Source organism: Gordonia alkanivorans (genome assembly GCF_004011905.1).
Taxonomy (GTDB): Bacteria; Actinomycetota; Actinomycetes; order Mycobacteriales; family Mycobacteriaceae; genus Gordonia; species Gordonia alkanivorans.
On record NZ_CP027114.1, the window covers coordinates 4,021,470 to 4,136,812 of the forward strand.

Consider the following 115,343-nt stretch of genomic DNA (forward strand, 5'->3'; position numbering starts at 1 on the left):
CTTGGTCATTCGGCGGAAGAGTTTCTCACTCTTCTTTCGCTACTCATGCCTGCATTCTCACTCCCACACCCTCCACCACTAGATCACTCTGTGGCTTCCACGGATGCAGGACGCTCCCCTACCCACCCACACACCTGGTTGACACTCCGTAGAACATCAACGGGCTAACGTGTGAGTGCCGCGGCTTCGGCGGTGTACTTGAGCCCCGCTACATTGTCGGCGCAGGATCACTTGACCAGTGAGCTATTACGCACTCTTTCAAGGGTGGCTGCTTCTAAGCCAACCTCCTGGTTGTCTTCGCGACCCCACATCCTTTTCCACTTAGTACACGCTTAGGGGCCTTAGCCGGCGATCTGGGCTGTTTCCCTCTCGACTACGAACCTTATCGCCCGCAGTCTCACTGCCACACTCTCACTTACCGGCATTCGGAGTTTGGCTGACGTCAGTAACCCTGTGGGGCCCATCGGCCATCCAGTAGCTCTACCTCCGGTAAGAAACATGTGACGCTGCACCTAAATGCATTTCGGGGAGAACCAGCTATCACGGAGTTTGATTGGCCTTTCACCCCTACCCACAACTCATCCCCTCCATTTTCAACTGAAGTGGGTTCGGGCCTCCACGACGTCTTACCGTCGCTTCACCCTGGCCATGGGTAGATCACTCCGCTTCGGGTCTAGACCCGGCGACTCTTTCGCCCTATTCAGACTCGCTTTCGCTACGGCTACCCCACACGGGTTAACCTCGCCACCGAGCACTAACTCGCAGGCTCATTCTTCAAAAGGCACGCCATCACCCACCCTCCGAAGAGGCACAGGCTTTGACGGATTGTAAGCGTCCGGTTTCAGGTACTATTTCACTCCCCTCCCGGGGTACTTTTCACCTTTCCCTCACGGTACTTGTCCGCTATCGGTCACCAGGAAGTATTCAGGCTTACCGGGTGGTCCCGGCAGATTCACAGCAGATTCCACGAGCCCGCTGCTACTTGGGCACCCATCACGCAAGACCATGTGTTTTCAGCTACCGGACTCTCACCGTCTACGGCAGACCATTCCAGGCCACTTCACCTAACACACGATTTTCTGACTCACGCTTCCACAGGCAGATGGAAGAAGATGAACCCCACAACACCACACACACAACCCCTACCCGGTATCACATGCGCATGGTTTAGCCTCATCCGCTTTCGCTCGCCACTACTCACGGAATCACATTTTGTTTTCTCTTCCTATGGGTACTGAGATGTTTCACTTCCCCACGTTCCCTCCACACCCCCTATACATTCAGAGGTGGGTAACACGACATCACTCGTGCTGGGTTTCCCCATTCGGACACCCTCGGATCACAGCTCGTTTGACAACTCCCCGAGGACTATCGCGGCCTACCACGTCCTTCATCGGCTCCTGGTACCAAGGCATCCACCGAACGCCCTTACACACTTACAACAACACCTACAAACCACCCCCACCCCAACAGTTCTCACGAACCGCTTCAGCGGGGATCGAATGTAGACATCACAAAAAAACATTTCTGCTAAATCACAGACCAAGCACTCCCACCCTCACGAGTCGAAGCATTGGTTTGAAATAAAGATGCTCGCATCCACTATGCACTTCTCAAACAACACACACCATGCAGCCGTTGGCATCTCCGCACCCCACCACAGGACAGATCAACAACACCGCCAACCACACAGCTAGGTCAGAGACAACCCGATCCACACCCGAAAGTGTGCCGCGTGTTCTCTCAGAACCCCGATAGTGTGACGTGAACCCGCCGGCCTCACAGCTCTGGCGGTAGGCCCCGATACTGTGCGAGTGCACAGTCGTTGACCTGTCTGATGTTTCACCCTCGAACACACACCCACCGCACGGACATACGCCGGCAGAAATGGGTGATGTTGTGTGCTCCTTAGAAAGGAGGTGATCCAGCCGCACCTTCCGGTACGGCTACCTTGTTACGACTTCGTCCCAATCGCCGATCCCACCTTCGACAGCTCCCTCCCACAAGGGGTTAGGCCACCGGCTTCGGGTGTTACCGACTTTCATGACGTGACGGGCGGTGTGTACAAGGCCCGGGAACGTATTCACCGCAGCGTTGCTGATCTGCGATTACTAGCGACTCCGACTTCATGGGGTCGAGTTGCAGACCCCAATCCGAACTGAGACTGGCTTTAAGGGATTCGCTCCACCTCACGGTATCGCAGCCCTCTGTACCAGCCATTGTAGCATGTGTGAAGCCCTGGACATAAGGGGCATGATGACTTGACGTCATCCCCACCTTCCTCCGAGTTGACCCCGGCAGTCTCCTGCAAGTCCCCGGCATAACCCGCTGGCAATACAGGACAAGGGTTGCGCTCGTTGCGGGACTTAACCCAACATCTCACGACACGAGCTGACGACAGCCATGCACCACCTGTACACCAACCACAAGGGAACATGTATCTCTACATGCGTCTGGTGTATGTCAAACCCAGGTAAGGTTCTTCGCGTTGCATCGAATTAATCCACATGCTCCGCCGCTTGTGCGGGCCCCCGTCAATTCCTTTGAGTTTTAGCCTTGCGGCCGTACTCCCCAGGCGGGGTACTTAATGCGTTAGCTACGGCACGGAACTCGTGAAATGAGCCCCACACCTAGTACCCACCGTTTACGGCGTGGACTACCAGGGTATCTAATCCTGTTCGCTACCCACGCTTTCGCTCCTCAGCGTCAGTTACTACCCAGAGACCCGCCTTCGCCACCGGTGTTCCTCCTGATATCTGCGCATTTCACCGCTACACCAGGAATTCCAGTCTCCCCTGTAGTACTCAAGTCTGCCCGTATCGCCTGCACGCCTACAATTGAGTTGCAGAATTTCACAGACGACGCGACAAACCGCCTACGAGCTCTTTACGCCCAGTAATTCCGGACAACGCTCGCACCCTACGTATTACCGCGGCTGCTGGCACGTAGTTGGCCGGTGCTTCTTCTCCAGGTACCGTCACTCACGCTTCGTCCCTGGTGAAAGAGGTTTACAACCCGAAGGCCGTCATCCCTCACGCGGCGTCGCTGCATCAGGCTTGCGCCCATTGTGCAATATTCCCCACTGCTGCCTCCCGTAGGAGTCTGGGCCGTGTCTCAGTCCCAGTGTGGCCGATCACCCTCTCAGGTCGGCTACCCGTCGTCGCCTTGGTAGGCCATTACCCCACCAACAAGCTGATAGGCCGCGGGCCCATCCTGAACCGCAAAAGCTTTCCACCCCAGAGCATGCACTCCAAGGTCATATCCGGTATTAGACCCAGTTTCCCAGGCTTATCCCAAAGTCCAGGGCAGATCACCCACGTGTTACTCACCCGTTCGCCACTCGAGTACCCAGCAAGCTGGGCCTTTCCGTTCGACTTGCATGTGTTAAGCACGCCGCCAGCGTTCGTCCTGAGCCAGGATCAAACTCTCCATGAAAAAATAGCGAAACAAAACCAACACCCACAAGGGTGCCAGCGTTTCAACACAATCAGGAAAGCAAAACCTGACCAATCCAAAACTAGCAAAACATGTGACACCCAGACAAAGCCGAGCGCCACACAAAAAACAAACATCTACATCCATAAAGAATGCACGATGCCAAAAAATGGCATCAGACAATTCATCATCACACTATCGAGTTCTCAAAGAACACACACCCACCAACTACTCACCCCCACAAGGGCTTTCACCAGCAGACTTCGTTCTGACTTTCCACCGCCACCCCGTCTCCGGGGCAACTCTTCCAGCCTACCAGACCCAAGCTCCGCGCTGCAAACCCGAGGATTTGCGACTCACAGGGATCTGGCAACCCCGCACATCGTCTGCGAGAGATGAAGTCTCACAGTCGAAGTTCGGGGGCGGTCTGCGCGAAGCCCGGTCTCCACTCCCCTTAATGAGACCTTCGCAGGCCTTCCGGGGCGGCGCCGTGGCGCGCTGACTCGAAGAAAGTTACGCAACCGTCTCTCCAGGGTCAAATCGCCAGGTGGCGACCTGCCGGGTCGGACATCGCCGCAGGTCACGGTCCACAGAGGAGCGCCGAAACCGTCTGCCCTGCGTACATTTTCGACAAACCTGCCGGTGTGACGTGCGCCGCAGAACCATCCTTTCGGACAGGCGCCCGTCCCCGCTCGGTCAGTTATGCGCAGGTCAGGATGTTCCTACGGTCGATACATGACCACCATCGATCAGTCGACGACCGTCCGGGCTGCGCTTCTCGACTCATCTGACGTTCGCGACCGCGGGCCGCAGGTCCTTCGATCTGCGCTTGTCCCCAGGGGTTTCGCCCGCTGCGGCCTCCTGTCGTGGCGCCGGGTGGCCGGCATCCTCCAGATCGCGCATCCCTTCGACGAGGAGACGATCTCCGACTCTGTTGTCGTCGACGGGCTGGTGTCACTGGTCGACGCCGGTGTCCTGTCGGGACAAGAGCAGTTCGAATCCGCTGCGGTGGGCATCATCCGGACAACGGCGGGAACCTCCGCAGATGCGTGGTCGGCGTTCTACGACAACTCGCTCCGTGAACTCCGCTACGGCACTTCGGCGTTCGCACCGGTACACCGGCGGGCACACTCACTCCTCACCGGTTCGTCGGTGCTCGAGGTCGGTTCGTGCTTCGGATTCTTCGCGCTGGCCTGCGCGATGGACGGGTTCGACGTGTCGGCCTGCGACATCTCGCCCGGCGCGGTCTCTCTGCTCTCGTGCGCATCGCGGCGACTCGGACTGCCGGTCCACTCGGCCGTCGGCGACGCGACCGCTCTCCCCTACGACGACGACTCCGTGGACACGGTCTCGCTCATCCATCTTCTGGAGCATCTCGACGCCCCCGGCGTGGAGGCGGCGCTGTCGGAGGCCCTGCGGGTGGCGAGGCGACGCGTGATCGTGGCGGTCCCCTTCGAGGAGGAGCCCAGCCCACACTTCGGGCATCGTCTCCGGCTGACCGAGACGGACCTGCACATCTGGGCCGGCAGCGTCGCGCACTCCGGGGCCCACGTGTTCGTCGACCACGGCGGTTGGCTGATCCTCACCCCCTGAGGGCCGCCGGTCAGATGAGACCGCGCTTGCTGGCGATGTAGACCGCATCGGTGCGCTTGCTGACACCGAGCTTGCGGATGATGTTGCGGATGTGGAACTTCACGGTCGACTCGGAGATGTAGAGCGTCTCCCCGATCCGCTTGTTGGACATGCCATCCGCGAGCAACCGCAAGACCTCGCGCTCCCGGTCGCTGAGCGTCTCGGTGGTCTCCGCCTCCCCCGACACCGTTCGCAACACCACCGCGGCACTGCGCGGATCGAATGCGCTGCCACCGGTGGACACCGCCTGGATCGCGCGCACGAGTTCGGTGGTGTCGACGTCCTTGACCACGTACCCCCGGGGCACCGGCGCGGACCGCGCGAACGACCAGGTCGTCGTCGAGGAACGTCGTGAGCACGAGTGCCGCGACCTCCGGGTGACGCTGGGAGATGTCCTTGATCAGGCGCAGCCCCTCGTACTCGGTGCCCGCGGACAGCTTGAGGTCCACGACCACGACGTCCGGGCGGCATGCGTTCACCTCGGCGAGCGCGGCGTCGTGCGAGCCGGCCTCCCCGACCACCTCGACGACGTCCTCCCGCTCGAGGAGCGAGCGCATCCCTTCCCGGAGCAGGGCGTGATCGTCGACGAGCAGGGTCCGGATGGGCCTGACCTGCTTTCCCCTGCTCGTCGCATCCCCGGTCGTCTTGTCGGTGCTCACGCGAACTCCCTGGTCGTGTTTCCGGGATCGGATGCTGTTGCCGGCCCCGCAGCCGTCGGCACGATCGCGGTCAGCCGAATGCCACCCGCCCGTGACCGGCGAATCCGGATCTCCCCGTCGAGCTCGGCCGCGCGCGAGGCCATGTTCGCCAGACCTCGATGACGTCCGGCGGCGAGGTCGCCGAGCGAGGCGGTCCGCAGGACGCGCCGGAGGTGGTCGGGGTCGCCGACCCCGTCGTCGTCGACCGACAGCGATACCTGGTCCGGCGCGTAGGTGAGCGTCACCGTGACCTCGGTGGCGCGCGCGTGGATCGCCGCGTTGAACAACGCTTCCCCCGCGATCCGGAGCAACGCATGCTGGACGTCGTCGGACAGTTCGCGGGAGCGGCCCCGGATGCGGACCGCGGTGGTGAGGTCCGGCGGCATGTGCATGGAGCACAGTTCGGTGAGGACCTCGTGGACGCTCGGTGACGGCACGCTCGCGGCGTTGTTGAGCGTGTAGATGAACGTCCGCAGCTGCTCGACCGCTTCTTTCGTGAGCCGGCCGGCCATCTGCAAGCGCTCGAGTGCGGCGCCGTCGACCAGGTCGCGACACAGCTCGATCTGCACGCCTGCGGACAGCACCGACTGGGTCACCGAATCGTGCAGCTCGCGGGCGATCCGTGACCGCTCCTCGTTGAGGACCGTGGCGCGCATCGCGGCGGACAGTTCACGTTGCGTGCGTTCGAGCTCGTCGTTCCGTTCGGCCAGTTCCGCTGCGTGGCGGTGTGTCTCGGAGAACAGTTCGGCGTTGAGCAGGGCGACGATCGCCTGACTGGCCAGAATCCGGAGGACAACGACGTCGGTCGGGTCGACGACCCGGCCGGACGGCGCCCACGCGGACAGGCCGCCGACGACGTTGCCGTCGAGCTCGACCGGCACGTGCACGTGGTCCTCGGACAGGATCGGACCGTGCAGCAGCGGTTCGTGGCCGCGCAGGATGTCGTTGAGCCGGTTGAGCACCTCGTCGGGCAGACCGTCGGGCGGCGAGGCCGTCGCCGATCCTTCGAAGGCGTAGAGCCGGCCGCTGCCCGAGCTGATCAGGTGGCGTGGCGCGGATCGCTCGAGCCGACCGTCGGCGAGGCCGAAGACCACCCACTCGGCGCCCAGATGATCGCGCGCCGCCTCGACCACCGCGATCACCAGCGCCTCGGGTCCTTCGGCGGTGCGCACCAGCGCCCGCGAGATCCGTTCCAGCGCACCGACCACCCGACTCAGCCGGGCCTCGACCCCGCGGTATTGGGCGTAGTGGCTGCCCTTGACGCTGCGAAGGCCGACGAGGCTTTCGAGGTCGGATCGGGCGGGTTCCCGCTCGGGGTCGGGCCGCGCGGCGCCGGCCATCACAGGGCCGCCGCATACAGATCGCGGATCCCAGGCGCCTGTGGTCGGCGCGGGTTCGTGGTCATGCACGAGTCCGCGAGAGCGTGCGTGGTGAGACGGTCGAGATCTCCGGCCCGAACCCCCAACGGCTCCAACGACTCCGGCATCCCGACCCGGGACCCCAGTCGCGCGACGGCGTCCGCCAGGCGATCGGCGACCATGCGTGCGTTCCCGTCCGTGGGCAGTCCGATCGCCTCGGCGAGGTCGACGAAGCCGTCGGCGCACACCTCCGCGTTGTACCGGATGACGTGCGGCAACAGCACCGCGTTGATCGCTCCGTGGGGCGCATCGCAGTGCCCGCCGACCGGGTGGCTCATCGCATGGGTCGCGCCGAGGATCGCGTTGGTGAACGCCATCCCCGCCCGCAGCGACGCCAGCGACATCTCCTCGGCCGCGACCTTGTCGAGCGGATCGTCGACGAGTCGTTCGAGGTGCGTCCAGACGCCGCGGATGGATTCCAGCGCAAGCGAATCGGTCATGTGCCCGTGCGCGAGCGAGACGTACGCCTCGACACAGTGGGTCAGCACATCCATACCGACCTGTGCGGTGACCTCGGCCGGCACCGTGGTGAGCAGTTCCGGATCGCTCACCGACAGGTCGGGCACCAGCGACCGGCCGATGATGGTGACCTTGGTGCGGCGTTCCGCGTCGTTGATGATGCAGAACTGCGAGACGTCGGCGCCGCTGCCCGCGGTCGTCGGGACCGCGACGAGCGGGGGCAACGGCCGGTGGGCGCGATCGATCCCCTCGTACTCCAGGATGTGGCCGCCGTTGGAGGCGAGCACCGCGACCCCTTTGGCGGCGTCGATGACCGATCCGCCGCCGAGCGCCACGAGCCCGTCCGCGTCGTGCGAGTTGTACGCGAGGAACGCGGCGGTGACCTCACCGGCGCGCGGGTTGGGCGACACGTCGACGAAGGCGGTCGCGTGAAGTCCGGCGTCGGCCAGCCCCGACATCAGCCGTGCGTACCAGGGGGTGCCTTCCAGACCGCGGTCGCTCACCACCAGCGGACGGCGCATCCCGAGGCCCGACGTCGCGAGCGGTACCTCGCCGAATGCGCCCGGTCCGAGCACGATCTCGGGGGCGTGGAACTTGGCGACATGACCGGCGCTGCGTCGGCGCGTGCCACCCTGCATCCGTTGTCCTCCGATCACCGCGGGCCGATGATGTGGTTGTGCGCCACCGGCACATTCGACGCTACTCACGTCACCTCAGCGCTGCACCAAGTTCATCACAGCGCGCAAGCATCTCGGCGCCGTCCCGCACGCTGACCACGCCGCTGCAGTGTTCGGCGTAGTCGGCCATCGCGCAGCCCGTCTGGGACCAGTAGCGCGACGGTTCCGGGGTCACCCAGGCAAGGCGGTGCGCGCGTCGACCGATCTCGGCGACGAGGTCGGTGCGCGCGTCGAATCCGTTGCTGCGCGCGTCGCCGACGACGAGCACCGAGGTACGCGGCGTGACGAGGTCGCCGAACTCGCCCAGCAACCCGGCGAACATCTGTCCGTAGTCACTCGTCGCGGCCAGGTCGAGGCCGTCGGCGGCGAGCACCGCGGCCAGTGCGGCATCGGCGGACGCCGCCCGGAGCGCCGTGGTGACGCGTACGGGACGATCGACGAAGGCGACGACCTCGCAACGGTCGCCGAAACCGTGCAGGGTCTGGGCGAGCCGCAGGATGAAACCGGTGACCGGCCGGACCGACAGCGAGACGTCGACCAGGACCAGGAGGCGCACCGGACCGCGCCGCGGACGCCGGCGCCACAGTTCGGCCGGCACCCCGTCGGTCGCCACCGCGGCGCGCATCGTGGCGCGGATGTCGAGGGTCCCGCGGTCACCGGGACGGATCACCCGACGCGGTGCACCGCGCATGCGCTGGACGAGCCGGTGGCACGCGCGGTCGATGTCGGCCTGCTCGGTGCGCACCGGTGCGGACTGACCGAGTGCGTCGCCCACGACGATCCCGGCCGCCTCGAGGCGTGCGGTGAACGCATCGACGAACGCCGCCAGCGCCCGCTCGAGTTCGACGCGGCGCGCGTCGTCGAGATCGGCGTTCCCGTCGGTGCCGTACGCGCTGCGCGGGTCGTAGGCGTCGAGCGCGGCCAGGATCGCGGCGGCGCCGGTCAGACCCAGCGGGGTGGACTCCACCCGGGCGGCGGCACCGACGAGTTCACCCACGGTCGCCGAATCGGCGGAGTCGATCTCGACGGTGTACGTCACTCCCCCGCTCACCGAACCGCTGTCCGGGTCGACGCCCAGTTGCTCGGCGCCCGCCGAGACGGTGAAGTCGTTCTCCTCGCGATGTGCACTCTCCCCGTGCCGCTCACCGGCGCCGGGATCGGGGGCCATCAGATCACCGATCTCCTCGGTGTGCTCGTCGGCGCCGATGCGGCGGGCCGCCCCTTCGAACTCCTCGTCCCAGACGACGTCGTCGGGCAGGTCCGCGGCGGCACCACGCGGCCGGGGCAGATCCGCCTCCCGACCTGGCCCGGACCCGGCGTCGAGGAAGAAGACATCGAAGGCGTGCTCGAAACCCTCTGTCTCGTAACCGTATTTGACCGAGACGCTGCGCAGGGCCGCGCGCAGCACGTCGAGGTCGCCGGCCCCGACGATGGCCAGCGTCCGGCGGATCTCGATCACCTCCGCGGGCGACGCCGCGACCCCGGCACCGCGCAGCGCCTGCCCGAACAGGACCGCGAGCAGGTCGAGGATCTCCGCGCGGCGGATGCTTCCCTTCGGCGGCGCGAGCACGCTCATCGTCCCGCGTGGACCCCGGCGCTGCGGGCCCGGCCCGCACCGAACGCCCGCGCCGTGACCGATCCCTGCGGCGTCGTGCCGTCGACCCCGACCTCCGCGACGGTGGTGTCGGCGGCGGCCGGCGACAGCACACGACGGGCGAGGTCGAGGTCGGTGCCGAACTTGACCAGCAACGAGAGCAACGCGGCGTCGGCGGGAGCGGGGCCAGAACCGACCTCCGGGCGGGACCCGGTGCTCTTGAGATATGACGCAGCCCGGGCGGCGTCGATGACCTCGGCGATCGAGGGGCTCTTGCGCAGCGGCAGATCGCGGAGTCGGCGGGCGAGGTCCACGACCTCGCCGATGACTTCCTCCTCGATGTCGGGCGCGCGCACCGCCACGATGGCGCGCTCGGTCTCCGGGTCCGGATAGCCGACCTGGAAGTGCAGGCACCTGCGCTTGAGGGCCGGGGAGAGTTCCCGGGTGTCGTTGGAGGTCAGGATCACCCACGGCGACGACCGCGCGGTGAACGTGCCGAGTTCGGGGACCGACACCTGGCGTTCGGCGAGCACCTCGAGCATGACCGCCTCCATCGCCTCGTCCGTGCGATCGATCTCGTCGACGAGGAGCACGGTGGGGGTGGTCGAGGTGATCGCGGCCAGCAGCGGCCGGGCCACCAGGAAGTCCTCGGTGTACACGCCGACCTCCGTCCGCGCCAGGGCTGCCGATGCCGCCGAAAGGCTTGTCTCCGCGGCCAACTCGGCGCTGATGCGATCGCGCAGCATCTGCACGTGGAGCAGCTGGCGGGCGTAGTCCCACTCGTAGAGGGCGCGCGAGTCGTCGAGTCCCTCGTAACACTGCAGACGGATGAGCTCGCGCCCCGAGGCCGCGGCCAGCGCCTTGGCGAGCTCGGTCTTGCCGACACCGGCCGGCCCTTCGAGGAGCAGCGGACGGTCGAGCAGTGTCGCCAGGTGCACGACGACCGCCAGCTCGGTTCCGATGAGGTATCCCTGCTCGTCCAGGGCGGCGGTCAGTTCCTCTGCGGAGGCGAAGCGAGCGGTCTCGTCGGCATCTGCAAGACGGGCCAGACCGGTGGAGGTGTGCGTCATCGGGTCGCCAGACCTTCCTTCGTCGGATCGATGGGGTGGGACGGAACCTCTTGCCCCGGAAGGGATCTCCCTTCCCGGGGCACGGCTCCGCCACGGGCGTCGTGGTGGCTCTCGACGCCCTGGGCGTGATCAGTAGCTGCCGGTGAAGGCGTGCGTGACCATGGGGATCAGCGATTCGACGGTGCTCTCGCGGGGGTTGCCCGGGGTGCACCAGTCGCCCATCATGTGCTCGGCGATGGCGCGGATCTGCTTCTCCGAGGTGTCGATGCCCTCGCCGCGACCCTCGTACTTGCCGGTGTTCATCCGGTTCTTGTCGTAGCTGTTGGTCGACAGCTGTCCGAAGTTGTCCGGGATGCCGAGGTCCTTCGACAGGCGGATGGCCTCCTCGACCGCGGCGTCGGCGGCCTGCACGGTGGTCATCTTGGAGGTGTCGACGCCGAGAAGTGCGGCGATCTCGGCGTAGCGCTCGAAGCGGGAGGGCAGGTTGTACTCCCACACGCGGGGCAGCGCGATGGCGTTGTTGAGGCCGTGGTGGCTGTCGTAGAAGGCGCTCACCGCATGGGACAGGCTGTGCACCAGGCCGAGACCGCCGGAGTTGAACGCCTGCGCCGAGATGTACTGCGCGTGCATCATTCCCGTGCGCGCCTCGAGGTTGCGCGGATCGTAGACCGCGGTCCGCAGGTGCTTGGCGATCAGTTCGATCGAGTACTTCGCGTTGCCGAGCGACGGCGCGAAGTCCAGCCGCGAGACGTACGGCTCACTGGCGTGGGCGAGGACGTCGAACCCGCAGAACGCGGTGAAATGCTCCGGGCAGGGGTAGTACAGCAGCGGGTCGTCCATCGCGAGGTCGACGAGACAGGTGTCGTCGAAAGCGACCCACTTGTGCGGGTTGTTCATGTCCGAGGTGTCGGTGATGACGTAGGCCCAGGAGGTCTCCGAGCCGGTGCCCGCGGTGGTCGAGACCGCGATGTGCTTCGGGTTCTCCTTGTTGGTGGCCTTCGAGAAGCCCTCGAACTCGTTGATGTTGCGGCCGTCGTGGGCGATCACCATGCGGGCGCCCTTGGCGGCGTCGTGGCTCGAACCACCGCCGACCGAGATGATGCCGTCGCACTTCTCCGACTGGTACAGCGCGGCGGCGTCCATGACGTTGTAGTCCTTGGGGTTGGACTCCACCTGGTCGTAGAGGACCACGTCGACGCCCTGGTACTCGATCTTGCCGATCAGTTCCTCGATGATGCCGGAACCGCGGAGGCCGGTTGTCATCAGCAGGGCACGGGTCATACCCAGTTCCTTGGCCTCGACACCGAGCATGTCGTGCGCACCGACGCCCAGCTTCGCCTTCGGGAACGGGTGGAACTCCTTGATCGGGAAATTCCAGATCTGGTTCAGCTCAATGGCCATGGGGGTGAACTCCTTGTGACGGTTGGGTCTGTCACAACGAGAATGTCGCTCAGATCACAACGGCCACAAGGGGTCCTGACCCTTGGCGGACAGGGTCGGCCCATCGGGACGGGGGTACCACCTGTCCGATCGGACAGGTCGGCACCCACGGGTCAGTCGGAGACGCGCTCGATCTCGCCGCCGAGACTGCGGAGGATCTCGACGAAGTGCGGGTAGCCGCGGTCGATGTGTTCGACGTCGTGCACCTCGGTGACGCCGTCGGCAACGAGGCCGGCGAGCACCAGACCGGCGCCGGCGCGGATGTCCGAACACCAGACGGGCGCGCTCGAGAGCTTCTCGATTCCGCGGATGACCGCGTGGTGGCCGTCGGTGCGTGCGTCTGCCCCGAGGCGGACCATCTCCTCGACGAAGCGGAACCGGGCCTCGAAGACGTTCTCGGTGATGACGGACATGCCCTCGGAGATGGCGGCGAGGCCGATCGCCATCGGCTGCAGGTCGGTGGGGAAACCGGGGAACGGCAGCGTCGAGACGTTGACCGCGACCGGCCGGTTGTCGTGACGCACCCGGAAGCCGTCGTCGAACGTGTCGACGCGGGCGCCGGTGTCGACGAGCTTGTTCAGCACGAGCTGCAGATGCTCGGGCTGCACACCCCGGACGGTCACGTCACCGCGCGTCATCGCGGCGGCGATCCCCCACGTGGCACCGACGATGCGGTCCCCCACCACCCGGTGGGTAGCGGGATGCAGGCGGTCGACGCCGTTCACGGTCAGCGTCGAGGTGCCTGCTCCCTCGATCTGCGCACCCATCTGCTGCAACATCACGCAGAGATCGACGATCTCCGGCTCGCGTGCGGCGTTGTCGATGGTCGTCTGGCCCTCGGCCAGGACCGCCGCCATCAGAATGTTCTCGGTGGCACCCACCGACGGGAACTCGAGCGCGATCGGCGCGCCGACGAGTGCGTCGGCCTCGGCCACCACGCAGCCGTGCTCGATCGAGCTGGTCGCGCCCAGCGCGCGCAGACCCGCCTGATGCATGTCCAGGGGCCGCGACCCGATCGCGTCGCCGCCCGGGAGGGCCACGACAGCCCGATGGCACCGGGCCATCAGCGGTCCGAGGACGCACACCGAGGCGCGGAACTGGCGGACGGCCGCGAAATCGGCATGGAACTTCGGTTCGGCCGGGGCCGTGATCGAGACGGTGTCGCCGTCCATCTCCACGACGGCACCCAGACCGCGCAGGACGTCGGCCATCAACGGCACGTCGGCGATCTCGGGCGCGTTGGTCAGCACCGTCGTCCCCTCGGCCAGCAACGCCGCCGCCATCAGCTTCAGCACGCTGTTCTTGGCGCCACCCACCGACACCTCACCGGACAGACGTGCCCCGCCCGTCACCAGAAACCGATCGCTCACGCATGCCACCTTATCCGCCGCCGTCCGGCGCTCATCGCACGCAGTACATTCAACGCATGGCCGTTCATCTGACGAGGATCTACACCCGCACCGGCGACGACGGTTCGACCGGTTTGAGTGACTTCTCGCGCGTTCCCAAGACCGATCCGCGTGTTGTCGCCTATGCCGACTGTGACGAAGCCAACGGCGCGATCGGCATGGCGTTGGCTCTCGGCGGTGACGTACCCGCCGACATCGCCGCGGTGTTGTCCACCGTGCAGAACGACCTGTTCGACGCCGGCGCCGACCTGTCCTCGCCGATCGTCGAGAACCCGGAGTACCCGCCGCTGCGGATCGCCCAGGAGTACATCGACGCCCTCGAGCGCTGGTGCGACGACTTCGGCTCCGAGCTTCCGCCGTTGGACTCGTTCATCCTGCCGGGCGGAACCCCGTTGGCGGCACTACTGCATCAGGCCCGCACGGTGACCCGTCGCGCGGAACGTTCGGCGTGGGCCGCGGTGGCCGCCTATCCGGACAACACGAGCGTCCTTCCGGCGAAGTACCTCAACCGCCTGTCCGACCTGCTGTTCATCCTGTCGCGGGTGGCCAACCGGGCTCCTGACGGCACCCTCGGTGACGTGAAGTGGGTTCCGGGCGGCAACCGGGAGCGTCCGGAGTCGTCCGACAGCTGAGAGGTCCGAGACCTGGTAGGCCCCGGAGACAGGACGATCCCGCCCGTCTGACGGACTCAGGCGCTCTTGCGCCGCTGTGACCGTGCAGACTGCCGGGACTCCAGCCAGGACTGGAACGCGGTGACCGCGCCCGGGCCCATGGCGAGCTCGTAACCGTCCTTGACCTTGCCGTCCGAGCCCGCACCATCGGAACCCTTGCCGATGGTGTGGGTCTTGCCGGTGGTCTGTACCTGCAGGATCACCATGCCGTCGAGGATCTCCATCTCGGTTCCCTCGGGGCGTCGCCGGCCCGCGATCTCGATGCCCTGACGGGCGAAGGTGACGTTGGGGCCCGGACGCAGTGAGGCCAGCCGGTAGTAGCGCAGCGAGTCGTCGCTGTAGCGCACCGTGCCGTGACGCCAGCCGTGATCTACCTCTGCGGGGATGGTGCGCAGCAGGATCGGGGTGCCGACGCGTCGGAGCTGGGCCAGACGCACCGCGAGCAGAACGCAGACGATGACGGCCACCGCCAGCAGCACACTGAGCAATACGACCAGCAGCGTCATCACCTACTCCTTTGTGCGGTCACCGCAAACGTCCGGTCCGCCGTCGGAGATCCTGATCGATCATCGACGGCATGACCCGACGAGCGGGACAAGGGATGTGGATCCAGCATGCCAGATCACGCACATCGGGCGCGAAACGACCTCGGCCGGTCACCGGATGCATATCCGATGACCGGCCGAGGTGACCGTCGCGCGAGCGCGGGTGCTACTTCGAAAGCTGCTGTGCCGCAGTCAAACGCGCGTGAGCACGGTGGTACTCCGGGGAGTCCGGCTCAGCCTGCTCGAGTGCGGTCTTCTCCGCGTTGACGTCGACGTCGTCGGCCCAGTCGGCCGACTCCGCGAGCACTGTGACGGCCTCGCCGGTGACGGACAGGAATCCGCCCTCGACCGCGGCCGCGCGGCGATTGCCGTTCTCCTCGACGATCACCACGAAGCCACCCGGGACCAGCTGGCCCAGGAGCGGCTCGTGGTTGGCCAGGATGCCCAGCTCGCCGACCGTGGTCTGCGCGATCAGGAACGTGGCCTCGCCCGAGTACAGGCTCGAATCCGCGGAGACAACCTCCACGTGGAAGGACTTCTCAGCCATGGATTACCGCTACTTTCCGGCGATCTTGGCGGCGGCGGCCTCCACGTCGTCGAGTCCACCGCAGCTGTTGAACGCCTGCTCGGGCAGGTGGTCGAACTCGCCCTTGGCGACACGGTCGAATGCCTCGATGGTGTCCGCGAGCGGGACGACCGAGCCCTTCTGACCGGTGAACTTCTCGGCGACGAGGAAGTTCTGGCCGAGGAACTTCTGGATACGGCGAGCACGCTGCACCGTGACCTTGTCCTCTTCGGAGAGCTCGTCCATACCGAGGATGGCGATGATGTCCTGCAGCTCCTTGTACTTCTGCAGGATGCGCTTGACCTCGTTGGCGACGCGGAAGTGCTCGTCGCCCACGATCGAGGCCTCGAGGATTCGCGAGGTCGAGGTCAGCGGGTCCACGGCCGGGTAGATACCCAGCTGCGAGATCGGCCGCGAGAGCTCGGTGGTCGCATCGAGGTGCGCGAAGGTGGTCGCCGGCGCCGGGTCGGTGTAGTCGTCGGCGGGGACGTAGATCGCCTGCAGCGAGGTGATCGAGCGGCCCTTGGTCGAGGTGATGCGCTCCTGGAGCTCGCCCATCTCGTCGGCCAGGGTCGGCTGGTAACCCACCGCGGACGGCATACGGCCGAGGAGGGTCGAGACCTCCGAGCCCGCCTGCGTGAAGCGGAAGATGTTGTCGATGAACAGCAGCACGTCCTGGTGCTTCACATCGCGGAAGTACTCCGCCATGGTCAGCGCCGACAGCGCCACGCGCATACGCGTGCCCGGCGGCTCGTCCATCTGACCGAACACCAAGGCGGTGTCCTGGAGAACGCCCATCTCCTCCATCTCGAGGTGGAGGTCGGTGCCCTCACGGGTGCGCTCGCCGACGCCGGCGAACACCGAGGTGCCGGAGAACTCACGCGCGATACGCGTGATCATCTCCTGGATGAGGACGGTCTTGCCGACGCCCGCACCACCGAACAGACCGATCTTGCCGCCCTTGACGTACGGGGTCAGCAGGTCGATGACCTTGATACCGGTCTCGAGGATCTCGGTCTTGCCCTCGAGCTCGTCGAAGGCCGGAGGCTTGCGGTGGATGCTCCACTGCTCGCCGTCACGACCCAGGCCGGGGCTGTCGAGGCAGTCGCCGAGGGCGTTGAAAACGTGGCCCTTCACGACGTCGCCGACCGGCACGACGATCGACTTGCCGGTGTCGGAGACGGGCGCACCGCGGACCAGGCCGTCGGTGGGCTGCATCGAGATGGTGCGCACCAGGTTGTCGCCGAGGTGCTGCGCGACCTCGAGGGTCAGGGTCTTGGCAACCGAGGAGAGGGTGACCTCGGCGTGCAGGGCGTTGAACAGCTCAGGGATCGAGCCGCGGGGGAACTCGACGTCGACCACGGGGCCGATGATGCGGACGACCCGCCCGTCGGCGGAACCCGCCGACTGCGCGGAGGGGTTTTCTACTGCTGCGGTCATGGTGCTTGGGTCACTTCCTCTTGATCGAAGTATTGGTTCTCGTCGTCAGGACTCGGGGGCGCGGTGGCTAGGTGGCCAGTGCGCTCGAACCACCGACGATCTCGCTGATTTCCTGGGTGATCTGGGCCTGGCGGAGCTGGTTGGCCTCACGCGACAGCGTCTTGGCCAGTTCCTCGGCGTTGTCGGTCGCCGCCTTCATGGCGGTACGGCGAGCAGCCGACTCCGACGCGGCCGAATCCAGCAGTGCCGCGTACACCCGCGTTGCCACGTACTTCGGCAGCAGCGCGTCGAGCAGCGCATCCGCACCCGGCTCGAACGTGTAGTTCCGGAACGGGGTGTCGTCGGACGGATCGTCGTCCTCGGACACGACCAGCGGCGCCACCCGGCGAACCTCCGGCACCTGCGACAGCATCGACTGGAACCGGGTGTAGACCAGGTGCAGTTCGTCGACGCCCTCGAGGACGCCGTCGCCACCCGGACGCTCGACCTCGGTGCCCGAGCCGGCCACGAACAGATCCACCAGGAACTGCGTCGCGGTGCTGGCGTCGGAGTACTTCGGGGCCTCCGAGAAGCCGGTCCACGAATCCGAGACGGTCAGGCCGCGGAAGTTGAAGAACCCCACACCCTTTCGACCCATCACGAAGAGCACGGCTTCCTTGCCCTCCTCGCGCAGCAGCGCGATGAGCTCACGGGTCGCCTTGAGCACGTTGGCGTTGTAACCACCGCACATACCGCGATCGCTGGTGACCACCAGGATCGCCGCACGCTTGGGATTCTCACGCTCGTTCAGCAGCGGGTTGTCCAGGTAGCCCGAGTTGCTCGCGAGCTCGGAGAGCACCGTCGTCATCTCTTCCGAGTACGGCTTCGCCGCCGCGACGCGACCCTGGGCCTTCGTGATACGCGAGGTCGCGATCAGCTCCTGAGCCTTGGTGATCTTCTTGGTCGACTGGACCGACCGGATGCGTGAGCGCAGCTCACGAATGCTGGCCATGAGCCCTCACCCCTTCCTTATCGCAATGTCCGTTGACGTCTGAGATCACTTGCGGATCTTGATCTCTTCGTTCTCGACGTTCTCGGCATCCATTGCCTGCGCCTCGGCCTCGTTGACCACGCGACGGCCGTCGTGGGTGAGGTAGCCGTTCTTGAACTTGTTGGTCTCGGCGACGAGGGCCTCGGCCTGGTCGTCGGCGAGCGCCTTGCCGCCGGCGATCGAGTCGTAGACACCCTTCGCGTTGTGGTGCAGGTGGCTCAGCAGCTGGGTCTCGAAGTTGCGCACGTCGTCGACCGGCACCGAGTCGTAGTGACCCTCACCGCAGAGGTAGATCGAGACGATCTGGTCCTCGACCGAGAAGGGGCTGTACTGGTCCTGCTTGAGCATCTCGACCCAGCGGGCACCGCGCTCGAGCTGCGCCTTCGACGCATCGTCGAGGTCGGAGGCGAAGGCCGAGAAGGCCTCCAGCTCGCGGAACTGGGCCAGCTCCAGACGCAGCGAACCCGAGACCTTCTTGAGGCCCTTGGTCTGTGCGGCACCACCGACGCGCGACACCGAGGTACCGACGTTGATGGCGGGGCGGACACCCTTGTTGAACAGGTCCGACTCCAGGAAGACCTGGCCGTCGGTGATCGAGATGACGTTGGTCGGGATGAACGCAGAGACGTCGTTCGCCTTGGTCTCGATGATCGGCAGACCGGTCATCGAGCCGCCGCCGAGCTCGTCGGAGAGCTTCGCACAACGCTCCAGGAGGCGCGAGTGCAAGTAGAAGACGTCACCCGGGTATGCCTCGCGGCCCGGCGGGCGGCGCAGCAGCAGCGAGATGGCGCGGTAGGCCTCGGCCTGCTTGGTCAGGTCGTCGAACACGATGAGGACGTGCTTGCCCTGGTACATCCAGTGCTGACCGATGGCCGAACCGGTGTACGGGGCGAGCCACTTGAAGCCGGCCGAGTCCGAGGCCGGGGCCGCGACGATGGTGGTGTACTCCATCGCGCCGGCCTCTTCGAGAGCGGACTTGACGCCGGCGATGGTCGAACCCTTCTGACCGATCGCGACGTAGATGCAGCGGACCTGCTTGGTGGGGTCGCCGGTCTCCCAGTTGGCCTTCTGGTTCAGGATGGCGTCGATGCAGACGGCGGTCTTGCCGGTCTTGCGGTCGCCGATGACGAGCTGACGCTGTCCGCGGCCGATGGCGGTCATGGCGTCGATGGCCTTGATGCCGGTGGCGAGGGACTCCTCGACGGGCTGGCGCTCGAGCACCGAGGCGGCCTGCAGCTCCAGGACGCGCTGCTCTTCGGCCTCGATGTCGCCCTGTCCGTCGATCGGGGCGCCGAGGGGATCGACCACGCGGCCGAGGAAGGCGTCGCCGACGGGCACGGAGAGCACGTTGCCGGTACGGCTGACCTGCTGGCCTTCTTCCAGGGACTCGTAGTCACCCAGGATGACGGCGCCGATCTCGTCCTCGTCGAGGTTCAGCGCGACGCCGAGGACGCCGCCGGGGAACTCGAGGAGCTCGTTGGCCATTGCGCTGGGCAGTCCGCTGACGTGAGCGATACCGTCCGACGTATCGGTGATCATACCGACCTCGTCACGCGACGCTTCGGCTTCGAACGACGAGACGTACTGCTCGATCGCTCCCTTAATCTCGTCTGGTGAGATCGTCAACTCCGCCATGGGTTCTCGTCTTTCCTTGATTAGCTCTGAGGCTTTAGGGCTCGGGCTTGGGTGTTCGGGTGGTCAGGGTCGAGCTGCGTCAGCGCGGCAGCGTCTCGGCTGCCTTCGCGAGGCGCGTGGCGACATCGGCGTCGATGACCTCGTCGCCGACGCTGATCCGCAGGCCGCCCAGCAGTTCGGGCTGGACCTCGGTCTGCACCGAGATGGTGCGGCCGTAGATCCCGCCGAGGACGGTCGCGAGGCGCTCGACCTGTGCGTCGGCCAGTTCGGAGGCCGACACGACGTGGGCGACCGATTCGCCGCGTCGGGCGGCGGCCAGCTCGGCGAGCTGATCGACGGCGACATCGGCGGCCTGACCGTTCAGCAGGCGGACGGTCGAGGACAGCAGCGTCCAGGTGTGGCCGCTGACCTTCTCCCCCACCAGCTTCTGCAGGAGGTCGACGCGCTTGTCGGCGTCCTTGCCGTGATCGGAGAGCAGCGACGCGAGCTGCGGGTTGGCCTCCAGGATCCGGCTGACCCGGAACAGCTCGTCCTCGACCTGCTCGATGACCCCGTCACGCTCGGCGGCGGTGAGCACGATCAGCGAGTTCTGGCGACGCAGGGCGGTGATGAAATCGCCCGACGACGACCACCGCTGAGTCGAGGCGGTTGCGAGAACCTCCACGACCACCGGGGCCACCTTGCCGTCGAACAGGGTGTGCACCAGCGAGTTCTTGCCGGCGGCGTTCTCGTCGTCCTCGACCAGTCGCTTGCGCAGCACCGGGTTCTCGCCGAGGAGGTTGATGGCCGCGGTCAGATCACCCGACGCCGCGGCGAGCGCCGCACCGTCGAGATCGCTCGCAGCCGAGTCGAACTTGTCCGACACCGCGAGAGCGGCGTCGCGGCTGGCGGCACGCATGGCGTGCAGACCGACGAGCTTGGCGCTCGACGGAACCGCCGACGACGATCCGGAGGACATCTCCTCGAGCTCGTCGATGACCCGGTCGACACTCGCGGCCTGGGCCGAGTCGTCGGCGAGGTGGTTGCGCACGAGTTCGCCGGCCTTGTCGACCGCGGCGAGACCGAGGTCGGTACGAAGCTGACGAACCAGGTTCGCCCGCACCAGCGCGACCTGGTTGCGGCCGTGCTCGGAGATGCGCTTGACCTCGTGATCGGCCTGGGCGCGGATGTCGGAGGTGATCGCCTCGGCATCGGCCGCGGCGTCCTTCTTCAGCTGCTCGGCCTCGGCCTTGGCCTCGGTCACGGCCTTCTCACGAGCCTTCTTGCCTTCGGCGACCCGCTTCTTGGCGGCTTCGGCCTCGGCGAGTTGGGTGCGCACCGTCTCCTGCCGATCACGCATCATCTTCTGCACCGGCGGGCGGACGTACTTCCACAGCAGGAAGATGATGACCGCGAAGCCGAAGAGCTGAGCGATGAAGATCGCAGGGTCGAAAGCAGCACCGATGTCGTGGAGCCAGGTACCGATGGGGCCCTGGTCGGATTCGGTCTCAGTGTTGGCAGCCATCAGTTCACCGCTCCGCTCGTCGATCGGGTGTCGGAAAGAGTGGCCGAGTCGACACCGAGCACACGCGCCGCGAGGGTCTTGGCGAGTGTGTCCACATCAGCTGCAGCCGTCGATGCCGCCTGCTCACCCTGAGCCGCCAGCTCGGAGCTGGTCGACTGCAGGGCAGCGTCGGCCTCGGCGGTCGCTCGCTGCTTCATCTCGTTCAGCTGTTCACGGCCCTCGGCGCGAGCTTCGTCGCGCTTGGCGGTGGCCTCACCGCGCGCTTCCTTGAGGAGCGAACGGAACTGCACGTCCGCATCCTCGAATTCGGCGGCGGCAGTCCGATTGTCCTCCGCGGTGCGGTGGATCATCTCGTCCCGCTCCTCGAGGACCTGCTGAATCGGCGGAACCACGAACTTGCGGATGACCAGCAGCAAAATCACGAAGATGAGCAGGACAACGAAGAACGTTCCATTCGGAAGCAGGAAGTTCTCTGCAGCAAGCGTCATTGTGGTGAGGTGTCGTTTCTACTCGGCGACAAAAGGGAGAGCGGTGATCAGCCGGCGCTGATCGGGGTGGCGAACACGAAGAGCGCCATGAAGGCCAGGTTGATGAAGTAAGCGGCCTCAACCAGACCAACGGTGATGAAGAACGGGGTGAACAGACGACCCTGAGCCTCCGGCTGGCGAGCGATACCGGCGATGAGCTGGCTACCGGCCAGGCCGTTACCGATACCGGCACCAACGGCGCCACCGGCCATGATCAGGCCGCCACCGATGAGTGCGCCGAGGCCAATGTAAGGATCCATTGTGATATTTCCCTTTCGGTTGCTGACAACTGGTGTGTCAGGTCTGTGGCTGCGACGACAGGCGCCGACGCAGGTCGGTCATGTGCGGTTGTGGTCGCGGCGTTCTCACCCCGCGAGGTGCCCTGCTCGGGCGGTCAGTGATCCTCGGTCTCCATCGACTGCGAGAAGTAGAGGATCGTCAGCAGCGCGAAGATGAACGCCTGGATCAGGCCGACGAACAGCTCGAAGGACTTCCAGATCGCGTTGGGCGCCCACATGATGTACGGCGGGAACAGTGCGATCAGTGCGACCATCATGCTGCCGGCGAACACGTTGCCGAAGAGTCGCAGCGAGAGCGAGATCGGCTTGGTGAACTCCTCGATCACGTTGATCGGTGCGAGGAAGGTGACGTGACCCTTCAGGATGCGCTTGGGGTGGCCCAGCAGACCACGCTGCTTGAAGCCGGCCGCCTGGTACCAGATGAAGACGAAGACCGCGAGCGCGTAGGCGAAGTTCACGTCCGCGGCGGGCGGCTTGAGGATCTCGTGGTGACCGACCTGCACCGGCAGGATCGACAGCCAGTTCGAGATCAGGATGAAGGTGAACAGGGAGACGGCCAGCGGCAGGACGTACGGGGCGACCTTCATGCCGATGGCGCTCTCGACCTGGCTGCGCATCTGGACGGTGACGGTCTCCCAGAAGAGCTGCACACCCGACGGCACACCCGTCGAGGTGACCTTGGACTTCAGGTAGAACGCCAGCGCGAGCATGATCGCCGCCGCGAGCGCCGTGGCGATGATGGTCTCCAGGTTGAAGGTCAACCCGAAGAGCTCGAACTTGGTGTAATGACCCACCTGGATGGATGATTCTCCATCCTCTGCGGCTAGGTAGAGGGCGGTCGTCATGGTTGGCTACGAAGTCCTTTCATCACCGGAATGACCGTGTTCAGCACCAAGACCACCTGGCCGATGGCGAGTCCGAACATCGCGCCCAACCCGTCGGGTTGGACCAGAAACGCCGCCAGCAGAGCGAGCACCGTGATGGCACCGAGTCGCATGGCGGAGTTGAGAGCAAGTGCGGTTTTGCGGGGGTTCAACTCGGCGGTGACCGTGTCGACGGCACGCTTGACGAGCAGTGCGTTGACCAGGATTCCCGCGACTCCGAGCAGGAAGAACACTGCGAAGAGGGGATGACCGACGAGGATCGAGACCACCGCGACCACGAGCGTCACGCCTCCGGCGATAAGGGCCGGACGACGCAGACCGGTGGGCGCCTGCGGATAGACGGGGGCTGAATCAGGGGCAGAAGTCTCCATGTCCCTCTCCTCAGCTCGTTGAATCCATACCGACGGCACGGGGCACCCGCGTGCGTGCAGCAGCCAGTGGCCGCCAGGCAACAGCTCGCGTTTGGTGTGACCCTACCAACACCACCCCGAAGGTCTTACCGGGGGGTATGAGTCGCGGCTCGCGGGAACCGCCGGCGATCACCGTCGGCGCCCGGGCCACAACTACTACGGCCGATAGTACACGAGCTTTACCGTGCCCTTACCAAGGGTGCGCTCGGTCGGAACCGGACATTACCGGAAGCCCACGTGGACCTCACCGGAACGCTTTCGTCGAGGTCCTGAGCTCGGCGAACCGGCGCTGCAACCGGGGCGCCATCGTGACCAGCAGGGCGACCACCAGTCCCCCGCCGAACATGGGCGCGACCACCGACAGCGGGAACAGGGTGCTCGCCGCGGCGGAGAAGGCCAGGACCCCGACCCAGAGGTAGATGATCAGAGCGACGCGGCGCTGGGAATGCCCGAGTTCGAGCAGACGGTGGTGCAGGTGCATCTTGTCCGGGGTGTAGAAGCCGACTCCGGCACGGGTCCGGCGGATCACCGCGAGCAGCATGTCGAGCATCGGGATGAAGACCACGGCCGCCACGAGGATCAGCGGTGACAGCAGGGTGAAGATGTCGGCCGGGCCGTAGGCGTTGACCGCGATACGACCCGACGCACTCGTCGAGGCGGCTGCCAGCATGAGCCCGATCAGCATCGCCCCGGAGTCGCCCATGAAGATCCGGGCCGGCGAGAAGTTGTGCGGCAGGAAGCCGAGACAGGCCCCGGCGAGTGCGACGGCGATGAGCGCCGGCGGGTAGTAGCTGACGTCGCCGCCCTGATCGCGGAGCAGGCCGAGCGAGAACATGCAGATCGCGGCCGCGGCGATGAGTCCCAGACCGGCGGCGAGACCGTCGAGGCCGTCGACGAAGTTGATCGCGTTGATGGTCGCCACCGTGACGGCCACGGTGAGGAGGCCCGCCTGAAGCGGATCCAGCACGATGGTCCCGATGTCGGCGAACGGCACCGGCACCTGGATCCAGGAGATGCCGAGGAGAACGAGCACCCCGGCGGCGGTCAGCTGCCCGACGAACTTCGTCAGCGCGTCGAGGCCCCACCGGTCGTCGACGACACCGACCAGGACGATCACCGTGCCCGCGGTGATCACCGCGGTCATGTCGGTGGTGTAGGCGAATCCCCGGTTGAGTGCGGGCAGGTTGGCGGCGAGCGCGATTCCGGCCACCACCCCGCCGAACATGCCGAGACCGCCGAGTCGCGGGGTCGGGATCACGTGGACGTCGCGCACGCGCGGTACGGCGACCGCGCCGGCCTTGATCGCGAACACGCGCACCGCCGAGGTCAGCAGATACGTCATCGCGGCAGCGGTCAGACCGACGAGCAGCAACTCGCGCAGCGGGACACCGGCCCCTCCCCCGTCGGTCGCGGCCGCGAGCACCACCGGGGCGGCGTCGATCATCGGCTCACCACTCCCACCGTGGAGGTCGCTGGGGACGTATCGGACACCCGGACAACGCTACCCGCATGCGAGGCTGCTGATCTCACGGTGGATCCGATCGTGCGTCGCGAGATCGTCGGTCGACATCGCGGCCAGCATCGCATCGGCGACCGCCGGGATCATGTCCGCGGTCAGGCCCCGGGAGGTGGCCGCCGGGGTGCCGATCCGGATGCCCGAGCCCTCGGCGACGGGACGGTCGTCGAAGGGCAGGACGGCTTTGTCGACCACGATCCCCGATCGGTTGAGACGATCCTGCGCCTCGGACCCGGAGATGCCGAGCGCGGCGACGTCGACCACCGCGAGATGGATGTCCGTGCCCCCGGAGACCACGCGCAGCCCGCGGGCGGTCAACGCGTCGGCGAGGTCGGTCGCGATGCGCGCGGTCGCCCGCACGTAGTCGGCGAACTCCTCGGTACCGGCGTCGTGGAAGGTGACGGCCTTCGCGGCGATCGCGTGCATGGACGGACCGCCCTGGATGAACGGGTGGACCGCCTTGCGCAACGCGTCTGCATGTTCGGTGCGCGCCAGGATGATGCCGCCGCGGGGCCCGCGGAAGACCTTGTTGGTGGAGAAAGTGACGACGTCGGCGTGCGGCACCGGCGACGGGAGGAGCCCGGCGGCGACGTGTCCGGCGAGATGCGCGGCGTCGACCAGGAGGATGCACTCGGCCTCGTCTGCTATCTCGCGGAGCAGCGGGTAGTCGAAGGAGCGCGAATACGACGTGGCGCCCGCGACCAGCATCCGCGGCCGGTGCACCAGGGCGAGTTCCCGTACCTGGTCGTAGTCGACGAGCTCATCGTCGCGGCGCACCTCGTAGTGCAGCGGCGAGAACCAGCGCCCGGAGAAGTTGGCGCGCGAACCGTGGGTCTGGTGCCCGCCGTGTTCGAGCCGCAGCGCGAGCACGGGGTCGCCCGGTTGGGCGAACGCGGCATGGACGGCGAGATTCGCCGCACTCCCCGACAGCGGCTGGACGTCGACGTGACCGGCGCCGAAGAGGTCCCGCGCCCGGCCGATCGCGAGCTCCTCGAGCTCGTCGACGACCTCGCACCCACCGTGATAGCGGGACCCGGGGCGCCCCTCGGCGTACTTCGAGTCGAAGGTCGAGGCCATCGCGGCCCGCACCCCGGAAGTCGGTTCGGTCTCGCTCGCGAGCAGCTGGAGCCACGTCCGCCGGCGGGTCGACTCCCGCTCGATCAGCGCGTCGATCTGCGGGTCACCCGTCGAACCGATGCCCGGCGGCATCTCACCCACGCAGTGAGTCGGGGTCGACGTCGAGGACCTCGGCGACGGCCTCGATCGTGATGGCACCCTCACGCAGGACCCGCGGCTGCGCGCCCGATACGTCGACGATCGTCGACGCCTGGGCGACCGGCGCGGGCCCGCCGTCGAGGTAGACCGAGATCTCGTCGCCGAGTTGTTCACGGGCCTCGTCGACCGTGGTGGCGGGCGGACGCCCCGAGACGTTCGCGCTCGACACCGCCATCGGCCCGACCTCGCGCAAGAGCTCGATGGCGACCGGGTGCAGCGGCATGCGCAGCATGACCGTGCCGTCGGTGTCACCGAGATCCCAGGCGAGCGAAGGTGCCTGGCGGACAACGAGACTCAGTCCGCCGGGCCAGAACGCCTCAATGAGGTCACGGGCGGCCTGCGGGACGGACAGCACGAGTCCGTCGATGGAATGCCAGGAGCCGACGAGAACCGGCACCGGCATGTCCCGGCCCCGATGCTTGGCCGCGAGCAGCGAGCCGACGGCGTCGGAATCGAAGGCGTCGCAACCGACTCCGTAGAGCGTGTCGGTGGGGATCACCACCAGGCGTCCCGCCTTCGCCGCCCCGACGGCCGCGCGAATGCCCGCCGAACGGCTCTGCGGATCGTTGCAGTCGAAAACAATGCTCACCGGTCCATCCTTTCATGCCACCGGCCGGGCACCCCGGCAGACGCGCCTCAGCCGACCCGGCGGGCCGTCACGAAGCGCGGCCGGCCGGCCAGATCCGTACGGGCGGTCACCTCGTCGAATGCGCCGTGCGCGCGAAGGCAGTCGACGACGGCGTCCGAGGTCGTGTCGTCGTGTTCGATCCCGACGAGACCACCCACGCGGAGCATGGTCGCGATGATCGGCACCATCGGGACGATCACACTCATGCCGTCGTCGCCGCCGAAGACGGCGCGCGCCGGATCGTGGTCCACTTCCGGACCGACCTCGGACCGCATCGGGACGTAGGGCGGGTTGGTCACGACGACCGAGACGCTGCCCGGCGGGATCGCCTTGCCGATCTGCTCGGCGTCGGTGACATCCGCGGCCACCACGTCCAGCCGTTCCCGCACCGCTGCAGGCGCGTCGGACACGTTGCGCCGCAACCACTTCAAGGCATCGTCGTCCACCTCGACGGCGGTCACGCGCGCGGATCGGACCAGCGTTGCCAGGCCGATGGCCAGCGCACCGCTCCCGCTGCACAGATCGACGACGCGCACCGGGTCCGTCATGGTCGCCGCGGCGGACGCCGCCCACTCGAGCAGATACTCCGTCTCCGGCCGCGGGATGAACACACCCGGCCCCACGGCCAGTTCGAGCGGGCCGAAGGGTGCGCTACCGACGATGTGCTGCAACGGGATTCGCCGTGTCCGCTGCTCGACGGCCGTCCGGAACTCGCGGAGCCGTGCCTCGTCGATCGTGTCGACGACGATCAGGCGCCCGGGATCACACGAGAGGACGTGCGCCATCAGCCATTCGGCGTCCCGACGCGCCGAGTCGATCCCGGCGGCGGCCAGTCGTGCGGCGGCACTGCGGATTTCGTCGGCCACACGGGCCGGCGCGTCCGACATCGGGCTATTCGGCTTCCATGCGGGCCTGGCGCTCGGCGGCGACGAGTGCGTCGAGGAGGTTGTCCATGTCCCCGGCGAGGACGGCATCGAGGTTGTTGGCCTTGTAGCCGATGCGGTGATCGGTGATGCGGTTCTCGGGGAAGTTGTAGGTACGGATGCGCTCGGAACGGTCGACGGTGCGGATCTGCGCAGCACGACCCTCCGCGGCCGCGGCCTCCGCCTCTTCCTCCGCCGCCGACTGGAGGCGGGCGGCGAGGACCTGCATGGCCCGGGCCTTGTTCTGGAGCTGCGACCGCTCGTTCTGGCAGGTCACGACGATGCCGGTGGGCAGGTGGGTGATGCGCACCGCGGAGTCGGTGGTGTTGACGCCCTGGCCGCCCTTGCCCGACGACCGGTAGACGTCGATGCGGAGGTCGGATTCGTCGATCGCGACCTCGGCGACCTCTTCGGGCTCCGGGTAGATGAGCACACCGGCCGCCGAGGTGTGGATGCGCCCCTGGGACTCGGTCACCGGCACGCGCTGCACGCGGTGGACGCCGCCCTCGAACTTGAGTCGCGACCACACGCCGTCGCGGACGGTCTCCTTGGACTTGATCGAGAAGGTCGCCTCTTTGTAGCCGCCGAGGTCGGATTCGGTGACACCGAGGGTCTGCACCTTCCAGCCGTGCCGCTCGCAGTACTTGAGGTACATGCGTGCGAGGTCGGCGGCGAACAGCGCGGACTCCTCGCCGCCGGCGCCGGACTTGATCTCGAGGACCACGTCGTCGCTGTCGTGGGGGTCACGCGGGGCGAGCAGGTCGGTGAGCGTTGCGTCGAGTTCCTCGACGGTCGTCTCGAGGGCGGGGATCTCGGCGGCGAAGGACGGGTCGTCGGCCGCGAGCTCACGTGCCGCCTCGAGGTCCTCGCGGGCCGCCTTGAGCTTGTTGTAGGTCGACATCACCGGGGCGAGTTCGGCGAACCGCTTGCCCACCCGCCGGGCGGCGGTGGGGTCGTCGTGGAGCGAGGGGTCGGCGAGCTGCCGCTCGAGACCGGAGTGCTCGGCCAGGATGTCATCGATGGCCGACGGACTCTGCGTACTCACTGCGAACCTCACTCGTAAAGACGGAACTCACCGCCGAAGACGCCTTCGGCAAGCATGCTGGGAAAGAAGAACCTGGTCAAACACAAACGACGCCCGTCCCGACTCGGCGTCGGGCGGGCGTCGCAGCGTGGTCTACTTGGCGCGCTTGCCGTAGCGCTTCTCGAACCGGGCGACACGGCCGCCGGTGTCGAGGATCTTCTGCTTGCCCGTGTAGAACGGGTGGCACTGCGAGCAGACTTCGACGTTGATACGACCGTTGGCCGCGGTGCTGCGGGTCTCGAACGTGTTGCCGCAGCCGCAGACGACGGTGGTCGCCGCGTACTCGGGGTGGATTCCCTGCTTCATATCTGGGTGTCCCTTTCTGGGGTCGCCGGGTCACCGTCGCCTCTCGACGGTGTGAACCGGAACCGGACTCGACCGCTCAGTATGCCATGTGTGCCGTTCGCGACGGAAATCGCGGACGCAGCGGTCGCACGTCGGTCAACAGCGGGGCCACCCGTTTGATTCCCGGCCAATGTCACACCCCGGAAGGGTCGTAAGGGTGCCCTAAACATAGTACGGTGGCCGACGGCCAACCGTCCGCGACCACGAAGGACTCTCGATGTACGACGCCGCTTCGGCCGGTACCAGCACCCCACTGCGCACCACCCCGGATGAGTCGTCCATGCCGCAGACCGCACCCGCGCGGCGCAAGCCGGCGCGGTCACCGTGGAACCGCCGTAACCCCTACCCCGCGACGATCCTCGCCAACACCGTCCTGTCGGGCCCGGGATCGGCCAAGGAGGTCCGGCACGTCGAGATCTCGCTCGGCGACAGCGGCATCACCTACGAGCCGGGCGACGGCATCGCCATCACGCCGGTCAACGATCCCGCCCTGGTGGATCTCCTGCTCGACCGCCTGGGCGCGGCCGGCGACGAGATCATCGCCGATCGGAAAGCCACCTACAGCCTCCGCGAGGCCCTGACCACGCGCTACGAGATCGGCTGCCCGTCGAAGTACCTGGCGAAGGCGGTGGCCGAGCGTACCGGTCAGGCCGAGCTCACCCGCCTGGTCGAGGCCGGTGACGCACAGGCACTCGACGCATGGCTCCGCGGCCGTGACGTGCTGGACCTGCTGAACATCGATCCGACCCTGGACTTCGCACCCGAGGAACTCCTCGAGGAACTGAGTCCGCTCGCCCACCGCGAGTACTCGATCTCCTCGAGCCCCACGGTTCACTCCGGAACCGTGCACATCACGATGGCAACCGTTCGCTACGTCGCCGACGACCGCGAACGCGGCGGTGTCTGCTCGACGCACCTCGCCGACCGTTGCGCACCCGGCGACACCGTGAACGTCTTCATCACCCCCAACAAGACGTTCCGCCTTCCCGACGCGGATGCCCCGGCCGTCATGATCGGTCCGGGAACCGGCATCGCCCCGTTCCGCGCTTTCCTCCACCATCGTGCGGCCACCGGTTCGAACGGCCCGAACTGGCTGTTCTTCGGCGACCAGCATCGCGACACCGACTACCTCTACGCCGACGAGATCGATCGGTTCGTCACCGACGGTCTGCTGGACCGACTGGATCTCGCGTTCTCGCGGGACCAGGAGCACAAGGTCTACGTGCAGGACCGGATGCGCGAGAACGGCGCGGACCTGTTCGCCTGGCTCGAGAAGGGCGCCCACGTCTACGTGTGCGGCGATGCCGCCACGATGGCCGGCGACGTCGACGCCGCCCTGCACGAGATCGTCGCCCAGCACGGCGGACTCGACTCCGACGCCGCCCGCGACTACGTCGACGCACTCCGGGCCGCGGGCCGTTACGCTCGCGACGTCTACTGAGCCGACTCCCCTGAGACCAGCGCGCAGTGCCCGACTCCACCGACGACCCGATCCGGCCGAGCGACCTCGAAACACTCCTCGCCACACCGGGTTTCGGCGACTCCGCGATCAGTCCGGACATCGACACGATCGCCGCACGACTCCCCTCGCTCGCCGAGGTCGTCGGTGTCACGGTCGCCGGGCCGGTGATCATGAACGCGGTCGGCGTGCACGGGAGCCCCACTCCGCTGGGCGGCCCCCTCGCCATCGGCGCCGAGCAGATCTCGTTGCGGCTCAACCCCTCCCGGTTGTCGTCGGCGCTTCAGACCGATCCCGCCGCCCTTGTCCCGCCCACGCTGCGCCTGTTCGACTCGAGCGGCAACACCGCGCATGCGACCTACCTGACCGAGAACTCCGACCGCCTCGCCTTCGAGTCGCTGAGCCTGTCCACCTCGGTGGCGGCCGTCCACGGCTCGGACCCCGCTCCCGTGCCGCCCCTTCCGGGACCGGAGTACATCCAGGCCGCTCTCCACGACCGCCACGACGGCGACCAGGTCGGGCTATTCGACTCGATCCTGCTCGACGGCGGCACCTCGCGGCTCCGGCTGCTGGCCCAGGGACATGGGTCGCGCGGCATCCGCGTCGATCCGAGTCGGGTCATCACCTCTCTCGAGCACGCCGCGCTGCTCGGGATGACGGTCACCGTGGCCGCCGCGGCGCCGGGATGTATGCAGATGCGCCAGGACCGGCTCGACGGCGCCCGCGAGCACCGCGGGCAGATGGTGCTCGCGTCCGGCACCTCCCGGGTGATGGTCAACTTCAACCACGTCGAACAGTGCTGGGTCACCAGGGCACCGGGCGTGTGGGGCCCCACCGCGGCCATCGAGTTCTACGACCGGCGCTCACGCTGCTGCCTCGTCCTCACCCACACCGGCCCCGTTCCGCGCGCCACCGCCGAGGCGTGGGATCACCTGACCTGCGATCTGGCTTCCTGACCCCCCGTGCTGTCCGAGGTGCGAGGAGCACAGCGACGAGCCACGAAGACCCGGACCCTTCGACACGCTCGCAAGCTCGCGGTCAGGGAGCGGACGCGAAACGTCGACGGCCCCGTCCCGCATGATGCGAGACGGGGCCGTCGATCAATTCGTCGACTGTCAGTCGTCGTTGCCACCGGCTCCCGGAGCGGTCTTCTGGACCGACATCAGGAACTCGATGTTCGTCTTGGTCTTCTTCAGCTGGCTGATCAGCAGGTCGATCGCCTGCTGCGAGTCGAGACCGGACAGGAGACGACGCAGCTTGTGGACGATCGCGAACTCATCGGGCGAGAGCAGGAGCTCGTCCTTACGCGTGCCCGACGGGTTGACGTCGACCGCGGGGAACACGCGGCGCTCGGAGATCTTGCGATCGAGCTTGAGCTCGGCGTTGCCGGTGCCCTTGAACTCCTCGAAGATGACCGTGTCACCGGTCGAACCGGTCTCGACCATCGCGGTGGCGATGATGGTCAGCGATCCGCCGTTCTCGATGTTGCGGGCCGCACCGAGGAACCGCTTCGGCGGGTACAGGGCGGTCGAATCGACACCGCCGGAGAGGATTCGGCCCGACGCCGGCGACGCGTTGTTGTACGCGCGACCCAGACGGGTGATCGAATCCAGAAGTACCACAACGTCTTTGCCACTCTCGACGAGACGCTTGGCGCGCTCGATGGCGAGCTCGGCGACCGAGGTGTGGTCTGACGGCGGACGGTCGAAGGTGGAGGCGATGACCTCGCCCTTGACCGAGCGCTGCATGTCGGTGACCTCTTCGGGACGCTCGTCGACGAGCACCACCATGAGGTGACATTCCGGGTTGTTGACCGTGATCGCGTTGGCGATGTCCTGCAGGATCGTCGTCTTGCCGGCCTTCGGCGGCGAGACGATCAGTGCGCGCTGCCCCTTGCCGATGGGCATGATCAGGTCGATCACGCGGGTGGACAGGCGGTCCGGCGTGGTCTCCAGGCGCAGTCGCTGATTCGGATACAGCGGGGTGAGTTTGTTGAACTCGGGGCGCTTCTTCGCCGCCTCCACCTCACCGCCGTTGACGGTGTCGAGACGCACGAGCGGGTTGAACTTCTGACGCTGGTTCTGCTGGTCACCCTCGCGCGGCACCTTGACCGCGCCGGTGATCGCGTCGCCGCGTCGAAGTCCGTTCTTGCGCACCATGTTCATCGACACATAGACGTCGTTGGAACCGGCGAGGTAGCCCGAGGTGCGGACGAAGGCGTAGTTGTCGAGCACGTCGAGGATGCCGGCGACGGGCTGCAACACGTCGTCTTCGGAGACCTGCGGCTCGTTCTGGCTACCGCCGTCGCGGTCGCGCCCACGACGACGCTCGCGGAAACGGCGTCCCCGGCGACGACCGCCGCCTTCGCCGTCGTCGTCACGGTCGTCACGGTTGTCCCGATTCTGGCCGCCACCGCGGTTCTGGCCCCCGTCGCGATTCTGGTTGTCGCGATTCTGGCCGCCATCGCGGTTCTGGTTGTCCCGGTTCTGGCCACCCTCGCGGTTCTGGCCACGCTCGCGGTTCTGGCCACCCTCACGGTTCTGGTTGTCCCGGTTCTGGTTCCGGTTGCGGCGATTGCGCTGCTCACCGGCGTCGGAGTCGCCGGCCTTCGCCGAATCCCCCTTGGCGTCGCCCTTCGGCTCGTCGCCCTTCTGCTCGTCTGCGCGCTGCTCGCCGGCCTCCGCGTCGGCGCTCTTCCTGCCCGTGCGGGGTGCCCGACCGGAATCGCCGTCTTCGGCGGACTCGACGATCGACAGCTGCCCGTCCTCGGACGACGCCTTGGCGCTCCGGCGCCGGGTCTCGGAGCTCTTGGCCTCGGTCTTGGCCTCGGAGCCTGCGCTCTCGGCGGCCTTGGCCTCGGTGTTCTTGGCCTCGGTGCTCTTGGCCTCAGCGCTCTTGGCCTCGGCCTTGGCGTCTGCACTCTTGGCGGCTCCGCCGCCCTGGCGCTCCTTGATGGCGGCGATCAGATCGCCCTTGCGCATCCCGGAGGTGCCCTTGATACCGAGTTCACCGGCAACGGTCCGCAGCTCGCTGAGCACCATGCCGGACAGGCCGGTACGTGCTGCCCGAGCCCGCGTCTTGGCCGGTTGCCCCGAGTCAGGGCCGGCCGTACCCGCTGATTCCTGCTCGGCAGGTGCGGTGATCAGGTCCGTATCTGTCACGGAAGTCCTTTCGTTCCTCCCGCAGACGGAAGCTGCGTGAGGTCTGCGTTTCCCTGCTGTGTACGCGAGGGAGTCCGTCCGCGTTGGACGGTAGGGGGTGAACGGTCAGAGAGATGTTCGGTCCCGCTGCGAGCGTGCTCGGGAGCCACCCGTGCTTCGGCACCGTCGACAGAGACCCACGACCCCGGCCGGATACGATCGGTGGTCCCGATCGGTGATGGATGAGAAGCACGGCGGGACAAGCCCGCGCGGCTAGACCAGAATATGTTAACCCCGTTCGCATGATAGGGGCAACACGCCGAAAGTGCCAAATGAAGACATCGATCGGAGGTTGTGATCCTCGGCTGGACACCGCTGAACACCTCGTTCCCAACGTGCGTTGCACGTCGGGTATTCCCCGGGCGCCCCGTGGCGAAACGCTTCGCCCCCGCCGTGGAGCGGCGACTCAGCCTGCGCTGATGTCCACGCCGCCGGCGATGGCCACCGAGTGGGTGGTGAAACCGAGTCCCTGAGCGAGCACCCGGATGTCGGCCGGGATCGGCGCGGTACCGAGCACGAGCACCGTCGGCCCGGCGCCGGAGACCGTCGCGGCATGTCCGCGCGCACGCAGTTCGGCGACGAGTTCGCTGGTCGGCACCATCGCCGACGCACGATAGGGCTGGTGCAACCGGTCCGCCGAGGCGGCCATCAGGTTGCGCGGGTCGGAGGTCAGCGCCACGACGGCGAGCGCGGCCCGGCTCAGATTGAACACCGCATCGGCGCGCGGCACCGCATCCGGCAGCAGCCCACGGGTGAAAGACGTCGACGACTCGGTGTCGGGCACGAACACGGTCGCGCAGACATCGGGGTGTACCGACAGCCGGTGAGCGTGATACGAGTTCACGTCGTCGGCGGTCTCCGTCCAGGTGACGACGACCGAACCGAGGACGCTCGCGGCGGCGTTGTCGGGGTGTCCCTCGAACTCGCTGGACAGCTGGACCAGTTCGTCGGTCGACAGACCCGCGCCGAAGCCCGCGGCGGAGATCAGACCGGAGGCGGCGGCGAGGCCGGACACCGCGGCCGCGGCCGAGGACCCGAGGCCCCGCGAATGCGGGATCTGGTTGACGCAGCGCAACTTCAGGCCCGGAGCGGACACGCCGGCGTGGGTGAGTCCGCGATTGAGGGCGCGCACGACGAGGTGGGACTCGTCGCGCGGGACGTCGGCCGAACCCTCCCCCTCGACGTCCAGCACGATCCCGTCGTCGACGGTCTCGACGATCACCTCGTCGTAGATGCCCAAAGCGATGCCCAGACAGTCGAATCCCGGTCCGAGGTTGGCACTCGACGCCGGCACCCGCACGCGCGCCGAGACACCCACGGGTAGCTGTCGCGTCGCCACCCCGGGCTCGGTCATCTCGCCGTTGTGCGTCATCTCCTCGACCCCGGCGGACTCAGCCGACACCGAGCGCATTCGCCACCGCCACCGGATCGACCGGGATCGCCTCGACCTCGGGGATGCCCGCCAGCGCGGTGTCGGGGTCTTTCAGACCGTTGCCGGTCACGGTGCATACGACCGTCGAGCCGGCCTCGATCCAGCCGTCGGCACGTGCTGCGAGGAGTCCGGCCACGCTCGCGGCGGACGCCGGCTCCACGAAGACGCCTTCCTTGCCCGCGATCAGGCGGTAGGCCTCGAGCAGCTTCTCATCGGTGGCCGCGCGGAACTGTCCGTTCGACTCCTCCTTGGCGGCGACGGCCTGGTTCCAGCTCGCGGGCGAGCCGATGCGGATCGCGGTCGCGATGGTCTCCGGCTCCTTGACGGGGGCGCCGTTCACCAGCGGGGCCGCACCGGCGGCCTGCACACCGAGCATCCGCGGCACCGAGGACGACACACCGTCGGCGTGGTACTCGGTGTAGCCCTTCCAGTAGGCCGTGATGTTGCCGGCGTTGCCGACGGGCAGCGCGTGCACGTCGGGGGCGCGACCGAGGACGTCGACGATCTCGAAAGCGGCCGTCTTCTGCCCCTCGATGCGGGCCGGGTTGACCGAGTTCACGAGCTCGATCTCACTGAACTCCGCAGTCGCCTTGCGGGCGAGCTCGAGGCAGTCGTCGAAGTTGCCCTGCACCTGGATGATCTTGGCGCCGTGCATGACCGCCTGGGCGAGCTTGCCCATCGCGATCTTGCCCTGCGGGATGAGCACCGCGCACGTGATCCCGGCGCGGGTGGCGTAGGCGGCCGCCGAGGCGGAGGTGTTGCCCGTCGAGGCGCACAGCACGGCGGTCTTGCCGTTGTTGACCGCGTTGCTCACGGCCATGGTCATGCCGCGGTCCTTGAAGGAGCCGGTCGGGTTGAGGCCCTCGACCTTGAGATACACCTCACAACCGGTCAGCGACGACAGATGCGGCGCGCTGATCAGTGGGGTGCCGCCCTCGAGCAGGGTGACGACCTTCCAGTCGTCGGCGACGGGCAGCCGCGAACGGTATGCCTCGATCAGGCCGGGCCACGCGCGGTGCACGGGCGCGGGAGTCGTCTCAGTCATCGGTACCTTCCAATCGCAACACACTCGACACCTTGATGACGGCGTCCATGTCTTCTAGCGCCGCAACGCAATCCGACTGCGCGCGGTCCGGGGCCCGATGGGTCACCACGATCAGGCGGGCGTCGTCGCCTGCGCCTTCCTGGCGCACCGCGGCGATGCTCACCGAACGCTTGGTGAACTCGCCGGCGACCTGTGCGAGCACGCCCGGGCGGTCGGCGACGCGCATCGAGATGTAGTAACGGGTGAACACGTCGTCGATCGGGGCGATCGGCAGCGACGCATAGGTCGACTCCAGCGGACCGCGTCCGCCGTGCACACGGTTGCGCGCGGCCATCACCATGTCGCCGAGCACGGCCGACGCGGTGGGCGAGCCACCGGCGCCCTGGCCGTAGAACATGAGCCGACCGGCGTTCTCCGCCTCGACGACCACCGCGTTGAACGCCCCGTTGACGGTGGCGAGCGGGTGGGTCAGCGGGATCAGTGCCGGGTACACGCGAGCCGAGACCCGCTGGGAGCCGTCGACATCGCGGACGCGCTCGCAGATCGAGAGCAGCTTGATCGTGCAGTCGAACTTCTTCGCGGCGAGCAGGTCGGCCGCGGTGACCGAGGAGATCCCCTCGCGGTGGACGTCGGCGGCGGTGACCCGCGAATGGAAGGCTATCGACGCGAGGATCGCGGCCTTGGCCGCCGCGTCGTAACCCTCGACGTCGGCTGTCGGGTCGGCCTCGGCATATCCGAGACGGCCCGCCTCGGCGAGCGTGTCGGCGTAGTCGGCGCCGGTCTCGTCCATGGCCGACAGGATGAAGTTGGTGGTGCCGTTGACGATTCCGGCGACGCGCTCGACGGTGTCGCCGGCGAGCGACTGCATCAGCGGGCGGATGACCGGGATTGCACCGGCGACCGCGGCCTCGAAGTACAGGTCGACCTTCGCGTCGGCGGCCGCGCTCGCGAGCTCACCGGTGTACTCGGCCAGCAACGCCTTGTTGGCGGTCACGACCGACTTACCGCTCTCGAGCGCGGTACGGATCAGCGCCCGGGCCGGGTCGATGCCGCCCATGAGTTCGACGACGATGTCGACGTCGTCGCGTGCGATCAGCGACGCGGGATCGTCGGTCAGCAGTTCCTGGCCGATCTTGCGCGGCCGGTTGAGATCTCGCACCGCGACGCCCCGGATCTCCACCGGTGCGCCCACGCGCGCTCGCAGGTCGTCGGCATTGTCGGTGATGATGCGCACCACCTCGGCACCGACGTTGCCCATCCCGAGTACCGCCACCCCGATGGGTCGCACGGCATTCACCTCGCTTGTGTCGCTTGCGTTCTGGACAGATCCGGTCACGAGCCCACCTCCAGGCTGAGGAAGTCGTCGATGGTCTCGCGCCGCAGCATCAGGCGTGCTGCCCCATCGGCCACGGCCACCACCGGCGGCCGCATGGTCATGTTGTACCGGCTCGACATCGAGTAGCAGTAGGCGCCGGTGGCGGCGACCGCGATCAGGTCACCGGGACCCAGATCCTCGGGCAGCCAGCAGTCCTTGATCACGATGTCACCGCTCTCGCAGTGCTTCCCGACGACGCGGCAGACGACCGCACGTGCGTCGGACACCCGCGAGACCAGCCGGACGTCGTATTCGGCCTGGTACAGGACGGTACGGATGTTGTCGCTCATCCCGCCGTCGACGGAGATGTAGCGGCGGGTGGCACCACCGCCGAGTTCCACGTCCTTGACGGTGCCCACGCGGTAGAGCGTGACGGTGCCGGGTCCGGCGATCGCGCGGCCGGGCTCGACGGCGATGATCGGCATCGGCAGTCCGACGGCTTCGGATTCGCGGCGGACGATGTGAGCGAGGGTCTCGGCAACCTTCTGCACCGGCAGCGGGCGCTCCTCCTCGAGGTACGAGATACCCAGCCCCCCACCGAGATCCACGATGGACATCTGCGAGGTCTTCTCGACGCCGAACTCGTCGACGACATCGTGGAGCAGGCCGAGGACGCGGTGGGCGGCGAGCTCGAAACCGTCCATGTCGAAGATCTGCGAACCGATGTGGCTGTGCAGACCGACGAGGCGGAGGTTGTCGGTCGCGAAGACCCGCCGGATGGCTTGCATCGCTACCCCGCCGGCGAGGGCGAAGCCGAACTTCTGGTCCTCGTGGGCGGTCGAGATGAACTCGTGGGTGTGCGCCTCCACACCGACGGTGACGCGGACGAGGACGTCGGTGACGACGCCGCGCTCACCGGAGATCGCGTCGAGCCGGTCGATCTCGATCATCGAGTCGAGGACCACGTGCCCGATCCCGGCGTCAACCGCCGCGGCCAGCTCCTCGGGGCTCTTGTTGTTGCCGTGCAACGCGATTCGCTCCGCGGGGAAACCGGCGTGCAGCGCGATGGCGAGTTCGCCGCCGCTGCACACGTCGAGGGAGAGACCCTCTTCGTTCACCCAGCGCGCCACCTCGCTGCACAGGAAGGCCTTCGACGCGTAGTGCACCCGGCCGAAGGGGCCGAACGCCGCCATCATGTCACGGCACCGGGACCGGAAATCGGCCTCGTCGACGATGAACGCCGGGGTGCCGAACTCGGCGGCCAGCTCGCTCACCGGCACTCCGGCGATACGAAGCTCACCCGACTCGTCGCGGGCGGCGTTGCGCGGCCACACCTGGGGCGGGAGGGCGGCGAGGACGGCCGGATCGTTCGGACGCTGCGCGAGATGCGGCGCGGCCAGCAGTTCGGCGTGCCGCGGGCCGGCCGGGTGCGCGCTCACATCTGCTCCGGAGCGCTGACGCCGACCAGTCCGAGGCCGTTGGCCAGGACCTGGCGGGTGGCCTCACACAGCGCGAGCCGCGCGCGGTGGACGTCGGCCACCTCTTCGTCGCCCTGGGGCAGGACGCGGCACTTCGCGTAGAAGCGGTGGTAGGTGCCGGCGAGGACCTCGAGGTAGCGGCAGACGCGGTGCGGCTCGCGCAGCGTGGCCGCGGTGGCGACGACCTCGTCGAAATCGCCGATCGTGCGGATCAATTCGCCCTCGGCGGGGTCGTCGAGCAGGTCGAGGTGATCGAGCGAGGACACCACACCCAGGTCGGCGGCGTTGCGCGCCAGCGCCGACATCCGGGCATGTGCGTATTGCACGTAGTAGACCGGGTTGTCGTTGGACTGCTTGGTCAGCAGGTCCAGGTCGATGTCGATGTTGACGTCCACCGACGAGCGGATCAGCGAATACCGCGCACCGTCGACACCCACGGCGTCGACGAGGTCGTCGAGGGTGATGACCGTGCCCGCGCGCTTCGACATGCGCACCGGCTTGCCGTCCTTGACCAGGTTCACCATCTGACCGATGAGGACCTCGACGGTGGCCGGGTCGTCGCCGAGCGCGGCCGCGGCGGCCTTGAGGCGGCTGACGTAACCGTGGTGGTCGGCCCCGAGCATGTAGATGCACAGGTTGAAGCCGCGGTTGCGCTTGTCGCGGTAGTAGGCGATGTCGCCGGCGATGTAGGCGGCGTTGCCGTCGCTCTTGATGACGACACGGTCTTTGTCGTCACCGAAGTCGGTGGACTTCAGCCACCACGCACCGTCGTTCTCGTACAGGTTGCCGTTGCCCTTGAGCTGTTCGATGCACTCGTCGACGAGGCCCGTCGCGAACATCTTGTCCTCGTGGGTGTAGACGTCGAAGTCCGTGCCGAAGTCGTGCAGGCTCTGCTTGATGTGGTCGAACATGAGGTCCACACCGATGGAGCGGAAGGTCTCGAGCCGGTCCGCCACGGGCTGCGACAGCACATCGGGCACCTTCGCGACGACCTGCGCGGCGATGTCGGCGATGTAGTCGCCGGCGTATCCGTCCTCCGGGGTCGGGTTGCCCAGCGCCGCGGCCTCCAGCGACCGCGCGAAGCGGTCGATCTGGGCGCCGTGGTCGTTGAAGTAGTACTCACGCGTCACGTCGGCGCCGCGAGCGGCCAGGACACGGCCGAGCGCGTCACCGACGGCGGCCCAGCGGGTGCCGCCGAGGTGGATCGGTCCGGTCGGGTTGGCCGAGACGAACTCCAGGTTGATGATCGAGCCGGCCAGCTCCTTGCCGCGGCCGTAGCTCTCGCCCTGCTCGAGCACGGTCTTCACGACGGTGTTCTGGGCGGCCGCACCGAGCCAGATGTTGACGAAGCCGGGACCGGCGATCTCCGACTTCGCGATGCCCTCGGCGCCGGCGAACGCCTCGGCGAGCCATCCGGCCAGCTCACGGGGCGCCACACCGAGTCGCTTGCCGAGCTGCAGGGCGACGTTGGTGGAGTAATCGCCGTGGTCAGCGTGACGGGGGCGCTCGACGACGACGGAGTCGGGCACCAGGTTCTCGTCCAGTCCGCGGTCGCGGACCACGGTCAGGGTCACGGCGCGCAGCAGCGCGGCCAGGTCGGCGGGAGTCACGGGACACCATCCTATTGGCCGAGGGCCGCTCGTCGATAATCGCACCCTCCCAGAGCGGGTGCCGTCCACCAGTAGACTCGTGTGCGCCGAGCGCGCGTCGGGGGGTACGACCGCCCGCGCGCACGGCGACCCCCGTCGTACGAGGAAAGAAGTCAATGGCGCGCAAACCAGGGGCCAACGTCCCCAAGGCTCGTAAGAAGTCCGGGTCCGTACCCACTGCGACCGGCCGACAGGTCGACTGGATGCTGATCGGCGCAGTCGTCGTGGTCATCGGCCTCGTCGCCGGACTCGCGATCTATCTCCTCCCCAAACTCAACGAGAAGCGCGCCAACGAGAAGGACGACGTCGCGGTCCAGTCGGCCGAAGGGTTCGTCCCGTCGCCGCAGACCCCGGACCCATCGCAGGGCATCGACGGTGTGACGAAGATCTACTACGAGGCGGGCAAGCATGTGAACGCGTCGCAGCGCGTCGCCTACGACCAGTCGCCGCCGTTCGGCGGTCCGCACGACGAGATCTGGGCGACCTGTACCGGCGTCGTCTATCCGAACCCGCTGCGGTCGGAGAACGCCGTCCACGCCCTCGAGCACGGCGCCGTCTGGATCACCTACAACCCCGACACGGCTTCGCCCGAAGACGTCGACTACCTCAAGCGACTCGTGCGCGGCGAGCAGTACCTGTTCCTGTCGCCGTACCCCGGCCTGGACAAGCCGGTCTCCCTGCAGAGCTGGGGCCACCAGCTCAAGCTCGACTCGGCGAACGACCCGCGGGTCGACCAGTTCATCACCTCGCTGCGCCGCAACATGATGCCCGGCGTCTACCCGGAGAACCCGCAGACCGCGGCCTACCCGGAGACCCAGGCCACCTGTACCGCCATCCCGGGCTTCGACCCGTCGAATCCCCCGCCGGCCGACGAAGGTGAGCCCGGCCCCGACGCCGTGCCCATGGGCGGCGGCGGCAACAACCCGATGCCCGCGGGCTGATCAGGCGAGGAACGAACATGAGCGAGACACCTGAGAGCACGACGACACCCGCGGGCACCGAGCCCGCCCCGTCGCGTCGGAACCCTGCCCTTCTCGCACTCGCCGCAGTGGCGCTGCTCCTGGTCGGCGTCGGCCTCGGCCTGCTCATCCAGGCGAGCCTGGCCGACGACTCCTCCGGCGAGGACTCCCCCGCGGCGAACTCGGCCGCGGTCGGCTTCGCGCAGGACATGACGCGTCACCATGAGCAGGGCGTCGAGATGGCCGCGATCGAACTCGAGCACGGCACCGATCCCCAGGTCCGCAGCATGGCCTTCGACATCCTCACCGCGCAGAGCAACGAGATCGGCCAGATGCAGTCGTGGCTGACCCGGTGGGGCCAGCCCGTCACCAACCCCGGCGAGACGATGGGCTGGATGGGCCATGGATCGTCGACGGAGGCGACCGGTGACGATCACGGGGACCACGGCGACATGGATCACGGCGACCTGAGCCACGGAGATCACGGGGCCACTCCGGCCGCCGACGTCGAGCAGCCGGCCATGCCGGGCATGGCGACGTCGGCCGAGATGGAGCGGTTCCGCGCGATGCGCGGGCCGGAGGTCGACACGACCTTCCTGCAGCTGATGCTTCGCCACCACGAGGGCGGGCTCCACATGATGGAGTACGCCGCGAATCCCGACAACGTCTCGCAGCCCTACGTCCGCGACCTCGCATCGGCGATGGAACGCACGCAGGACAAGGAGATCGGGATCATCGAGGCGATGCTGGCCGAACGCAATGCCCAGCCGCTGCCGATGAACTGACGCGGAAGCGCAAACCCACCAGAAATGGAGAAACCCACCGGCCCGAAGGGCGGTGGGTTTCTCCAAAAGTGGTGATGCTGTGTATCTGTGCGCCTCCGTGAATCTCTTTCAAGCCAAACCGACGAGTTCGCACGCCTGGTCGCGGCCGTCACGGCCAAGTCGATTGCGGACGTCGACGTTGTCGAACCGCCCGCACGAACCGCAGATCCCATCCGCCAGCAACGTCGGCTGTCTCCGCAGCAGGTCACGCAGCTCGTCAGCGACTACCGAGCTGGTGCCACGACCCGCGATCTTGCCGTGAAGTACAACATCCACCGGATGACCGTGACCCATCATCTCCAGCGCAGCGACCAGCCAACTCGTTCGAACCGGGCCTTCGAAGGTGCTCGTCTTGAGCGCCTTATCGCCGAGTACCAAGCTGGTCGATCCACCGAAGCCCTCGGCCGCCAGTACGGGGTCGCTGGCAGCACCGTTGCTCGAACCTTGCGACGAAACGGCATCACGTTGAGGTGAGTGAGTCGTCGTCGGACTCATCCTTGCCTGTCTGACGAGCAGCCTCGATCAAGGCCTTCATCAGCAACTCCACGTCCGGCTGCGGTCTTAGTACCGGGTGAGCTGTCACGACCCGGCCACTCGGTAGTGGCGTGTCCCCCGTGAACCGGTCCGGTCTGTTTTAGAGTCCTGATTGCCCTGTTGAGGGCAGAGAAGGGACGATGAGGATCATGGCAGGACGCAAGCGCCACTCGGCAGAGGACATTGTGCGCAAGTTGCGCCGGGCTGACGAGTTGGCGGCGCAGGGCAAGACCGGCGAGGAGATCGCCGCCGACCTCGAGGTGTCGGCAGCGACGTTGTACAACTGGCGCCGCCAGTACGGCGGCATGGACGGTGACGCGGCCAAGGAGCTCAAGGAGCTGCGTGAGCAGAACGGCCGGCTCAAGCGGCTGCTCGCCGATGCCGAGTTGGAGAAGGACGCGCTACGGGAGATCGCCAAGGGAAAATTCTGAGCCCAACCGCCAAACGCGCCGCCATCGACATGCTCAAAGACGTGATGAACATGTCAGAACGCAAGGCGTGCAAGGTTGTTGGGCTTGCTCGTTCAGCGTATCGTCAACTGCCGCAAGCGCACACCCCGGCTGACCCGGATGCTGGCCTGCGCCAGCAGCTACGAACCTACGCCCGTCAGAACCCACGCCACGGGTTCCGTCGGGCGTGGGCCTGGCTGCGTTTCGACGAAGGCGACACCGTGAACAAGAAGAAGGTCCACCGGCTGTGGAAGGAAGAAGGATTGCAGGTGCGCCGGGCGCCGCGGCGTAAACGGGCCGGCCAGTCGTCGGTGCCGATTGTCACCGCGGACGCACCGAAAGTGGTGTGGGCATTGGACTTTCAGTTCGACTCCACTGTCGACGGACACAAGATCAAGATCGCGTCCATGGTCGATGAACACACCCGGATGTCGCTGCTCAACATTGTGGATCGCTCGATCGCCGCCGACCGGTTGATCGAGGAGTTGAAGAAGACCTTCGCGATCTGGGGTCGCCCACCGAAGGTGCTGCGCATGGACAACGGCCCTGAGTTCATCTCTGAGGCCCTCCAGACGTTCTGTGCAGGGTCGGTGGGGATCTCCTACATTCCGCCTGGCACGCCGTGGAACAACGGGTTCATCGAGTCGTTCAACAACCGGTTGCGCGACGAGTGTTTGAACCGCAACTGCTGGCCCACCCTGTTGGAGGCCCGCGTGGTCATCGAAGACTTCAAAGACGACCACAACCACCGACACCGCCACTCAGCGCTGGGCTACAAGACCCCGGCCGAGTACGCTGCCCGATGCACCCACCAGCACCACCCCGTGGGCTGCGAGATCGACTGACCGACCGCAAGTAAGAACTGGCTCTAGGACCGACTGGACCCGTTATCGGGGACCTGCCACCGACGTCGAGGGTAAGGCGCCGCCCAGTGACGGCTATCAGGTTGGCATTATCACCGCATACTGCACCAAGGGGCAGGATGTTCCGGGCATGACTGGCTTCTGCGACGACGAGTGGATGGGGCCGTACCGCCGTATCCGCTGACTTGTAGGTTTGGATGCGTGCAACTGCGTCCTAAACAGTGGCGCGCCGTCCCCGACTTCTCCTCGATTTAGGAGCCCGCATGACTGTTCCAGTGACGCTCCAAGCGTGGATGATCGGGGACGGCGCTGTCCCTCTCCCATCGGTCGGCGATGAAGTCGACTATCGAATTGGGTTCGTCCCAGCCGGGCCGACCGACCTGGCCGACCTGTGCATTACTGCTCGTGTGCGAGTCGAGTCCGACCGACGAAGAATGACATCGCCCTTCCAAGCGCTGCTTCACTTCGGTTACTTCACGGCACTTCAAGCGACCGACCTACCCCCGCACGAAGGTCCGGCAGACGTCTACGGTCGACTCTTTGTCGACTACGAGATGGCAGAGTCGCGAGTGCAGCGCCTTCAAGGCATTGTGGAGCGGCGTCGACTCATCACCGAGATTCGACCGCGCGGTGATCACAATGCCGAGCCCTTGTTCAAGTTGAGCGAGATCACCGAGAGCAGTGTCAGATTCGTCGACTCTTCGTTGACACCGATTGGTGAACGGGACCACGGGCGTGACGCTCCCCAAATGGACACTTGGCGCCATGACACCGGTGTCCTTCTCGATATACGAAGCCTAGGCCCGCGGTACGAGCTTGATCTACCGACTGAATAGTCGTCACTGACTGGCGCCCGTCTGACGGACCGTGCCGACCTGCTAGGGGTGTGAATCGCGCCCCGGGCATCGGCTTTTGAGAGAGAATGCTCTTGGCTGTTTTCCTGCCCTCGACCGAAGAAGCGATGCTGGTCCGTACCGACTACTCCTCCGACGAGAAGTGGAATCAACTGATCTCCCTTGCAAGTGCACCAGTAGAAGACCCGCATCCTGAGGGTCAGTTCCAGGCTTCGATTCGACATGTGACGGTGCCCGACAACGACGGCGCCTCCGTGGAGGACTTCGTGGCGGCCACCACGGAGGGAGAGCCACCGTTCTTCCTTTTCGTCGCGGACTCGACAGCTATCCAGGGCCGCGAACACCTGCTGCTCGCCGTCGATTTGCTTGAGAACCGGGGTGCAACGCTGCGCGTGGCACCAAATCAACTGTGGTCGATAGAGAACAACCTCTCGCTGGGCAACATGTCATTTAGCGAGTTCGCCCAGGCCGCGCAAGACGGTGTCTACCGGGGCTTCCCTCAGGTCGATTCCTGATCTCGGGTAGGGCCGATGGGCGGATGTCGTCTGTGCGAGGGTGGCACCCATGCTCGCACAGATGGTCGCGTCGCCCGACCCCATTCAACTCGCGTCTATGGAACATCGAACCGCCCACAGTTCCCGTCGCTAGTCAATCAGCCCGCACCGCAATAAGCTGCGCCTCACACATTGACGGCCAACTCTCCGCGGCGAGGGATTTCGGAATCCGCGACGTGTGACATTCCGACGTGCGACGCTGAAGCAACTGACAGACCCCGGGGCCGCCACAACCGGCTCCGGGGCACGTGCGCGGGTTTGAAAGAAACGGTACTGGTGCCCCCGGCAGGATTCGAACCTGCGGCCTTCTGCTCCGGAGGCAGACGCTCTATCCCCTGAGCTACGGGGGCTCATCGGGCGGAACCCAGACTAGCGCACGCTCACCGGCACATCACAATCGGGCTGCTCACGACACGCCGAGCGGACTCTGCACCCGCAGCGTCGAGCCGTGTTCGCCGCGCAGGACGTGCAGTTGCGCCGGAATCCGGGCCCGCAACTCGTCGACGTGACTGACGACGCCGACGACGCGACCGCCGGAGCGGAGGTCGTCGAGGACGCCCATCACGAGGTCGAGGGCTTCGGGGTCGAGGGTGCCGAAACCCTCGTCGATGAAGATCGTGTCGAGGACGCGACCGCCGGATTCGGCCGAGACGACATCGGCCAGCCCCAGCGCGAGGGCCAGCGAGGCGAAGAACGTCTCTCCACCCGACAGCGTCGTGGTGGCCCGCAGCACGCCGGTGTACTCGTCGCGGACCTCGATACCCAGGCCGCCGCGGCGACCGCGCACGCCGGCGGCGTCGGAGTGGACGAATTCATAACGGCCCGATGACATCTCGCGGAGGCGTCCGGACGCGGCGACGAGCACCTCGTCAAGCCGGGCGGCGAGCACGTACGACCGCAGCGACATGCGCCGGGAGTTCTGTCCGCGGCCGCTCACCAGTTCCGCGAGGCCCTGCAGCTCCTCGTGTCGTGCCTTCAGCGGTGCGAGTGCGTCGAGGGCGGCCCAGAAGCCGGCGACGTACTCCTCGAGGTCCGTACGGCGCTGCGCGGCCACCGCATTCACCCGGGCGGCATCGTCGCGGCGGGCACGTGCGGCCACCAGATCCGCCGTCAGACCGGCGACGTCGACCTCGGGCGCCTCCAGCGCCGCGCACACGTCGGGATCGGCGAGGGTCTCCTCGGCGCCGGCGCGTATCGCCGCCGCCTCTTCGAGGAGCTTCTCCCACTGTCGGATCTGACCCCGCGACGCGGCGGCCGACCGGACCTCGTCCGCTCCGGTGAATCCGGCGTCGGCACAGGCGACGGTGAGCCGCTCGGCGATCTCGGCCTGCCGTCGGCGGGTCCGGTCGAGCTCGCGCCGGGCCTCCCGCAGAGTCCTTGTGCGGCGGCAGAGTTCGGCGAGTTCGCGACGACGCTCCGCGACCCCCATCCGCCCGCCGGTCGCCTCGTGGACCTCGGCGTCGAGGGCGCCCAGCTTCTCGCGCAGGGTCGTCAGGCGTTCACGACGCCGCGCCTGCGCGGTCTCGTGATCGGCCAGGGTCCGGCGCCGGTCGGCGATCTCGGCGTCGATGCGTTCGACCGCGTCCTGCAGCGACGGCGTGCGGACGGCCGCCCGCTCGGCAGCCGCGAGGTCGGCGGCGAGGCGGTCGTGACCTGCCCGGGTGGCGGCGCGGTCGGCGCCGGCGATGACGGCATCGAGATTGGCCTGCCGCTCCTGCAGTGCGGCGACCGCGGACTGGGCGATGGCCCTGATCGCGCTCGCACGCTCTTCGGCGGCCGCGGCTTCCTTCTCCTGGGCCTCTCCCACCGAGGTACCGGCGTCGCCGGTGGCCGGCGCGGGATGACCGACCGAGCCGCAAACCGCGCACGGGTGCCCGTCGACGAGGGCACCGGCGAGTTCGACGGCCATGCCGGTGAGGCGTCGTTCGCGGATGTCGAGCTGCTGTTCCCGTGCGGCAGAGTGCTTCTCCCGCGCGTCGAGAAGGTCCCGTTCGGCATCGGCGAGCTGCGCGAGCACCTCGTCGCGGTCGGTGAAGGCCTGGAGAACACGGCGGGCGTGGTCGCGTTCGGCGTGCAGCTTCGGCGCCTGGACACGTAGTTCGTCCGCCGCCCGGAGTGCGGCGACTGCCTCGTCGCGGCGAGCCGGTACCGACTCGAGCCACGTCCGGGTTTCGTCGGCCTGCTGCTCCGCGCCGGCGATCGTCTTCTCGAGTCCGTCGATGTCGGCGACCAGCCGGGGCCGCTCGGCGACACGCTTCGCCAGCGGTTCCCAGCGACCCGATTCCTCGGTCCATCGGTCGACGGCCGCGACGAGAGCTGCATCGTCGCAGTCGGATTCGCACAGTTTCGCACCCTCGGCGAGTTCGCTGAGGGCGTCACGTGCGTGGTCGGCCGCGGCCGTCGCCGAGGCCAGGTCGGCGGCCACGCGCTCGTGGTCGTCGGCCAGGGGCGCGATGGGTGCGGCGCGCAGGGCGAGCCGGCGTGACCGCTCGGCGGCCGTCAGCGTCACCTCCCCCTCGGTGAGGCGGGCGAGCCGGTCGCGCGCCTGCAGACCGCGGCGACGTAGATCGTCGACGCGCCTGCCGTGTTCGTGGGCGGCTTCGGCCTGTTCGACGGCCGCCTGCGCGGCGGTCGATTCGGCGAGCGCGGACGCGGCGGTCTGCCGGGCCGTGTCGAGACATGCCTGGGCCCAGTCGAAGTCCGGTTCGGCAGGCGCCTGCGTGCCGCTGATCGCCACGATCTGCCCGGCGATGCGGTCCAGGGTGCCGGTTTGCTCGGCCAAGGAGGACGCGCTCTCGCGGGCACGATCGCGGAGCCATTCCTCGAGGTCGCCGAACCGCTCGGTGTCGAAGAGGCGCTCCAGCAGCTCCTCCCGCTCGTCGGAGTGCGCGCGGAGGAACCGGGCGAAGTCGCCCTGCGGCAACAGGACCACCTGGAAGAACTGCTCGGCGCTCATACCGAGCAGGCGGACGACCGCCTCGCCGATCTCCGGGATGCGGGTCAGGTCAGGACCCGAACCGTCCACCCAGACGAGCGACGCACACGCGTTGATCTTGCGTTTCCCGTCGCCGCGCTTCTTGGGGCGCTCGTGCTCGGGCGATCGGGTGATGTGCAATCGGCGGGAACCGACGGTGGCCTCGAGTTCGACCTGCGGAATCGTCTCGGGCGCAGCATGATCCGAGTGGAGTCGGCGGTTGGTGTCACGAGCGCCGGGGACCCGGCCGAACAAGGCGAACGCCACCGCGTCGAGCACGGTGGTCTTGCCGGCACCGGTCTGGCCGTGCAGGAGGAACAGCCCGTCTGCCCCGAGCTCGTCGAAGTCGACGGTGACCTCGTCGGCGAACGGGCCGAACGCGCGAATCCGGATGTGGTGCAGTCTCATACGCCGTCAGCACTCACGCGGTCTCGGCGACGAACGTATCGAGGGCGAACAGCGCGAGCTCGCCGTCGGCCTCGGGTTCGCCGACGACCGCCCGCAGTGCGCGTTCGATCAGCACCCGCTCCCCCTTGGTCGGGGTGTCGCGGACGTCCTCGATGAAGGAGTTGATGATCTCGGCATCGCTCCGGCCGCGGACCCGCGAACGGTAGTCGACCCCCGAGCCGGTGTGCGGGCGGTCCCACTGCACGTGCACCGCGCACGGGAACCGCTCCCGCAGGCGTCGCATCGCGTCGAGCGGGCGTACCGCGTCGGTCAAGGTCACCTCGACGTAGTGGTCCTCGGCGCCCGCGAACTGCTCCGAGGTCAGCAACTCGTCGAGTGTTCCACGGAGGGAGCTCAACTCGCGCACGACCGGAAGCTCGTGCTTGCGGATATCGCCGACCCCGTCGGCATCGAGGTCGACCACCCACACCGCTTTGCGATGCGTGCGCTCGCCGAAGGAGTACGGGAGCAGCGAACCGCTGTACCGGACGGTGTCGGTGACGCGCTGCGGCGAGTGCAGATGACCGAGGGCGACGTAATCGGCACCGGAGAAGGTCTCGGCGGGAACGGTTTCGACTCCCCCGACGCTGATCGACCGCTCGGACCCGGAGGCGGCGGCGCCGCTGACGAAGGCGTGGGCGACGACGATCGATCGGGCCTGCCGGGACGCGAGGTCGGCGCGGATGCGGGTCATCGCGGCATCGAGAACTGCGGTGTGGCCGCACACCTCCTCGACCCCGAGATGGCGACGGGCGGTGTCGGGTTCGAGGTACGGGATGCCGTACACCGCGACCTCGCCGTGCTCGTCGGACAGGACGATCGGCTCGGCGATCGCATCGATCGAGGTCCGCAGGTGCAGTCCGCCGGCCGCCGCGAACGCCGACCCCGCGCCGAGGCGCGTGGGCGAGTCGTGGTTGCCCGAGGTGACGATGATCCGGGCACCGGCGGCGGCGATCTCGGCCAGGCCTTCGTCGTAGGCACGCACCGCGTCGGCCGAGGGCACCGAACGGTCGTAGACGTCGCCGGCGACGATCACGGCGTCGGCCGATTCGGCGGCGACCAGCTCGGCGAGGTGGCTCAGCGCACGACGCTGGTCGGCGAGCAGGTCGACACCATGGAACGTCCGGCCCAGGTGCCAGTCGGAGGTGTGCACGATCCGCATGGTGACAAACCATACGGTCGGGGCCCGACAGATCGTGGGACGCGCGCTCAGGCCCCGGTCAACGGGGCATTGTGAGTCGCGCTACCCGCCGCGGCATCGGCGGGCCCGCCGGGTACGGCCGTGGCCGGCGGCATCTGATGCGCGGGCCGCACAAAGAAGAACGTCGCCACGACGCCGACCAGCAACGCCGCCGCGGGGAGGAACAGCGACTGCCCCATCGCGGAGGCGAAGCCCTCGCGGAGGAACTCCGGAAGCTGGTTCGCGCCACTCGCATCCTGCGCGGCGCCGGCGTCGATCCCGGGCAGCTCGGCGGCGAGGCGCGACTGCAGGAGGGCACCGATCATCGCCGAGCCCAGCACCGAGCCGATCACGCGCAGGGTGTTGTACACGCCGGCGCCCGCACCGGCCTGATGCCACGGCAGGTTGCGGGTCGCGGTGGCGGCAAGCGGAGCCCAGATACCGGCCGACGCGACACCCATCAGGCACAGGGGCAGGATGATCATCCAGACCGGGGTGTCCGGTCGCGCGACCACACCCAGCCAGCCGATGGCGATCGCGTTGAGCAGCAGCGCGGTGGAGACGATGGCCCGCGGGTGCACACGGTCGACCACGCGACCGACGATCGGCGCGAGGATGCCCGTCAGGATCGCCATCGGCACCAGCACGACCGCCGACTGGGTCGGGGTCATCCCGCCGACGAGCTGCAGGAAGAAGGTCAGCGGGATCATCATGGCCGACACCGCGAAGCCCATCGAGGAGATGCCCACGGTGGCCAGCGCGAAGTTGCGATCCCGGAACAGCGAGAGCGGGAGCAGCGGCTCGGTCCGGATACGCGACTGCCACCAGACGAAGACGCCGAGGAAGATGAGCCCGCCGCCGATCAGGGCCCAGACCCAGGCGGCCCAGTCGAAGCTCTCGCCCTCCTGGATGCCGAACACGAGCGCGGACAGGCCGACGGCCGACAAGCCCACGCCGATCCAGTCGAACTGGTGGTCGTTGGTCTCGACCTGCGGGACCAGGACCGCGGCCAGCACGAGTCCCGCGATGCCGACGGGCACGTTGATGAAGAAGATCCATTCCCAGCCGAACGCGTCGGTGAGGACGCCGCCGAGCAGCGGCCCCACGAGGGTCGCGACCCCGGCGACCGTGCCCCAGATACCCATGGCCGCACCGCGCTTCTCCGGCGGGAAGATACGCGTGATCAGCGACATCGTCTGCGGGGTGATGAGCGCGGCGCCGACGCCCTGCAGGGCGCGAGCGGCGATGAGCTCGCCGATCGAATCCGACAGTCCGCACCACACGCTGGCGATCGTGAAGACGATCAGGCCGATCTGGTACATCGACTTCGGCCCGTACTTGTCGCCGAGGCGCCCGCTGATGAGCAACGGCACCGCATAGGTCAGCAGGTAGGCGCTCGTGACCCACACGACGCCGTTGACGTCGGTGTTCAGGTCGGCCTGGATGCGCGGCTGCGCGACCGCCACGATCGTCATGTCGACGAGGATCATGAAGAAGCCCACGCACAGCGCCATCAGCGCCGCCCAGGGCCTCGTCGTCACCTCGGAGCCGGTGACCCCGGTGTCAGGGGTGGAACGGGTCATCACTACTCGACCTTCTGTGCGAGGTGTTCGGCGTCTGCCGCGGGATTCGGTGCCGTGGCGGGATTCGGCTGGGTCGGAACGAGATACGGCGAATCCGGATCGTCGAGCCAGTCGATGCGGTGCGTGCGGAGCCGGTCGACGAGGTCGTCGAGCCAGGCGATCTGGGCGGTGAGCGTCGCGATCCGGCAACCCCCGTCGAGGAAGAACATCTCCGGTTTGCCGTGGGCCCGGAACTCCGTGACGGCGGCCTCGACGTCGGCGAGGTCGGCCCGCATGGTCGCGACCCGCCGTTCGAGGAGTTCGACGACCCGGTCCCGGGGCAGACCATGCGCCTCCGACAGGGCGAGGTAGAGCTCCGGGTACTCCTCGGGTCTCGTCTCGAGGATGCGTTCGAGGTTCTCGGTCAGAGCCTCCCGACCCGGGCCGGTGATCGCGTACACGGTCCGTTCGGGCCGGTTGCCCTCGCGACGGACCTCGTGGACCTCGATCAATCCGTTCTCCGACAGCCGGTCGACCGCGTGGTACAGGGTGCCGGCGCGGAACTTCGCCAACCGGTCCTCGCGACGCGCGACGGTCGTCTGAACCATCTCGTACGGGTGCATCGGACGCTCGAGGAGAAGGCCGAGCACCAGGATCGCCACCGGTCCGAGCGGTGCGGAACACGCCATGCGCGACCCCTTTGGTCCGGGCGGCCTGCGGGACCGCTGATCGGCGTCGAATATTCCAGTCGGAACATACGCACGTGTTCGGTGGCTGCCAAGTGTCGCCGGCCATCATTACTGTGGACGGCATGACTCATGCGCCGGAGGAATCCACCCAGAGCGACCCCACCGGGACAACCGATTCCGGGGAGCAGGGCAGCTATGTGATGTCCGGCCAGGAGTTCGTGCGGGACACCAAGTACATCGAGACCCGCATCACCGCCGACGGCCGGGACGGCTACCCCGTCGAAGCCGGGCGCTATCGTCTCGTCGCCGCACGCGCCTGCCCGTGGGCCAACCGGACGCTCATCGTCCGCCGGCTCCTCGGGCTCGAGGACGCCATCTCACTCGGACTGTGCGGACCCACCCACGACAAGAACTCGTGGACCTTCGACCTCGACCCCGGGGGCCTCGACCCCGTCCTGCAGATCCCGCGCCTCAAGGACGCCTACGAGAAGCGGATCCCGGGTTACCCCAAGGGGATCACCGTGCCGGCGATCGTCGACGTCCCCACCGGTGAGGTCGTCACCAACGACTTCCCCCAGATGACGATCGACTTCTCGCTGGAATGGACCGCGTTCCACCGCGACGGCGCGCCCGAGCTCTACCCCGAACGCCTGCGCGACGAGATCGACGAGGTCAGCCACGGGATCTACACCGAGGTCAACAACGGCGTCTACCGGTGCGGGTTCGCCGGCAGCCAGGAGGCCTACGAGGCCGCTTACGACCGCCTGTTCACCAAGCTCGACGAGCTGTCCGAGCGGTTGTCGACGCAGCGGTACCTGGTCGGCGACACCATCACCGAGGCCGACGTCCGGCTGTTCACGACCCTCGCCCGCTTCGATCCCGTCTACCACGGCCATTTCAAGTGCAATCGCAGCAAGCTCAGCGAGATGCCGGTGCTGTGGGCCTACGCCCGCGACCTGTTCCAGACCCCCGGCTTCGGCGACACCACCGATTTCACCCAGATCAAGCAGCACTACTACATCGTGCACACCGATGTGAACCCCACGCAGATCGTGCCCAAGGGCCCTGACCTGCGGGGATGGCTGACCCCACACCACCGCGAGGAACTCGGCGGGCGTCCCTTCGGCGACGGCACGCCGCCCGGCCCCCCACGGCCCGACGAGGTCGTCCCCCAGGAGAATTGGGTACCCCAGTCATGACCGACCCCACTCCCAAGCCCGCCGGCAAGGCCGTCGAGGTCACCGGCGGCATCCTCGACCGCGCGCAGCGCCTGCAGGGCCCGGCGGTCAAGAAATACGTCGACTCACTACGCCGCAAGTACCCCGACGACTCCCCCGCCCAGATCATCGAGCGCCTCGAGAAGCGCTACCTGAACGCGGTCACCGGTTCGGGTGGAGCGGTCGGCGCGGCAGCCGCCGTGCCCGGGGTCGGGACGATGACGGCCTTCGGCGCGATGACCGGCGACACCGCCTTCTTCCTCGAGGCCTCGGCACTGCTCGCCCTGTCGATCGCCGAGGTCCACGGCATCGGCGTCCACGAGACCGATCGACGCAAGTCGCTCGTCCTGGCGGTCGCGCTCGGCGAGGAAGGTGTGCTCGCCCTCGGCCGGGTCGTCGGTACGCGCGGCGGCCCCCTGCGCCGGCTCGGCGGTGCGGCCCTGCCGTCGGGCGCCATCACCAAACTCAACAAGACCCTGGTCAACAAGCTCGTGCGCAAGTACGCGATCCGGCGCGCGCCGTTGATCTTCGGCAAGCTGATGCCCGCCGGCATCGGAGCGGTCATCGGCGGCGCGGGAAGCCGCGCGCTCGGCCGCAAGGTGGTCAACAACGCGCGGGAGGCATTCGGCCCCGCACCTGCCTTCTGGGTTCTCGACGCCGAGGTGGTGAACGAGACGAGCCCGCTACCGCCCGGCTCCCGGTGATCCCGGAACCGACCATGCCTCCCGCCACCGGGAGCACCCCAACCACCTCGCCGCCGGGCTGGATCCGGAAGCTGCTCGGCGAGGCGTGGCGTTATCGCCGCATCGTCATCGTGACCCTGACCGTCACGATGATCGCGGTGGCCGTCGACGTCGTGATGCCCCTGCTGGCCAAGGGCGCGATCGACCGGGCCACCGGCGTGATCGACGACGGCCTCGCCTTGTCCACCATCATCACGGGCCTGGTCGTTCTCGCGTTCGTGCGTTACGCCTGCCACTTCGGACGGCGCGTGTTCGCCGGCCGCCTCGCGGTCAACGTGCAGAACAACCTGCGCCGGCGCCTGCTCGACACCCTGCTGCACCTCGACGGCCGCAGCCAGCACCAGATCCGGACGGGACAGATCGTCTCCCGCTCCATCTCCGACATCCAGGTGGTCCAGGGCTTGCTGGCGATGGCACCGCTCTCGTTGGGTGCCGCGGTGCAGATGGTCGTCGCGCTCGGAGTCATGGCCTATCTCTCCCCGCTGCTCACCGCCGTCGCACTGGTGATCGCGCCGCTGATCGCCCTGGAGGTCTTCCGTACCCGCCGAAAGCTCTTCGCGGCGACGTGGTCCGCGCAGCAGTCCGCGGCCGATGTGGCCCAGCACGTGGAGGAGACCGTCACCGGCGTCCGCGTCGTCAAGGGCTTCGGCCAGGAGGACCGCGCCGTCGACGGACTGGTGACGCGCTGCCGCACCTTGTTCGCCCGGCGCCTGCGCGCGGCCCGGATCAACGCCCGTTTCGCCCCCACCCTGAGCGCCATCCCCCAACTCGGCATGGTCGGCGTGATCGTCGTCGGCGGCTACCTGACGATGACGGACGCGATCACCGCCGGCACGTTCCTCGCGTTCACCACCTACGTCACCGCGATGACCGGCATCGCCCGTCTGCTCACCAATCTCATCGTCAACGCCCAGCTCGCCCGCGCGGCGGTGGAACGCGTCTACGACGTCATCGATCACCCGCGCGATCCCGGTGAGACCGCGACCGGCACGCTGCCCGACGGCCCGCTCGGCGTCGAACTGGAGAACGTCTCCTTCGCCCATCACACCCACGAGGCCGACGATCCGCCCGCCGTGCTGAGCGGGATCGACCTGCGTATCGAACCCGGCGAATGCGTGGCGATCGTCGGGCCACCCGGCTCCGGGAAGTCGACCATCGCCGACCTGGTCAGCCGCTACGAGAGACCCGACGCCGGCACGATCTCCCTTGTCGGCGCCGACGGCCCGCACCTGGTGGACTCGCTGTCGCCGACTGCGCTGCACGAAGCCGTCGCCGCCGTCTTCGACGAACCGTTCCTCTTCTCCGACACCATCACCGCGAACATCGCCATGGGACCGGGCGCCACCGCCGACCCCGATTCGCTCGCCGACCGGGTGCGAGCCGCGGCGGCCGCGGCCGAGGCCACCGAGTTCATCGAGGCACTCCCGGACGGCTACGACACCGTCGTCGGCGAACGCGGCCTGACCCTCTCCGGCGGACAGCGCCAGCGGATCGCCCTCGCGCGTGCCCTCTTCGCCGACCCGCGCGTCCTGGTGCTCGACGACGCGACATCGGCGGTCGACGCCACCACCGAGGCCCGGATCCTCGGCCGCCTACGTGATCAGAGACGCACCATGCTGGTCCTCGCCCACCGGCGGTCGACACTCGTCCTCGCCGACCGGGTCGCCGTGCTGGACGAGGGCCGGATCACCGCGATCGGGACGCCGGCCGAGCTCGAGGCCTCCTCGGCGCGGTTCCGCGAGCTGATGACGAACGCCGTCGGTGACCCGGACGTCGTCTCGCCGCCCAGCCGGCCGAGCATCTCCGACCACACCGTCGAGAGCTTCTGGCCGACAACGCAATTCCTCGACGAGCAGACGTATACGCGGACCGGCCCGGCGGTGGGCGCGGGCACGCGGACCGGGCAGCGGGGCGGCGGTGTCGCCAGCGCACTGGGGTCGATGCCGGCGACGCCCGAACTCCAGGCGAGGGTCGACGCGCTGCCGCCGGCCGTCGAGGACCCAGCGGTGGACGTCGCCGACGCCCGGCGCGAGAACCCGGACTTCACCCTCCGCGGCCTCCTACGACCGGTCCGCTGGCTGCTCGCCTTCGCGTTGGTCGCCATCGCCGTCGACACCCTCGTCGGCCTGGCCTTCCCCAGCATCGCCCGCGCCGTCATCGACGCGGCCGGCGACCACGACCAGCGCACCCTGTGGTGGGCGGCGATCGGCGGTGTGGCACTCGTCGGCGTCGGGTGGGTCGCCGCGTCCCTGTTGACGATGACCTCCACCCGAGCGGGTGAGCGCGTGCTGTTCGGACTGCGCATCCGCAGTTACGCCCACATCCAGCGCCTCGGCCTGGACTACTACGAGCGCGAGCTGTCGGGTCGGATCATGACGCGGATGACGACCGACATCGACGCGTTGTCGACCTTCCTGCAGACCGGTCTGACGTCGGCGATCGTCGCACTCCTCACCCTGGTCGGCGTCACGGTCGCGTTGCTGGTCACCGGGCCGTCGCTCGCACTGCTGGTGTTACCCGTCTTCCCGCTGCTGGTCGTGGCGACCGTCGTCTTCCGGCGTGTCGCGAGCGCCGCCTACACGCGGTCCCGCGAACTGATCAGCACGGTGAACGCCGACTTCCAGGAGAACATCGCCGGGATCAAGACCACCCAGACCTACCTCCGCACCGACGACGCACAGAAGCGTTTCGGGCAGCGTTCGGCGGCGTGGGTCGCGGCACGGATGGTCTCGCAGCGGGCGATCGCCTCGTACTTCCCGCTGATCATGCTGATGTCGGACATCGCCACCGCGATCGCACTCGGCGTCGGCGCCGGCCAGGTGGCCGACGGCTCACTCACCGCGGGCACTCTGGTCGCCTTCGTCCTATATCTCACGATGCTGTTCGGTCCCGTCCAGCAGCTCTCGCAGGTCTTCGACGGTTACCAGCAGGCGGCGGTCGGCCTACGGCGCATCGGCGACCTGCTGCGGACCCCGAGTTCGCTGCGGGTCAACCCGGACGCCACGACACCGCCGGCCACCGGCTTCGACGGCGAGGTCGATTTCGACGGGGTCGGCTTCCGCTATCAGGGCGCGGAATCCGACGCCCTGCTCGACGTCGACCTGCACATCCCCGCCGGGTCCTCGCTCGCCCTCGTCGGCCGGACCGGTGCGGGCAAGTCGACGATCGTGAAACTGCTGGCCCGGTTCTACGACCCGACCACCGGACGCGTCCTCGTGGACGGCACCGACATCGGCGACCTCGTCCTCTCCGGGTACCGCAGCCGACTCGGCCTGGTCCCGCAGGAGCCGCATCTGTTCACCGGGACCGTGGCGGACAACATCGCCTACGGCCGGCCGGATGCCGATCGCGCCGCGATCGTCGAGGCCGCGGCCGCGGTGGGCGCCCTACCGATGATCGCGGCCCTGCCGGGACGCATGAACCATCCCATCGGCGAACGCGGCCAGGGCCTCAGCTCCGGTCAGCGCCAGCTGATCGCACTGGCCCGAGCCGAACTCGTCGACCCCGACCTCCTGCTGCTCGACGAGGCGACCGCCACGCTCGACCAGGCCACCGAGGCGCAGGTCCTGGCCGCCGGGCGGGCGATGACTCGGCGCCGGACCTCCGTCATCGTCGCGCACCGGCTGGCCACCGCGGCTCGCGCCGATACCATCGCGGTGGTCGACGGCGGCCGAATCGTCGAACTCGGAACACACGACCAACTCCTGGCGTTGGACAGTCTGTATCGCGGCTTCTGGGAGGCCGGTGTCGATCCCGACGAGGCCGCGGTGACGGAGCCCGGTGTGACGGTGACCGCCGCGCGTACAGACGCGGTGGACGCCGACTCACATGCGGGCTCGCGACAGGACGCTCGACGTGGCGCGTCCGCAACCGACAACCAGACCATCCGCGCCGGATCACCCGAGATGACGATCTGACTCTGTAGTAGCAGGTCGGTGGGTGTGACGCAGCAGATGACGCGTAGCATCGGCAGTTGGTTCACCGATAGTCTCCACAAGGGACGTCAGTGTGGCAGAGAACCCGGCACCTTCAGGGAATTGAGGCGAGATACCGCTGTGAGCAGCAGTTCGATTTCTGACTTCGGACAGAACACCTGGCTGGTCGAGGAAATGTACCAGCAATTCAAAGAGGACCCGAGCTCGGTGGACCCGAGCTGGCATGAGCTCTTGAAGAGTTACAAGCCCGGAGACAACGGTGGTGCCGCGTCCGCCGCATCGACGTCCACCACTCCCTCCTCCAACGGCAGCGCACCGGCGAAGCCCGCGGCCGAGTCGGCACCGCGCAAGCAGGTCACGCTCGATCAGGAACCGACGCGGACCGCCTCTGCCCGCAAACCCTCCCCTGCCAAGGAGTCGACCGCGACCAAGGCCGCATCCGGCCACAGCGTCGCGAGCCGTGACGGTTCCGCCCGTTCCCAGCCGAAGCCCGCCGCAGTTGAAAAGCCTGCTGCCGCCAAGCCCGCAGCCGCCGAGTCCAAGAAGGAATCCGCGGACGGCAACAAGGTGCTCCGCGGTCCCGCCGCCGCCATCGCGAAGAACATGGCGCTGTCGTTGCAGATCCCGACGGCCACCAGTGTTCGCGCGGTTCCCGCGAAGGCGATGATCGACAACCGCATCGTCGTCAACAACCACCTCGCCCGCACCCGTGGCGGCAAGATCAGCTTCACCCACATCCTGGGTTACGCGATCGTCCAGGCCATCAAGGCCTTCCCGAACATGAATCGGCACTACGCCGAGATCGACGGCAAGCCCAACGTCGTCACCCCCGCGCACACCAACCTCGGTCTGGCCATCGATCTGGTCGGCAAGGACGGCAACCGCACGCTCGTCGTCGCCGCCATCAAAGAGTGCGAGAGGATGGGCTTCGCCGAGTTCTACAACGCGTACCAGGACATCGTCCGGCGCGCGCGTGACGGCAAGCTCGGCGCCGACGACTTCTCCGGCGTGACCATCTCGCTGACCAACCCCGGCACCATCGGCACCGTGCACTCCGTGCCCCGCCTGATGAAGGGCCAGGGCGCCATCATCGGCGCCGGTGCGATGGAGTACCCGGCCGAGTTCCAGGGCGCCAGCGACGAGCAGATCGCCGAGCTCGGCGTCGGCAAGCTGATGACGCTGACCTCGACCTACGATCACCGCATCATCCAGGGAGCGGAATCGGGCGACTTCCTGCGCACCGTCCACCAGCTGCTGATCGACGACGCGTTCTACGACGAGATCTTCACCGCGTTCCACGTGCCGTACGAGCCGGTTCGCTGGCGTCGTGACATCCCGGCCGGCCTCGTCGACAAGAGCACCCGCGTCCTCGAGCTGATCGCCGCCTACCGCAGCCGCGGCCACCTGATGGCCGACATCGATCCGCTGATGATGAACAGCGATGCGCGCAGCAGCCATCCTGATCTGGACATCGCGACCTACGGCCTGACCCTCTGGGATCTCGACCGCACCTTCAAGGTCGGCGGTTTCCACGGCCAGGAGAAGATGAAGCTGCGCGACGTGCTGGCGATCCTGCGCGACGCCTACTGCCGCCACGTCGGTGTGGAGTACACCCACATCCTCGAACCGGACCAGCAGAAGTGGCTGCAGGAACGTGTCGAGGTCAAGCACGTGAAGCCGCCGGTCGGCGAGCAGAAGTACATCCTGAGCAAGCTGAACGCGGCGGAGGCCTTCGAAACCTTCCTGCAGACCAAGTACGTCGGTCAGAAGCGCTTCTCGCTCGAGGGTGCCGAGTCGGTCATCCCGATGATGGACGCGGTCATCGACCAGAGCGCCGAGCACAACCTCACCGAGGTCGTCATCGGTATGCCGCACCGCGGCCGTCTCAACGTGCTCGCCAACATCGTCGGCAAGCCGTACTCGAAGATCTTCTCCGAGTTCGAGGGCAACCTGAACCCGTCGCAGGCGCACGGTTCGGGTGACGTGAAGTATCACCTCGGCGCCGAGGGCAAGTACTACCAGATGTTCGGCGACAACGAGATCAACGTCTCGCTGACGGCCAACCCGAGCCACCTCGAGGCGGTCGACCCGGTCCTCGAGGGCCTGGTCCGCGCCAAGCAGGACCTCATCGCCGACGCCGACGACGAGAGCTTCCCGATCCTGCCGCTCATGCTGCACGGCGACGCCGCGTTCGCCGGTCAGGGCGTGGTCGCCGAGACGCTCAACATGGCGATGCTGCCCGGTTACCGCACCGGCGGCACCGTGCACATCGTCGTGAACAACCAGGTCGGTTTCACCACCGCCCCGGAGCACTCGCGTTCCACCGAGTACTGCACCGACGTCGCGAAGATGATCGGCGCGCCGATCTTCCACGTGAACAGCGACGATCCCGAGGCGTGCGTCTGGGTCGCGAAGCTCGCCGTCGACTACCGCCAGGCGTACAACAAGGACGTCGTCATCGACCTCGTCTGTTTCCGCCGCCGCGGCCACAACGAGGGCGACGACCCCTCGATGACGCAGCCGGCGATGTACGAGGTCATCGACACCAAGCGCGGCGTCCGCAAGAGCTACACCGAAGCCCTGATCGGTCGTGGTGACATCTCGACCAAGGAGGCCGAGGACGCTCTGCGTGATTACCAGGGACAGCTCGAACGGGTCTTCAACGAGGTCAAAGAACTCGAGAAGTACCACGCCGAGCCGTCGCCGTCCATCCAGGCCGACCAGACCCTGCCGACCAAGCTGGTCACGGCGGTCGACAAGGAGATCCTGCAGACGATCGGCGACGCCTTCGTCAACGTCCCGGAGGGCTTCACCCCGCATGCGCGCGTGAAGCCGGTTCTGGAGCGTCGTGCCGAGGCCGCCCGCAACGGCAACATCGACTGGGCCTTCGCCGAACTCCTCGCGTTCGGTTCGCTGGTGATGGAGGGACGCACCGTCCGCCTGTCCGGTCAGGACTCGCGCCGCGGTACGTTCACGCAGCGCCACTCGGTGCTCATCGACCGTCAGAACGGTTCGGAGTACACCCCGCTGAACCACCTGCAGCCCGCCGGCGAGGAGAGCAACGGCGGCCGGTTCATGGTGTACGACTCGCCGCTGTCAGAGTTCGGTGTCGTCGGCTTCGAGTACGGCTACTCCGTGGGCAACCCGGACGCCCTCGTGCTGTGGGAGGCGCAGTTCGGCGACTTCGTCAACGGCGCACAGTCGATCATCGATGAGTTCATCTCGTCCGGTGAGGCCAAGTGGGGTCAGCTCTCCGACGTGGTGCTGCTGCTGCCGCACGGGCACGAGGGCCAGGGTCCCGACCACACCTCCGGCCGCATCGAGCGCTTCCTGCAGCTGTGTGCCGAGGGCTCGATGACCGTCGCACTGCCGTCGACCCCGGCGAGCTACTTCCATCTGCTGCGTCGTCACGTCCTCGACGGCATCAGCCGACCGCTCATCGTCTTCACCCCGAAGTCGATGCTGCGCAACAAGGCCGCCGTCAGCCCGGTGTCTGATTTCACCGACGACAAGTTCCGTTCGGTCATCGACGACCCGAAGTTCGCCAAGGGCGACGCCGACCGCAGCAAGGTCAAGCGCGTCCTGCTGGTGAGCGGCAAGCTCTACTACGAGCTCGCGGCCCGTCGTGACAAGGAGGATCGCGAGGACATCGCGATCGTCCGCATCGAGCAGCTCTACCCGGTGCCGCACCGCCGCCTGCGCAACACGCTGGAGCAGTACGGCAACGCCAGCGAGTTCCGCTGGGTCCAGGAGGAGCCGGCCAACCAGGGCCCGTGGCCGTTCCTCGGCCTGTGGCTGCCCGAGGTGCTGCCGGATGTCCTCGGTGGCCTGCGCCGCGTCTCGCGTCGCCCGATGTCGGCCCCGTCCTCGGGTTCGAGCAAGGTGCACGCGGTCGAGCAGCAGGAGATCCTCGACGAGGCGTTCGGCGAGTAGCGAACCCTCACAGACAAAGGCGGCCCCCGCCGGACTCGGTCCGGCGGGGGCCGCCTTGCTGTGTCGAACTCACCAGATCTCGTGCGGGAGCCCCCAGGCCGCGAGTTCGGAGGTGAGGAGGTCCCGGAGTACGGCGTCGGAGCCGAAGGCCTCGTCGTCGAGTCCGAGGACGGTGAACGACACCTGCTCCGGGGTCCGGATCAGCCACGACTGCACGCCGTCGCCGAAGCGATGCCCGGACGCGGGGTCGACGCCCTGGGTCATGCCGCGCAGCGCCATGCGGCGCGCGGTCCGGCCGCCGACCACGGTGGCCTCCGGCGTCGCCTCACCGATGTTGGAGATCACCGCGTCGGGCATGCCCTTGCCGGCACCGCCGCCGACGAGCTTGATCAGCACCGAGACCGGCAGGAACCAGGCGAGCGGACGAAGGTAGATGTGGGGCGCGCGGCGGCCTTCGGACAGCCGCACGAACGCGGCCTTGCATGCAGCCCGAATCCCGGCGAGGTCACCTCCCGGCACCGGCTCGTCGGTCAGGAACACCGACACCCCTGCGATCGCGTTGGTCCGGGTGTCCTCTTCGCCCTCACGACGATCCACCGGTACCCCGACCTTGATCGGGGTCCCCAGCGGGGACCGTCCCCCGGATCGGAGGAGGCCGCTCACGACCGCGATGAACAGGGTGTTGGAGGTGCCGCCGTGATCGGCCGCGACGCGGTCCCAGTCGCCGGCGGGGATCGACGCGGTCGCCCAGGTGAACTTCGCCGCCGGGGACCGCTCCGCGAGCGGGGGACGTTCCGGCCGCGGATCCGGTTCGAGCCCCGAGGCCTTGCGGCTCTCGGCGGCCGCCCGGGCGATGCCGACGACGACTGCACCAGCCTGCGCCACGGCGTCGGCGACATCGTCGAGGCGTCCGCGGCGCCAGGAACCCCGGGACTCCGGACCTGCCGACAGAGAACCTCCCGCCGCCGAGGTCCGCTCGTCCGCGACGGCGACGGGTACGCCCGATTCGCGTGCCGCCGCGGCGGCTGCGGCGACCATGCCCCGTCCGTCGGTGACCACGTGCAGGGCACACAGTGACAGCGCGGTGCCGCCGGATTGGGTGGGCGCGCTCCGCAGGCGCCAACAGCGACCGCCCTCGGCGTCGAGCGGGACCGTCGACATCTCGGCGGTCGCCCATGCGTCGACGCCGGCATCGGGAATCGGGAGGGGATCCACGGCCAGCCCCGGGGCGTCGGGCGCCGGGACCCAGCGGGGACGCGAGCCGTACACGGTGGACGACACCAGCATCCGGTGCATGCGTCCGCGGGCCAGCGCGGCGTTCATCGCGGTCAGTGCCTCGAGGGAGACCTCGTCCTCGAAGTCCCACACCATCTGCAGCACCACCGACCAGCCGAGTGCCGGGGTCGCGAACCAGAACGGTGCGTCGTCGGTGGCGAGTCGCCCACTCCGTTCGTCAACCGGATCCGTGCGTGACAAGGGCGCCATAGGTCCACCTCACTGAAGATCGACCCCGCGGTCGATGCCGACTCCCCCGTCGTCCTCCCCGTGGGAGTCTAGGACGCGGCGCCGGCGAGTGTCGGAAGGGCGGCGGTGATCAGGCCGAGCAGGTCCTCGCGGGTGACCGTCGGCGAGGTCAGCCAGCGGATCGTCGTCTCCTCGACGAAGGCGACCCAGCCGTGGACGCTCAGCACGACCGTCGGGGTGACCTCGACGCCGAATGCCGGTGCGTGATCGAGAACCCGGCCCACCATGACCTCACGGGTTCGGTCGAAGACGTCGCGCATCGCGGGATCCGAGCTCGACGCCCCGCGGATGAGAGCGGTGTAGGCGGAGCGGTTCTCGCTGACGAAGTCGACGAACGCCGCCATCGAGGCGGTCAGGATGGCGATCGGGTCCCCGAGGGACGCGTCCGGTTCGGTACACGCCAGCATCCGGTCGGCCTGGGCCTGCGCGATCGCGACGTGATAGTCCTGCTTGGAGGCGAAATAGTGGAACAGCAGCGCCCGCGACACCCCGGCCGCATCGGCGATGGCGTCAATGGTGATCTCCTCGAGCGGACGGTCCCGCACCATCTCCAGACCGAACTCGAGGAGCTGGTCGCGACGCGCCTCCGGACTCATCCGGGTGCGCTTGGATGCGGTTTGCTTGTCCCCGATCACCGGCGCGGCAGCCGTTCCTCTACTGGTCACCCGGCCAGACTACTCCTATTGAGTCTTGTTCAATAACTATTGACACGTGTTCAGTATCACCCCTATGGTGACACCATGACAACGAACGATGTAGAGATCGCCATCATCGGGGCCGGCTTCTCGGGGCTGGGTGCCGCCATCCGGATGAGGCAACACGGATTCGACGACTTCGTCCTCCTCGATCGCGGCCGCGACTTCGGGGGCACCTGGCGCGACAACACCTACCCCGGCGCCGCCTGCGACGTGCCCTCGCAGCTGTACTCCTACTCGTTCGCGAAGAACCCCACCTGGTCGCGGTCGTACTCGCACCAGCCGGAGATCCACGATTACATCAACGATGTCGCGGCCCGCCACGACATCGCCGCCCGGTCGCGCTTCGGCACCGAGGTCACCAACGCCGCATGGAACGAGGACGAGGGTCGCTGGATCATCGACACCGAACGCGACGGCAAGCCCGAACAGGTCCGCGCCCGCGTGATGATCGGCGGCGTCGGCCCGCTCTGCGAGCCGAACCTCCCGGACATCGACGGCATCGAGTCCTTCCAGGGCAAGATCGTCCACTCGGCCCGCTGGGACAACGACCACGACTTCACCGGACAGCGCGTCGCCGTCATCGGCACCGGCGCGTCGGCCATCCAGCTGGTCCCGGAGCTCGCCAAGGTGACCTCGCGACTCGACGTCTACCAGCGCACCGCACCGTGGATCGTCCCCCGCACCGAGCGCGCGTACACCAAGCTCGAGCACTGGGCCTACAAGAACGTCCCCGGTTACCAGTCGGCCGTCCGCGGCGGGATCTACGCCGCCAACGAGGTCGTCGCCTTCGGCCTGACCTACTCGCCCACCGCCCTCAAGCCCGTCGAACTGCTCTGCCGGGCGAACATCCTGCGCGGCATCGGCCGTGACGCCGAGCTCCGCCGCAAGGCCACCCCCACCTTCCAGGTCGGCTGCAAGCGCATCCTGCGGTCCAACGACTGGTACCCCGCCCTCGCCCGGCCCAACGTCGACCTCGTCACCGACGGGATCGACCGCATCACCGCGAACGGCGTCGTCGCCAAGGACGGCACGACCCGTGAGGTCGACGTCATCGTCGTCGCCACCGGCTTCCACGTCACCGACTCCCCCGTCTTCGACAAGATCGTCGGCAAGGATCAGCGGAGCCTCGCAGACGTCTGGGCCGAGATCGGCATGCAGGGCTACAAGGGTTCGTTCGTCCACGGCTTCCCGAACATGATGCTGATGGTCGGACCGTCGACCGGCCTCGGCCACACCTCGATGGTGTACATGATCGAGTCGCAGCTCAATTACCTCGTGGACTACCTGAAAACCGTTCGAGCCCAGGGAATCACCCGGACCGAGGTCCGGATGTCGGCCCAGCAGGAGTACAACGCGGGCATCCAGCACAAGCTGCGCAACAGCGTGTGGGTCAACGGCGGCTGCGCGTCCTGGTACAAGGACGCCAACGGCAACATCACCACGCTGTGGCCGGGATTCACCTTCGCGTTCCGCAACATCACCCGCCGCTTCGACATCGCCGCATACGATGTCACCCGCGGTGCACGACGCCCGGCGGTCGCAGCGCCCGGACAGGGCGAGTCGACGACCGATCAGCCCGCTGCCGTGAACGCCTGAGACCCGGCGCACCGAAGAGATTCGAGGACAAACTCATGAAGGACTTTCGCGACAAGGTCGTGGTGATCACCGGTGCCGGTTCGGGCATGGGCCGGGAGATCGCCGTCAAACTCGCCGGACAGGGTGCCCGCCTGGCCATCTCCGACGTCACGCCCGACGGACTGACGGAGACCGAACGCCTCGTGAAAGCGGCCGGCGCACAGGTGCATTCGCAACTTCTCAATGTCGCCGAGCGCGAGGCCGTGCTGACCTACGCCGACACCGTCAAGAACCATTTCGGCGTGGTCAACGTGGTGTTCAACAACGCGGGCATCGCGCATCACGGTGAGGTCGAACGCACCGAGTTCAAGGACATCGAGCGCGTCATGGACGTCGACTACTGGGGAGTCGTCAACGGCACCAAGGCGTTCCTGCCTCATCTGATCGCCTCGGGTGACGGCCACATCGTCAACACGTCGTCGCTGTTCGGTCTTCTCGCCGAACCCGGTCAGGCCGCGTACAACTCGGCCAAGTTCGCCGTCCGCGGCTTCACCGAGGCCCTGCGCCAGGAGATGATCATCGCCAAGCACCCGGTGAAGGTGACCTGCGTGCACCCCGGTGGCATCAAGACCGCGATCGCCCGCAACGCCACCGTGTCCGGCGACCACGACCAGAAGGCCACCGCCGCCTTCTTCGACCGTTACCTCGCGCGGATGTCGAGTGAGGACGCCGCCGACGTCATCATCGCGGGCGTGCGGAAGGACAAGGCGCGCGTCCTGGTCGGCGCCGACGCCAAGATCCTCGACATCGCGGTGCGCATCGTCGCGTCGAAGTACCAGTGGGTCTCGGCGAAGGCCACCGCCTGGGCGTTGTCGAAGGCGCAGTAGCGGCTACAGGCCGTGCTCGGCCAGCCACTCGAGCGCGACCTCGCGCGGATCACCACCCGTCTCGACCTCGCCCGCCATCGTGGCGAGGTCGGCGGTGGTGATCTCGCCGGCGACCTTGTTCATGGTCTTGACCTGATCGCGGTTGAGCGCGGCCGACCGGAACACCGGGACGAGCACCTCGGCGCGCGGTCCGGACTGTTCCTCGGGCGTGCGTTCGATACGCGGTTCGTCGGCGGGCGGATTGTCGGCGGTGTCGCCGCCACCGGCCGACGTGCGTAGCGCCTGAACGTCGGACGACGCGCCCTCGGCGTCCTCTCCCGCGATGTCGAGCGGGGTGAGCAGGCCGACCGCGTTGCCCTCGGACGCGCGCTGCAGCACTTCGTCGGTGGTGCCGGCCGTTTCCACCGGTCCCAGACGGCATCCCGCCGAGGCAAAGGCGTCGAGCGTCGCCTGATCGGGGTCGGAGGTGGCGACCACCGGCAGGCCCGGTGGGAGGAGTGCGCAGTCGTCGAGGCCGCTCGCGCCGACGCTGCCGGCGAGGGTCGTCGACACGAAGATCTGCGGCGCACCGGAGACCGGTGTCTCGTCGCCGACCGAGACGCCCTGCGGCAGCGAGCGGTTCAGCTCGACGTAGACGTCCTCGGCGCCGACCGCGGTCGACGACGGGGCGAGCAACGTCAGGAGGTCCCCGGTGAAGGCCGGGAAGAGGTCGACGTCGGCGCGGTCCATCTCGTCGAGCAGCGCCGCGTCGTCTCCGCGCAGCTGATCGGCGGACACGACCGAACCCGCGTTCCGCAGGGCGCCCGCGTACACCTCGGCCATCACCCGCATGGCCGCGTCCTCGGACGAGCCGATCACGATCCCCGGCGGCGGCGAACCGGCTTCGTCCCCGCACCCGGCGAGAACAACGGCCAGGGCCGCGATCAGTCCGGTGACCACCACGAGACGCTTGCGGACGATGCGTTTTTCCACGTAGCCACCGTATCTGTTGGGCGCCGTCATCTGTTCTGGCCCACTGGCTTCAGACACCCTCGGCGATGAAGCCCATGATCGAGCTCGCGATGAGCTGGACGGCGATCGCGGCGAGCAGCAGACCGGCGATCTTGGCCAGCAGGGTGATACCGCCGACGCCGAGTACGCGGATCAGAACCGTCGAGTACCGGAGCACCAGCATCACCACGATGTGCACGCTGATGATCGCGGCCGCGATGGCCAGGTAGCCGGCGGCCTCCCCGTCGACGCTGCTGACCTGCACGATGACCGCGGCGATGGCGCCCGGTCCGGCGAGCAGCGGGGTGCCCAGCGGCACGAGCGCCACGTTGACGTCGTCGGACGCCTTCGGGTTGCCGGCGTTGCCCAATCCGGTGAGGAGTTGCAGCGCGACCAGCAGCAGGAGCAGTCCGCCCGCGCCCTGGAGCGCCGGGATGCCGATGTGCAGATAGTTCAGGATCGCCTTGCCGCCGATCGCGAAGACGCTGATCACCAGGAGGCTCACGAGGGGTGCCTGCCAGGCCGCGCGCCGCCGGTACTCGGGCGACCGCTGGCCGACCAGGCTGAGGAACAACGGGATCTGTCCCGGCGGGTCCATGATGACGATGAGCGTGATCAACGTGGTCGTGTACACGGTGACGTCGAAAGGCACGGCCGAATCCTACTGGGGAGGCACGCCCGGGCCCCGCGGGTACCATCGGCAGGCGTGGCGACGATCCCTCGGTCCGGTCCGCGCGGTCTCCCTCCGCGCGGTGACGCCGCGGCGCCCGCGGGAAAGAACCGGGCCCCGGTGTCGCGCGCCGTCGTCGACTGCGCGGTCTATCTCAACGGCCACCGCCAGCCGGGCGACATCTCCTACCGCGACGCGCTGGCGCAGGTCCGCGAATCCGGTGAGGGTTTCGTCTGGGTCGGCCTGCACTCCCCTGACGACTCCCAGATGACCGACGTCGGCACGACCTTCGGCCTGCACGAGCTCGTCGTCGAGGATGCCGTGCACGCGCATCAGCGGCCGAAACTCGAGGTGTACGACGACACGCAGTTCCTGGTGCTGAGGACGGTGCAGTACGTCGAACACGAGTCGATGGCGATGGCCAGCGAGGTCGTGGAGACCGGCGAGATCATGGTCTTCGCCGGGCCCGATTTCGTGATCACGGTGCGCCACGGTGAGCACACCGAGTTGTCGGGGATGCGACGGAATCTCGAGAGCCGGCCCGAACGACTCGCCCTCGGCCCGACCGCGGTCCTGCACGCCGTGGCCGACAAGGTCGTCGACAGCTACCTTGCGGTCACCGACCGCATGGACGTCGACGTCGCCGCCATCGAGGAATCGGTGTTCAGCCGACAGAATCGCTGGCTCGACATCGACCCGGTCTATCTTCTGCGACGCGAGGTGCTCGAACTCCGGCGCGCGGTCACCCCGCTCTCGACGCCGCTCCAGACCCTCACCGCGAGCGGTAACCCGTTGGTGCCCAAGGAGGTTCGACGACACCTGCGCGACGTCGCCGATCACCTCACGACCGTCATCGAACGGGTCCTGGAGTACGACGAGCTGCTGAACTCCATGCTGCAGGCCGGGGCCGCGAAGGTGGGCATCCAGCAGACCACCGACATGCGCAAGATCTCGGCGTGGGTCGCGATCGCCGCGGTGCCGACGATGGTCGCCGGGATCTACGGCATGAACTTCGACCACATGCCCGAACTGCATCAGCCGTGGGGTTATCCACTCGTCCTCGGCCTTCTGGTCGCGACGTGCGTCGCCCTGTTCGTGGTCTTCCGTCGCAGTCACTGGCTCTGAAAGTGCCCCAGGATCACCGGTTACCGACGGTGCCGTGGCCTAACCGGTGGTCGACGGCCACCGAGAGGCCAGCGTCTCGCACACGGAGCGTTGCTCACTCTCGTCCCGCGCGTGCATCAACAACCCCTCCACGGTGAACACGGCGATCATCACCTCGGCGTCGACGGTCTCCGGTGAGACACCCGCCGCCTCCAACTCGGCCCGGAACAGACTGCCGGTGAGCAGGTGAAAGTTGTTGTGCCACTCCGCCACCGCCGGTGAATGCGGTACGCGGGCATGCACCGTCGTCACCAGACCACGCATCTCGGTCAACCGCTGCACGATCCACAGCACCCGAGCGGCGATCGGCTCATCCGACACCGCCTGATACATGGGCCAGACGTCGGCCATCACGGCCGACAGAACCGCAACGAGTACATCGTCCTTGTCGTCGAAGTACCAATAGATCGTGTTGGCCGCGACGCCGGCCTCCTTGGCCAACCTGTTCATCGACGTCGCCTCGTATCCGCCCTCGATGAACAGTTTCCGCGCGGCGGCGACTATCTCGTCGCGCTTCTCGTCGGCGGCTTGCGGCCTCTTGTTCCGCGCCACGGGAAAAGTCACCTCCACAGATCCTCTTGAACGCCATTCAAGACGCTGTTATCTTGTTGAACACCATTCAAGATACTCGGCGAAGGTTTACCCATGTCACGTCAGTTCAGTTACGTCCGGTCCGATGTCACGTTCCGTTCGGGCGACTCCCGGTGCGCCGCCTGGCTCTACGGACCCGATGGCGTCGAGAACCCTCCGATCGTCGTCCTCGCACACGGTTTCGCCGCCTTCCGGGAGCTGCGCCTCGACGCGTACGCGGCGCGGTTCGCCCAGGCCGGCTACGCCGCGCTCGTCTTCGACTACCGCCATTGGGGTGCGAGCGAGGGTTCACCGCGTCGCGTTCTCGACATCGCCAAGCAGCACGCCGACTGGGATGCCGCGATCGCCTACGTCCGCGGTCTCGACGGCGTGGACACGGGCCGAGTGGTGGCGTGGGGGACGTCCTTCGCCGGCGGTCACGTCCTGAGACTGGCCGCCCGCGACCGCGATCTGGCCGCCGCGATCGTCCAGGTGCCGCACGTGAGCGGGCCCGCATCGGCGTTCTCCCAGTCGCCGGCACTGGTGAGCCGCCTGATCTTCGCCGGAGTACGCGATCAGGTCCGGGCATGGACGGGACGGCCGCCGTACCGCATGGCTGCCGTCGGGCGCCCCGGCGACATCGCGATGATGACCTCGCCTGGCGCCTACGAGCAGGTCGAACGCATGGGAGACATGCGTGAGGAACTGCTTGCGGAGAACGACGTGGCCGCCCGAATCGCGTTGCGGGTGCCCTTCTACTCCCCCGGCCGTCACGCAGCCGACATCGATGTCCCGGTGCTGGTCCAGCTCGCCACGAGGGACGACGTCACACCGATCGACAAAGCGCAGGCCGTCGCCCGTCGGATTCCGAAAGGTGAAGTCCACACCTACGACTGCGCCCATTTCGAGCCGTATCTCGATCCGTACTTCGACACCATCATCGACCACCAGATCGGCTTCCTCGACCGCCACTTAGGAGACCCGCGATGACCGTGAACGATCGTCGACGCACCGCCCTGGTAACCGGCGCCTCCGCGGGAATCGGAACCGCCTTCGCCCGACACCTCGCCGCCGAGGACCACGATCTGATCCTGGTGGCGCGACGCGCGGACCGACTCGCCGAGCTGGCATCCGAACTCCATCGGCAACACGGGATACGCGCCGAGATCATCGCGGCCGATCTCAGCGACCCGGCCGCGCCCGCCGCGATCGTCCATCGCGCAGCCGAACTGGGCATGCCGATCGACATCCTCGTCAACAACGCGGGACTGTCCGCCGGGACGAAGTTCTCCGACACCCCCTGGGACTCGGTGGCCGCCGAACTCCAGCTGATGGTGACCGCGGTGACCGAGCTCATCCATCGGGTCGTACCCGCCATGAAGGCGCAGCGCTGGGGACGCATCGTGAACCTGTCGTCCCTCGCGGCGGTGTCGCCTCCGGGAGAAGGCCTGCTCTACACCGGGATCAAGAGCTACGTGCTGAACATGTCGCAATCGCTCGACATGGAGCTCAAGCCATTCGGAATCCACGTGACAGCACTGTGTCCGGGCTTCACCCACAGCGAATTCCATGACGTCATGGGCACCCGCGACGCCGCAGACCGACTGCCGGGATTCCTGTGGCAGCAACCCGAAGACGTCGTCCGGGAAGGTTGGGCTGCGGTCTCCGCGGGAAAACCCGTCTGCATCCCCGGTGTCGTCAACAAGGTGTCCGCGGCAGCCATGCGCCCCATTCCCGGACGTATCGGCTACTTCCTCGGTCGCACACTCAACCCCTTCAAGTAACCGCGGTGCGCGACTGTCGGCGACCGGACGTGAACGGACCCGCCGGGAGCGTGATTGTCCCGTGACCGCACCGGGTAGTCATCTCGGCATGAGCACTACCGACACCGATGCCACCGTCGCGGCCCTGATGGCGCGCGCCGGACGGACCTACGCCGAGGACGCGGGGATCGCGCTGAAGGACACCCCGTCGCCCCTGTTCGAACTCCTGGTCCTGTCGCTCCTGCTGAGCACGCGGATCTCCGCCGACATCGCCGTCGCCGCAGCTCGCGAGCTGTTCGCCGCCGGGTATCACACGCCCGAGAAGATGGCTCGGGCGTCGTGGCAGAGCCTCGTCGACGCGTTGGGCCGCGGACACTACAAGCGCTACGACGAGAGCACCGCCACCCGACTCGGGGAGGCCGGCCGGAAGGTCCTCGACGACTACCACGGGGATCTCCGCGAACTCGCCGCGAAGGCCGAGCCCGACTCGGATGCCGCCGCGAAGCTGTTGCAGGAGTTCACCGGCATCGGTCCGGTCGGCGCCGACATCTTCCTGCGCGAGGTGCAGTCCGTGTGGGATTGGGTCGCACCGCATTTCGACGAACGGGCCCGCGCCGCCGCCAAGGACCTGGGGCTGCCCGACGACCCCGGCCGTCTCGCGGATCTCGCCGACGGGAAGCCCGAGGTACTCGCCGCCGCGCTGGTGCGGGCGTCCCTCGACAAGGACCTGCTCGGCGAGGTCCGATCCGCGTAGACGCGGCCTATCCTGGGGTGACGGTCACAGGCGCGCCACGTTTGAGCACTTCCGCTTCCGGATACTCCGGGGAGGATCCGCGCCGTGCCCCGGCCGCGGACCGCGACGAGGAGGAACCCTGGTGTCAGCTGAGGCGATCGCTGCCGATCCGACCACTCCCGGGGTCTTTCGCACCCCGACGCTGCCTCCGGCACGTGGTCCGCTGTCCCAGGCCGTGATCGATCTGCTGAGCAGTGATCCCGAGTCGGCATCGGTCACCGATGTACCCGCGGCGGTGCACGACGCCGATCCGTATGGGGACGACCTCCAGCTGGCCCTGTACATCGCCTACGAGATGCATTACGTCGGTTTCGCCGAGGTGGACGTCGCGTGGGAGTGGCAGCCGGCGTTGCTGTCCCTGCGTGCCGGTCTCGAGCGACGATTCCTCGACGCCCTCCACCGCGACGTACCCGCGGCTGCCGAGAACCAGTCCGTGCAGTCGGAGATGGACGAACTCTGCATCGAGGATCTGGACGGCGACGGCGCGTCGTACTTCCTCCGTGACAACGGGACCTGGGAGCAGTACCGGCAGATGTTCGCCCTGCGATCGCTGTATCACCTCAAGGAGGCCGACCCGCACGCGTGGGCCATCCCACGACTCCGCGGGCAGGCCAAGGCTTCGTTCGTCGCAGTCGAGTTCGACGAGTTCGGCGGCGGCCGCGGCCGCGCGGTCCACCAGGAGCTCTTCGCCGACCTGCTCCGCGCGTCGGACCTGTCCGCCGATTACCTCGGCTACCTCGACACCGTCCCCGCCGCCGCCCTGACGCCGGTGAACCTCATGTCGCTCTTCGGTCTCCACCGTCGCTACCGCGGTGCAGCGGTGGGTCATCTCGCGGCCACCGAGATCACCTCGTCGCCCGGTTCCCAGCGACTCCTCGCCGGACTCGAACGGCTCCACGCGCCCGAGGCGTGCCGGCACTTCTACCGCGAACACGTCGAGGCCGACGCGGTGCACGAGCAGATCCTGCGCACCGACGTCGTCGGCGACCTGGTCCGGCAGGACCCGAGTGCCGAGGCCGACGTGATCTTCGGAATCCGCGCGTTCTTGTTCGTGGAAGACGCGCTCGAGACGCACGTGATGAGTGCGTGGGAACGCGGCGAGAGCGCCTTCCCCGGCGTTTAGGGGAATTCCGAGAGAATCAGTCCGCTGCGCGCCTGCGGCGCTTGCGGTGGCTCGTGTCGCACAGCGGGTAGTTCTTGCTGCGCCCGCACGCGCAGATGGCCACCATGAACCGGTCGGACTGCACGTGACAGCCGTCGGGCAGTTCGATGTCGACCGGTCCTTCGACGAGCACCGGTCCCCCGCGTACCACCCGTACCGCGGTGCGTTCGGCGCCCGCGCCGTTCTCGGTCTGCGCCACGGTGACGTCCTCCGGGGTCATGCCGAATGCTCCGCACCAGCAGTGTGACCCTCTGACCGGCTCCCGTCGACCTTCAGTTCGCCCGGGGCGACGGCAGCGATCCCGACCAGTCGTTCGACGCGGCATCCGCGCTCGAGCAGTCCGCGTTCCTCGAGCCACCCGGCGCGAGCGGTCATGACCGGGCCGAACGGGATGAAGCGTTCCGAGACGACCTCGGCGTGCAGACCGCCGGCCCGAAGACCCCGCAGCGATGCCTCCTCGTCGGCGAACTCGGAGTGCACCAGCAGGAACGTTCCGCCGGGACGCAACAACGTCGGGACGTGCGCGCACAGGAGATCCAGCACGGCCCGTCCGTCGAGGCCCGCGTCCCACGCGTGCGACGGTCCCGCCGGGTGGTACCGGGGATCGTCGACCGGGGGCGTCGGCACGTAGGGCGGATTGCAGGTCACGACGTCGTACTCACCGACGTGGCGCGTCAGATCACCGTGTTCGACGGTGATGGACACCCCTGCCGTCACCGCCGCTCGGCGAGCGTAGGCAACCGCATCGGCGGAGGCGTCGACGGCGGTGACCTCGGCTGCGCCCCGGCGGGCGGCGGCGATCGCTATCGCACCACTACCGGTACACAGGTCGAGGACGCTCTTGCCGTCCACGCCCAGCGAACGCACCATGTCGATGAGTAGTTCGGTGTCCTGCTGTGGCAGATAGACCTCGCCGACCGAAGAGGCGGCGACCCCGGGGGTGGCGAGGGGGGCCCGCGGCGTTGCGGGCGATGCGGATGTCAGCGTCACCAGTGCATCGTTCCCGCGGGCAGCGATCGTGAAACCTCAGCCGGGCGTGGCCGAGGCCCGATTCGGCTCGGTCACGTCGATGCCGGCCTCCCGCCACGCGTCGCGAAGAGCGTCGGCGCCCTTGAGCCGCACCCAGGCCGCCTCGTTCGCGGTGATCGGCACCGCCCGGAGCAGACGGACGGGGTCCATCGGGTCGGGCAGCTCGACCTCCCCGAGTTCATCGGCGGACAACAACACCGCGGTGCAGGTGGCACCGTCCCACAGCGGTTCGCCCAGATCGACAAGGGCGTCGGCGTCGAGGATCAGTCCCTCGACCGCCGGCGCGGCCGCCAGCGTCGCCAAGCGCTTGTGCAGGCCCGGGAGCGGCGAGCCCGCGCGCATCCGGACCACGAGTTCGGCCCGCGGCCCTTTCACCGGATCGGCGTGGAGATCGGTCGGGTCCGCCATCGGATGGCGTGCGCAACCGGACGTCACATAGACCAGTTCATCGGGGGCTTCATCGCCGAGCACGAATCGCAGTACATCGATGGGCTCGACGCCGAGGAACGTCACCGACGCCCGCTGTGGTTCGGCGCCCAGCCGATCCCAGAGATGTTTCCCGACGAGGTCGGTCACCGCTTCAGTCACGTCCGACAGGCTACCGAGAAGACTGCGACCGATTTGAGCCCTCGTCTAGCCTGGAGCAATGGTCCGGGTTCTGGCGGTCGCCGACGAGGTGGTGGACTCTCTCACCTACGGCGTCGGAATCGAGGGGCGCCCCGACCTCATCCTCGGCGCCGGCGACCTCCCGTTCGACTATCTCGAGATCCTGTCGTCACTGTGCGACGCACCGTGCGTCTACGTTCCCGGCAACCACGACCGTGAACTGCGGGGCTACCGTCGCGGGCGCACCGGCTGGACCCGCGCGGGCCTCCCCACCGAGGACCCGGGTCCGTGCGGCGGCATCAACGCCGACGGGCGCACGGTGACGGTCGCCGGACTGCGGATCAGCGGACTCGGCGGCAGCCGCTGCTACAACGGCGGGACCAACCAGTACACCGACATCCAGCAGCGTCTGCGATCGATACGCCTGCGCTGCGGGAACATCCTGTCGAAAACGGCCCTGGCGAACCGGGGCGGCACCGACATCCTGCTCACCCACAGCCCCGCACGCGGCGTCGGCGACGGCGACGACACCCCGCATCAGGGTTTCGACTGCTATCACCCGCTCGTCCGCGCATTGCGCCCGACGCTGCTCGTGCACGGGCACGTCCATCCCTACGGCAGCCGCCCCCGCGACCTACCCATCGGCGAGACGACGACGTCGATGAACGTCGTGGGGTTCTGCCAGTTCGACATCGATCCGGCGACCCGGAAGGTGGACATCGTGAGGCGCAGACATGGCGCGTGACACCGGATTCCCCGAGGCCGACGCCGAATACGACTTCGCCCGGCTACGACGCCAGGCCGAACGTGCCCGGCTCGCACAGTGGTTCATGCGGCAGCCGGCGGACGTCAACACCATCCTGCCCTTCGACGAGGTGGTCGCCGCGCTCGGCGCCACGGGCAAGACCGTGATCGGCCTGCAGGTCGTCGAGGTGTCCTCGATCGTCGGAAGCGTCGACCGCACCAAGGATTTCGACCGGTACTTCCGTCCCACCTCGTCGCACATGCGGGAGCGGTGGCAGCGGATCGCCGCCGCCCAGCGTCGCGGCGAGTCGGTGCCGCCGGTACAGCTCTACCGGGTCGGGTCGATGCACTTCGTCATCGACGGCCACCACCGCGTCTCGATCGCCATCGCGCGCAACCTGACCACGATCGACGCCTACGTGACCGAGATCCACACGCGCATCTCGCCGGAGGGCATCAACGCACCGTCGGACCTGATCCTCAAGGACCACCGCCGGCTGTTCCTGTCGCGGGTTCCGCTCGAGGGCGCGCAGGCCGAGGCCATCAAGCTGACCGGCGCATTCGACTACGCCGAACTCGCGGAGAACGTGGAGGCGTGGGGTTTTCGGCTCTCCCAGGAGCTCGGCGAATTCCTGAGTCGCACCGAGGTCGCCCGACGCTGGTTCGGTGAGGAGTTCCTGCCCGTCGTCCGAATGGCCCGCCGGGCCGGCATCCGCGACGACCTGACCAGCGACGCCGAGCTGTACATGTGGGTGGCCTGCGAACGCTATCGCCTGGTGCGCAGGCACGTCTGGGACGAGAAGGTCTTCGACGAACTGCGCGACCACTCCGACCGTAGACGGCGGTAGTGGTCGCGCAGCGACGCGATGCAGACGGAGATCAGCGGCGGCGCAGCGACTCTCCCGAGCTCTGGTCGAAGACCGCCACCTTCGAGGCGTCGTAGAACAGCTCGGCGGTCGAACCGCGGGTGACCTTCGAATCCGGCGACAGGCGGGCGATGAGCTGGCTGCCCCCGAGGTCGGCACCGGAATCGGCGGACAGCTCGGCGAGCGCATCGCTCGACGCCCGGTTCGACCCGTTGCCGATGCTGAAATAGGCGTAGATGTCCGAGCCCATCGACTCGAGGACGTCGATGTTCGCGGTGAACGTCGCACCCTGCCGGCGAGTGGTGTCGTCGACGAGGGAGGCATCCTCGAGGTGCTCTGGGCGGATGCCGATGAGAACCTCGCCGCTGCTTCCGACGTCACCCGCCCGCGAGACCACGGCGCGGTGATCGTCGAGGGCGATCGTGCCGATCGCGGTCTCGATGCCGTCCGTGCCGAGGCGCCCGGACAGGAAGTTCATCGCGGGAGAACCGATGAACCCGGCGACGAACACGTTGGTCGGGTTGTTGTACAGCTCCTGCGGCGTGCCGATCTGCTGGACATGCCCGCCACGCAGCACGACGACGCGGTCGCCGAGGGTCATCGCCTCGGTCTGATCGTGCGTCACGTAGACGGTGGTGGTCCCCAGTCGCTGCTGCAGCTGCGCGATCTCGGTACGCATCTGCACGCGCAGCTTGGCGTCGAGGTTCGACAGCGGCTCGTCCATGAGGAATGCCTTGGGCGAGCGCACGATCGCGCGGCCCATCGCCACACGCTGACGCTGACCGCCGGACAGGTTGGCCGGCTTGCGGTCCAGGTACTGCCCGAGATCGAGGATGCGCGCGGCCTCGTCGACCTTGGCGGCGATCTGATCCTTCGGCAGCTTCTGAAGCGTCAGCGGGAATGCGATGTTGTCGCGCACCGACATGTGCGGGTAGAGCGCGTAGCTCTGGAACACCATCGCGATGTCGCGGTCCTTGGGTGCGCGTTCGTTCACGCGCTCCCCGCCGATCCGCAGCTCGCCGGAGGAGATGTCCTCGAGTCCCGCGATCATGTTGAGCGTCGTCGACTTTCCACATCCCGACGGTCCGACGAGGATGACGAACTCGCCGTCGCCGATCTCGATGTCGACCCCGTGGACCGCGGTGGAGCCGTCCGGGTACTGCTTGGTGACCTTGTCCAGAACGATGTCTGCCATGGGTTATCCCTTCACGGCGCCGGATGTCAGACCGGCCACGATTCGACGTTGGAAGAACAGCACGAAGATGATGATGGGGATGGTGATGACGACCGCGGCGGCCGAGATCGAACCGGTCGGTTCCTCGAACTGCGAGCTGCCGGTGAAGTTCGCGATGGCCACCGGGGCGGTGATCGCTCGTTCGGTCGAGGTCAGCGACAGGGCGAGGAGCAGATCGTTCCAGGCGAAGATGAACACCAGGATCGCGGCGGTCACGACGCCCGGCGCGGCCAGCGGCGCGATCACCTTGCGGAACGCCTGCCAGGGGGTGGCGCCGTCCATCTTGGCCGCCTTCTCCAGCTCCCAGGGGATCTCCCGGAAGAAGGCCGACAGCGTGTAGATCGCCAGCGGCAGCGCGAAGGTGATGTACGGCAGGATCAGGCCCGGCCAGGTGTCGAAGAGTCCCAGTCGACGCTCGATGTTGAACAGTGGTGTCACCAGCGAGATCTGCGGGAACATCGCGATCAGCAGCGCTGCCCCGATGAGGACCTTCTTGCCGGGGAACTCCAGGCGTGCCACGGCGTAGGCGGCCATGGTGCCCAGGATCACCGCGATGAGGGTGGTGATCAGTCCGACGCCGATCGAGTTGATCAGCGCCGAGGTGAAGGCGCTGGTCTCGAAGATGGACTTGTAGTTGTCGAGGGTGAACTCACTCGGGATGAACTTCCCGTCGGTCACGCTCGACGCCGGCTTGAACGACAGGCTGATGATCCACAGCAGCGGGATGAGTGCGTACAGGATCACCAGGATGTTGGCGATCGACCACCACGCCTTGGTTTTTCCGCTCGAATTCACCGGATTACCTCCCCTCGTCGTCGGAACCCGGTGCGGCGGTGCCGAACCCCTTGATGAACACGAACGCGATGATCGCCACGCAGACGAAGATCAGGATCGAGATCGCCGATCCGACGCCCAGATTGAATGCGCCGAACAGATTGTCGTAGCCCAGCATCGACACCGAGTAGGTGTTGTTGGACCCGCTGGTGAGCACGTAGATGTTGTCGAACACGCGGAACGCGTCGAGTGTGCGGAACAGCAGCGCGACGAGGATGGCGGGCTTCATCAGCGGAAGGATGATGCGCCACAGGCGCGTCCACGCACCCGCGCCGTCGACCTGTGCGGCCTTGAGCAGGTCGTCGGGCACCAGGGCCAGACCTGCCAGCAGCAGCAGCGCCATGAACGGCGTGGTCTTCCAGACCTCGGCGAGGACGATGATCGCCAGCGACGGCCACTGCTCGGTGAGTGGCGCGCTGCCGTCGGGCAGCAGGTTCGCCAGGTAACCCGTGCCCGGCGTCCACGCGTAGTACCAGGAGAATGCCGCGGCCACGGTCACGATGCCGTAGGGGATCAGGACCACCGTGCGGATCGTGCCGCGTCCGAAGATGGTGCGGTGCATGACCAGTGCGATGGCCATGCCCAGGACGAGCTCGATGAGCACCGACACGACCGTGATGCCCACGGTGACTCCGAATGCGGTCCACCAGTAGTTGTCGGTCAGCACCGTCGCGTAGTTCGAGAACCACACGAATTCACGCTCGCCGGGCGCCGACAGACTCATCTTGTTCAGCGACAGCCAGACGGCGTAGATGATCGGGTAGCCGGTCACCAGCAGCATCATCAGCGCGGCCGGCGCGACGAGCCAGAACGCGAGTCGCCGCTCGGCGGTCTTGCCCTCACTGCGCTTGCGGGGCTTCGGTGCGGCCTCGGCACGGGGTCGTTCGGCGACCGCGGTGGCGGCGCCCGATGACGGTGCGACGCCGACGGATCCGGGACTCTCCCCCACCGGGTTGGCGTATGTCGACGCCGACGGGTTCGAACCGGAAGATGCCTCGTGGCGGCCTCCGGGAGGAGCCTTCCACAGCTCGTCGGAATGGACCGGAGGGTTGTCACCCACGATCGGTATCGGACCGGTCTGGGCCGGGGCATCGTCGGGCAGCGCGTGACGGCCCGCGCGGAACGTGGACTCGTCCGCGGAGTCGTCCCCGTTCGGCCTGCGCCCGGGTGTGTTGTCGTCGGTCACGGAACCAACCCTTCCCCGTCGATTGCCTTCTGGACGGCCTCGGCGAGTTCGTCCACCAGTGTCTCCGGATCCCACGCCCCGACCGGACTCAGCTTTGCCTGCAGCAGCGTCGAGATCGCTTGGTAGTCAGGTGACTTCGGTCGGACCGCGGCGTGCTCGGGCTGCAGCTGCCGCTTGATCTCCTCCGCCATCGGGTAGGCGAGGCGGAAATCGGCGTCGTCGTAGATGGATTCGATCACCGGCGGCGGACCCGCGTTGAGCGAGAAGTTCTTCTGCGCGGCCTCGCTGGTGATGCACTCGGCGGCCTGCCAGGCCAGATCCTGCTGCTCGGAGGTGCTGGCGACGGCGATGTTGATGCCACCGAGGGTCGTCTTCGTCGGCAAGCCCTCGAAGCCCGGGTACGGCGCGAAGTCGAAGACCTTCTGCATCTCACGGTTGAGCGGGATCACGTCCCGGTCGGACGGCGGATTCGCGCTGTCGGCGTACAGGTTCGCGTACTTCGTCAGGTCGAGGAACGGCACGGCGCCGGCGACCGCGTTCTCGCGCATACCGGGGAACACGAAGGGCCAGTTGACCTCATAGAGGGCCTTGCCGCTCTCCATGCCCAGGCGGGCCGCCCCCTCGTCGGAGTTGGTCAGCGACGGGTCGGCGCCCGGTGCGGTGGCCACCGCCTTGAGCGTCCGGAGTGCGCGGACCGTGGCGGCGCGATGTTCCGGGGTGTCGTTGAGCGTCACCTGGTCGGGGTTCTCGGGGTCGACGACCTGGCCCCCGGCGCTGACGAGCACCGAGTTGAACCAGACCATCAGGCCCTCATATTGCCTGCCCTGCACCATGATGTAGGTCGGTCCGCCGTTGCGGCCGCTGACCAGTGCATCCTCGAGCATCCCGTCCCACGTCGAGGCGGGACGGCGGCGGTCGACCTTGTCCTCCAGGACATCCTTGCGGTACCAGAGCAACTGGGTGTTGGTGGAGAACGGGATCGCGTAGAGGCGTTCGCGCTCATCCTCATCCGTCTTCCACACCGCGGTGTCGAGGGGGCCGCCGAGCGAGCGCGCCGAGACCTCCGCGGCCATCGCGTCGGGCACCGGAACCATCCAGCCCGCGTCGGCGAACTCCGCGGTCCACACCACGTCCATGCCCATCAGGTCGAGCCCGGAGTCGTTGCCCGCGAGGCGACGGGCCAGCTGCAGACGCTGATCGTCGGCGCCCTTGGGCAGCGGGGTCGTGACGACCTTGTAGGCGCCGCCGGAATCGGCCGAGCACTTGTCGCCGATCGCGGCGAAGGTGTCGGCGCCGTCGGCGGGGGGATAGAAATTCAGTACGCCCGCTTCATATCCCGAGCCGCACGCGGACAACACGGGAAGCGCCGCCGCCGCGGCGACGGCCGCCGCGAGGACCTTCCGCCTTACGCGACTTGTGGTTCGAGAACCGGGCGGGCCGCCCTCCGATCGCCGGGAACCCCCCGATCGGCCAGTGCGGCCCGTTCCATCATCAGTGCTGACCCTGCTCCGCACGCAGCCTCCTCGATGTCGTACGCGGCGGACACCCGAGGTGCTCCGCCGTGAGCGTCCGAGGTGCAACGCTATACGGCGCGATTCGTGACATGCAACACATTCGGCATGGGCGTGCCACTCCCCCGCCGATCGTGATCGCCCCGTGTCCCTCTAGGACTCGAGTCTCACATCGTGAGGCGGGCGAGCATGTCGCGCGCTTTCTCTGCACTTTTCGGATCGCACAGGACGTCGTAGCGTCCGGCGACCAGCTGCATCGTCGACGCGAAATCGCGCTGTCCACGGGTCGCCGCGTACGGAATCGTCGCCGAGATCACACCGAAGACCATGCCGCCCACGATGCCGGCGATGATCGGCGCAAGCGGCGAGCCGGTGAAGACCAGCGCGACGAGGCACCCGAAGAAGAAGCCGAGCCAGGCACCGGACACCAGACCGCCGCCGATCACCTTGCCCCACGTGAGGCGTCCGATGACCCGCTCGACCTGCATGAGGTCGACACCCACGATCGTGACGTCCTGGACCGTGAAGTTCTCGTCGGACAGGTAGTCCACCGCACGCTGAGCCTCGGCGTAGGTGCTGTAGGAGCCGATCGGCCAGCCCTTGGGCGGGGTCGGCAGGCCCGGCGTCTCCCGGCTCGGGCGCATGGGATTCGTCATTTTCGGGACCTCCCCTTGTGGAAGTGAATCGACGGGCGTCGCGGCTGATCCACCGTCGCCGACGACGTTCGTCGAACCGTTGGCACTACCCTTACTCCCATGTCGTCGGTGAGCAAGGTGTTCGTGGCCAGATTAGTCGGGTTGGTCGTCCTTGGTCCCGACGGTGAGTCCATCGGGCGGGTCCGTGACGTGGTGATCTCGATCCGATTGTCGGGTCAGCAACCGCGCGCGCTCGGCCTCGCCGTCGAATTGACCACCCGCCGAAGGATTTTCGTTCCGATGCTGCGCGTGACCGGCATCGAGCCGCGCGCGGTGACCCTCAACACCGGAACGGTGAGCCTCCGGAAGCTGCATCTGCGCCCCGGCGAGGCCCTGGCGATCGGCCAGATCCTGGACACGCGGGTTCGCGTGACCGATCCCGACCTCCCGGAACTCGCCGACGCCGATGTGACCGTGGTCGATCTCGGCATCGAACGCACGCGTACCCGGGACTGGGTCGTGTCGCGTGTGGCGGTCCGCGCGGGTCGTCGCGGACTGCGCCGGCGGCACGAGACCCACGTCGTGGAATGGTCCAGCGTCCAGGGCATCACACAGTCCTCTCTCGACCTCCCGGGCCAGGGCGTCGCCCAGGCGCTGATGCAGTTCGAGGGGATGCGTCCGGCCGACGTGGCCAACGCCCTGCGCGAGCTGCCGCCCAAACGGCGCGGCGAGATCGCCTCCGCGCTCGACGACGAACGGCTCGCCGACGTCCTCCAGGAGCTGCCGTCCGACGACCAGAAGGCGATGCTCACCGCGCTCGGCCGCGACCGGGCGGTCACGATCCTCGAGGAGATGGACCCCGACGACGCCGCCGACCTCCTCGGCGAGCTGCCCGACACCGAGGCCGAGGCCCTGCTCGAGGAGATGGACCCGGAGGAATCCGAACCGGTCCGCCGCCTGCTGTTGCACTCCCCCGACACCGCCGGTGGTGTGATGACCTCCGAGCCGATCATCGTCACCGCGTCGACGACGATCGCCGAGGCACTCGCCCGCGTCCGAAACCCCGACCTCACCCCCGCCGCGGCGAGCATCGTGTTCGTCGTGCGCCCCCCGACGTCGACACCGACCGGCAAGTACCTCGGCTGCGTCCATCTGCAGGCACTCCTGCGGGAACCGCCCGCCCACCTCGTCGGCGGCATCCTGGACACCGACCTCGCCCGGTTACACCCCGAAGACTCTCTGGAGACGATGACCCGCTACTTCGCGACCTACAACCTCGTCTGCGGCCCGGTGGTCGACGAGGCCGGCCACCTGCTCGGCGCCGTCAGCGTCGACGACCTCCTCGACGAGATCCTGCCGCGCGATTGGCGTGAGACCGAACCCGAGGACATCGACCGGCCGGCCGGCACCAACGCGCAGGTGAGGATCCGATGAGCGAACAGGGCGGGCGCAAACTCGACATCCCGAGCACGCGGCGCACCATCTCGTTCAACCTCGACTCCGACGTGGTCGGGATGTACAGCGAACGTGTCGCCCGGTTCCTGGGCACCGGGCGGTACCTGCTGATCCAGACCGTCATCGTGATCGTGTGGATCGCGCTGAACCTGGTGGCGGTGACGATCCGGTGGGACCCCTACCCGTTCATCCTTCTCAATCTGGCGTTCTCCACGCAGGCGGCCTACGCCGCCCCGCTGATCCTCCTCGCCCAGAACCGGCAGGAGAACCGCGACCGCGTCGCGCTGGAGGAAGATCGGATGCGGTCGGCCCAGACCAAGGCCGACACCGAGTTCCTCGCGCGCGAGCTGGCCGCGGTCCGCCTGGCCGTCGGCGACACGGTCACGCGCGACTATCTGCGCAAGGAACTCGACGACCTCCTCGACGAGCTGACCGAACGGCTCGCCGCACGCGCGGCAGACAGCTCGGACGATGCGGACGGCGACGACCGGTTCCACTGAGCGAACCGTCTACCCGGTCCCGTCCAAAGACCGCTCGACATCGCACCGTTACGTCACTCCAGTAACTTCTCTCACATGAGTTTGCCGCTGTAACTTTCCGCATCTCAGCGACGAAGTGAGTGATGTCGAGCAAATGCGGAGTTCGCCATTGGGTCATCAGACCCAATATGTATGGTGGGTCACAGTTCGGCCGGAACCGGATGTCGGTCACACGGCACCGACCCGGTCGGGTGTATTCGCTCTCGGCTCCAGGCCGTGTGGCTCGGAGCGGGCAATCACTGCGTCCTCGGGGGCAGACGTGTGGTGTTTTGACAACGGAGTACATGTGATCGTGCAGTCGGGAACGAAGAATCGGATGGCGAGTCATCCGCGGGGACCGGCGGTGGACCGCCGAATGACGGCGGCGGGCCGCTCCGTAAACGGGCGCACAGCACACGACGGTGGCCGTCGGTGAGCCCGCTCAACCTGGTGCGGCGCCGTCGTGGGCCGCAGCGTCCCCTGCACTTCCCCCGCCGGGCCGCGACCATCGTCGTCGGTGGCGCCCTCGTCGGCACCATGGTCTTGGGTACGGCGTCGTCGAGCGCACACGGCGTGCTCGCCGCCGCAACCCCGGAACGACCCGAGGCACCGGTCGTCGTCGCCGACGTCGTGCCGGGTTCACCGGTCACCCTTCTCGGTTTCGCACCTCCGTCGGAGAAGCCGGCCGCCGCACTGCCCGCACCTCAGTTCCGGCTCGCGAACGATCTTCCCTCCGGTCCTCTCGGCATCCCCGGCGTGGTCCTGCAGGCCTACAAACTCGCGGCCAACCGGGTCGGCGCCGAGAGTCCGCAGTGCAAACTGCCCTGGTTCCTCCTCGCCGGTATCGGCCGGATCGAGTCGAACCACGCGAGCAACGGCTCGGTCGACCAGTACGGCACCACGGTCAACACGATCGCCGGTCCCGTCCTCGACGGTTCGCTGGCCGGCAACGCCGTCATCAAGGACACCGACGGTGGCCGCATCGACGGCGACTCCGCACATGACCGCGCCATGGGGCCGATGCAGTTCATCCCCAGCACCTGGGCGTCGTGGGGCTCCGACGCCAACGGCGACGGCAAGGCCGACCCCAACAACGTCTTCGACGCCACCTACTCGGCGGGGCGCTACCTGTGCGCCGGGGTCAGCGACATCATGGGTGAGGGCACCCGCGTCGCCGCGGTCCTGCGGTACAACCGGTCGATGGAGTACGTGGCGAACGTGCTCGGCTGGGCGGGCGCCTACGCCACCGGCGTGATGCCGACCAACCCGATCCCGGAGGCCAAGCGCAAGGCGTCGAGCTCCAAGAGCAAGAGCAAGTCGAGTTCCTCCTCGTCCTCGTCCACGCCGCCGTCGGGACCGTCCTCGTCGTCGCCCTCGGTGCGCAATCCGGCCCCGCCACCGCAGAACTGCTTCATCGTCTGTCTGCCGACGATCACCCTGCCCGGGCAGGCACCGCCGCCGACCAAGAAGCAGGCACCGATCACCAAGAAGACGCCGCAGCCGCAGCCGCGCGCCGGGGTGCCCGGTCCCGCGACGACACCGGTGCCCGTCCGCTGATCCGTCACCTCGCGGCCGACCCCGGGACCACCACCGGGGTCTGCCGGTGACGCCGGTACGCTGGAGCAGATGACTACAGGAGTTGCGCCCACGGAATCGGCAGTTCGCGCCGCTCTGGGCAAGGTCAAGGATCCGGAGATCGGCAAGCCCATCACCGACATCGGGATGGTCAAGTCGGTCACGATCAACGACGATGCGAGCGTCGACGTCGGGATCTACCTGACGACGTCGGGATGCCCTCTGCGCACCGAGATCACCCAGCGCGTGGAGAAAGCCGTCGCCGATGTCGCCGGTGTCGGCGCGGTCCGCGTCGAACTCGACGTCATGGACGACGAGCAGCGCACCGAGTTGCGCAAGAAGCTGCGCGGGGACAAGGCCGAACCGGTCATCCCCTTCGCCCAGCCCGGGTCCCTGACCCGCGTGTACGCCGTCGCCTCCGGTAAGGGCGGTGTCGGAAAGTCCAGTGTCACGGTCAATCTCGCGACCGCGCTGGCCGAGCGCGGACTCACCGTCGGTGTCCTCGACGCCGACATCTATGGCCATTCCGTCCCACGGATGCTCGGCAGCGACGCCAAGCCCACCCAGGTGGAGCGGATGATCATGCCGCCGATGAACCACGGCGTGCGGTTCATCTCCATCGGCCAGTTCACCGACGGCAACACCCCGGTCACCTGGCGCGGGCCGATGCTCCACCGCGCACTGCAACAGTTCCTCGCCGACGTCTACTGGGGCGATCTCGACGTCCTCCTGCTCGACCTGCCGCCGGGCACCGGCGACGTCGCGATCTCCATCGCACAGCTGATCCCCGGTGCGGAGATCCTCGTCGTCACCACCCCGCAGCAGGCCGCCGCCGAGGTCGCCGAGCGCGCCGGTGCGATCGCACTGCAGACCCGCCAGAAGATCCTGGGCGTCGTGGAGAACATGTCCTGGCTCGAGCTGCCCGACGGCACCCGCATGGAACCGTTCGGTTCGGGTGGTGGCGAGAAGGTGGCCGAGCGTCTCACCCGTGCGGTCGGCGCTCCGGTGGAGCTGTTGGGACAGGTGCCGCTGGAGACCGCTCTACGCGAGGGCGGCGACGCCGGGGTCCCGGTGGTGCTGTCGGCCCCCGACTCCCCCGCCGGATCGGCGCTGCGCGCGATCGCCGCGAAGCTCGCCGTGCGCAAGCGCGGACTGGCCGGGATGAGCCTCGGGCTCGATACCGTCCGCCACTCCTGAGAGTTCAGGTCAGGTCGCGTCCCAGTCGGAGACGGCGGGACGGCCACCCGACCGGCGCTGGACCGGCGCGCTGCCCGAGGGCGGCTCGGCCGGAGGTGTGTCGGTGTTCTTGTCGAGCGACATCGGCGCCGACACCGGCTTGATCGGCGGCACCGGGGTGGTGCTGCGATCGACGGTCGTGGCGTCCTCACCCAGCCGGAACAGCGAGTCGTCGCCGTCGAGCAGATGCTTGGTGACGATCGAGCGCGGCGTCATCCCCCGCAACTCGTTGAGGTCGGCGAGGGGTTTGCGCAGGTCTTCGAACTCCGGCCCCAGTTCGTCCTTGAGCTGGTTGGTGGCACCGGTCGCGTAGTCGCGGACCTTGCGCAGCGACTGCATCGACCAGGACACCGCGCCGGGGAGCCGTTCGGGTCCGAGGATGACGAGGGCCGCCACGATCAGGATCGCGATCTCGCCCCATCCGATACTGCTGAACATCTACCTCGTCCCGGTGTCAGTCGCTCTGCGGCGTGATCTTGCCGTTGAACGTGCGCCCGTCCCGCCAGTACTGGAACGGGATCTCCTCACCGATCTTCGCGGTCCGGACCGCGACATTCAACTCGTCGGCGCTCTCGATCGGCCGTCCGTTGAACGAGGTGACGACGTCGTTCTCGCGGACCCCTGCGCGTTCGGCCGGTCCGCCGGACACCACGTTGCGCACCTGCGCGCCCAGGACCCGCTCGTTGCGGACCGAGCTGGCGTTGATGCCGATCTGGGCGTGGTTGACCTTGCCGTCGCGGATGAGGGCCTCGGCGATGGGCTTGGCCTCGTCGATCGGGATGGCGAAGCCGAGGCCGATGGAACCGCCGCCGGCACCGAGCCGACCTGCGGTGTTGATCCCGACGACCTTGGCCTCGGCGTTGACCAGGGGGCCACCGGAGTTGCCGGGGTTGATGGCGGCGTCGGTCTGGATCGCGTCGATGACCGCATCGGTGTCGGACTCGGCGTCGGGCGTGAGCGCCACCGCACGGTTGGTGGCGCTGACGATGCCGCTCGTCACCGTCCGGTTGAGGCCGAGTGGCGATCCGAAGGCGACGACCTCCTCGCCGATCTGCAGATCGGCGGAGCTACCGAGGACCGAGACGGTGGGATTCTTCACGTTCTCGACCTTGAGCACCGCCAGGTCGGTCTTGGGGTCACGCCCGACGATACGAGCGGCAACCCGCTGACGGTCGAAGAAGATGACCTCGAGCTTCGCCGCCTTGTCGTTCGCGGCCATCGAGATCACATGGTTGTTGGTGAGGATGTACCCCGCTTTGTCGATGACGAAGCCCGAACCGGTCGAGTAGGCCCCGGAGGCGCGTACGTCGATGGCGACGACGGACTTCTCGACGGCCCGCGCCACCTCGGCGATCGATGAGCGCGGTGCCGATCCGTCGCCGGAGTCGTTGGTGGACAGCTCCACCGAATCGGTGGTCAGCGGGGCCGCGACCTCTGCGGTCCAGCGTCCCATCAGGCCGCCGACGAGAGCGATGAGCAGGGCGATGATCGCGAGCGTCGCAAGCGCGCTCCAGCTGATCCGGTTGCCCAGCAACACATCCCGAACACCGAGTTTGGGTCCGGGGTCGGTGGCCGGGGCCGACGACGCGGTCGGCAGCGCCGGGTCGACGAGTCGCGCCGGGCTCTCCGGATCGCGCCAGGGATCATTGCCGGGCGGCTCGTCCTCGGTCTGGCCGTAGGAGGCGAGGGGGTCGCGCTGGAGGGTCTCGTCGGAACCCGGCGGGCGGCCGAAGGCCTCGGCGAGCACCGGGTCCGGATCGGCGACGTGCGGCTGCGGCGCGGAGTGGCTGTTCGGCGTGGTCGCAAAGGAGCCGCGAACTCCCGAGGGCCGGCCGAAGACCTGCGCGGTCGACGGTGACACCGGGGAGTGCCGTGCGCGTCCGGGTGTCAGGCGTTGGGTGTTCGGGGGTTCTTCGCGGCGCGCGAACTGCGCGTCACCACCGGGAGTCGAGGTGTCCTCGCCCTGCGGTCCGGTTCCGTCGGCCACGTTCACCGACCCCGACGGCGAAAGTTGCGACCGCGGCCCGTGTCGCGCATGAGCGGGTTCGCGGGCGGGCGCATCGCGTCGCGGGCGCCGGGAATGCCGTCGGTCGGGGTGTCCGAGCCTAGATCGATCTCGCGGGTCGGGATCTGGGAGAGCGCGCCGAGCAGGGACGCGGGCACCGACACCTGACCGGACTCGCGGAGCCGGGTGCGGGCCAAGGACTGGGCGTCGACGGCTGCCACGCATTCCGGGCAGAGCGCGAGGTGGTGGGCGGCGCGGGCGTGAGCCGACATGCCGAGCTCACCGTCGACGAAGGCGGCGACCGCCTCGGGGGCGAGATGTTCGGTCGGTGCGAAGCGGCGCCCGCCGGCAGTGCCGGGCGCGCGATAGCCGCGGTTGGGCAGGAAGGACGAGGGGGCCGGGGTCCAGGAGTCTGTGCTCCAGGAGGATCGCCGGCGACGAAGATTGGGAGTCGGGGGCTCGACACCGCCGCCCCGGGTCGGACGCCCGCGATCGCCGTCCATCATCGTCGGTCACCCCTCTCCACGACGTGTCCGCCGCAATCCGCTTTCAGCCTTTGCCGAGTCTGTTCGCCACGGTACTCACCGTCGGCGGACCGTGCCGCCACATGTGGCGTGACCGTGCCCGCACGCAACGTCTCAGCTTATCCGAGTCAGACAACGACGCACGTCGACTCGTGGTTCCCCGGCTCCGCGGACGAGTTGTCCGAGGTGAGGCGTCCGACTATCGACCGACGCGGAGCGGCATGTCAGCTGTGCGCCCCGATGGCGACGGAACGGCTGCTGGTGTGCCCCTGGGCGGCGAGGGCGTCGCGGATGCTCTGCCGGCCACGGTGGATGCGGCTGCGGACGGTGCCGAGCTTGACGCCCAGCGTCGCGGCGATCTCTTCGTAGGACAGCCCCTCGATGTCACAGAGGACGACCGCGGCGCGGAAGTCGGGCGCGAGCGAGTCGAGGGCGAGCTGCAGATCGGGATCGAGGTTGGTGGCGTCGAAGATCTGCTGCGGGTCGGGGGTGTCGGCCGGCACGCGGTCGTACTCCTCGGGCAGCGCCTCCATGCGGATCTTGCTGCGGCGGCGGACCATGTCGAGGAACAGGTTGGTGGTGATGCGGTGCAGCCAGCCCTCGAAGGTCCCGGGGCGGTAGTTCGACAGCGATCGGAACACCCGGATGAAGGTCTCCTGGGTGAGGTCCTCGGCGTCGTGCTGGTTTCCCGACAGCCGGTAGGCTAGGCGGTAGACGCGGTCGGCGTGCTCGCGTACCAGTTCGTCCCATGACGGCATCAGCAGTTCGTCGCCGGTGGCGTCGAAACCGGCGGTGCCCGCCGGAACGGCAGGCACGTCGTCGATGGAATCGCGGGAATCGGTCATGGTGGGTGGTCGGTTCCTCTCTCGTGAACACAGCCCGGTGACCCAGAGCACTCACCGTGTGGAACAACGTCGCACCGATCGGGTATTCCCCATTCGGCCGACGTTCACACCGACCTGGAACGGAGATACCGTCAACCGGACGCCCTTACCCTCTCCTACCGGAGTGTGGTCGCCGTATGAGTCGGCTGAGTGTTCCCTGAGGATGTGGAGCGACCCGGATTCGCGCAGGTCGGCGTGCCATGTCCGGGTTGGCCCGACCGGCGGTTAACCTCGACGCGTGACCGAGTCAACCCCGTCCGCCGGCCCCGATCTGATCGCCTACGCCGAGTCGGCGATCGTCGAGGACGATGCCGTCATCGCCGCCCGTGCCCGCGCCGAGGAACTGGGCGCCACGCCCGTGAGCCCTGCGGTCGGTGCGCTGCTCGCGCTTCTGGCCCGTACCGCGGATGCCAAGGCGGTCGCCGAGATCGGGACCGGCACCGGCGTCAGCGGCCTGTGGCTTCTCAACGGCATGGCCGCCGACGGCGTCCTGACCACCATCGACCCCGAGCCCGAACACCACCGCGCCGCGCGGGCGTCGTTCGCCGGGGCCGACATCTCGCCCGGCCGGACACGACTCATCAACGGCACGCCCACCGACGTGCTGCCGCGCCTCTCCGACTCGTCGTACGACCTGGTCTTCATCGACGGCCCGCTGCTGGATCTCCCGCGTTTCGTGACCGAGGCGGTCCGCATGCTGCGCGACGGCGGCGTCGTCGTGGTGCACAACGCGACCGCCGACGGCACGGTGGGCGACCCGTCCCGCACCGACCCGCCCACCGCCGCTGCCCGCGAGGCGGCCCTGCTGATCGCCGACGACGAGCGCCTGCTGCCGGTCGTGATCCCACTCGGGCCCGGCGTGCTGGCCGCCGTCAAGACGCGCTGACCCGGACACGAACCGGGTTCTGGGGCCTCAGACGTCCGTCGAGAAGCGAATTCCGTTGTCGGGGATCTCGATTCCGGGCCACACGCGGGCGCCGCGCAGGAGTTCGCAGCGCGCACCGATGTCCGCGCCGTCGCCGACGACGGTGTCGCGGATCAGTGCCCGCGGGCCGATGCGTGCGCCGAAACCGATGATCGAACGTTCGACGACCGCGCCGGCCTCGATGACCGCGCCGTCGAAGACCACCGCGCCGTCGAGGCGTGCGCGGGGGCCGACCTCGGCACCGCGGCCGACGACGGTGCCGCCGATGAGCAGGGCACCCGGGCCGACGCCCGCACCCTCGTGGACCAGCGACTCACCGCGCCGGTCGCCGAGTGCCGGTGACGGGGCGATGCCGCGAACCAGGTCGGCCGAGCCGCGGACGAAGTCCTCGGGGGTGCCCATGTCGCGCCAGTAGGCGTGGTCGACGTGGGCGTGGACGTGCTTGCCCTCGGTGAGCAGACGCGGGAACACCTCGCGCTCCACCGAGACGGGCACACCGTACGGGATCGATTCGATGATCTCGCGCTTGAAGACGTAGGTGCCGGCGTTGATCTGGTCGGTCGGCGGGTCCTGCGTCTTCTCCAGGAAGGCTGTGACCCGACCGTCGGCGTCGGTCGGCACGCAGCCGAACGCGCGCGGATCGCTGACCCGCACGAGGTGGATGGTCACGTCGGCGTCGGCCTTGCGGTGGCTGTCGATGACGTCGCGGACGTCGGTGCCGCCGAGTACGTCGCCGTTGAAGACGACGATGGTGTCGGCGGTCAGCTCGTCGAGCACGTTGCGGATGCCGCCGCCCGTGCCGAGCGGCTCGTCCTCGGTGACGTAGCGCAGGCTCAGGCCGAGCTTGGAGCCGTCGCCGTAGTACTCGCTGAACGTCTCGGCTTTGAAGGAGGTGCTGAGGACGACGTCGCGGATGCCGGCGGCGTGGATTCGCGACAGCAGGTGGGTGAGGAAGGGCAGGCCCGCGGTGGGCAGCATCGGCTTGGGCGCCGAGAGGGTGAGCGGACGGAGCCGAGTGCCCTTGCCGCCGACGAGGACGACCGCCTGGACGTCCCCGGCGACCGGACCCGATCCCCCGACGGATTCACTCCCCACCGAGTCGCGCACGGTGTACTGATCCACTTGATCGGTCCCTTCTTCGTGATGATCGGTACTCACTTCAGCACCTATCCGTTGTTTTCGCTCGTCGGGGTGTTCTGAGCCGACAATGCTCGGCGGGCGGCCCGTACTGCGAGGCGGGAGCGCACGGCCAACCCGGCCCGCAGCGCGAGCCGCAGCGGAGCGCGTAGGACGCCGGTGTTGCGGTCGGCCTGGAACCGGTATGCGCTCTCGTGGTGCGCGGGCAGCATCTTCTCCGGGTGCCGGCCCGCGCTGTGGCCCTTGGTGTGCACGATCTCCGCCGAGGGGACGTAGACGTTCTGCCACCCGGCCTTGCCGAGGCGGTCGCCGAGGTCGACGTCCTCCATGTACATGAAGTAGCGCGGGTCGAAACCGCCGACGGCGTCGAAGGCCTTGCGGCGCATCAACAGGCACGAGCCGGAGAGCCAGCCGACGGCCCGTTCCGACGGGGCCTCGTCGTCGGCGCGATAGGCCGCGGTCCACGGGTTGGACTTCCACACCGTGCCGAGGATGGCGTGACCGGTGCCGGAGACGAGGTCCGGGACGCGACGCGCCGACGGGTAGACGGTGCCGTCGGGTTCGCGGATCAGCGGTCCGAGGGACCCGGCACGCGGCCAGCGCTGCGCGGCGGCGAGCAACTCGTCGATCGAGCCGGGCTTCCACTCGACGTCGGGGTTGGCGATGAGCACGAACTCGATGCCGGGATCGAGTTCGGCGACCCCGCGGTTCATCGCACGCCCGTAGCCGAGGTTGCCGCCGGTGCGGACCAGCGTGACGGACTCGTAGTCCTGCTCGGCCTTCTCGGGTGCGCCGTCGTCGGAGCCGTTGTCGGCGATGATGACCTGCGGCATCACGTCGGTCACGGCGTCGAGACTGCGGAGGAATGTCGCGAGGTGATCACCGGAGGAGTAGGTCACCGTGACGACGGCTAGCTGAGCGGGCACCGGCTCAGGGTAACGAACCCTCTGACTCGGCGATCGACGCGTGCAGCGCGGCACGCCAGTCCCGCAGCGGGGTCAGCCCTGCCGCGGCCCAGGAACGCCCGGACAGCACCGAGTAGGCCGGGCGCGGTGCCGGGCGCGGGAACTCCGCCGTGGTCGTGGGCAGTACGCGTGACCGTTCGGCGCCGACCTCCTCGAAGACGGCTGCGGCCACGTCGAACCAGGTCGCGCGGCCCGCGTTGGTGGCGTGCAGGACGGCTCCGGCGACCTCGGCGCGGGGCCCGGCGGCCACGAGTTCCCACAACCCGTCGGCGAGGTCGATGCAATAGGTGGGTGAACCGAGCTGGTCGTCGACGACCGACACGGTCTCGCGCGCCTGCTCGAGACGCCGCATCGTCCCCACGAAGTCGCGGCTCTCGGGCCCGCCGGTGTACACCCAGGCGGTGCGCACGACGGTGGCGCGCGGGTCCGCATCGAGGACGGCGCGTTCGCCCGCGAGTTTGGTGGCCCCGTAGACGGTGGCCGGTTCGCCGCTCACGTCGTCGGGTTCGTAGCCATCGGGACGGTCTGAGGCGGGTGCGGCACCCGGGAACACGTAGTCGGTGGAGACGTGGATCAGCCATGCCCCCGCGGCGGCGGTGTGGGCCGCGAGCACGGCGGGACCGGTGGCGTTGACGCGGCGGGCGCCGTCGACGTCCGACTCGGCGCCGTCGACGTCGGTGTAGGCGGCGCAGTTGACGACGACGTCATCGGGCCCGAGGTCGCCGAGCGCGGCCGCCACCGACGTCTCGTCGGCGATGTCGATGTCGGCGGAGGTCAGGGGGCGACACACCACGGAGTCGGGCTCCTGGGCCGACCTCCCCTGGAGTGCGGTGCCGAGCTGACCGCCGGCGCCGACGATGTACACGGTGGGGGTGCTGGGCGTGACGCGCATGCGCACCATCGTGCCGCAGACCCCGGTGGGCCACGACTCCACGGTCATCCACGTGACGACCGCTACTCGACTCCTCGGCGTTGCGTTCTCGGATTCCCGAATCACTTCAGTAGCCTGACGACAGCACAACACCAACTTTCACTTCTGCACCGACAATCCCATGGCGCGGACCTACCGGCGCCACCGTCGAGCAGCATGACGAACTCGAAAGGGACCGCTGACCAGTGGATTCACCATCCGACGGCGCACGTGGGCGGCCGCGTCCCCGGCGTGCGGTACCGCCGGAGCCGGGCAGCCGGCGCACTCCGGATGCCGACAACGGCCGACGGCCGGTACGCGGCGAACGCGCTGGTGAACCGGGGCGGCCTCCCCACGGTGCCCGCCCGCGTCCCGTGGACGCCGAGGCGGCCGGTCCCCGACGCCGCGTGGTTCGGCGTGCTCCCGAGGCACCGACGCGTGCCGATTCCGCGGAGCGGGCGCGACGCCAGCCACCTCCGGAACGTATCCCCGCCCGCGACGCCGAGGGCATGCCCCGACGACGCCCCGGCGAGGAGCGTGATCCTCGCCGGCGTGTCCCACCGCAGGATCCTGCGTCCCCCCGCCGTCCGCGTCGTGCCGACGAGCCTCTCGGTCGACGCTCGTCCGGCGAGATCCACACGCGCTCGAAGCCCGCCGAACGCCGGCGACCCGCACCTGAGGACCCCACACCTCGGGACACCGCCCGCAAGCGTCGACCCCGTCCCGACCCCGGGCAGGCTCCCGCGAAGAAGAGCGCCGCGAAGAAGGCAGCCGGACCGCGGAAGGCAGCGTCGCCGAAGTCGCCCGCCCGGAAGGCAGCCTCTCCCAAGGCGACTGCCGGTGAGGGCACGGTCGGGACCGGCTCCCCCGAGAAGGGCGCGCCGAAGTCCGGAACACCGAGGACGGGCGCACCGGCGACGCCGCCGACCGCACCGCCCGGCACCTCGACGCGCCCTCGCGCCGGTTGGGCGTCCGGAGCCGGCTGGGGCCGCGCGCTGATCGCGATCGCATCGGTCGCCGTGCTGCTGTGCACCGGCTACGCCTGGAACACGATGTCCGATCTGGAGACTCGCATCACGCAGCTCGGTGGACTCGGCCTGGGCGGCGCGAAGGACGGCGCCGTCGACATCCTGTTGGTGGGCACCGACTCCCGCACCGACGCGAAGGGCAACCCGCTCTCGCCGGAGGAGATCAAGCTCCTCCGTTCGGGCGAGGAGGTCGCCACCAACACCGACACCATCCTGTTGGTGCGCATCCCCGAAGACGGTTCGTCGGCCACCGCGATCTCGATCCCGCGTGACTCGTACGTCGACGTTCCCGGAATCGGCATGAGCAAGATCAACGCCGCCTACGGCACCACCCGCGAAGGCGTGCGCGCCCGTGCCGTCGAAGCCGGGCAGTCACCTGAGGAAGCGGAGAAGGAAGGCACGCTCGCGGGCCGGAAGGCGTTGGTGGACACCGTCGCCAACCTCACCGGCGTCCAGGTCGACCACTACGCGGAGGTCGGTCTGCTCGGTTTCGTCCTGCTGACCAATGCGGTCGGCGGCATCGACGTCTGCCTCAACGCACCGGTTCGGGATCCGTTGAGCGGCGCCCGATTCCGCAAGGGTGTCCAGACGCTCAACGGCCCCCGCGCGCTGAGCTTCGTGCGCCAGCGCCACGGACTCCCCCGCGGCGACCTCGACCGCATCACCCGTCAGCAGGCCTTCATGGCCTCGCTGACCCAGAAGGTGCTGTCCGCAGGCACTCTCACCGACCCGGGCAAGCTCTCCGAGATGCAGAACGCGGTGGCGCGCTCCATCGTGATCGACGACGGCTGGAACATCATCAGCTTCGCCGAGCAGCTGAAGGACCTCAGCGGCGGGCGGGTGAAGTTCGCGACGATCCCGATCGTCACCGAACAGGGCTGGAGCGAGGACGGTCTGCAGTCCGTCGTCGAGGTCGACCCGCAGGCGGTGAAGACCTACACCAGCGATCTCCTCACGCCCAAGCAGACGGGCGGTGACACCCAGCGCGGCGACTTCAAGGTCGACGTCGTCAACGCCGGCACGATCGACGGACTCGGGTCCAATGTGGCGAACATCCTGACCAACAAGGGTTATCAGTCCGGTGAGACCTCCAGCGGCAAGGCCGACACCAAGGACTCGGTGGTCTACGCCAAGGAGAACGGTGACGCCGCCCGGCTGCTCGCCAAGGATCTCGGCGGCGTGAAGGTCGTCGAGGACCCGAAGCTCGCCGACGACCGACTCAAGGTGATCCTCACCAACACCTACGCCGGTCCGGGCGGGCTCGGCGACACCGGTGACCAGACCGACAACACCCCGGCCAGTGAGCGCGTCGGCAACAAGCGGCCGCCGATCACCGCCGGGAACGAGGGGCCGATGTGCGTGAACTGAGCACTTACGACACCGTCGCCGACGCGATCTTCGGTGCGGTGACCGATCATTCGCGTCCGCTGCTGACCTACTACGACGAGGCGACGGGCGAGCGCACCGAGCTGTCGGCGGCCACCCTCGGCAACTGGGCGGCCAAGACCGCCAACTATCTGGTGGACGAGATCGGCGTGGACGCCGGGGATGTCGTCGTGGTGGACCTGCCCGAGCACTGGCAGACCGCCGGAATCCTGCTCGGCGCACTGTGGTCCGGCGCCGATGTCCGCATCCCGGGACCGGACGCCACCGCGGCCGCGTCGGAACCGCTGGTGGTCTTCACCTCTCGCGACCGTCTCGACGACCATCCCGATGCCGACGAGGTCGTGGTGGCATCACTCGATCCGTTCGCGCTGCCCCTGCGGGATCTCCCGCCCGGGGTCGGCGACTACGGCAGCGTCGTGCGGGTGCACGGCGACCAGTTCGTCTCGCGGTCCCCCGCCGTCGAGGCGCTCGACGGCACCCCGACGGCCGAGGTGATCTCCGAAGCCCGCACGGTCGCCGAGCGCGACGGCATCGCCGCCGGTACCCGCGTGGTGTCGACGCGCCCCTGGCACACCGCATCAGGCGTTCTCGCCCACCTGCTCGCACCGATGATCGCCGGAGGCAGTCTCGTGCACGTCGCCAACGCGACCGCGGAGCGGGTGACCGCGATCGCCGAGGTCGAGAAGGCCGGCGTCGTCTTCGCCGAATAGCCGCAAATCCCGCACGGCCCGCAAGATCGGAGCTGATACGGCACAGTGGGGACATGCGACTACCTGACGCACTGGCCCGATTCAACAAGATCGTCACCAATCCGATACAGCGGATGTGGGCACCTCACCTGCCACCGTTCGCCATGGTCGAGCACGTCGGCCGCAAGTCCGGGAAGACGTATTCGATCCCGGTGCTGGCCTGGGTCGACCGGGACAAGCTCACCATCGTTCTCACGTACGGCAGGCACACCGACTGGGTGCGCAACGTGCAGGCGGCCGGTTCCTTCGCCATCGTCCGCAAGGACAAGCGTTATCGGGTCACCGGGCCCCGCGTCGTGCCGTCGGACTCCCCCGACCTCGCCGGCGGCGCCAAGATCTTCGCGATGCCCTTCGAGTCGGCGCTCCTCGGCACCCTCCACAAGGACTGACCCGCGATGGCCGACGATCCGCTCGACGACTTCACCGCGGAGGACGTAGCGCTGCGCGGTGACACCCGCCGCGTCTACCGCAAGGGCACGGGCCCCGCGGTCATCGTGATCGCCGAGATGCCGGGCATCAGCCCGAAGGTCGCGAATGTGGCCCGACGCATCGCAGATCTCGGCGCAACGGCCGTCATGCCGTCGCTGTTCGGCGTCGACGGTCAGGACCCGCGACCGGACAACCTCGGCCGTGTGGGAGCGGTGCGCAACATGCTGGGCACCATCGCCAAGACCTGCATCACCCGCGAATTCACCATCCTCGCAACGGGAAAGACATCACCGGTCGCAGCATGGCTGCGCGAACTCGCCGCCCGCGAGCACGACCGCTGCGGCGGCCCCGGGGTGGGCGCGGTCGGGATGTGTTTCACCGGCGGCTTCGCGCTCGCGATGGCGACCGACGAACGGATGCTGGCGCCGGTGCTCTCGCAGCCGTCGTTGCCGTTCGCGGTGCTTCCCGGGCGCGCCCGCGCGATCGACGTCGACGCCGCCGATCTCGCCAAGGTGCAGGCGCGGTGCGCTCGCGGTCTCGAGGTGATGGGTCTGCGCTTCGCCGGCGATCAACTCTCGCCGCGGTCGCGATTCGCCTATCTCCAAGAGCTTCTCGGCGACTCGTTCATCGGGATCGAACTCCCCGACGACGCGGCGAACCCGGATTCGATGTTCCCCCGGCCGCATTCGGTGCTGACCGAGGACCTCTACGACGAACCCGGACAACCCACCAGGGAGGCGTTCGACCGGGTGCTGCACTTCTTCACCGACAAACTCGGTCTGCAGCCCACCACTCCGGAATCGCCTGCCGGACAGGGCTAGTCGCCGAGCAGTTCCTGCTGCAGGGCGGCATCCTTGTCGAGGACCATCTGCTCGAGGCCCTTCTGGAAGGACACCATCCGTTCCTGCAGGGCGGGGTCGGACGAGGCGAGGATGCGCACGGCGAGCAGACCTGCGTTGCGCGCGCCGCCGACCGAGACGGTCGCGACGGGCACGCCTGCGGGCATCTGCACGATCGACAGCAGCGAGTCGAGTCCGTCGAGGTGACGCAGCGGCACCGGCACACCGATGACCGGGAGCGGGGTCGCCGAGGCGACCATGCCCGGAAGATGCGCTGCCCCACCGGCTCCCGCGATGATGACCTCGATGCCGTTGGCGGCGGCGCCGGCGGCGTAGTCGAGCATCCGCTGCGGGGTGCGGTGCGCGGAGACGACACCCACCTGGAACGGCACGTCGAATTCGGCGAGCGCCTCCGCGGCGGCCTTCATCGTCGGCCAGTCGGAGTCGCTGCCCATGATCAGGCCCACGCGGGGACCCCGGAACTCTGCGGTCTCACTCATGAATGCACATCCCATCCGTCGGTCCACGTCGCGTGCGACATCCACTGCGCGGCACGCTCGGCGCGCTCACGCACCGATTCCATCGATTCACCCTGGCGGCCGACGACGTTCACGTGGCCGATCTTCCGGTCGCGACGCTCGCCCTTGCCGTACAGATGCACCTTCGCCTCGGGCATGCGCGCCATCAGGTGGTGAAGACGTTCGTCCATGGACATCTCCGGGGCGGTCGGCGCGCCCAGGATGTTGGCCATCACGGTCAGCGGCGAGGTCGGTGCGGTGTTGCCCAGCGGGTAGTCGAGGACGGCACGCAGATGCTGCTCGAACTGCGAGGTGACCGCGCCGTCCATCGTCCAGTGACCGCTGTTGTGCGGACGCATCGCGAGTTCGTTGACGACGAGCTCGCCGTCGACGGTCTCGAAGAGTTCCATCGCCATGACGCCGACCACACCGAGTTCGTCGGCGAGCCGCAATGCCATCTGCTGTGCCTGCTCGGCGACCGCGTCGGAGAGATCCGGTGCGGGTGCGAGGACGACGGCGCACTGGCCGTGACGCTGGATCGTTTCCACGACCGGCCACGCCGCGCCCTGCCCGAACGGGGACCGGGCGATCATCGCCGACAGTTCGCGCAGCATCGGCACCTTCTGCTCGGCCAGCAGCGCCGGAGCATCGGACGGGTACTCGTCGAAGACCGCGAGCGCCTCGTCGGCGCCGTCGACCAGCCAGACCCCACGGCCGTCGTAGCCGCCACGGACCGCCTTGATGACGATCTCCCAGTTGTTGGCCTCGCCGAACTCGATGAGACGTGCGCGGGCGGCGGCACGGTCGCCGGCGAGATCGGCGAACGCCGGTACCGGCAGACCCAGCTCGGCCAGGCGAACGCGCATGGCCAGCTTGTCCTGGGCGAAGTGCAGCGCCTTCGACGGCGGCAGGACCGCCACCCCTTCGGCTTCGAGTGCCTCCAGGTGGCGCAGCGGCACACCCTCGTGGTCGAAGGTCAGTGCAGCGGCACCCGCGGCCGCGCGGCGGAGGTCGTCGAGTTCGTCGTGCGAGCCGAGGACGATGTCGGCGCTCACCTGTGCGGCGGGATCGGACTCGGATGCGGCCAGGACACGCAGACACTGTCCGAGGGCGATCGCCGCCTGATGGGTCATCCGGGCGAGTTGTCCGCCACCGATCATCGTGACCTTCGGCATACCCGACGCCGCCCCGGCAGTGCGCGCCGTTTCAGGAGTGGGTGGCACCGTGGAATTCGAGGTCACAGGCCCGGGCACAGGCGCTCCATCCGGCTCGCGTGGATTCACGCGAACCATCGTGGCACGTCGGGTCGGTCATCCGCACAACCGCCCGGAGAACTGTCCCCGGTGTTTTGTTTCGTACACTCAGATCTTGTGCCATTGATCGACGAGCTGATCGCTCGCCTCCCAGCGCCGGTCCGACGGCTCGTGATGCGGCACCACGAACTCATCAAGTTCGCGATGGTCGGCGGCACCACGTTCATCTTCGACCTCGCCATCTTCTACAGCCTGAGCCTCACGATCCTCGAGACCAAGCCGGTGATCGCCAAGGTCATCGCCGGTGTGCTGGCGACGATCCTCAGCTACATCCTCAACCGCGAGTGGGCCTTCAAGAACCGCGGCGGCCGGGAACGGCACCACGAGGCGCTGCTGTTCTTCATCATCAGCGGGATCGGCGTCATCCTCCAGGCCGCACCGTTGTTCGTCGGGAACAACGTGTTCGACATGCGGTCCAACCTGAGTGTGTCCGAGGTCGTGGTCGTCGACTTCATCCTCGGTTACGTCATCGGCAACCTGATGCAGATGGCCTTCCGGTTCTGGGCGTTGCGCAAGTTCGCGTTCCCGGAGGAGCTCCTGCGCGGCGGCGATGCCGGGTCCACCGACCTGCACCCGACGCTCGCCGAACTCAACGATGAGGAACTCGGTCACGCGTGACGTCGGTGTCCGAGTCGTCCTGGCCCGGATCCTCCTGCTCGCCCGGCTCCTCGCCGTACCCGCTGGCATACCGGGCCGGGACGACGATCGCGAAGACCGGGGGACGTCGCACGGTGAGTTCCAGTCGTCCTCCGTCGGCCTCGATCAGCGCCCGCGCCAGAGACAGTCCGACGCCGCTGCGACCGGCGCCCGGCCGCTTCCCTGCCGAGAAACCGCGCCGGAAGATGTGCGCGGAGATCTCGTCGGCCACCCCCTCGCCCTCGTCGGCGACCGTGATACGGACCAGTTCGCCGGCCTGCAGCGTGCTCACGTCGATCCGACACATCCCGCGGCCGTGCTGTAGGGCGTTGTCGACCAGCACGCTGACCGCCTCGCGAAGCCGCCCGGACTGCGAGGTGAGTGCCTGCGGCGCCCCGTCGACCTCGACGGTCAGCTGACGGCCCTGTGCCTCGAAGGCGTGGCGGAAATCCTCGACCAGCGTGGTGAGCATCTCCCCGACGTCGATGAAGTGCGGTGCCGGTTCGTCGGCGCGCGAGGCCTCCACCAGTTCGTCGAGTTCGGTGGCGAGTCGTTCGACCTGATCGAGCGCGGCCTCCGCCTCGGTGACCACTGCCGGGTCGTCGTGCAGCGTCAGCTCCTCGAGTCGCAGCTGGATGGCGGTCAGCCGGCTGCGCAGCTGATGCGATGCGTCGCCGGCGATCTCGCGTTCCCGCTCGAGTCGCAGTGCTTGCGCGGTGTTGGCGTCGGCGAGCGCCCGAGACACCCGGTCGAGTTCGGCGATGCCGTACATCTTCCATTCGGTGCGGAAGTCGGCGCGCCCGAGCGTCGCCGCCCGGTCGGCGAGATCGGTCAGGGGGTCGACGATCCGGCCGGCGGTCACCGCGGCCACCACCGAACCGCCGATCACCGAGGTGAGGACGACCAGCAGGACGATCCCCGTCGCGGTCAGCTGGTCGTCGCGGACCTTGTCGCGCGGGATGGACAGGGTCAGCGTGCCGGCAGCGCCCAGGCCGATGGATTCCGACAGCCGGGGACCCCCGATGTCAGCACCCACGACCATCCGCTGACTCGTGCCCTCCAGATCGGGATAGGTGATCGTCAGGCGGCCGTTCGGCGGCAGGAGCAATTCGAACGACTCCCGGTTGACGGAGTCGCGCGGGATACGACCGTCGGCGCCCTCCTCGCGGATGAGCTGATCGGCGATGATCTTGAGCCGGTTGTCCAGATCCTGGTGGGCGTTCTCGGCGACCCACCACCAGGCCACCACGCTCAAGGGAATGCCGAGCAGACAGCCGACCGCGATCAGGACGGCGATCATCGTGGTGAGCAGGCGTCGGCGCATGGAAGCCGGGTGGCGCATCGAAGGCGGTCGGATGGGCATCGGCTCAGGGGTCGAAACGGAAACCGACACCGCGCACCGTCACGATGTGCCGCGGGCGACTGTGACGGTCGTCGCCGATCTTCCGGCGCAGCCACGAGATGTGCATGTCGAGGGTCTTCGACGACCGCAGATCCGCCGACCCCCAGACCTCAGTGAGGATCTCCTCGCGCGTCACGACCTCACCGGCACGCTCCATCAGGAATCGCAGAAGGTCGAATTCGCGGTTCGCCAGGGTGAGGTCCTGTCCGTCGGCGAGAACGCGGCGTGCCCGGGCATCCAGCCGGATCTCACCGCCCTCGAGCACCTCGTCACCGTCGCCGGGCTGGCGGCGCCGCAGTAGGGCGCGTACGCGGGCGAGGAGTTCGGCAAGCCGGAAGGGTTTGCCCACGTAGTCGTCCGCGCCGGCGTCGAGGCCGACGACGAAGTCCACCTCGTCGGTGCGCGCGGTGAGCATGAGGACCGCGAGTGCGGGTCGCTGGGCGCGTACCCGCCGGCAGACCTCGAGTCCGTCGAGGACCGGTAGCCCGAGGTCGAGGATGAGGAGTTCGTAACGGCTGTCGAGCGCCTTCTCGAGCGCGTCGGCGCCGGTGCTCACGACCTCGCACCCGTATCCCTCACGGGTCAGCGCGCGCGCGAGCGGTTCGGCGATCGCGGCGTCGTCCTCGGCGAGCAGCACGTTGGTCAACGCTCCCGCGCCCCTCTGTTCTCGGGACGGTCGGCGGGTCCGTCCGGGTCGCCGTAGCCGTCGTCGGGGTGATCGTCGTCGGCGTACATCTCGAGCACCTCGTGGTAGAGCAGCGAGTGGACCTTCTCCACCTGTGGGATGTCGTCGAAGGACAGCGGTTCGTCGGAGGCCGACTCGATGACCAGCGTGCCGGTCCGCAGCATCCGGTCGATGACGCCGTGGCGGAATTCGACGGTGTTGATGCGCCGGATCGGGATGTCGATCCCGGAGCGCGTGAGGATTCCGTTGCGGAACATCACCCGGCGGTCGGTCAGCACGAAGTGCGTTGTCTTCCAGGACAGCAGCGGCCGGACGAAGTACCAGGCGAGGCCGAGCGCCCACGCCACGCCGACGACGATCAGCAGCACCGTCCGCGGGGTCGGGCCCAGCGACGATCCGGTGATCACGCCGGCCAGGACACCCGCGGCCGCGGTGATGATCGCGAACAGCAGGAACGGGCCGAGCAGACACTTCCAGTGTGGGTGCCGGTGGAGAACCACACGTTCACCGGGCGCCAGGTTCTCCCGCGGGTAAGCCATGCGGCTCAGCATAATCGGGACGGGCGTGCCCGGGGGCACGCTGAGTAGACTGCGAGGCACCAGTACCGATCGACTGCCGGGCACGTTGGGGCGGTCGGCGAGGAGAATGTGATGACCTACCAGGACCCGCGGGGCCCGCACCGCGATCCCGATCCCCGGACCGCCCGCTACGAGTCCGGCTACAACCCCGATTCGCGTGCCTACAGCCAGCAGGGCGCGCCCTACGAGGAACCGTATCGCGACCAGTACCCCGCCGAGCCGTACGGCGGCGGGTACGCCGAGCAGCCGCGGCCGGACCGGGCGCCGCGACGCGGACCCGACGTCAACCCGGTGACCTTCGCCGGCGGGGTGGTGATGACCGGTGTGGTCACCGGCCTGGCGGCCTGGCTGGTCGCGTGGATCATCTCGGCCTTCGTCGAGAAGGTGAACGAGTCCGGCAAGCTCGGGGTGTGGAATCCGGTGGCGGCCAGCGAGATCTGGTTCGGCGTCGTGGGATTCCTGTGCGCACTCGCCGCGGGCGCCCTCTGGTACGTGCTGCAGCTGATCACGCCGGCGCCCAACCAGTTCTACCGGTGGATCGTCGGCCTGCTGCTGGTCGCCGCGGTGCTGATCCCGATCCTCACCTATCAGCAGACCTCGGTCGGCATCGAGACCGCGATCCTGCACTTCGTCATCGGCCTGCCACCGCTGACGATCATCCCCGCGATGGGCATCAAGAGCCTGCAACGCTAGGTCCCGCCTGTCGCCGGCTGAGCCCCGTCGAAGTCAGACCGGCCGCAGGTGCGTGACGTCGCCGGCGGCCGCGATCACCTGCCGCCCGTCGGCGTCGACGACGATCCGCCCGGATGCGTCGACGCCGGTCGCGGTGCCGACGACCTCCTCGTCGCCGGGCAGCACCAGACGTACTCGGCGCCCGATGGTGTCGCTGTCCTCCCGATACCGCGCCGCGAGTCCGTCGACGTCGTGCGGCCAGAGGTCGAGGAGCTCCGACAACGCCCGCAGGTACGACGCCGCGAGCTCGGTGAGCGGTATGTCCTTGCCGGTCACCAGCTGCAACGACGTCGCGGTCGGGACCGGCAGTTGGTCCTGCGTCATCGTCGTGTTGAGGCCGGTGCCGATGACCGCCACTCCCCCGTCCCCGCCGCGGGTGTGGGGCGAACGCGTGTACTCCGACAGGATTCCGGCGGTCTTGCGCCCGTCGATCAGGACGTCGTTGGGCCACTTGAGGGTCGGCCGCACGTCCACCGCCTCGCCGATGCCCTGAACGGCGGCGAGCCCGGCCAGGAGCGACAGCCAGCCGAGGTGTTCGGTGTGCTCACCGACCTCGACCGCCGCCGACATCGCCAGCTGGGTCCCGCGCGGTGCGGTCCACGTCCGAGCGTGACGTCCGCGGCCCGCGGTCTGGTCGGTGGTCAGGCGCACCGTTCCGTCGATGGATTCGGTGGCCGCGCGTGTCACGAGATCGGCGTTGGTCGACCCCGTCGCGTCGACCACCTCGATCCGGTGCCAGCGCGTGTCGGCGAGTCGAGTCCGGAGCAGCTCGGCGTCGAGGGTCATGCCTGAAGAACCTACTGGGGTGTTCGGCGTGGTGATGACCGCCGATGTGCGCCCCTCCGTGCCGCAGCCGGGTGAGACGAATCGCGCTGGACACGCGGGCCGATGGTCACGTGCAACCGTGCAGGCCGATCCCCACCGACCGATCGCTCGGGAACCTGAGGGATATCTCACGTTGATCCGGTTGACGTGGCTCACACCCGGGTAGTTAGCATCGACAGTCATGACCACAGCTTCACGCGACGATTCCGCCGCTCCCGACATCCACACGACAGCGGGGAAGCTCGCCGATCTGCGCAATCGCCTCGAAGAGGCGAAGCACCCCGTGGGCGAGGCCGCCGTCGAGAAGACCCATGCGAAGGGCAAGCTGACCGCCCGCGAGCGGATCACCCATCTGCTCGACGAGGGTTCGTTCGTCGAACTCGACGCGTTGGCCAAGCACCGCAGCACCAACTTCGGTCTCGCCGAACGTCGACCGGTCGGAGACGGTGTGGTCACCGGCTACGGCACGATCGACGGCCGCGAGGTCTGCATCTTCTCGCAGGACGCCACCGTCTTCGGCGGCAGCCTCGGTGAGGTCTACGGCGAGAAGATCGTCAAGGTCATGGATCTGGCCATCAAGACCGGCCGCCCGCTGATCGGCATCAACGACGGCGCCGGTGCCCGTATCCAGGAGGGCGTGGTCTCGCTCGGTCTGTACGGCGAGATCTTCCACCGCAACGTCCGCGCCTCGGGTGTCATCCCCCAGATCTCGCTGATCATGGGTGCCGCCGCCGGCGGCCACGTGTACTCGCCCGCGCTGACCGACTTCGTGGTCATGGTCGACAAGACCAGCCAGATGTTCATCACCGGCCCGGACGTGATCAAGACCGTCACCGGTGAAGAGGTCACGCAGGAAGAACTCGGCGGTGCGACCACCCACATGGCGAAGTCGGGCACCGCACACTACGTCGCCTCGGACGAGGAGGACGCGCTCGAGTACGTCAAGGAGCTCCTGAGCTACCTGCCGAGCAACAACCGCGCCGACGCACCTCGCCTGCCGGTCGCGCAGCCAGCCGCCGGGTCGATCGAGGACACTCTGAACGACGAGGACCTCGAACTCGACACGCTCATCCCGGACTCGCCGAACCAGCCGTATGACATGCACGAGGTCATCCGTCGCATCCTCGACGACGACGAGTTCCTCGAGATCCAGGCCGATTACGCGAAGAACATCATCGTCGGCTACGGCCGCGTCGACGGCCGCAGCGTGGGCATCGTCGCCAACCAGCCGACCCAGTTCGCCGGCTGCCTCGACATCGACGCCTCGGAGAAGGCCGCCCGCTTCGTGCGCACCTGCGACGCCTTCAACATCCCGATCGTCACCCTGGTCGACGTCCCCGGCTTCCTGCCCGGCACCGACCAGGAGTACCGCGGCATCATCCGACGCGGCGCCAAGCTGCTCTACGCGTACGGCGAGGCGACGGTCGGCAAGATCACGGTCATCACCCGTAAGGCCTACGGCGGCGCGTACGACGTCATGGGCTCCAAGCACATGGGCGCCGACGTGAATCTCGCGTGGCCGACCGCACAGATCGCCGTCATGGGTGCCTCCGGCGCCGTCGGCTTCGTCTACCGCAACCAGCTCAAGGACGCTGCCGCGAAGGGCGAGGACGTCGACGCACTGCGCCTCGAGCTGCAGCAGGAGTACGAGGACACCCTCGTCAACCCGTACGTCGCCGCGGCCCGCGGTTACGTCGACGCGGTCATCCCGCCGAGCCACACCCGCGGCCAGATCGCGACCGCGCTCAAGCTGCTCGAGCGCAAGATGGTCAACCTGCCGCCGAAGAAGCACGGAAACATCCCGCTGTGAGTGAGAGCGCCGTGAACGAGAGCACCGAGAAGCCGTTCCTGACCGTCGTCAACGGCAATCCGACCGCCGAGGACCTCGCCGTGCTGGTGAGCGTCCTGGCCGGCGCGGGTGCCGGCGGTGGCGAGCCGGAACCGGAGATCCGCAACGACTGGGGTCGCCCCGTCGATCGTCTGCGTCCGCAGTGGGGCGCACCGTCGAGCTTCACCAACCTGCGCTACTGACACGTGCCTGATTCCCTGATCGGGTCGAGTACACACGAGACCGGGCCGGCCACCGCCGGCCCGGTCTTCGTGCTCGGGTCGGCGTCCCCGGCCCGCCTCCGGGTGCTGCGCGCCGCGGGCGTCGAACCGGTGGTCCGTGTCTCGGACGTCGACGAGGACGCGGTGCTTGCCCAGTTGCCGCCCGGCACCCCCGCCGATGCCGTGGTCGCCGCCTTGGCGCGGGCGAAGGCCGAGGCCGTCGCCTCGCTCCCGGAGATCGCCGGTGCGGCCCAGAACGGCGAGACGGTCGTGGTCATCGGCTGTGACTCGATGCTCCTTCTCGGTGACCGGCTCCTCGGCAAACCGCACACCCCCGAACGTGCGCTGGCCCAGTGGGCCGAGATGCGCGGACGCAGCGCCGACCTACTCACCGGCCATCACCTCATCCGGCTGAACCCCACCACCGGGTCCGCCACCGCGACCGGGACCTCCTCCACCACAATCCATTTCACCGACGCCCACGACGACGTGATCGCGCGCTACGTGGACAGCGGCGAACCGTTGCAGGTCGCGGGTGCGTTCACCCTCGACGGGCTCGGCGGCTGGCTCGTCGAGCGCATCGACGGCGACCCGTCGTCGGTGATCGGGATCGGCCTACCGCTGGTGCAACGCCTGCTGACCGAGGTCGGGCTGTCGGTCACCGACTTCTGGCTGCACTGAGCTGATCGACCTCGAAGAACCCCGGCCGGTACCGCCCGGCGTGCTCGCGAAATTCGTCCCCGTGAGCACCCTCGGAGGGCACATTGCCCCCGTAAGCCCCTGAGGGGGACGAGATTTACGCCCCGCCGTGTGCAATCCCCCGAGGCCCGCTGCACGGCGGCCCAGGTTGACGTCGCGCGCGACCTCAACCTGTGGGAACGACGTCGGCCGAGGTCGAACAGCCGGGCCGATGTCGCATGCGATCTCATTCCGCCCGAGCCTCGAAGGGTCAGCTCACCTCGAAGAACTCCGGCCAGTACCGCTGGAGGCAGTCCACCGGCTGCCCCTGCCGATTGAACTGCGGGCCGGTGAGTCCGATGGTCAGCGCCCGCGCCCGTTCGACCGCCGATCCGTGGCCCATCGCGCCGCCGGTGTCACCGATGATCGGAAGAAGCGTCGCGACCTGCAGGATCTCCTTGGGTCCCAACCCGTCACGCTGGTAGGCGGTGGCAGCCCAGTTCGCGGCCAGGCAGTCGGCGAACAGCTCGCTGTTCTTGCCCTGCGGCAGGCGTCGTTCCGGGATGTCGAAGGCCTCGGCCATCCGGAAGACGACGTTGTGCCCGTACTCGTGGGCGACGACGATGGCCGCGGTGAAGTCGCCGACGATCGGCGACGGCACCCCGAAGACGTTCCCGTCCCAGATGGCGGCGAAGGTGTCGACCGGCAGCACGATGCTGCCCTCGGTCTCCTGCCCCTGCCCGTTGGGTTCCTCGTCCACACCGCAGAAGAAGGCGTTGGCCTCGTCGGACGGGATCCGGTTCGACGCCCCGTCCTCGTCGATGCACTCGGTGGCGAACGAGGTGCCCGACTCGATCAGCACCCGTCCCGGTGCGGGGTCACCCCAGCCGAGTTCGCCGAACCATCCGCCCCAGGTCGCATCGAGGTCGTCGAGCAGCGTGGTGAGGTACTTCGGTACCGCGGTGTCGACGTTGGACGAGTTCACCCCGCTGGTCATGAGTTCCGCCGACGGCGTCGCCAGCTCAGGGCAGTCGTCCGGACTGCAGCGAGTGGGGTCGGCGTTGCTCGGCGTCGACGACGGGATCCTCGACCGCGACGGCGAACTCGGGGTCGGCGACCCCGGTGAGGAGGAGGTCGACGCCGACGACGACGGCGCCGGACTCGACGAGTCGTCGGAGGAGATGAGCGAACATCCGCTCGTCGCGGCGAGCACCGCCACCGCCAACGGGACGCCCCACCGCGCCAGTCGCGAGACACTCCGGCGCTCCACGCGAGCCCCACGTCGTTCGATCATTGGGCGAACTTAGCAGGCAACCACCCCATTGACCTGCGGTTTGTCATCCGACCGAAGCACTGCCCGGACGGCCGCCGCAGACCGCAGCCGATCTGCCACCGGGCAGTCCCGCGGAGCGATGCCCTACCCTTTATCTCCGGGACCGGTCACGGTCCGCGCGATGAATGTCGAGACGCCCGAACGCACCAAGCTGGAGAACAGACCGTGAGTGTTGAAACCGACCCGAATCCGGCCTTCGCCGAGTACGCCCACCCCGAGCGGTTGGTGACCACTCAGTGGCTGTCGGCTCATCTCGGCTCCAAGGGCCTCAAGATCATCGAATCCGATGAGGACGTGTTGCTCTACGACATCGGCCACATCCCCACCGCGCAGAAGATCGACTGGCACCTGCACCTCAACGACCCGGTCACCCGCGACTACATCAACGGCGAGCAGTTCGCAGAATTGATGCGCAGCAAGGGAATCGAGCGCGACGACACCATCGTCATCTACGGCGACAAGTCCAACTGGTGGGCGGCTTACGCTCTCTGGGTGTTCACGCTGTTCGGTCACGAGGACGTGCGTCTGCTCGACGGCGGCCGCGACGCGTGGATGGCCGAGGACCGCGACACCTCCTTCGACGTCCCCGAGTACCCGCGGTCGGACTACCCCGTCGTCGAGCGTGACGACACCAAGATCCGCGCCTTCGCCCCGCAGGTTCTCGAGGTGCTCGGCACCGAGCCGCTCGTCGACGTCCGCTCGCCGCAGGAGTACACCGGCGAACGCACCCACATGCCCGACTACCCCGAAGAGGGCGCGCTGCGTGGCGGTCACATCCCCACCGCGGTGTCGATCCCGTGGGCCAAGGCGGCGGCTCCGGACGGCCGGTTCCGTTCCCGCGCCGAGCTCGACGAGATCTACGGCGACCGCGACAAGGACACCCCGACCATCGCCTACTGCCGCATCGGCGAGCGGTCCAGCCACACCTGGTTCGTCCTCACGCATCTGTTGGGGTACACCAAGGTTCGCAACTACGACGGATCGTGGACCGAGTGGGGCAACGCGGTTCGCGTACCCATCGCGGTCGGCGACACCCCGGGTGCCGCACCCGGCTCCAAGTGAGCCCTGATCGACGATGAGTTTGCCCCCAGCCCTGGCAGAGATCGTCGACGACTTTGCCGCGCTTGGTGATTCGGACAAGATCACCTTGCTCCTGGAGTTCGCCGACGAACTCCCCGACCTCCCTGAGCATCTACAGCAGGAGGCGATGGAACCGGTACCCGAGTGCCAGTCGCCGGTGTTCCTGTCCGTCGACGCCGACGATCCGGGATCGGTGCGCCTGTACTTCACCGCACCGCGCGAGGCACCGACCACACGCGGCTTCGCGGCGATCCTGCACCAAGGACTCGACACCGCCTCGGCACAGGAGATCCTCGACGTCCCGTCGGACTTCTACTACGACCTCGGTCTGGGCAGCGTGGTCAGCATGCTCCGCCTCCGGGGTATGGCGGGCATGCTCGGCCGGATCAAGGCGCAGGTTCGCAATCAGACTTCCGATTCCGGGTCCGACACACCCGGGGCATGAAGTTCATCCAGATCCGCGATGAGCCCATCGCCCCGGGAGGGCTCGTCGAGTGGACTCCCTATGTCCCCGGCGGATTGGGCGCGTGGAACCACGACTCCCGCCTGACCTCGCACAACCACGAGCAGCACCTGCGTGCTGCCTTCGAGTACCGCGTGCAGACGCAGCGGGAGGGCGGGCGGGAGGCGTGGCTGGGACTGTCGATCGAGTTCGACGAGCCGTTGTCGATCCCGGCGATCCGCTCGGTGCTGACCCAGTGGATAGACCGCCATGAGGTGCTGCGCAGCCACGTGGTCATCAAGGGCACCGGTCTGCAGCGGCTCACCACCGACCCGGGCACCGTGAAACTCAAGATGGGCCGGATCGGCTGGTTCCGTGAGTCGGGGCCGCTCGTCGAGCAGCTCGGCGGCTCCTTCGACCGCGCCACCGCGCCGCTGCACTGGCCCGCCTACCTGTTCGCGACGGTGGGACGGGCCGATTCGTTCACCCTGCTGTTCGCCGCGGACCATTCGCTCGTCGACGGTTATTCGCTGATCATGGCCCAGCAGGAGCTCGTCTCGCTGTACCGCGCCGCGAGGGAGCACCGGAGTGCCAACCTGCCCGAGGTCGGCAGCTACGTCGACTTCAGCGCCGAGGAACGACGCCTGTCCGACCAGACCGGCGGCGACCATCCGGCGGTCGCCCTGTGGACGGAGTTCCTGCGCACGGGCGCCGGCGACATGCCCGCGCTGCTGCGGTCGCACGGCGGTGACGCCGAGGACGCCGATCGGCAGTACGTCGAAGAGACGACGATCCCGCAGGAATCGCTGTGGGGTGTCATCGCCGACGACGAGACGGCCAACCGCTTCACCGCGATCTGCTCGGAGGCCGGCGGCACCCTGACCGCGGGCATCCTCGCCGCGTTCGCGATGGTCCACCACGAGATGACCGGCGACGCGGACTTCCGTTGCGTGCTGCCCCGGCACACCCGCAACGACACCCAGTGGCTCACCGCCCTGGGGTGGTTCGTCGGCGTCGCGCCGTTCTGGGTGGACATGTCCGACTCCCCGACCTTCGACCAGGCGGTCAGCCGATCCACCGCCGTCCTGAAGCGGGGCCGTCAGGGCGCCGCGCTGCCGTTCCTGAGGGTGGCCGAGCTCATCGGCCATCGGGGGGAGCCGCGGTTCGTGATCTCGTTCATCGACACCCGGTACGCACCCGGCGCCGGAGCGGCCGATGCCGGCCGCGCGAAAGTGATCCGCAGTCACAGCTACTCACCGCACGAGGTCTACATCTGGATCAACCGGACGCCGTCCGGTTTGCGCTATTCGGCCAGGTTTCCGCGAGAATCCCCGCTCCGCGACTTCGGCGTCGACGAGTCGTCGACCGACATGCCCGCAACCGGAGCGCCGCTGCCTGGTGCGTCACCTTTCCCTCGTGATTCCCAGGCGACCGACATCGATCCGACCGTCGGTCCCGTCCACGCCTACCTGCGCAGTTTCGCCTTACTGGTGCGTCACCTCGGTGACGCGAGCACGTTCTCTCCGGCGTTGTGACCCACGGCTCCACCGAACGATTGCTCGGTGGGCTACTGTATTTGCCGGAAGGTCGCGACGCCCGGACTCCCGGCGTCGTCCGCGCCCTCACCGTCCGCATCCCGGCCGGCGAAGGCTGCACCCCCGTCTTGACCGTTGTCCGACAACCGTGTCGCACGCGCCACCGCGCGTCGTGAGCACCTGAGTACGAGTAAGGCCCAGGAGAACAAGTGCCCAGTACCGCAATCAGCAAGGTCCTCATCGCCAATCGAGGCGAGATCGCTGTCCGTGTGATCCGCGCAGCCCGGGATGCGGGCCTCGCGAGCGTCGCCGTGTACGCCGAGCCCGACGCGGACGCACTGTTCGTCAAGCTCGCCGACGAGGCTTTCGCACTGGGCGGCCAGACCTCGGCCGAGTCGTACCTGGTTTTCGACAAGATCCTCGACGCCGCCGCCAAGTCGGGCGCCGACGCGATCCACCCCGGTTACGGCTTCCTGTCCGAGAACGCCGACTTCGCCCAGGCCGTCATCGACGCCGGGCTGATCTGGATCGGACCGTCACCCCAGTCGATCCGCGACCTCGGTGACAAGGTCACCGCCCGCCACATCGCCCTCAAGGCCGACGCCCCGATGGCCCCCGGCACCAAGGACCCGGTCAAGGACGCCGACGAGGTCGTCGCCTTCGCCAAGGAGCACGGTGTGCCCGTCGCCATCAAGGCCGCCTTCGGCGGCGGTGGCCGCGGCATGAAGGTCGCCTACACCATCGAAGAGATCCCGCACCTGTTCGAGTCGGCGACCCGTGAGGCCATCGCCGCGTTCGGTCGCGGTGAGTGCTTCGTGGAGCGCTACCTGGACAAGGCCCGCCACGTCGAGGCCCAGGTCATCGCCGACCAGCACGGCAACGTCATCGTCGCCGGCACCCGCGACTGCTCGCTGCAGCGTCGTTTCCAGAAGCTCGTCGAGGAGGCCCCGGCGCCGTTCCTGACCGCCGAGCAGCGCACCAAGATCCACGAGTCCGCCAAGGCCATCTGCCGCGAGGCCGGCTACTACGGCGCGGGCACCGTCGAATTCCTGGTCGGCAACGACGGCCTGGTCTCGTTCCTCGAGGTCAACACCCGCCTGCAGGTGGAGCACCCGGTCACCGAGGAGACCGCCGGCATCGACCTCGTGCGTCAGCAGTTCCGCATCGCCAACGGCGAGAAGCTCGAGTTCACCGAGGACCCGGCCCCGCGCGGCCACGCCTTCGAGTTCCGCATCAACGGTGAGGACGCCGGCCGCAACTTCCTGCCGGCCCCCGGCCCCGTCACCGTCTACAAGGAGCCGACCGGCCCCGGCGTGCGCGTCGACTCCGGCGTCGTCGAGGGCGACGTCATCGGCGGCCAGTTCGACTCGATGCTGGCCAAGCTGATCGTCACCGGCGAGACCCGCGAGCAGGCGCTCGAGCGTTCGCGTCGCGCACTGGCCGAGTTCCAGGTCGAGGGCCTGGCCACGGTCATCCCGTTCCACCGCCACATCGTCTCCAATCCGGCGTTCATCGGCGACGGCGAGAAGTTCGACGTCTACACCAAGTGGATCGAAACCGATTGGGAGAACCCGATCGAGCCGTACACCGGTGGACAGCCGATCGAGGAAGACGACGCCGCACCGCGCCAGAAGGTCGTGGTCGAGGTCGGCGGACGACGCGTCGAGGTCTCGCTGCCGGGCGATCTCGCCCTCGGTGGCGGCGGCTCGGCCAATGGTGTCGTCCGCAAGAAGCCTAAGGCCCGCTCGCGCAAGAAGGGCGGCGGCGCTGCCGCTTCCGGTGACGCCGTGGCCGCACCGATGCAGGGCACTGTCGTCAAGGTCGCCGTGGAAGAGGGCCAGGAGGTCGCCGCCGGCGATCTGATCGTGGTCCTCGAGGCCATGAAGATGGAGAACCCGGTCACCGCCCACAAGGACGGCGTGGTCACCGGCCTGTCCGTCGAGGCCGGCGCCGCGGTCACCCAGGGCACCGTGCTGCTCGAGCTGAAGTAACCCCCCGCCGCCTTCAGGAGCGAGGAACCACCCCCGCCGCCTTCAGGAGCGAGGAACCACCCCCGCCGCCTTCAGGAGCGAGGAACCACCCCCGCCGCCTTCAGGAGCGAGGAACCACCCCCGCCGCCTTCA

The 115,343-nt window shown here is 68.0% G+C and carries 100 protein-coding genes, 1 tRNA gene, 2 rRNA genes and 1 pseudogene (1 of these 104 only partly in view); 40 read left to right on the forward strand and 64 right to left on the reverse strand.

What is annotated here, in order from left to right:
* Both C5O27_RS18245 and C5O27_RS18250 read right to left on the reverse strand, forming a co-directional pair.
* Nucleotides 1–1,442: ribosomal RNA gene (locus C5O27_RS18245) — 23S ribosomal RNA — on the reverse strand; it reaches 1,694 nt to the left of the window's first position.
* Between the two features lie 470 nt (nucleotides 1,443–1,912).
* A 16S ribosomal RNA gene (locus C5O27_RS18250) occupies nucleotides 1,913–3,435 on the reverse strand.
* Together the 16S and 23S rRNA genes form the textbook arrangement of a ribosomal RNA operon.
* A gap of 735 nt (nucleotides 3,436–4,170) precedes the next feature.
* On the opposite strand from C5O27_RS18250, the gene mftM reads away from it, so the two are divergent.
* On the forward strand, nucleotides 4,171–5,028 hold the full coding sequence (gene mftM, locus C5O27_RS18255; protein ID WP_127963324.1) for a mycofactocin oligosaccharide methyltransferase MftM: 858 nt from the start codon (nucleotides 4,171–4,173) through the stop codon (nucleotides 5,026–5,028).
* 10 nt (nucleotides 5,029–5,038) lie between these two features.
* On the opposite strand, the pseudogene C5O27_RS18260 reads toward mftM, so the two are convergent.
* The 7 genes and pseudogenes from C5O27_RS18260 to murA form a co-directional block, all read right to left on the reverse strand.
* Nucleotides 5,039–5,726 (reverse strand): annotated as a pseudogene (locus C5O27_RS18260) (MadR family response regulator transcription factor).
* Nucleotides 5,723–7,105, reverse strand: a complete 1,383-nt coding sequence (locus C5O27_RS18265) for a MadS family sensor histidine kinase (protein ID WP_127963325.1) — start codon at nucleotides 7,103–7,105, stop codon at nucleotides 5,723–5,725. The pseudogene C5O27_RS18260 and the gene C5O27_RS18265 overlap by 4 nt, the downstream one beginning before the upstream one ends.
* On the reverse strand, nucleotides 7,105–8,280 hold the full coding sequence (locus C5O27_RS18270; protein ID WP_006360535.1) for an iron-containing alcohol dehydrogenase: 1,176 nt from the start codon (nucleotides 8,278–8,280) through the stop codon (nucleotides 7,105–7,107). The genes C5O27_RS18265 and C5O27_RS18270 overlap by 1 nt, the downstream gene beginning before the upstream one ends.
* A 70-nt stretch (nucleotides 8,281–8,350) precedes the next feature.
* A complete protein-coding gene (gene madC, locus C5O27_RS18275; RefSeq protein ID WP_127963326.1) occupies nucleotides 8,351–9,895 on the reverse strand; it encodes a MadC family VWA domain-containing protein in 1,545 nt (514 codons plus the stop codon).
* A complete protein-coding gene (locus C5O27_RS18280) occupies nucleotides 9,892–10,983 on the reverse strand; it encodes a MadB family AAA-type ATPase (RefSeq protein ID WP_127963327.1) in 1,092 nt (363 codons plus the stop codon). The genes madC and C5O27_RS18280 overlap by 4 nt, the downstream gene beginning before the upstream one ends.
* 129 nt (nucleotides 10,984–11,112) lie before the next feature.
* Entirely contained in the window at nucleotides 11,113–12,384 is a 1,272-nt protein-coding gene (gene mdo / locus C5O27_RS18285) for an NDMA-dependent methanol dehydrogenase (RefSeq protein WP_127963328.1), read from the reverse strand.
* Nucleotides 12,385–12,536: 152 nt separating this feature from the next.
* Nucleotides 12,537–13,793, reverse strand: coding sequence for a UDP-N-acetylglucosamine 1-carboxyvinyltransferase (gene murA / locus C5O27_RS18290; protein ID WP_040004357.1), 1,257 nt, complete (start codon nucleotides 13,791–13,793; stop codon nucleotides 12,537–12,539).
* Nucleotides 13,794–13,849: 56 nt separating this feature from the next.
* On the opposite strand from murA, the gene C5O27_RS18295 reads away from it, so the two are divergent.
* A complete protein-coding gene (locus C5O27_RS18295; protein ID WP_127963329.1) occupies nucleotides 13,850–14,464 on the forward strand; it encodes a cob(I)yrinic acid a,c-diamide adenosyltransferase in 615 nt (204 codons plus the stop codon).
* A 56-nt stretch (nucleotides 14,465–14,520) separates the two neighbouring features.
* On the opposite strand, the gene C5O27_RS18300 is transcribed toward C5O27_RS18295, so the two are convergent.
* The 16 genes from C5O27_RS18300 to rpmE form a co-directional block, all read right to left on the reverse strand.
* Nucleotides 14,521–15,009 (reverse strand): DUF2550 domain-containing protein, encoded by a 489-nt coding sequence (locus C5O27_RS18300; protein ID WP_127963330.1) that lies wholly within the window; start codon nucleotides 15,007–15,009, stop codon nucleotides 14,521–14,523.
* 205 nt (nucleotides 15,010–15,214) lie between these two features.
* On the reverse strand, nucleotides 15,215–15,595 hold the full coding sequence (locus C5O27_RS18305; RefSeq protein WP_006360528.1) for a F0F1 ATP synthase subunit epsilon: 381 nt from the start codon (nucleotides 15,593–15,595) through the stop codon (nucleotides 15,215–15,217).
* A gap of 9 nt (nucleotides 15,596–15,604) precedes the next feature.
* A complete protein-coding gene (gene atpD, locus C5O27_RS18310; protein ID WP_006360527.1) occupies nucleotides 15,605–17,053 on the reverse strand; it encodes a F0F1 ATP synthase subunit beta in 1,449 nt (482 codons plus the stop codon).
* 67 nt (nucleotides 17,054–17,120) lie between these two features.
* Entirely contained in the window at nucleotides 17,121–18,044 is a 924-nt protein-coding gene (locus C5O27_RS18315; protein WP_127963331.1) for a F0F1 ATP synthase subunit gamma, read from the reverse strand.
* A gap of 45 nt (nucleotides 18,045–18,089) precedes the next feature.
* Complete coding sequence (gene atpA, locus C5O27_RS18320) at nucleotides 18,090–19,718, reverse strand: F0F1 ATP synthase subunit alpha (protein ID WP_006360526.1); 1,629 nt, start codon at nucleotides 19,716–19,718, stop codon at nucleotides 18,090–18,092.
* Nucleotides 19,719–19,797: 79 nt separating this feature from the next.
* The gene (locus tag C5O27_RS18325; RefSeq protein WP_035750777.1) at nucleotides 19,798–21,222 is read right to left on the reverse strand and encodes a F0F1 ATP synthase subunit B/delta; all 1,425 of its coding nucleotides are present in this window, start codon (nucleotides 21,220–21,222) and stop codon (nucleotides 19,798–19,800) included.
* Nucleotides 21,222–21,710: a F0F1 ATP synthase subunit B gene (locus tag C5O27_RS18330; RefSeq protein WP_006360524.1), complete on the reverse strand. Its 489-nt coding sequence runs from the start codon at nucleotides 21,708–21,710 to the stop codon at nucleotides 21,222–21,224. The genes C5O27_RS18325 and C5O27_RS18330 overlap by 1 nt, the downstream gene beginning before the upstream one ends.
* Nucleotides 21,711–21,757: 47 nt before the next feature.
* Entirely contained in the window at nucleotides 21,758–22,009 is a 252-nt protein-coding gene (locus C5O27_RS18335) for a F0F1 ATP synthase subunit C (protein WP_006360523.1), read from the reverse strand.
* Nucleotides 22,010–22,143: 134 nt separating this feature from the next.
* Nucleotides 22,144–22,893, reverse strand: coding sequence for a F0F1 ATP synthase subunit A (gene atpB / locus C5O27_RS18340; protein WP_006360522.1), 750 nt, complete (start codon nucleotides 22,891–22,893; stop codon nucleotides 22,144–22,146).
* Nucleotides 22,890–23,303, reverse strand: coding sequence for a hypothetical protein (locus C5O27_RS18345; RefSeq protein ID WP_006360521.1), 414 nt, complete (start codon nucleotides 23,301–23,303; stop codon nucleotides 22,890–22,892). The genes atpB and C5O27_RS18345 overlap by 4 nt, the downstream gene beginning before the upstream one ends.
* 283 nt (nucleotides 23,304–23,586) lie before the next feature.
* On the reverse strand, nucleotides 23,587–24,786 hold the full coding sequence (locus C5O27_RS18350; protein WP_075862882.1) for a glycosyltransferase family 4 protein: 1,200 nt from the start codon (nucleotides 24,784–24,786) through the stop codon (nucleotides 23,587–23,589).
* Nucleotides 24,787–24,843: 57 nt separating this feature from the next.
* Nucleotides 24,844–26,067, reverse strand: coding sequence for a serine hydroxymethyltransferase (locus C5O27_RS18355; RefSeq protein WP_127963875.1), 1,224 nt, complete (start codon nucleotides 26,065–26,067; stop codon nucleotides 24,844–24,846).
* Between the two features lies 1 nt (nucleotide 26,068).
* Nucleotides 26,069–26,722, reverse strand: a complete 654-nt coding sequence (locus C5O27_RS18360) for an L-threonylcarbamoyladenylate synthase (RefSeq protein ID WP_006360518.1) — start codon at nucleotides 26,720–26,722, stop codon at nucleotides 26,069–26,071.
* A 47-nt stretch (nucleotides 26,723–26,769) separates the two neighbouring features.
* Nucleotides 26,770–27,648, reverse strand: a complete 879-nt coding sequence (prmC, locus tag C5O27_RS18365) for a peptide chain release factor N(5)-glutamine methyltransferase (RefSeq protein WP_127963332.1) — start codon at nucleotides 27,646–27,648, stop codon at nucleotides 26,770–26,772.
* 4 nt (nucleotides 27,649–27,652) lie between these two features.
* Nucleotides 27,653–28,729 carry a peptide chain release factor 1 gene (gene prfA / locus C5O27_RS18370; protein WP_006360516.1) on the reverse strand — a complete coding sequence of 359 codons (1,077 nt, stop codon included), beginning with the start codon at nucleotides 28,727–28,729 and terminating at the stop codon, nucleotides 27,653–27,655.
* A 132-nt stretch (nucleotides 28,730–28,861) separates the two neighbouring features.
* Nucleotides 28,862–29,074, reverse strand: coding sequence for a 50S ribosomal protein L31 (rpmE, locus tag C5O27_RS18375; RefSeq protein ID WP_006360515.1), 213 nt, complete (start codon nucleotides 29,072–29,074; stop codon nucleotides 28,862–28,864).
* A 256-nt stretch (nucleotides 29,075–29,330) separates the two neighbouring features.
* Between rpmE and C5O27_RS18380 the strand changes: the two genes are divergently transcribed.
* Both C5O27_RS18380 and C5O27_RS18385 read left to right on the forward strand, forming a co-directional pair.
* Nucleotides 29,331–30,554, forward strand: a complete 1,224-nt coding sequence (locus C5O27_RS18380; protein WP_127963333.1) for a sulfite reductase subunit alpha — start codon at nucleotides 29,331–29,333, stop codon at nucleotides 30,552–30,554.
* Nucleotides 30,555–30,580: 26 nt separating this feature from the next.
* A complete protein-coding gene (locus C5O27_RS18385) occupies nucleotides 30,581–31,528 on the forward strand; it encodes a ChuX/HutX family heme-like substrate-binding protein (RefSeq protein WP_127963334.1) in 948 nt (315 codons plus the stop codon).
* 159 nt (nucleotides 31,529–31,687) lie between these two features.
* Here C5O27_RS18385 and rho read toward each other — a convergent pair whose 3' ends face one another.
* The 6 genes from rho to argS all read right to left on the reverse strand — a co-directional run bounded on the left by rho (nucleotide 31,688) and on the right by argS (nucleotide 40,652).
* The gene (gene rho / locus C5O27_RS18390) at nucleotides 31,688–33,733 is read right to left on the reverse strand and encodes a transcription termination factor Rho (RefSeq protein WP_127963335.1); all 2,046 of its coding nucleotides are present in this window, start codon (nucleotides 33,731–33,733) and stop codon (nucleotides 31,688–31,690) included.
* 445 nt (nucleotides 33,734–34,178) lie between these two features.
* Complete coding sequence (thrB, locus tag C5O27_RS18395; protein ID WP_006360511.1) at nucleotides 34,179–35,183, reverse strand: homoserine kinase; 1,005 nt, start codon at nucleotides 35,181–35,183, stop codon at nucleotides 34,179–34,181.
* Nucleotides 35,164–36,249 carry a threonine synthase gene (gene thrC / locus C5O27_RS18400; protein WP_006360510.1) on the reverse strand — a complete coding sequence of 362 codons (1,086 nt, stop codon included), beginning with the start codon at nucleotides 36,247–36,249 and terminating at the stop codon, nucleotides 35,164–35,166. The genes thrB and thrC overlap by 20 nt, the downstream gene beginning before the upstream one ends.
* Nucleotides 36,242–37,585, reverse strand: coding sequence for a homoserine dehydrogenase (locus tag C5O27_RS18405; RefSeq protein WP_006360509.1), 1,344 nt, complete (start codon nucleotides 37,583–37,585; stop codon nucleotides 36,242–36,244). Before C5O27_RS18405 ends, thrC begins: the two co-directional genes overlap by 8 nt.
* Nucleotides 37,582–39,003: a diaminopimelate decarboxylase gene (gene lysA / locus C5O27_RS18410; RefSeq protein WP_127963336.1), complete on the reverse strand. Its 1,422-nt coding sequence runs from the start codon at nucleotides 39,001–39,003 to the stop codon at nucleotides 37,582–37,584. The genes C5O27_RS18405 and lysA overlap by 4 nt, the downstream gene beginning before the upstream one ends.
* On the reverse strand, nucleotides 39,000–40,652 hold the full coding sequence (gene argS, locus C5O27_RS18415; protein WP_127963337.1) for an arginine--tRNA ligase: 1,653 nt from the start codon (nucleotides 40,650–40,652) through the stop codon (nucleotides 39,000–39,002). The genes lysA and argS overlap by 4 nt, the downstream gene beginning before the upstream one ends.
* A 155-nt stretch (nucleotides 40,653–40,807) precedes the next feature.
* Here argS and C5O27_RS18420 point away from each other — a divergent pair, with 155 nt between their 5' ends.
* On the forward strand, nucleotides 40,808–41,632 hold the full coding sequence (locus tag C5O27_RS18420) for a DUF3105 domain-containing protein (RefSeq protein ID WP_127963338.1): 825 nt from the start codon (nucleotides 40,808–40,810) through the stop codon (nucleotides 41,630–41,632).
* 17 nt (nucleotides 41,633–41,649) lie between these two features.
* Nucleotides 41,650–42,435, forward strand: coding sequence for a DUF305 domain-containing protein (locus tag C5O27_RS18425; protein WP_127963339.1), 786 nt, complete (start codon nucleotides 41,650–41,652; stop codon nucleotides 42,433–42,435).
* A gap of 108 nt (nucleotides 42,436–42,543) precedes the next feature.
* Here C5O27_RS18425 and C5O27_RS18430 read toward each other — a convergent pair whose 3' ends face one another.
* Nucleotides 42,544–42,969: a hypothetical protein gene (locus C5O27_RS18430; RefSeq protein ID WP_127963340.1), complete on the reverse strand. Its 426-nt coding sequence runs from the start codon at nucleotides 42,967–42,969 to the stop codon at nucleotides 42,544–42,546.
* A gap of 188 nt (nucleotides 42,970–43,157) precedes the next feature.
* Between C5O27_RS18430 and C5O27_RS18435 the strand changes: the two genes are divergently transcribed.
* Both C5O27_RS18435 and C5O27_RS18440 read left to right on the forward strand, forming a co-directional pair.
* A protein-coding gene (locus tag C5O27_RS18435) for an IS3 family transposase (protein WP_127963341.1) occupies nucleotides 43,158–44,302 on the forward strand; the annotation gives its coding sequence in 2 pieces (ribosomal slippage) (nucleotides 43,158–43,425 and nucleotides 43,425–44,302; 1,146 coding nt in all).
* 946 nt (nucleotides 44,303–45,248) lie between these two features.
* Nucleotides 45,249–45,689, forward strand: coding sequence for a DUF6924 domain-containing protein (locus tag C5O27_RS18440; protein ID WP_244216539.1), 441 nt, complete (start codon nucleotides 45,249–45,251; stop codon nucleotides 45,687–45,689).
* A 313-nt stretch (nucleotides 45,690–46,002) separates the two neighbouring features.
* Here the strand turns inward: C5O27_RS18440 and C5O27_RS18445 are convergent.
* The 5 genes from C5O27_RS18445 to C5O27_RS18465 all read right to left on the reverse strand — a co-directional run bounded on the left by C5O27_RS18445 (nucleotide 46,003) and on the right by C5O27_RS18465 (nucleotide 52,580).
* A tRNA-Arg gene (locus C5O27_RS18445) sits at nucleotides 46,003–46,078 on the reverse strand.
* 56 nt (nucleotides 46,079–46,134) lie between these two features.
* On the reverse strand, nucleotides 46,135–49,110 hold the full coding sequence (locus C5O27_RS18450) for an AAA family ATPase (protein ID WP_127963342.1): 2,976 nt from the start codon (nucleotides 49,108–49,110) through the stop codon (nucleotides 46,135–46,137).
* A gap of 13 nt (nucleotides 49,111–49,123) precedes the next feature.
* Nucleotides 49,124–50,311 carry an exonuclease SbcCD subunit D gene (locus C5O27_RS18455; RefSeq protein ID WP_127963343.1) on the reverse strand — a complete coding sequence of 396 codons (1,188 nt, stop codon included), beginning with the start codon at nucleotides 50,309–50,311 and terminating at the stop codon, nucleotides 49,124–49,126.
* Nucleotides 50,312–50,358: 47 nt separating this feature from the next.
* Nucleotides 50,359–51,912, reverse strand: a complete 1,554-nt coding sequence (locus C5O27_RS18460) for a DHA2 family efflux MFS transporter permease subunit (protein ID WP_127963344.1) — start codon at nucleotides 51,910–51,912, stop codon at nucleotides 50,359–50,361.
* Between the two features lie 2 nt (nucleotides 51,913–51,914).
* Nucleotides 51,915–52,580 (reverse strand): PadR family transcriptional regulator, encoded by a 666-nt coding sequence (locus C5O27_RS18465; RefSeq protein ID WP_127963345.1) that lies wholly within the window; start codon nucleotides 52,578–52,580, stop codon nucleotides 51,915–51,917.
* A 122-nt stretch (nucleotides 52,581–52,702) separates the two neighbouring features.
* Here C5O27_RS18465 and C5O27_RS18470 point away from each other — a divergent pair, with 122 nt between their 5' ends.
* From C5O27_RS18470 to C5O27_RS18485, 4 genes are all read left to right on the forward strand, one after another.
* On the forward strand, nucleotides 52,703–53,779 hold the full coding sequence (locus tag C5O27_RS18470) for a glutathione S-transferase family protein (protein WP_035750916.1): 1,077 nt from the start codon (nucleotides 52,703–52,705) through the stop codon (nucleotides 53,777–53,779).
* Nucleotides 53,776–54,501 (forward strand): hypothetical protein, encoded by a 726-nt coding sequence (locus tag C5O27_RS18475; RefSeq protein ID WP_006360499.1) that lies wholly within the window; start codon nucleotides 53,776–53,778, stop codon nucleotides 54,499–54,501. The genes C5O27_RS18470 and C5O27_RS18475 overlap by 4 nt, the downstream gene beginning before the upstream one ends.
* A complete protein-coding gene (locus tag C5O27_RS18480) occupies nucleotides 54,498–58,457 on the forward strand; it encodes an ABC transporter ATP-binding protein (RefSeq protein ID WP_127963346.1) in 3,960 nt (1,319 codons plus the stop codon). The genes C5O27_RS18475 and C5O27_RS18480 overlap by 4 nt, the downstream gene beginning before the upstream one ends.
* 138 nt (nucleotides 58,458–58,595) lie before the next feature.
* Nucleotides 58,596–62,408, forward strand: coding sequence for a multifunctional oxoglutarate decarboxylase/oxoglutarate dehydrogenase thiamine pyrophosphate-binding subunit/dihydrolipoyllysine-residue succinyltransferase subunit (locus tag C5O27_RS18485; protein ID WP_127963347.1), 3,813 nt, complete (start codon nucleotides 58,596–58,598; stop codon nucleotides 62,406–62,408).
* Between the two features lie 69 nt (nucleotides 62,409–62,477).
* Here the strand turns inward: C5O27_RS18485 and C5O27_RS18490 are convergent, their stop codons facing one another.
* Complete coding sequence (locus tag C5O27_RS18490) at nucleotides 62,478–63,893, reverse strand: hypothetical protein (RefSeq protein WP_127963348.1); 1,416 nt, start codon at nucleotides 63,891–63,893, stop codon at nucleotides 62,478–62,480.
* A gap of 68 nt (nucleotides 63,894–63,961) precedes the next feature.
* Nucleotides 63,962–64,597, reverse strand: a complete 636-nt coding sequence (locus C5O27_RS18495; protein ID WP_127963349.1) for a TetR/AcrR family transcriptional regulator — start codon at nucleotides 64,595–64,597, stop codon at nucleotides 63,962–63,964.
* 75 nt (nucleotides 64,598–64,672) lie between these two features.
* Between C5O27_RS18495 and C5O27_RS18500 the strand changes: the two genes are divergently transcribed.
* Together C5O27_RS18500 and C5O27_RS18505 are read left to right on the forward strand one after the other, a co-directional pair.
* Nucleotides 64,673–66,226 carry a flavin-containing monooxygenase gene (locus C5O27_RS18500; protein WP_127963350.1) on the forward strand — a complete coding sequence of 518 codons (1,554 nt, stop codon included), beginning with the start codon at nucleotides 64,673–64,675 and terminating at the stop codon, nucleotides 66,224–66,226.
* Nucleotides 66,227–66,261: 35 nt separating this feature from the next.
* Complete coding sequence (locus C5O27_RS18505) at nucleotides 66,262–67,092, forward strand: SDR family NAD(P)-dependent oxidoreductase (protein WP_127963351.1); 831 nt, start codon at nucleotides 66,262–66,264, stop codon at nucleotides 67,090–67,092.
* A 3-nt stretch (nucleotides 67,093–67,095) separates the two neighbouring features.
* On the opposite strand, the gene C5O27_RS18510 is transcribed toward C5O27_RS18505, so the two are convergent.
* Together C5O27_RS18510 and C5O27_RS18515 are read right to left on the reverse strand one after the other, a co-directional pair.
* Nucleotides 67,096–68,064, reverse strand: a complete 969-nt coding sequence (locus tag C5O27_RS18510) for a type 2 periplasmic-binding domain-containing protein (RefSeq protein WP_127963352.1) — start codon at nucleotides 68,062–68,064, stop codon at nucleotides 67,096–67,098.
* 49 nt (nucleotides 68,065–68,113) lie between these two features.
* On the reverse strand, nucleotides 68,114–68,734 hold the full coding sequence (locus C5O27_RS18515; protein WP_006360491.1) for a MarC family protein: 621 nt from the start codon (nucleotides 68,732–68,734) through the stop codon (nucleotides 68,114–68,116).
* A 54-nt stretch (nucleotides 68,735–68,788) separates the two neighbouring features.
* Between C5O27_RS18515 and C5O27_RS18520 the strand changes: the two genes are divergently transcribed.
* Nucleotides 68,789–69,877, forward strand: coding sequence for a magnesium and cobalt transport protein CorA (locus tag C5O27_RS18520; protein WP_127963353.1), 1,089 nt, complete (start codon nucleotides 68,789–68,791; stop codon nucleotides 69,875–69,877).
* Between the two features lie 39 nt (nucleotides 69,878–69,916).
* Here the strand turns inward: C5O27_RS18520 and C5O27_RS18525 are convergent, their stop codons facing one another.
* Nucleotides 69,917–70,468 carry a TetR/AcrR family transcriptional regulator gene (locus tag C5O27_RS18525; protein ID WP_127963877.1) on the reverse strand — a complete coding sequence of 184 codons (552 nt, stop codon included), beginning with the start codon at nucleotides 70,466–70,468 and terminating at the stop codon, nucleotides 69,917–69,919.
* A 93-nt stretch (nucleotides 70,469–70,561) separates the two neighbouring features.
* Between C5O27_RS18525 and C5O27_RS18530 the strand changes: the two genes are divergently transcribed.
* From C5O27_RS18530 to C5O27_RS18545, 4 genes are all read left to right on the forward strand, one after another.
* Entirely contained in the window at nucleotides 70,562–71,476 is a 915-nt protein-coding gene (locus C5O27_RS18530; protein WP_127963354.1) for an alpha/beta hydrolase, read from the forward strand.
* Nucleotides 71,473–72,270 carry an SDR family NAD(P)-dependent oxidoreductase gene (locus tag C5O27_RS18535; RefSeq protein ID WP_127963355.1) on the forward strand — a complete coding sequence of 266 codons (798 nt, stop codon included), beginning with the start codon at nucleotides 71,473–71,475 and terminating at the stop codon, nucleotides 72,268–72,270. The genes C5O27_RS18530 and C5O27_RS18535 overlap by 4 nt, the downstream gene beginning before the upstream one ends.
* Before the next feature lie 88 nt (nucleotides 72,271–72,358).
* A complete protein-coding gene (locus tag C5O27_RS18540) occupies nucleotides 72,359–73,003 on the forward strand; it encodes an HhH-GDP family DNA glycosylase (RefSeq protein ID WP_127963356.1) in 645 nt (214 codons plus the stop codon).
* 121 nt (nucleotides 73,004–73,124) lie between these two features.
* Nucleotides 73,125–74,165 (forward strand): iron-containing redox enzyme family protein, encoded by a 1,041-nt coding sequence (locus C5O27_RS18545; RefSeq protein ID WP_208651386.1) that lies wholly within the window; start codon nucleotides 73,125–73,127, stop codon nucleotides 74,163–74,165.
* A 16-nt stretch (nucleotides 74,166–74,181) separates the two neighbouring features.
* Here the strand turns inward: C5O27_RS18545 and C5O27_RS18550 are convergent, their stop codons facing one another.
* Genes C5O27_RS18550 through C5O27_RS18560 form a run of 3 tightly spaced genes read right to left on the reverse strand, consistent with a single transcriptional unit; the run spans nucleotide 74,182 to nucleotide 75,821 of the window.
* On the reverse strand, nucleotides 74,182–74,424 hold the full coding sequence (locus C5O27_RS18550; RefSeq protein WP_127963357.1) for a CDGSH iron-sulfur domain-containing protein: 243 nt from the start codon (nucleotides 74,422–74,424) through the stop codon (nucleotides 74,182–74,184).
* Nucleotides 74,421–75,194 carry a HemK2/MTQ2 family protein methyltransferase gene (locus tag C5O27_RS18555; protein WP_006360483.1) on the reverse strand — a complete coding sequence of 258 codons (774 nt, stop codon included), beginning with the start codon at nucleotides 75,192–75,194 and terminating at the stop codon, nucleotides 74,421–74,423. The genes C5O27_RS18550 and C5O27_RS18555 overlap by 4 nt, the downstream gene beginning before the upstream one ends.
* A 36-nt stretch (nucleotides 75,195–75,230) precedes the next feature.
* The gene (locus C5O27_RS18560) at nucleotides 75,231–75,821 is read right to left on the reverse strand and encodes a suppressor of fused domain protein (protein ID WP_127963358.1); all 591 of its coding nucleotides are present in this window, start codon (nucleotides 75,819–75,821) and stop codon (nucleotides 75,231–75,233) included.
* Between the two features lie 58 nt (nucleotides 75,822–75,879).
* On the opposite strand from C5O27_RS18560, the gene C5O27_RS18565 reads away from it, so the two are divergent.
* Together C5O27_RS18565 and C5O27_RS18570 are read left to right on the forward strand one after the other, a co-directional pair.
* Nucleotides 75,880–76,584: a metallophosphoesterase family protein gene (locus C5O27_RS18565; RefSeq protein WP_006360481.1), complete on the forward strand. Its 705-nt coding sequence runs from the start codon at nucleotides 75,880–75,882 to the stop codon at nucleotides 76,582–76,584.
* Nucleotides 76,574–77,431, forward strand: a complete 858-nt coding sequence (locus tag C5O27_RS18570; protein ID WP_127963359.1) for a chromosome partitioning protein ParB — start codon at nucleotides 76,574–76,576, stop codon at nucleotides 77,429–77,431. The genes C5O27_RS18565 and C5O27_RS18570 overlap by 11 nt, the downstream gene beginning before the upstream one ends.
* A 31-nt stretch (nucleotides 77,432–77,462) precedes the next feature.
* Here C5O27_RS18570 and C5O27_RS18575 read toward each other — a convergent pair whose 3' ends face one another.
* The 5 genes from C5O27_RS18575 to C5O27_RS18595 form a co-directional block, all read right to left on the reverse strand.
* A complete protein-coding gene (locus C5O27_RS18575; RefSeq protein ID WP_006360479.1) occupies nucleotides 77,463–78,644 on the reverse strand; it encodes an ABC transporter ATP-binding protein in 1,182 nt (393 codons plus the stop codon).
* Nucleotides 78,645–78,647: 3 nt separating this feature from the next.
* Nucleotides 78,648–79,478: a carbohydrate ABC transporter permease gene (locus tag C5O27_RS18580; RefSeq protein ID WP_006360478.1), complete on the reverse strand. Its 831-nt coding sequence runs from the start codon at nucleotides 79,476–79,478 to the stop codon at nucleotides 78,648–78,650.
* A 4-nt stretch (nucleotides 79,479–79,482) separates the two neighbouring features.
* Entirely contained in the window at nucleotides 79,483–80,703 is a 1,221-nt protein-coding gene (locus C5O27_RS18585; RefSeq protein WP_127963360.1) for a carbohydrate ABC transporter permease, read from the reverse strand.
* Nucleotides 80,700–82,061: an extracellular solute-binding protein gene (locus C5O27_RS18590; RefSeq protein ID WP_006360476.1), complete on the reverse strand. Its 1,362-nt coding sequence runs from the start codon at nucleotides 82,059–82,061 to the stop codon at nucleotides 80,700–80,702. Before C5O27_RS18590 ends, C5O27_RS18585 begins: the two co-directional genes overlap by 4 nt.
* A 320-nt stretch (nucleotides 82,062–82,381) precedes the next feature.
* A complete protein-coding gene (locus C5O27_RS18595) occupies nucleotides 82,382–82,870 on the reverse strand; it encodes a YflT domain-containing protein (protein ID WP_006360475.1) in 489 nt (162 codons plus the stop codon).
* Nucleotides 82,871–82,969: 99 nt separating this feature from the next.
* Between C5O27_RS18595 and C5O27_RS18600 the strand changes: the two genes are divergently transcribed.
* The 4 genes from C5O27_RS18600 to C5O27_RS18615 all read left to right on the forward strand — a co-directional run bounded on the left by C5O27_RS18600 (nucleotide 82,970) and on the right by C5O27_RS18615 (nucleotide 87,594).
* Nucleotides 82,970–84,283: a magnesium transporter MgtE N-terminal domain-containing protein gene (locus C5O27_RS18600; RefSeq protein WP_006360474.1), complete on the forward strand. Its 1,314-nt coding sequence runs from the start codon at nucleotides 82,970–82,972 to the stop codon at nucleotides 84,281–84,283.
* On the forward strand, nucleotides 84,280–84,804 hold the full coding sequence (locus tag C5O27_RS18605) for a DUF1003 domain-containing protein (RefSeq protein WP_006360473.1): 525 nt from the start codon (nucleotides 84,280–84,282) through the stop codon (nucleotides 84,802–84,804). The genes C5O27_RS18600 and C5O27_RS18605 overlap by 4 nt, the downstream gene beginning before the upstream one ends.
* Before the next feature lie 450 nt (nucleotides 84,805–85,254).
* Complete coding sequence (locus C5O27_RS18610) at nucleotides 85,255–86,379, forward strand: lytic transglycosylase domain-containing protein (RefSeq protein ID WP_127963361.1); 1,125 nt, start codon at nucleotides 85,255–85,257, stop codon at nucleotides 86,377–86,379.
* Between the two features lie 69 nt (nucleotides 86,380–86,448).
* Nucleotides 86,449–87,594 carry an Mrp/NBP35 family ATP-binding protein gene (locus tag C5O27_RS18615; RefSeq protein ID WP_006360471.1) on the forward strand — a complete coding sequence of 382 codons (1,146 nt, stop codon included), beginning with the start codon at nucleotides 86,449–86,451 and terminating at the stop codon, nucleotides 87,592–87,594.
* A 9-nt stretch (nucleotides 87,595–87,603) separates the two neighbouring features.
* On the opposite strand, the gene tatB is transcribed toward C5O27_RS18615, so the two are convergent.
* The 4 genes from tatB to sigE all read right to left on the reverse strand — a co-directional run bounded on the left by tatB (nucleotide 87,604) and on the right by sigE (nucleotide 91,007).
* Nucleotides 87,604–88,071 carry a Sec-independent protein translocase protein TatB gene (gene tatB / locus C5O27_RS18620; RefSeq protein ID WP_006360470.1) on the reverse strand — a complete coding sequence of 156 codons (468 nt, stop codon included), beginning with the start codon at nucleotides 88,069–88,071 and terminating at the stop codon, nucleotides 87,604–87,606.
* 16 nt (nucleotides 88,072–88,087) lie between these two features.
* Nucleotides 88,088–89,626, reverse strand: a complete 1,539-nt coding sequence (locus C5O27_RS18625) for a S1C family serine protease (RefSeq protein WP_127963362.1) — start codon at nucleotides 89,624–89,626, stop codon at nucleotides 88,088–88,090.
* On the reverse strand, nucleotides 89,623–90,144 hold the full coding sequence (locus tag C5O27_RS18630; RefSeq protein ID WP_127963363.1) for a hypothetical protein: 522 nt from the start codon (nucleotides 90,142–90,144) through the stop codon (nucleotides 89,623–89,625). Before C5O27_RS18630 ends, C5O27_RS18625 begins: the two co-directional genes overlap by 4 nt.
* Nucleotides 90,145–90,386: 242 nt before the next feature.
* On the reverse strand, nucleotides 90,387–91,007 hold the full coding sequence (gene sigE / locus C5O27_RS18635) for an RNA polymerase sigma factor SigE (protein ID WP_006360467.1): 621 nt from the start codon (nucleotides 91,005–91,007) through the stop codon (nucleotides 90,387–90,389).
* A gap of 277 nt (nucleotides 91,008–91,284) precedes the next feature.
* On the opposite strand from sigE, the gene C5O27_RS18640 reads away from it, so the two are divergent.
* On the forward strand, nucleotides 91,285–91,932 hold the full coding sequence (locus C5O27_RS18640; RefSeq protein ID WP_006360466.1) for an O-methyltransferase: 648 nt from the start codon (nucleotides 91,285–91,287) through the stop codon (nucleotides 91,930–91,932).
* A gap of 27 nt (nucleotides 91,933–91,959) precedes the next feature.
* On the opposite strand, the gene manB is transcribed toward C5O27_RS18640, so the two are convergent.
* Genes manB through rfbD form a run of 3 tightly spaced genes read right to left on the reverse strand, consistent with a single transcriptional unit; the run spans nucleotide 91,960 to nucleotide 94,974 of the window.
* The gene (gene manB, locus C5O27_RS18645; RefSeq protein WP_006360465.1) at nucleotides 91,960–93,093 is read right to left on the reverse strand and encodes a mannose-1-phosphate guanylyltransferase; all 1,134 of its coding nucleotides are present in this window, start codon (nucleotides 93,091–93,093) and stop codon (nucleotides 91,960–91,962) included.
* Nucleotides 93,094–93,137: 44 nt separating this feature from the next.
* Nucleotides 93,138–94,034, reverse strand: a complete 897-nt coding sequence (locus tag C5O27_RS18650; RefSeq protein WP_006360464.1) for a glycosyltransferase family 2 protein — start codon at nucleotides 94,032–94,034, stop codon at nucleotides 93,138–93,140.
* 4 nt (nucleotides 94,035–94,038) lie between these two features.
* Nucleotides 94,039–94,974 (reverse strand): dTDP-4-dehydrorhamnose reductase, encoded by a 936-nt coding sequence (gene rfbD, locus C5O27_RS18655; RefSeq protein WP_127963879.1) that lies wholly within the window; start codon nucleotides 94,972–94,974, stop codon nucleotides 94,039–94,041.
* Between the two features lie 215 nt (nucleotides 94,975–95,189).
* On the opposite strand from rfbD, the gene C5O27_RS18665 reads away from it, so the two are divergent.
* From C5O27_RS18665 to C5O27_RS18680, 4 genes are read left to right on the forward strand one after another with little or no spacing between them, the layout of a single operon-like run.
* Nucleotides 95,190–97,379, forward strand: coding sequence for an LCP family protein (locus C5O27_RS18665; RefSeq protein WP_425269575.1), 2,190 nt, complete (start codon nucleotides 95,190–95,192; stop codon nucleotides 97,377–97,379).
* The gene (locus C5O27_RS18670) at nucleotides 97,367–98,107 is read left to right on the forward strand and encodes a TIGR03089 family protein (protein WP_127963364.1); all 741 of its coding nucleotides are present in this window, start codon (nucleotides 97,367–97,369) and stop codon (nucleotides 98,105–98,107) included. Before C5O27_RS18665 ends, C5O27_RS18670 begins: the two co-directional genes overlap by 13 nt.
* A 53-nt stretch (nucleotides 98,108–98,160) precedes the next feature.
* The gene (locus C5O27_RS18675) at nucleotides 98,161–98,535 is read left to right on the forward strand and encodes a nitroreductase family deazaflavin-dependent oxidoreductase (protein WP_035750728.1); all 375 of its coding nucleotides are present in this window, start codon (nucleotides 98,161–98,163) and stop codon (nucleotides 98,533–98,535) included.
* A gap of 6 nt (nucleotides 98,536–98,541) precedes the next feature.
* A complete protein-coding gene (locus C5O27_RS18680) occupies nucleotides 98,542–99,396 on the forward strand; it encodes a dienelactone hydrolase family protein (RefSeq protein WP_035750727.1) in 855 nt (284 codons plus the stop codon).
* Here C5O27_RS18680 and purE read toward each other — a convergent pair.
* A complete protein-coding gene (gene purE, locus C5O27_RS18685; RefSeq protein ID WP_006360458.1) occupies nucleotides 99,393–99,914 on the reverse strand; it encodes a 5-(carboxyamino)imidazole ribonucleotide mutase in 522 nt (173 codons plus the stop codon). The genes C5O27_RS18680 and purE overlap by 4 nt on opposite strands.
* Complete coding sequence (locus tag C5O27_RS18690) at nucleotides 99,911–101,224, reverse strand: 5-(carboxyamino)imidazole ribonucleotide synthase (protein WP_127963365.1); 1,314 nt, start codon at nucleotides 101,222–101,224, stop codon at nucleotides 99,911–99,913. Before C5O27_RS18690 ends, purE begins: the two co-directional genes overlap by 4 nt.
* Before the next feature lie 78 nt (nucleotides 101,225–101,302).
* On the opposite strand from C5O27_RS18690, the gene C5O27_RS18695 reads away from it, so the two are divergent.
* The gene (locus C5O27_RS18695; protein ID WP_035750723.1) at nucleotides 101,303–101,863 is read left to right on the forward strand and encodes a GtrA family protein; all 561 of its coding nucleotides are present in this window, start codon (nucleotides 101,303–101,305) and stop codon (nucleotides 101,861–101,863) included.
* Here C5O27_RS18695 and C5O27_RS18700 read toward each other — a convergent pair.
* Genes C5O27_RS18700 through C5O27_RS18710 form a run of 3 tightly spaced genes read right to left on the reverse strand, consistent with a single transcriptional unit; the run spans nucleotide 101,835 to nucleotide 104,519 of the window.
* Entirely contained in the window at nucleotides 101,835–103,205 is a 1,371-nt protein-coding gene (locus tag C5O27_RS18700) for a sensor histidine kinase (RefSeq protein WP_035750722.1), read from the reverse strand. The two genes, C5O27_RS18695 and C5O27_RS18700, sit on opposite strands and share 29 nt — an antisense overlap.
* A gap of 43 nt (nucleotides 103,206–103,248) precedes the next feature.
* Nucleotides 103,249–103,929 carry a response regulator transcription factor gene (locus C5O27_RS18705; protein ID WP_006359261.1) on the reverse strand — a complete coding sequence of 227 codons (681 nt, stop codon included), beginning with the start codon at nucleotides 103,927–103,929 and terminating at the stop codon, nucleotides 103,249–103,251.
* Nucleotides 103,926–104,519, reverse strand: a complete 594-nt coding sequence (locus tag C5O27_RS18710; RefSeq protein WP_006359260.1) for a PH domain-containing protein — start codon at nucleotides 104,517–104,519, stop codon at nucleotides 103,926–103,928. Before C5O27_RS18710 ends, C5O27_RS18705 begins: the two co-directional genes overlap by 4 nt.
* Before the next feature lie 99 nt (nucleotides 104,520–104,618).
* Between C5O27_RS18710 and C5O27_RS18715 the strand changes: the two genes are divergently transcribed.
* Entirely contained in the window at nucleotides 104,619–105,239 is a 621-nt protein-coding gene (locus C5O27_RS18715) for a hypothetical protein (protein WP_006359259.1), read from the forward strand.
* 33 nt (nucleotides 105,240–105,272) lie between these two features.
* Here C5O27_RS18715 and C5O27_RS18720 read toward each other — a convergent pair whose 3' ends face one another.
* Nucleotides 105,273–106,064, reverse strand: a complete 792-nt coding sequence (locus tag C5O27_RS18720; protein ID WP_006359258.1) for a biotin--[acetyl-CoA-carboxylase] ligase — start codon at nucleotides 106,062–106,064, stop codon at nucleotides 105,273–105,275.
* Between the two features lie 220 nt (nucleotides 106,065–106,284).
* Between C5O27_RS18720 and C5O27_RS18725 the strand changes: the two genes are divergently transcribed.
* Genes C5O27_RS18725 through C5O27_RS18735 form a run of 3 tightly spaced genes read left to right on the forward strand, consistent with a single transcriptional unit; the run spans nucleotide 106,285 to nucleotide 108,833 of the window.
* On the forward strand, nucleotides 106,285–107,913 hold the full coding sequence (locus C5O27_RS18725) for an acyl-CoA carboxylase subunit beta (RefSeq protein ID WP_005193701.1): 1,629 nt from the start codon (nucleotides 106,285–106,287) through the stop codon (nucleotides 107,911–107,913).
* A complete protein-coding gene (locus C5O27_RS18730; RefSeq protein ID WP_035750714.1) occupies nucleotides 107,910–108,134 on the forward strand; it encodes an acyl-CoA carboxylase subunit epsilon in 225 nt (74 codons plus the stop codon). Before C5O27_RS18725 ends, C5O27_RS18730 begins: the two co-directional genes overlap by 4 nt.
* 3 nt (nucleotides 108,135–108,137) lie before the next feature.
* The gene (locus C5O27_RS18735; RefSeq protein ID WP_035750711.1) at nucleotides 108,138–108,833 is read left to right on the forward strand and encodes a Maf family protein; all 696 of its coding nucleotides are present in this window, start codon (nucleotides 108,138–108,140) and stop codon (nucleotides 108,831–108,833) included.
* A 268-nt stretch (nucleotides 108,834–109,101) separates the two neighbouring features.
* On the opposite strand, the gene C5O27_RS18740 is transcribed toward C5O27_RS18735, so the two are convergent.
* On the reverse strand, nucleotides 109,102–109,827 hold the full coding sequence (locus tag C5O27_RS18740; protein WP_006359254.1) for a neutral zinc metallopeptidase: 726 nt from the start codon (nucleotides 109,825–109,827) through the stop codon (nucleotides 109,102–109,104).
* On the opposite strand from C5O27_RS18740, the gene C5O27_RS18745 reads away from it, so the two are divergent.
* From C5O27_RS18745 to C5O27_RS18765, 5 genes are all read left to right on the forward strand, one after another.
* Nucleotides 109,826–110,137 (forward strand): hypothetical protein, encoded by a 312-nt coding sequence (locus tag C5O27_RS18745; RefSeq protein ID WP_042377591.1) that lies wholly within the window; start codon nucleotides 109,826–109,828, stop codon nucleotides 110,135–110,137. The two genes, C5O27_RS18740 and C5O27_RS18745, sit on opposite strands and share 2 nt — an antisense overlap.
* A gap of 191 nt (nucleotides 110,138–110,328) precedes the next feature.
* Nucleotides 110,329–111,225 (forward strand): sulfurtransferase, encoded by an 897-nt coding sequence (locus C5O27_RS18750; protein WP_127963366.1) that lies wholly within the window; start codon nucleotides 110,329–110,331, stop codon nucleotides 111,223–111,225.
* Between the two features lie 13 nt (nucleotides 111,226–111,238).
* The gene (locus tag C5O27_RS18755; RefSeq protein WP_006359251.1) at nucleotides 111,239–111,688 is read left to right on the forward strand and encodes a SufE family protein; all 450 of its coding nucleotides are present in this window, start codon (nucleotides 111,239–111,241) and stop codon (nucleotides 111,686–111,688) included.
* Nucleotides 111,685–113,220, forward strand: a complete 1,536-nt coding sequence (locus C5O27_RS18760; RefSeq protein ID WP_127963367.1) for a condensation domain-containing protein — start codon at nucleotides 111,685–111,687, stop codon at nucleotides 113,218–113,220. Before C5O27_RS18755 ends, C5O27_RS18760 begins: the two co-directional genes overlap by 4 nt.
* Nucleotides 113,221–113,429: 209 nt before the next feature.
* The gene (locus C5O27_RS18765) at nucleotides 113,430–115,211 is read left to right on the forward strand and encodes an acetyl/propionyl/methylcrotonyl-CoA carboxylase subunit alpha (protein ID WP_127963368.1); all 1,782 of its coding nucleotides are present in this window, start codon (nucleotides 113,430–113,432) and stop codon (nucleotides 115,209–115,211) included.
* Nucleotides 115,212–115,343: the final 132 nt, after the last annotated feature.

What these genes read in the sequence shown, in the direction of transcription:
- mftM (WP_127963324.1), top strand. Translation starts at nt 4,171, where the DNA reads ATGACCACCATCGATCAGTCGACGACCGTCCGGGCTGCGCTTCTCGAC.
- C5O27_RS18265 (WP_127963325.1), bottom strand. Translation starts at nt 7,105, where the DNA reads ATGGCCGGCGCCGCGCGGCCCGACCCCGAGCGGGAACCCGCCCGATCC.
- C5O27_RS18270 (WP_006360535.1), bottom strand. Translation starts at nt 8,280, where the DNA reads ATGCAGGGTGGCACGCGCCGACGCAGCGCCGGTCATGTCGCCAAGTTC.
- madC (WP_127963326.1), bottom strand. Translation starts at nt 9,895, where the DNA reads ATGAGCGTGCTCGCGCCGCCGAAGGGAAGCATCCGCCGCGCGGAGATC.
- C5O27_RS18280 (WP_127963327.1), bottom strand. Translation starts at nt 10,983, where the DNA reads ATGACGCACACCTCCACCGGTCTGGCCCGTCTTGCAGATGCCGACGAG.
- mdo (WP_127963328.1), bottom strand. Translation starts at nt 12,384, where the DNA reads ATGGCCATTGAGCTGAACCAGATCTGGAATTTCCCGATCAAGGAGTTC.
- C5O27_RS18295 (WP_127963329.1), top strand. Translation starts at nt 13,850, where the DNA reads ATGGCCGTTCATCTGACGAGGATCTACACCCGCACCGGCGACGACGGT.
- C5O27_RS18300 (WP_127963330.1), bottom strand. Translation starts at nt 15,009, where the DNA reads ATGACGCTGCTGGTCGTATTGCTCAGTGTGCTGCTGGCGGTGGCCGTC.
- C5O27_RS18305 (WP_006360528.1), bottom strand. Translation starts at nt 15,595, where the DNA reads ATGGCTGAGAAGTCCTTCCACGTGGAGGTTGTCTCCGCGGATTCGAGC.
- atpD (WP_006360527.1), bottom strand. Translation starts at nt 17,053, where the DNA reads ATGACCGCAGCAGTAGAAAACCCCTCCGCGCAGTCGGCGGGTTCCGCC.
- C5O27_RS18315 (WP_127963331.1), bottom strand. Translation starts at nt 18,044, where the DNA reads ATGGCCAGCATTCGTGAGCTGCGCTCACGCATCCGGTCGGTCCAGTCG.
- atpA (WP_006360526.1), bottom strand. Translation starts at nt 19,718, where the DNA reads ATGGCGGAGTTGACGATCTCACCAGACGAGATTAAGGGAGCGATCGAG.
- C5O27_RS18325 (WP_035750777.1), bottom strand. Translation starts at nt 21,222, where the DNA reads ATGGCTGCCAACACTGAGACCGAATCCGACCAGGGCCCCATCGGTACC.
- C5O27_RS18330 (WP_006360524.1), bottom strand. Translation starts at nt 21,710, where the DNA reads ATGACGCTTGCTGCAGAGAACTTCCTGCTTCCGAATGGAACGTTCTTC.
- C5O27_RS18335 (WP_006360523.1), bottom strand. Translation starts at nt 22,009, where the DNA reads ATGGATCCTTACATTGGCCTCGGCGCACTCATCGGTGGCGGCCTGATC.
- atpB (WP_006360522.1), bottom strand. Translation starts at nt 22,893, where the DNA reads ATGACGACCGCCCTCTACCTAGCCGCAGAGGATGGAGAATCATCCATC.
- C5O27_RS18345 (WP_006360521.1), bottom strand. Translation starts at nt 23,303, where the DNA reads ATGGAGACTTCTGCCCCTGATTCAGCCCCCGTCTATCCGCAGGCGCCC.
- C5O27_RS18350 (WP_075862882.1), bottom strand. Translation starts at nt 24,786, where the DNA reads ATGATCGACGCCGCCCCGGTGGTGCTCGCGGCCGCGACCGACGGGGGA.
- C5O27_RS18355 (WP_127963875.1), bottom strand. Translation starts at nt 26,067, where the DNA reads ATGCCGCCGGGCATCGGTTCGACGGGTGACCCGCAGATCGACGCGCTG.
- prmC (WP_127963332.1), bottom strand. Translation starts at nt 27,648, where the DNA reads ATGTCGGACGCGCCGGCCCGTGTGGCCGACGAAATCCGCAGTGCCGCC.
- rpmE (WP_006360515.1), bottom strand. Translation starts at nt 29,074, where the DNA reads ATGAAGCAGGGAATCCACCCCGAGTACGCGGCGACCACCGTCGTCTGC.
- C5O27_RS18380 (WP_127963333.1), top strand. Translation starts at nt 29,331, where the DNA reads ATGTACGACGCCGCTTCGGCCGGTACCAGCACCCCACTGCGCACCACC.
- thrB (WP_006360511.1), bottom strand. Translation starts at nt 35,183, where the DNA reads ATGCGCTCGGTGTCGGCTGAGTCCGCCGGGGTCGAGGAGATGACGCAC.
- thrC (WP_006360510.1), bottom strand. Translation starts at nt 36,249, where the DNA reads ATGACTGAGACGACTCCCGCGCCCGTGCACCGCGCGTGGCCCGGCCTG.
- C5O27_RS18420 (WP_127963338.1), top strand. Translation starts at nt 40,808, where the DNA reads ATGGCGCGCAAACCAGGGGCCAACGTCCCCAAGGCTCGTAAGAAGTCC.
- C5O27_RS18425 (WP_127963339.1), top strand. Translation starts at nt 41,650, where the DNA reads ATGAGCGAGACACCTGAGAGCACGACGACACCCGCGGGCACCGAGCCC.
- C5O27_RS18430 (WP_127963340.1), bottom strand. Translation starts at nt 42,969, where the DNA reads ATGAGTCCGACGACGACTCACTCACCTCAACGTGATGCCGTTTCGTCG.
- C5O27_RS18450 (WP_127963342.1), bottom strand. Translation starts at nt 49,110, where the DNA reads ATGAGACTGCACCACATCCGGATTCGCGCGTTCGGCCCGTTCGCCGAC.
- C5O27_RS18455 (WP_127963343.1), bottom strand. Translation starts at nt 50,311, where the DNA reads ATGCGGATCGTGCACACCTCCGACTGGCACCTGGGCCGGACGTTCCAT.
- C5O27_RS18460 (WP_127963344.1), bottom strand. Translation starts at nt 51,912, where the DNA reads ATGACCCGTTCCACCCCTGACACCGGGGTCACCGGCTCCGAGGTGACG.
- C5O27_RS18465 (WP_127963345.1), bottom strand. Translation starts at nt 52,580, where the DNA reads ATGGCGTGTTCCGCACCGCTCGGACCGGTGGCGATCCTGGTGCTCGGC.
- C5O27_RS18470 (WP_035750916.1), top strand. Translation starts at nt 52,703, where the DNA reads ATGACTCATGCGCCGGAGGAATCCACCCAGAGCGACCCCACCGGGACA.
- C5O27_RS18475 (WP_006360499.1), top strand. Translation starts at nt 53,776, where the DNA reads ATGACCGACCCCACTCCCAAGCCCGCCGGCAAGGCCGTCGAGGTCACC.
- C5O27_RS18490 (WP_127963348.1), bottom strand. Translation starts at nt 63,893, where the DNA reads ATGGCGCCCTTGTCACGCACGGATCCGGTTGACGAACGGAGTGGGCGA.
- C5O27_RS18500 (WP_127963350.1), top strand. Translation starts at nt 64,673, where the DNA reads ATGACAACGAACGATGTAGAGATCGCCATCATCGGGGCCGGCTTCTCG.
- C5O27_RS18505 (WP_127963351.1), top strand. Translation starts at nt 66,262, where the DNA reads ATGAAGGACTTTCGCGACAAGGTCGTGGTGATCACCGGTGCCGGTTCG.
- C5O27_RS18530 (WP_127963354.1), top strand. Translation starts at nt 70,562, where the DNA reads ATGTCACGTCAGTTCAGTTACGTCCGGTCCGATGTCACGTTCCGTTCG.
- C5O27_RS18535 (WP_127963355.1), top strand. Translation starts at nt 71,473, where the DNA reads ATGACCGTGAACGATCGTCGACGCACCGCCCTGGTAACCGGCGCCTCC.
- C5O27_RS18540 (WP_127963356.1), top strand. Translation starts at nt 72,359, where the DNA reads ATGAGCACTACCGACACCGATGCCACCGTCGCGGCCCTGATGGCGCGC.
- C5O27_RS18550 (WP_127963357.1), bottom strand. Translation starts at nt 74,424, where the DNA reads ATGACCCCGGAGGACGTCACCGTGGCGCAGACCGAGAACGGCGCGGGC.
- C5O27_RS18565 (WP_006360481.1), top strand. Translation starts at nt 75,880, where the DNA reads ATGGTCCGGGTTCTGGCGGTCGCCGACGAGGTGGTGGACTCTCTCACC.
- C5O27_RS18570 (WP_127963359.1), top strand. Translation starts at nt 76,574, where the DNA reads ATGGCGCGTGACACCGGATTCCCCGAGGCCGACGCCGAATACGACTTC.
- C5O27_RS18575 (WP_006360479.1), bottom strand. Translation starts at nt 78,644, where the DNA reads ATGGCAGACATCGTTCTGGACAAGGTCACCAAGCAGTACCCGGACGGC.
- C5O27_RS18595 (WP_006360475.1), bottom strand. Translation starts at nt 82,870, where the DNA reads ATGACGAATCCCATGCGCCCGAGCCGGGAGACGCCGGGCCTGCCGACC.
- C5O27_RS18600 (WP_006360474.1), top strand. Translation starts at nt 82,970, where the DNA reads ATGTCGTCGGTGAGCAAGGTGTTCGTGGCCAGATTAGTCGGGTTGGTC.
- C5O27_RS18605 (WP_006360473.1), top strand. Translation starts at nt 84,280, where the DNA reads ATGAGCGAACAGGGCGGGCGCAAACTCGACATCCCGAGCACGCGGCGC.
- C5O27_RS18615 (WP_006360471.1), top strand. Translation starts at nt 86,449, where the DNA reads ATGACTACAGGAGTTGCGCCCACGGAATCGGCAGTTCGCGCCGCTCTG.
- tatB (WP_006360470.1), bottom strand. Translation starts at nt 88,071, where the DNA reads ATGTTCAGCAGTATCGGATGGGGCGAGATCGCGATCCTGATCGTGGCG.
- C5O27_RS18630 (WP_127963363.1), bottom strand. Translation starts at nt 90,144, where the DNA reads ATGATGGACGGCGATCGCGGGCGTCCGACCCGGGGCGGCGGTGTCGAG.
- sigE (WP_006360467.1), bottom strand. Translation starts at nt 91,007, where the DNA reads ATGACCGATTCCCGCGATTCCATCGACGACGTGCCTGCCGTTCCGGCG.
- rfbD (WP_127963879.1), bottom strand. Translation starts at nt 94,974, where the DNA reads ATGGTGCGCATGCGCGTCACGCCCAGCACCCCCACCGTGTACATCGTC.
- C5O27_RS18675 (WP_035750728.1), top strand. Translation starts at nt 98,161, where the DNA reads ATGCGACTACCTGACGCACTGGCCCGATTCAACAAGATCGTCACCAAT.
- C5O27_RS18680 (WP_035750727.1), top strand. Translation starts at nt 98,542, where the DNA reads ATGGCCGACGATCCGCTCGACGACTTCACCGCGGAGGACGTAGCGCTG.
- purE (WP_006360458.1), bottom strand. Translation starts at nt 99,914, where the DNA reads ATGAGTGAGACCGCAGAGTTCCGGGGTCCCCGCGTGGGCCTGATCATG.
- C5O27_RS18690 (WP_127963365.1), bottom strand. Translation starts at nt 101,224, where the DNA reads ATGGTTCGCGTGAATCCACGCGAGCCGGATGGAGCGCCTGTGCCCGGG.
- C5O27_RS18700 (WP_035750722.1), bottom strand. Translation starts at nt 103,205, where the DNA reads ATGCGCCGACGCCTGCTCACCACGATGATCGCCGTCCTGATCGCGGTC.
- C5O27_RS18710 (WP_006359260.1), bottom strand. Translation starts at nt 104,519, where the DNA reads ATGCTGAGCCGCATGGCTTACCCGCGGGAGAACCTGGCGCCCGGTGAA.
- C5O27_RS18715 (WP_006359259.1), top strand. Translation starts at nt 104,619, where the DNA reads ATGACCTACCAGGACCCGCGGGGCCCGCACCGCGATCCCGATCCCCGG.
- C5O27_RS18720 (WP_006359258.1), bottom strand. Translation starts at nt 106,064, where the DNA reads ATGACCCTCGACGCCGAGCTGCTCCGGACTCGACTCGCCGACACGCGC.
- C5O27_RS18725 (WP_005193701.1), top strand. Translation starts at nt 106,285, where the DNA reads ATGACCACAGCTTCACGCGACGATTCCGCCGCTCCCGACATCCACACG.
- C5O27_RS18745 (WP_042377591.1), top strand. Translation starts at nt 109,826, where the DNA reads ATGAGTTCCGCCGACGGCGTCGCCAGCTCAGGGCAGTCGTCCGGACTG.
- C5O27_RS18740 (WP_006359254.1), bottom strand. Translation starts at nt 109,827, where the DNA reads ATGACCAGCGGGGTGAACTCGTCCAACGTCGACACCGCGGTACCGAAG.
- C5O27_RS18755 (WP_006359251.1), top strand. Translation starts at nt 111,239, where the DNA reads ATGAGTTTGCCCCCAGCCCTGGCAGAGATCGTCGACGACTTTGCCGCG.
- C5O27_RS18760 (WP_127963367.1), top strand. Translation starts at nt 111,685, where the DNA reads ATGAAGTTCATCCAGATCCGCGATGAGCCCATCGCCCCGGGAGGGCTC.